Source organism: Pasteurella oralis (assembly GCF_002850605.1).
Lineage (GTDB): Bacteria > Pseudomonadota > Gammaproteobacteria > Enterobacterales > Pasteurellaceae > Pasteurella > Pasteurella oralis.
This window is the reverse complement of record NZ_NXGB01000002.1, coordinates 173,015-288,357: the sequence shown is the minus strand read 5'-3', so window position 1 is coordinate 288,357 and position 115,343 is coordinate 173,015. Positions and strand designations below refer to the sequence as shown.

Sequence of the window (115,343 nt, the reverse complement as noted above, 5' to 3'; positions counted from 1 at the left end):
TCGAATTGTTGATAAATCTGTTCAGCATCTAATTCTGCTGAATTAAACACAAAATCAACACCTAATTCCTTAGCCAAATTGAGTTTATCTGGATTAATATCAATAACAGATACTGTTTTAGCGCCTAAAGCTTTTGCAGCTTGTGCAGCTAATAACCCGATTGTTCCTGCTCCGATGATAATAACATTTTTATTTTCACAGCCTTCTGCAAGGTGGATTGCATGAAGCCCTACCGTGATTGGTTCGATAAAGGTATTATGTAATGCAACCGAATCAGGCGAAACTTTTACTGCGTTAGCTTTGTTCATTTTAACGTATTCGGCATTTGCACCATTACAGCGCGAACCGATAAAACTGTAATTTTTACAAAGCGAGTAGAATCCTTTTTCACATTCAGGGCAATGGAAGCACGGAAGCAGAGGAGCGCAGACTACATAGTCTCCTTTATTTATTTCCGTCACGTTTTCACCAAAATCTTCTACTATTCCACAAAATTCATGGCCTAATACAATAGGATAAAAATGAGTGCCATGATGAAATACACGTGGAATATCTGAGCCACATACTCCAGAATATTTAACTTTAACTAAGACATCATCAGGATGAGTTATGCTTGGTTTATCAATATCAGCAAGAATCAATTTGCGATTTTCTTGTACAACAGCAGCTTTCATCATAAAACTCCTTATTTTTCAATCGCACTTTGTGCTGCTCGATCTGCTTGTTCACCAGCTTTTGCTCTGCGCCATGTCAAGAAGACACCAAGAGAATAAATGATTCCGATAACAACTAAACCAGCAATATTTTCCCAAGTTAATAATTGGATTAATAAATAGGTTACTGGTGAGCCACCTTGGTCCATAGAGGCTACTTGTTCGCCGGCTTTTAATGTACCCGCATTTGCAGCTAATTGTGTATTGAGCGCAATAGTTTGCGTGGCGATCCATAAAGTGATTGACATGATTATGGTACCTGAAATAAGTGTTCTAAATAGATTTCCTTGGTGTACTGCAACTGCCATTGCAACGAAGAAACCGATAGTAGCCAAATCACCGAATGGTAAAACTTGGTTTGTTGGTAACAGTACAGCAATTAAAATAGTCAGTGGAATAAAGATAAGGCTTGCAGATACAACTGATGTATGACCGAGTAGTAATGCAGGATCTAAACCAATTAGGAATTCTTCACCGCCAAATTTAGCTTGTAATTTCTTACGAGAGTGTCTAGCAATTGGTGTTAAACCATCCATAATTGGCTTAATTACTCGTGGCATTAGTAACATGATAGCGGCCGTTTTAATGGCAAGTTGCAATGTATCTTTAACGGAATAGCCTGCTAATACGCCAATAACAACCCCCATAATAAAGCCTACGGTAACTGGTTCACCTAATGTTCCAAAACGTTTTTGTAAATCATCTGCAGAGAAATGAATTTTGTTTAAACCTGGAATTTTTTCAATTATAGTATCCACTAATACTGCGATTGGTCCTAGATAAGCAGAAGTACCATGTGGAATAGCAATTCCTTCTAATTCAAAGTAATTTCTTGTATCACGGCTAAACCAATCACCTAGTTTATAAGCAAATGCGGCATGAATAATCACACCTAAAATACCTAACCAATATGATCCTGTTGCAATATGTACCAATGCCCCAGTGAATGTCATATGCCAAATATTCCAAATATCCACATTAACGACACGGGTCATTTTTAATACAAGCATGATGATATTCGTAACAATAGCAATTGGAATCGCGATCAACGCAATTTGTGATGCCCATGTGATAGGTGAGGCACCAGGCCAACCAAGATCAATAACATTAAGTTTAATATCAAAAGTATGTGCCATTGCTTTAGCAGCAGGACCAATGCTATCTAACATTAAACCAATAACTAACCCAATTCCAACAAAACCAATACCGATTTGCAAACCAGCTTTGAAAGACTCTCCAAATTTCATCCCTAAAATTAATGAAAATAATATAATCAATACTGGTAGCATAACAGCAGGACCAAGATCTAAAATATATTGCATAACTTCAGTAAACATAGCTTACTCCTTATGAGTTGTTATACTACTAAGTGAAAATTAGTCTTTTAAAATATTGGTGATTTTTTCTTTTAATTCATCAATACCTACACCGGAAACAAATGGCATGCCATGAACTAATGGAATATCACCAAAATCTTGGGTGACTTTAGAAGTCGTACAAATTAAATCTACGCCATCAATATAACTGGCAATTTCGTTAATGCGGCATTGAACAAGTTCCAGTTCAATATCATTTTCTGCACATAGCTCTTTAATTTCTTCAGCAGCTAAAGTTGAAGTTGCAACAGCACCACCACAAGCAACAATGACTTTCTTTTTCATGTTCATCTCCTAATTAAAGCAAAAAGTTTTCTTTAATAATGCTTAATAAATCTTGCTTTGAAGATTTAATAAGCGTTTCAATAAATTCAGCATGTTGTAATTTGCCAAATAAATTACGTAGTAATGTAAGTTGTTCTCTAGGATCAGTTACAACCAATGCAATAATTAATTCAGCATCAACAGTACCATCTTCATCAGGACGGTTAAATTTCACCGTTTTTACTGGACGAATAAAATAGATTGCTGGTTGTAGTGCGTGTTCTGCATCACAATGGGGAATTGCAACAGCATGTTGTTCTAATGCAATACCTGTTGGAAATTCTAATTCGCGTTCAAAGATTGCTTTACGGTAACTTTCTTTCACTATTCCTTGGGCAATAAAAGTATCTGCAAGGTGATTAAGAGCATCATCGGTACCCATAAATTCAATATTCGTATTAATGAATAGTTTAGTGGTCATTCTACGCCTCCATAACAACCATAAGCATAATCTGTTAGGACTTGTTGAATTTTGTCTAAAATAAGTGCGGTAGGGGTTGCTTCAATTTTTTGCTGTACGACCTTACGATATTGTTCAGGTAAATATTGACTTAATAAACCTAAAGGAATTTTCTCTTTTAATAAATTATCAATGAGTTTTTCAACTGCTGAATTAATACGTTCATTTGGCCAATAATAACGAATTCGATCTGATAAACTAAAATAGAGATCAATCATGGCTTTTGAATGTTGTTCAGAATAGTATTTACTCCAATACTTGGGGTTATCCTGCATAACTTGATCAACAATATCAAGTAGATAACTTTTCTTCTCTGGTGAAATTAATCTATCTTCAATTTTAGCTAAAGCAAATAATGCTTCACGTAAAGCAAAAGTAAGAGCTGGCCCTACTTTTAAGATAGCGAAATGATCTTTGACTAAATTTCGATAAACCGCTGGCGTTTGATAATCTGTAGAATGGGCTTCGAAAATATAAGGAGTTTGTTCAATAAAATTTGATAGTTCTTTCGCAAACTCTGGTCGGTATAAAATGACATTAGAATGATCAAACTCCACTCCAGGTTGAACGACTAAACCAATAATGCGCTTAAAAGCATCTTGTAATCCGCGTTTTTCAAAGGCTATACGATGCGTTTCAATAGTCTCTTTTGCACTTTCCACAGTCGTAACTTCAACAGTTGAAATTGTATGAGATTCTCCTCCTGGAACTGGCACTTCTGTGCCAATAATATAAGTGATGTTAGTATATTGCTGTTGAGGAAGTGAAGTTTCAATGGCTAAACATAATTCAGCCGCTCGTTCTGCGATAGCCTCTGCTGTAAGAGGAGTCGGGTCATCAAAACAGGACATTGAAGCATCTAAATGGATTTTGCTAAAACCAGCTTTAGCATATTCAACAACTAACTCTTTTGCTTTTTCCATTGCAACTGCTGCGGGTTCATTTTGCCAACAATTTGGACCCAAATGATCTCCGCCTAAGATAATGCGCTGTTTAGGAAAACCTATTTTTTCAGCAATACTGTATACAAAATTTTTGAAATCAATTGGGCGCATGCCTGTATAGCCACCAAATTGATTAACTTGGTTGGATGTTGCTTCAATGAGAACATCATTTTGCGTATTTAAATCAAAATGTAAAGCGGCCTCAATTACTAAAGGATGAGCAGAACAAATAGATGTGATACCAACTAATTCATTGGCTTTATGTCTTTTCAACAATTTTTCCATTTTTATTCCCTCTATACTTTTACTGCGCTTGCTGTTTGACTTAATACTTGATTTAGCTCATTAATATTTTTAACGCCCTCTTGTTGCAACCATTTTTCTGCATCAGCTGAACCTGTTTGTTTAAATATATCAGCCGCACCTGCCCAAGTCGCTCGTCCACATAAGACGCCATTAAAAGTTGAATTAGCTTGTTTAGCAAACTCTAATGTTTCTTGGAATAGTTTTGGCGAAACGCCAGCACTTAAAAAAATAAATGGTAGGTGAGTTGCTTTACTTTGTTGTTGAAAATATTCTTTTGCTTCAAGCTGGCTATACACATATTCTTCCCCAAATCCTTGAACAAAATTCATGTCAACTGGGACTTCTACTTTTAATACATCAACATTGAAACGGGGAGCAGAAAATATTTTCATTGCTTCATTGACTTTTCTAGGTTTCAATTTCGAAAATTCTTTTTTATCCGAAACATTAGTATCATAAGTCAGAATTTCTAGAAAGAAAGGAATTTCCTCAGCAACACATTCTGAACCAACCCGTTCTACAAAAGTCTTTTTGATATTATTGATTTCATTACTTTCATCAACATCAAAATATAAAAGCAATTTAACAGCATCTGCACCTTTGTCTTTGAGGCTTTTCACTGATACATCATCAATTAAATCAGGTAAACGCCCAACTTTATTTTTATCATATCCAGTTTTCTCATAGGCCATGATTAGGCCACAATTTGAGTCTTTTAAATCCGCAGCTTGCCATCCATATTCAGGGTCTAGTAGAATTGCTGAGGCATAAGCAGTTAGGTTTTTTGAAACTAGCCCTTTGAAAGCTTGTAATTGCTCATTTGTGGCATGTTCACCCAACATCTTTTTTAGTGCACCACGTTGATCAATTGCTAGTGCACGGAATATTCTTTCTGTCCCATATAGCTTACTAAGTCTTTGCTGTTTCATATTTACCATTGTTTTCTCCTATATGATCACCTTTCGAAATATTTCGAAATAACAATAATGCTACTTTTCTTTTTGAAAAAGAACAAAAGTTTAAATTTGAGATATTGATCACAAAATATCGAAATAATTCAAAAGAATTCGAAATTTTTAGTTATAGGCAAAAGTATAGAAATAGCAATTGAGTGTTTGAATGAGTTTTTTGATATCCTTTTGTATGTTAGAATAGCTCCAATTTTATCTGTGTGGTTTGTACTTCTTTGCCTCCATTCTGGAGCAGATTTTCATAAGGATTTCTATATGCATCCAAATAATCATGTGATGGGTAACTATGACAACATTTACACATATTAATAGTCACGGCGAAGCCAACATGGTAGATGTGTCGACCAAACAAGAAACGATTCGTGAAGCACGAGCAGAAGCTTTAGTGACGATGTCACAAGAAACATTGACTATGATTATGTCTGGTCAACATCATAAAGGTGATGTGTTTGCTACAGCACGTATTGCTGGTATTCAAGCAGCAAAGCGGACTTGGGAGTTAATTCCGCTTTGCCACCCATTATTACTGTCAAAAGTCGAAGTCACACTCACACCATTAATGGATACCCATCAAGTTCGTATTGAAAGTCTTTGTAAACTGACTGGGAAAACTGGGGTTGAAATGGAAGCATTAACAGCAGCAAGTGTTGCAGCGTTGACGATTTATGATATGTGTAAAGCTGTACAAAAAGATATTGTGATTGAACAGGTGCGTTTATTAGAAAAACGTGGCGGCAAATCAGGGCATTTTATTGTGGAATAACAGGAAGCCGAATGTTAAAAATATTGTTTTTTGCTCAGACTAGAGAATTAATTGGTATTGATGAAATTGAATTACCTTCAACCTTTACTACAGCAGAAGAAGTGCGGGCATATTTATCTGAAAAAGGTGAACGTTGGGCATTAGCATTGGAAAAAGAGAAATTATTAGTGGCGATTAATCAAACTTTGATGTCATTAGACAGTCAAGTTCAATCTGGTGATGAAATTGCGTTTTTCCCACCTGTCACGGGAGGTTAAATGTGTGAGATTCAAATAGCAGTGCAAGAGCAAGAGTTTGACCAAAATGCGGCTTATCACTGGTTATCTGAGCAAAGCTCGGTAGGTGCAACAGTTATTTTTGTTGGAAAAGTGCGTGATTTAAATTTAGGTGATTCTGTTTCCAGTTTATATCTTGAACATTATCCAGCCATGACTGAAAAAGCGTTAAGCGAAATTGTAGAACAGGCTAAAGCTCGTTGGGATATTCAACGCATATCTGTGATCCATCGTGTTGGACAATTACATACTGGCGATGAAATTGTATTAGTTGGGGTCAGTTCTGCACATCGAGGCGATGCGTATCAAGCCAATGAGTTCATCATGGATTTTCTGAAAAGTAAGGCACCTTTTTGGAAAAAAGAGCAGACCGATAAAGGGGAGCGTTGGATTGAAAGTCGTGACTCTGATCAAAAAGCATTAGCACGTTGGTAACAAAATTTTGAAAAAAGAACCGCACTTTTATTGTGCGGTTCTTTATTTTATAGTCTGCAATGTTTATAGAACTTTACCAATACTTTCACAGAGATAACGAATGTTATCTTCGGTAATTCCCGCCACATTGATACGGCCAGAACGCACTGCATAAATCGCAAATTCGTCTTTTAAACGATCCATTTGTTCTGGATTCAAACCACAGAATGAGAACATACCATTTTGATCAATAATGAAGCTAAAATCACGTTGTGCACCAAATTCTTTCAATAATTCCACAAATTGACTACGCATTTGTTTAATACGATCGCGCATTTCTGCTAATTCATCAGCCCATTCTGCACGTAACTTGTCATCATTCAACACGATAGACACTGTTGCTGCACCATGAGAGGCTGGGTTAGAGTAGAGAGTACGAATAATCGTTTTCACTTGTGTTAATGCCGTTGCAGCAATAGCTTCATTTTCCGCAACTAGCGTAAATGCACCAACACGTTCGCTATATAAACCAAAGTTTTTTGAATAAGAACTGGCGACTAATAGTTCTTTATGATTTTTAGCAAAGGTACGTAAACCAAAAGCATCTTCTTCTAAACCATTAGCAAAGCCTTGGTAAGCAAAGTCAAATAATGGTAACCAACCTTTCTCCGCTGACATCTCAGCAAGTTGTTGCCATTGTGCTGGTGTTGGATCAATTCCTGTTGGGTTATGACAACAGCCATGGAATAATACGACGTCACCTTCACCTGCGTTATTTAAATCAGCAATTAAATTATCCCAATCAAGACATTTATTTTCAGCATCATAATAACGATATTCACGAATTGTCATACCAACTGCATTAAAAATGGCGTTATGATTTGGCCAAGTTGGAGTACTAATCCAAACGTTTTGTGATTTCGTTTGGCGTTTAATAAACTCTGCCGCAATACGTAATGCGCCAGTCCCCCCTAAACTTTGCACCGTTTTAGCACGACCTTGCTTAACGACATCTGAATCAGCGCCAAATAACAATTCTTTCGTACGAGCATTGAATTCTGCGACACCATCAATAGCTAAATAATTTTTGGTCATTTCAAGATCAAATAAGCGTTTTTCAGCTTCTTTGACTGCACGCATAATTGGTGTATTGCCGTGCGCATCTTTATAAACACCAATACCAAGATTGATTTTATTATCGCGCGTTTCGGCTTTAAATGATTCACCTAAGCCTAAAATAGGATCAGCAGGTGCTGCGCTAATATTTTCAAACATAATTACATCCTTAATGTTGTGTTTAGTGATCAGTGAGCTAGTTATACTGTAGGAAATCAACATTAGCAAGCTCAGTTTAAAAAAATTCAATGCTTAATTCTATTTTTTAAAAAATATATTAAAAATTAAGTTATTAATTTAATTATTTTAGTTTTTTGAGTATCCAATTTAAACCAGAATTATAATCTGTAGGAAGTTCATTACCAAGTTTTTCTAAACTCATCAGCAATACATTTTTATCGGTATGAGCTAGATTAATATGACCAACTTTACGCCCTAGGCGAACTTCTTTGCCATACCAGTGCAATTGAGCAAATGGTATATTTAACCAAGCCTGATTATGTTCAGTCCCAATTAAATTTACCATGACACTTGGCGCTAGCAGGCTAAGTTCAGGCGTTGGTAAATCAAGTAAAGCTCTTAAATGTAATTCAAATTGACTTATAGTGCAGCCTAATTGCGTCCAGTGTCCGCTGTTATGAACACGAGGTGCTAGCTCATTAATCAATAGTTGATCACCAACCACAAAGCATTCCATCGCCATTACACCAATATAATCAAGTTTATGCATAATTTTACTCAACATACTTTCTGCTTGAAGCTGCTGTTGTGATTGTTGTGGGGACTGTGTATCAACGATGCTATAACGTAAAATGCCATTTTGTTGTAAATTATGCGTAATAGGGTAGAAGCGCGTTTCTCCATTTCTAAATCTCGCCCCAACAAGAGAGATTTCGTAATCAAAAGGAATAAATTTCTCAACGATCGTTTCACCACATAACTCATCGCTAATTATCGCTTGGTTTTCATGAGTAATTATCCATTGTCCGCGTCCGTCATACCCTCCCATGCGGCGCTTTACCACAACTTTTTCACCAATATCATTAAATACGTGTTGCCATTGTGTTGGTTGTACCAATAAACACCAAGGCGAGGTAGGCAAATTCAATTCATCAAGTAATGATTTTTGCAATAAACGATCAGCTAAACGTCCAAATACACTTTGATTTACAAATTTATCATGATGACCTAACATTTCTGTTAGCGGTGTTTTTTCCCAACGTTCAATTTCTGCTGTGATGATACTGTCCTGCGGCAAATCAAATATAGGCGCATCAAAAGCAAGTGGTTGTACATCAATATCTAAAGGCGCGCCAGCATAACGTAACATTCGACCTAATTGACCATTGCCTAAAACATAAACTGTTGGATATAAAGCACTTTTTTGCATATCAAAAAACCATTTTGGAAAGAAATTAAAAATAGACAGGGCGAACATTTGTCCGCCCTCAAATTATTTATGAAATACGGGGATCTGGATTATCTAATACCATATTGGTTTGATTTTCTCTAAATTGAGTCAAACGCGCTAAAAGTGCAGGATCAAATGCAGCTAAAATTTGAGCTGCAAGTAATCCCGCATTTGCTGCACCTGCAGGACCAATGGCAAGTGTACCAACAGGAATTCCCTTAGGCATTTGCACAATTGAATATAAGCTATCTACACCACTTAACATCGAACTTTTTACTGGTACACCAAGTACGGGAACTAATGTTTTAGCTGCAATCATACCTGGTAAATGGGCAGCCCCTCCAGCACCAGCAATAATCACTTTATAGCCTTTTTCTACGGCAGTTTCTGCAAAGCTAAATAATTTATCGGGAGTTCGATGTGCAGAAACGACTTCTACATGATAAGAGACTTGTAATTCATCAAGAATCATTGTGGCTTCTTGCATGGTTGACCAATCACTTTTTGACCCCATGACAATGGCTATTTGCGCAGTGCTATTTGACATTTTATTCCTTCATTTTATTCAATAATAAAAGCGTGCGTAGAATAGCATACAATAATGAATAAGCAAACGATTGCGAAAGTTTTTATTGATTGCAACTTCCTTTAGAAAATCATATCCTAAACACATTTTTGAGTCTTAAATAAGAATAGGTTGTTATATGCAAGCCAAAGCAAAATATAGAAAAGATTATCGTAAGCCCGATTTTACTGTAACCGACATTTTTCTTGACTTCCAACTTGATCCTAAAAAAACAATTGTCACCGCAATTAGTCAATATCAACGTCTGAATCCTGAAGCAACTAAATTACGTTTAGATGGGAATAGTTTTCAATTTTCTACGCTGAAATTAAATGGTAAAGATTTTAAACAATTTGAACAAGATGGTGAAAGTTTAACTCTGGATTTAAGCCAGTTAAATACTACAGATTTTGAAGTTGAAATTGTGACAATTTTAAATCCAGAAAAAAATACATCGCTACAAGGTTTATATCAATCAGGTGATGGAATTTGTACTCAGTGTGAAGCCGAAGGGTTTCGCCAAATCACTTATATGTTAGATCGTCCAGATGTGCTTGCACGTTATACAACGAAAATTACTGCAGAGAAAAGTAAATATCCCTATTTATTATCTAATGGTAATCGTATTGCAAGTGGCGATTTAGATGATGGACGCCATTGGGTAGAGTGGAATGATCCCTTTCCAAAACCAAGTTATTTATTCGCCTTAGTAGCAGGGGATTTTGATGTATTAACAGACAGTTTTATCACCAAAAGTGGGCGTAAAGTCGCATTAGAATTGTTCGTTGATCGTGGTAATTTAGATCGTGCTGATTGGGCAATGCAAAGTCTGAAGCGCTCAATGAAATGGGACGAAGAACGCTTTGGTTTAGAGTATGATTTAGACATTTATATGATCGTCGCAGTTGATTTCTTTAATATGGGTGCAATGGAAAATAAAGGTTTAAATATTTTTAACTCTAAATTTGTATTAGCTAATCCACAAACTGCAACAGATGAGGATTATTTAGCCATTGAAAGCGTTATTGCCCATGAATATTTTCACAATTGGACTGGCAATCGTATTACTTGCCGTGATTGGTTTCAGCTCAGTTTAAAAGAAGGTTTAACAGTATTTCGTGATCAAGAATTCACTTCAGATTTATGGTCACGTTCAGGCAAACGTATTGAAGATGTGCGTTTATTACGGACTGCTCAATTTGCAGAAGATGCCAGCCCAATGGCTCATCCAATTCGCCCAGATAAAGTGATTGAAATGAATAACTTTTATACAGTCACAGTATATGAAAAAGGCGCAGAGGTCATTCGTATGCTGCATACTTTATTAGGCGAACAGTTGTTCCAAAAAGGTATGCAGCTTTATGTGGCTGAAAATGATGGTAAAGCAGCAACCTGTGAAGATTTTGTTTCTGCAATGGAACGTGCCTCAGCACTTGACTTAACCCAATTTCGCCGTTGGTATAGTCAATCAGGTACGCCAGAATTGACGATTTCCGATAATTACGATGAACAAAGTGCGGTCTATTCTTTACATGTTTCACAAACAACACCACCTACCGCAGATCAAATGGAAAAAGTAGATTTACATATTCCGCTAAAAATCGCGTTGTATGATAAAGTAGGCAAGCCATTGGTATTAAAACACCATGATAACCTAGTCAATTCTGTGCTCAATGTGACACAAAGTGAACAAACTTTTGAGTTTACAGATATTCATACTAAACCTGTGCCTGCACTGTTGGGTGATTTTTCTGCCCCCGTCAAATTGCATTATGATTATAATGCTGCACAGTTAAGCACATTATTACGTCATGCTGAAAATCATTTTGTGCGTTGGGATGTTGCACAAATGCTTTATGCGGCTGAATTACGTCGTAATTTAACTCGCCATCAACAAGGCAAACCACTTGAATTTTCGGCAGACATTCTTGCTGAGTTATATCAAATATTAGAAAGCTATCAACAGAATGTTGAATTAACGACTTTAATTTTAACTCTGCCAAAAGTAACAGAGTTTGCAGAACTTTTTAAAACAATTGATCCTGAAGGAATCACTCTTGTTCGTGATTTCATGGTTCGCACTATAGCGGACAGCTTGAAGCAATCATTCTTAAAAGTGTATAACGAAATTCGTTTAGATACTTATCGTGTAACTGCGGGCGATATTGCATTACGTGGTTTGCGTAACCTTTGTGTCAGTTATTTGGCTTATACTACTGTTGGCAATAGTGTAGTGAATAAACATTATACTTACGCTAATAATATGACAGACACGTTAGCTGCATTAAGTGCTGCAACGAAAGCACAGCTACCTTGTCGTGATAGCCTGCTAGTAGATTTTGAAAGTCGATGGCAGCATGATGGTCTTGTAATGGACAAATGGTTTATGCTGCAAGCCACTCGCCCAGATGAAGATGTATTATTAAAAGTTATGCAACTAATGGATCATCCAAGTTTTAACTTTAATAATCCAAATCGCGTGCGTTCACTGGTTGGGAGTTTTGCGAACCAGAACGTAAAAGCATTCCATGCTATTGATGGTTCTGGCTATCGTTTTTTAACAGATATTTTAATTCGTTTAAATGAGAGCAATCCACAAGTTGCTTCTCGTTTAATTGAACCATTGATTCGTTTTTCCCGCTATGATGGTCAACGTCAAACCTTAATGAAACGTGCATTAGAGCGTTTAAGTGAGGTTGAGAACCTGTCGCGTGATCTTTATGAGAAAATTGAAAAAGCATTACAGTAATTGAAAAAAGTGCGGTTAAAATTTTTAAAATTTCGATCGCACTTTTTTTTATTCAAAACCTATTCTGGCAATTCATTTCTATCTTATCTGACTAAAATAACCGAATTTTCCATTACTTTTTTCCGTGTAAAAGCGTATAATTTTGCACATTTTCACAGTTAAACTATCCGGAGAGATAAACGAGTATGTATTCATTAGTCCGCAAGGTACTTTTTTCCCTTGATGCTGAAAAAGCACATGATCTTACTATCCAAACACTAAAAGTCATTAGTAAATCACCATTACAGCCTATTTTAAAAAAATTTTTTGCTTGCCCAACGAGTACACCCAAAACTGTCATGGGACTTCAATTTAACAATCCAATTGGATTAGCAGCTGGTGCTGATAAAAATGGTGATGCTATTGATGGGTTTGCGGCAATGGGATTTGGCTTTATAGAAGTCGGTACAGTAACGCCACTAGCACAAGAAGGTAATCCTAAACCACGACAGTTTCGTTTAATTGAAGCGCAAGGCATTATTAATCGTAATGGATTTAATAATTATGGTATCGATTATTTAATTGAGAATGTAAAACGTGCAAAGTATGAGGGTATTTTAGGGATTAATATTGGTAAAAATTCTTTTACTTCCGTCGAAAATAGCAAAGCAGATTACTTGTTTTGTTTAAACAAAGCTTATAACTATGCTGATTACATTACTATTAATATTTCTTCACCAAACTCGCCTGGGCTGCGCCAATTACAATATGGCGATGCACTCGATGATTTATTACAAGGTATCAAATTACGCCAGAACATCTTAGCAGAGCAATATAATAAATATGTCCCTATTGCAGTAAAAATTGCACCAGATTTAACGGAAGCGGAATTAATCCAAATTGCAGATACGCTACAACGTCACCAAATGGATGCCATAATTGCAACGAATACTACAATTTCAAGAGAATATGTGAGTGGACTTAAATACGCTGAACAACAAGGTGGGTTAAGTGGTAAGCCATTACAGTATAAAAGCACGCAAATCATTGCGCGATTACAGCAAGAACTAAAAGGAAATATCCCGATTATAGGTAGTGGCGGTATTGATAGCGTGCAAACTGCTCAACAAAAAATAAGTGCAGGTGCACAATTATTACAGCTTTATTCAGGATTAATTTATCATGGACCTAATTTAATAAAGCAATTAGTGCAGCATATTCAATAATGCGTTATTGCGTGAGAAAAAATAGGTGCAATACGTTGTACTGCACCTATTCTTTTTAAACTAATCTCTAATTCGGAAACAAAATGACTAAAATTTATGATCTTCATTGTCATAGTATTGCATCAGACGGCATATTATCACCTTCACAGCTTATACAGCGTGCAGCAGAAAAAGGCGTGAATGTATTGGCATTAACTGATCATGATACGCTTGCTGGTTTAATAGAAGCTAGACAACTTGCAACTCAGTTCGATATTGAATTGATTAGTGGAGTTGAAATATCAACTTTATGGGAAAGTCGTACAATTCATATTGTTGGATTAAATTTCACAGAAAATTCAACAGAAATGACCGCTCTTTTAACTCAACAAGCTGTTATTCGCTATCAAAGAGCCATCGAAATTGGAGAAAAATTAGCAAAAGTTGGTGTTGAAGATGCATTTGAAGAAGCAAGGAAACTTGCAGTAGGGGAAGTTACGCGTGCTCATTATGCGCGTCTTTTAGTCCAAACAGGTAAAGTATCTAATGAAAATCAAGCATTTAAAAAATATCTTTCACAAGGTAAATCCTGTTATGTTAAAGCACAATGGTGTGATATTCCCACTGCAATTAAAGTAATTCACCAAGCTGGTGGATTAGCTGTTCTAGCACATCCATTACGTTATACTATGGCAACAAAATGGTTAAAAAAATTGATTGCTGATTTTAAACAATGGGGTGGTGATGCACTTGAAGTTGCAGGTTGTGGGCAAACCAAAGATCAACGTTTACTCTTAGCACGCTGGGCAAAAGAAAATACATTGTTGTGTTCTGTTGGTTCAGATTTCCACTTTCCTTGTGGCTGGATTGAATTGGGGAAATCATTACAACTCCCTGAAGATTGTATGCCAATTTGGCACCACTTCTAAAGTGCAGTCTCTTTTCTTACGCTAGACATATCTATAAATAAGCTTGAGTAAGTGAATAAATGATGTGGAATGCCTTTAAGTAACCAAAAGAATAATACAGATTAATTTTTTAAAGGCTCATATGAGCCTTTATTATTTTGCAGAACAGAGATGCAAAGCTTGAATAAATTCAATAAATGCTTTGGTTTTGGCGGGGAGATGGCGACGATGTGGATAAACAAGATGAATATCTAATTTTTGCTGTTGATATTCAGCCAAAATCTCAACTAACTCTCCTGTACGTAATTCATTTTCAACGAAAAAGTGGGGGGTATTAATAATACCTAAACCAGATTTAGCTAATTCAGTTAGAGTCAGTCCATTATTACACACCAATTTTGAGCGCATTTTTAAACGTTGTACTTGTTTACCATTATTAAATTCCCAATAAATTTGATTACCAACGGCTTTATATAAAAGGCAATCATGGCGCTGTAAATCTTCCGGTACTTTAGGTGTACCGTATTTTGCTAAATATTTTGGCGAAGCGACAAACAATGTAGATACTGAAGCAACTCGTTTAGCGACTAATGAGCTGTCTTGTAAGTAGCCAATCCGTAATGCGACATCATAGCTTTCTGCCACTAAATCTACCATGCGATCATTAAATTCAATATCAACATGTAAATTAGGATTGTCTTTAACAAACTTAGCCAAATTGGGAGTAATAAAAAGTAATCCAAAATCACGTGGAACAGAGATACTTAAGTTACCTTGTAAAGAAGTAGATAAATTACTAATACTAGATTCTGCATCCTCCAATTCAACCAAGATAGGTTGGCAATGTTGATAATAGATAAGTCCAGCTTCAGTCGGTGAAATTTTTCGTGTTGTACGTTGTAGTAAGCGTGTTTTAAGTTGTTCTTCCAGTTGTGCGACAAGTTTACTAGCCATTGCGACAGACATATTTTGTTGTGCGGCAGCCTGTGTAAAGCTTTGTGTTTCAACGACTTTACAGAAGATAGAAATCGCATTGAGTTTATCCATTTATATACCTTTTTTAAAAAAAAGAGTTGACCTGACAGCAGATAGTTAGCAATATAGCGACTATTTTATATAAGTTTGAGTAAATTAGGTAATAGAATGAGTAAATCCTTGGTTATTGTGGAGTCGCCTGCAAAAGCAAAGACTATAAATAAATATCTTGGTAGTGATTATATTGTAAAATCAAGTGTGGGTCATATTCGTGACTTACCTACTATAGGTTCAAGCAATGGTGAAAAAGCAAAACCAATTTCCACCAAAGGATTAAGTGTAGAACAAAAATTAGCTATTAAACAAGAAAAAGATCGTAATGCATTAGTCAAGCGTATGGGAATTGACCCATATCACAACTGGCAAGCAAATTATCAAATTCTTCCTGGTAAAGAAAAAGTGGTTGCTGAACTGAAATCATTGGCTAAAAAAGCAGATCATATCTATCTTGCGACTGATTTGGATAGAGAAGGAGAGGCAATTGCATGGCATCTACGCGAAGTTATTGGCGGAGATGATAAACGTTTTAGCCGTGTTGTATTTAATGAAATTACTAAAAATGCAATTAAGCAAGCGTTTGAAAAACCAGAACAACTCAATTTAGATCGTGTTAACGCACAGCAAACTCGTCGTTTTTTAGATCGTGTAGTTGGCTTTATGGTATCACCACTACTTTGGAAAAAAGTAGCCCGCGGTTTATCTGCAGGTCGAGTACAATCGGTTGCAGTAAAACTTTTAGTTGAACGTGAGCGTGAAATCAAAGCATTCCAACCCGAAGAATATTGGGAAGTTTCTGCGATTACCAATACACAAGCCAATGAACAATTACAGTTAGATGTTGTTCAATTTAAAGGTAAAAAATTTGCACCTAAAAATGCAGAGCAAGCACAAAGTGCGGTCGATTTTTTACAAAAATCAGAATATATCGTTTCTGAATTAGAAACAAAACCAACTCAATCAAAAGCCAAAGCGCCTTTTATTACCTCAACACTACAACAAACTGCAAGTACACGTTTGGGCTTTGGTGTGAAAAAAACCATGATGTTAGCTCAACGTTTATATGAAGCAGGCTATATTACGTATATGCGTACTGATTCAACTAATTTAAGCCAAGATGCATTAAATATGGTACGTAATTATATTCAAAGCAATTACGGTGAATCTTATTTACCTGCTCAACCTAATTTCTATTCTAGCAAAGATAATGCACAAGAAGCTCATGAGGCAATTCGCCCTTCTGATATCAAAATATTCGCAGATGGGTTAGTAGGAATGGAAAAAGATGCTATACGTTTATACGACTTAATTTGGCGCCAATTTGTAGCTTGTCAGATGCCAGCAGCACAATATGACAGTACAACATTAACTGTGACAGCTGGAGATTACGAATTAAAAGCGAAAGGACGTATTCTTCGTTTTGATGGGTGGACAAAAGTGTTACCAGCTATAAATAAGAGTGCAGAAGATCAAGTATTGCCAAATGTTGCGTTGAATGCAAAATTAAGTTTAGATTCTGTAATGCCAACTCAACATTTTACGAAGCCGCCTGCACGTTTTAGCGAAGCTGCTTTAGTTAAAGAATTAGAAAAACGTGGTATTGGGCGTCCATCAACTTATGCGGCAATTATTTCAACAATTCAAGAACGAGGTTATGTACGTGTAGAAAATCGTCGTTTTTATGCAGAAAAAATGGGCGAAATTGTCACAGATCGTTTAAATCAATCATTTGCTGATTTAATGAACTATGATTTTACTGCCAATATGGAAGATGTATTAGACTTGATTGCAAATGGGCAGAAGAATTGGAAAACCGAATTAAATCAATTTTTTAAGGATTTTTCTGAGACATTGACTCAAGCTGAGTTAGATGAATTAGAAGGTGGAATGAAACCGAACAGTTTAGTACCAACAGATATTGATTGCCCAACTTGTGGTCGAAAAATGGCAATTCGTACGGCAAGTACAGGAGTATTTTTAGGTTGTACAGGGTATTCATTACCAGTGAAAGAGCGTTGTAAAACGACAATAAATCTTATTCCTGAGGCTGAACTATTGAATGTGTTAGATGAAGCCTCTGAAACTAAAGCTTTAATGGAACGTCAACGTTGCCCTAAATGTGGAACAGCAATGGACAGTTACGTCATTGATCCACAACGTAAAATTCATATTTGTGGTAACAATCCAAATTGTGATGGTTATTTATTAGAGCAAGGTAGTTTTAAAATTAAAGGCTATGATGGCCCAATCATTGAGTGTGATAAATGCGGTGCTGATATGCACTTAAAACTTGGTCGCTTTGGAAAATATATGGGATGTACTAATTGTGATAATACAAGAAAAATTTTGAAAAATGGGGAAGTTGCACCACCAAAAGAAGAACCAACACATTTTCCAGAGTTAAAATGTGACAAATCAGATGCTTATTTTGTATTGCGTGATGGTGCGAGTGGTGTATTTATGTCTGCACATAATTTCCCAAAATCACGTGAAACACGTGCACCTAAAGTCGCAGAATTGGCTCAATATCGTGATCGACTGCCTGAAAAGTTACGTTATTTAGCTGATGCACCAAAACAGGATCCAGAAGGAAATGAAGCAATTATTCGTTTTAGCCGTAAAGAAAAGCGTCAATATGTAACATCAGAAAAAAATGGCAAAGCGACTAAATGGATAGTGGATTATTTAGATGGTCATTGGATTGAACGGAAAAAATAATTGAAAATAGAAAACACTTTTAAGTTAAATTAAAGGTGTTTTTCTTTTATATGGCTAAAAAAAATGAAAATTAATTTTTATTTTACCAGCAGTAGATAAGAACCTTCCTTTATGGAGAATTTTAGTAAGAGGAACTAATCAGTCATTTTAATTCACTACATTTCATTAAAAATGATACCAATTTCAAATCATTTTCTATGACATGAAGATGGTTTTCTTATTCATTATTTTGGGACAGTGTCACAGATATTCAAAATATATTTAAATTTTGAAATCTAGTAAGATTTTATCTAATTAATTTTTTAGATTTCACGTAGCGTTATCGAATATCATCAGTTCTTTGCCAAATCCTTTCATTTTTAACAATAAACAAATGGCTTATTTATTATATTTAATAAAAGAGTAATAACAAAATACCAAAATTTTTGAGAATTTAATCCTGTTTATAAATTTCATGAAACTAATTTGCTACTAATATTAGTTAAACATATTAATAGGATAGTTTTACGTTAGAGGTTACTTGTCACAATGGCATTTAATTTAACATAATATACATTATGCGAAATAAGTTACCAAGTGAGTGAAAACTACGAGTTAATAAAATCACAGACTTATGCACAAGTCACAAATACTACTTAAGCAAGATAAAATCATAATAGAAAGCACACTGTCACAGCAAAATTAAGCTGTTATGCACTTGTAATTATGATTTGTAAAAGAAATTTAAATATGCGCTGAATTGAAAGAAATGAAAATGAAATAGAAAATTTAACTAATTAGGTGATCTGTTTTTACTTGGCTTAAGCTTATTAAGACAACTTGGCAACGCTACGTAAAAAATAGTATGCTTTTAGTTAGAATATGTGCAGAAATGAAGAAATATAATTTATCGACTCTTTATAAATTATATCGTCTATTTCCTTTCAGTAAGAAGTGCTATGGATATTTTTTAATTTTATGTTTTTTTTAAAATTATGTCTTCTACATTAAGCTAGTGACAATGTCACTAGCTTATCTAAATAATTTTACACTATATTCATATACTTTTTGTAATAATGCCAAGTTATGTGGATTTTCATGATGTTCTTCTACTAAACGTTGTAAACTTTGTTCAAACTGTATCGCATTTTTTTCAAGTTTCTTATGGCGATATTTTTGCCATTTAAGCTGCTCTGCTCGATTTAATGTACTAAAATAATGGCGTGCACGATAATGAAATAATAATTCTGGAATACGTTTATCTTTAAAGCTTAAACCATGTTCAGCAAGTTTTTCTGGCGATAATGTACGTAAAATAGCCATATTATTTTTATCGTTGTAGTCAAAAAATCCATTATATAGTTCAGTTTCAACATTATCGCTTGGATCAAATTCGCGTTCTTGATTAAAAATATCGACTACTTTGTCACGAATCAGGCTATTTGATTTTAATTTCTGTAAATTTGCTAAACAAAATGCTCTATCTATACCTAAACGCTCAGCATTTTCTGGTAATAGAACCTTAGCTGGCGCTAAAATTGGACATTTATTGATATGAACTAATTTCAATGGCACAGGCAAGATTTCTTTTTCCAAAAGTTCTGCTTTTGGTGTATATAAATTTTGGCGTAATTCGACCGCACTTTTTGTTAATAAATCATCAATATTGGCTGATAAGTCGCAAACAATAACTGCATTTTGATTAGTCGGATGCCAAGCAATTGGGATAACCCAAGTCGTATTACCTCGATAATTACCCAACATACCTGACACATGTACAAGTGGCGTCATATTGGCAACATCAATCAATGCTTCAATTTCTTTTTTACCACGATTTTCAAAGAAAAATTGAAATAATTTAGGTTGTTTTTGTTTGATTAATTTTGCCATTGCAATGGTCGCATACACATCCGCCATAGCATCATGTGCATTGCTATGTTCTATGCCATTCACCTTGGTTAATTTTTCTAAACGAAATGATGGCATTCCTTCATCATCATAAGCCCAATTAATGCCATCTGGACGCAATGCATAGCAAGCACGAACTAAATCAAGTAAATCCCAACGTGAATTACCATTTTTCCAACTATATTCATAAGGATCAATAAAATTACGATAAAAAATATAACGTGTCATTTCATCATCATAACGAATATTGTTATACCCCATTACGCACGTATTTGGACGGCTAAATTCCTGTAGAATTTGCTGTGCAAATTCAGGTTCAGCAATCCCCTTTTCATTACATTCTTGTGGCGTAATACCAGTGACTAACACTGCTTCAGGTGCAGGTAAATAATCATTGGTTTGTTTACAATACAGCATCACTGGTTTACCAATGATATTGAAATCTATATCAGTACGAATACCAGCAAACTGTGCGGGACGATCTAAAGCTGGATTGATGCCAAAACTTTCATAATCATAAATAAAAAAGCTGAAATCACTTGTTGTGGACATAGCAAAGCTCAATTAAAAAATAAGATTTATTTTAACATAATCGAGAAAATTGCGAAAAAAGAAACCGCACTTTTGTGCGGCGTCTTTAGGAAGTCTAGTTCTAATTAATGAACTGATCTAAGTAAAATAAACAGAAAATAGCACTAATGCCAATAACTATCCCAACTCCATTGATTTTACTTATTTTTTCTTTAAATACTAATGCTCCCGTAATTGTACCCAAACAAATCACACCAATATTCATACCTGCAAAAACTAATGTTGGATTATCACTAAAACTTTGGTGTGCTTTAATATAGAAAAGGATATTCATAAAGTTTAAACCACCAAGAATAATCCCGCCAATAAAACTCGGCACAGTAAACACTTCACGTTTAATTAATAAATAACCAAACATCACACAGGCAGCCAGCACAAAGGAAATAAATAAAGTCGCTGGAAATGCGCCACCACTTTTAGCCACTTGTTTGAACAGAATATCTATAATACCGTAGCCAAACCACACTAAAATAAGCCCTATCATGCCTTTAAGGTTACTTTCTGTATCTGTTGGTTTATTTAATAAACAGAATAATGCGATAAATGCCAAAATAATCCCAAGTAAGCGAGCTTGGCTTAATTGTTCACCAAAAATGAAAAAGGCAGCTACAATTGGTAAAAATAAAGATAAACGTTGTGCTGCATCAGAACGAACAATGCCAGCAAATTCAACAGCTTTTGACATAATGATAAAGACTGTCGGCAATAAAATCCCCAATGCAAAAAATACTGGCGCATTTTCACTTTGTACGACAAACTCGGTGAAACCCAATCCTTTAAAATCTGGTTTTAATAAAGAATAACTTAATCCAAGTGCTACAATGTAGTTAAAGGCAATAGCCTGTTGAATTACAATATTTTGCTTACGTGCTACTTTAAGTAACACCGAAACAGCCACACTGCAAAGTACAGCGATAATCAAATTATGCATTTTTGCTTTCCTTTAAAATTGTTGAGAGGTCAGATTATAATCTTTTTACTGAATAGAGCGAAATGATTAATAAAATGTATAGATAGATTATTGCAATTCTTGTTTTAATCTACTTTTCATATTTTTATATGAGAATAATTATCAGTTGAAATATGAATTTGAAATATTTTAGAATTGACGTCGATTTTAATCAATAACTGGAGAAAATATGAAATTCAAAACATTATTCTTAGCATTACCCTTAATGGCAGCTACATTTGTTGCTCAGGCAGACAATCCAGCAATAAAAACAGTAAAAAGTGAATATAGTGCAATCGAAACTGTCGAAAAAATTAAAAGTGCAGTAACTGAAAAAGGCATGAAAATCTTTACTGTCATTGATCATCAAGCTGCAGCAAAAGAAGCAGGATTAACTATGCCATTTGCAAGTGTCGTTGTCTTTGGTATGCCTAAAGTTGGTACTCCAATTATGTTAGCCACACCGACTATGGCAATTGATCTACCAATTAAAGCTTTAGTTTGGGAAGATAAACAAGGTGATGTTTTTGTCACGTTAAATGATACAGAGACCGTAGGCAAAAAACATAGTCTAAGCGAAGAAGTGTATAGCAAATTAAAAGGAGCTGAAAAACTCATTCCAAGCGTTGTAACTAAAAAGTAATTAATTTTTCTTACCATTGAAACAAAAGTGCGGTCAAAATTTTGAAAGTTTTGACCGCACTTTCTCTATGTTTTACTACTCTGTCGCGCCAAAACCACGTAAACCGACTACATGAACATGTTCTTGGCTACCTGCAATTTTGCGCACTAGTTTATAGGTAGTCCCCTTTTCAGGACTAATATTTTCAGGCGCTGCAATTAGAAGTTGCATATCTAGACGTTCGCACAATTCAAACAAGGTTGAAATAGATTTCGCATCTAAACGCGCAGCCTCGTCTAAGAATAATAGGCGACAAGGGATAATATCTTTACCACGAATACGGCGCGATTCTTCTTCCCAGCTTTGTACAACCATTAATAGGATAGACATACCTGTACCTATGGCTTCACCCGTGGATAACGCCCCACTTTCTGCGCGTAACCAACCATCAGCACCGCGATACACTTCGACTTCAAGATCAAGATAATTACGATAATCAAGTAATTCTTCACCAATAGTTTGTGCAGTACGTTGCCCCATATCAATATGTGGATTTAAGCGTTGATATAGCTTAGCGATCGCTTCAGAGAACGTCATACGATTATCCGTGAATAAATCTTGATATTCATCTTGACTACCAGATAACGCATCTAACAACATAGCGTGAGTATCACGGATATTGACCACTAAACGTACAGATTTCACCTGACCAAAAGCAATATTCTGTAAGCCTTGATTTAACATACGAATTCGATTTTGCTCACGCTGAATCGTCTTACGCATAATGTTTGCCACACTTTCAGAACTAATGGCTAATTTTTGTTCTCGACGTGTCAGCTCATCAGTTAAACGAGAAAGCTCAATTTCCATTTGTTCAATCGCATCAATTGGGTCATCTGTTTTAATAATGTCTTGACGAATACGCTCACGTAAATGTTGATACACTGCGATAAAGAAGCGCACTTTATTCTCAGGTTTGCGATTATCTTCTGACAAACGCAAGCTATCACGTAAATATTCGTTATCTGCAACCGCAGTACGCAATGCGCCCAAAGCTTTATCCGACATTGAGCGCAATTCATCCGCAGATAAATACGCAAACTCACGACGAGTTAAGCGTTTTTCTACATCGCTACCACGTGATAAACGCATCACCACACACCAACTGACTTTTGCCGCCACCACTAATTCACGCTGTGTTTTGTAATCTCGTTCTGCTTTACGAATACGTGCACTCAAACTATTTGCTTCACTTTCAATAAGAGTGAGTTGTTTTTCGACTTGTGCGCGACGTGTCCGATTAGTTGATAGTAATTGATGCAATTCATCACGACGCTGCCTGGCTCGCTCTTCTGCACCATCATCAGCTCGAACACCGAGCTCACCCACTTCTTGGAGCAATTCTTGCAACATTTGGTTTTTATTATTAAACGATGTTTGTAGCTCAATATACACACGGTTGTAATTGCCAAACTGCGCTTGTTTTTGACGGAGCTGCTCACGTTGGAGATCACGTTGCTGCTGCATTTCTTCTAGTCTTGCACGTAATTGTTCATTTAATTCAGAGGTTTCTGACTGAACACGTTCCTCATAAGCAAAATGTGCTTTACGTTGAACTACATCAGCTAAAGCAAATAAACGCTGTTGCACCTGCTTTTGTTGAGAAATTGCTTGCTCATAATCCGTTTTTAAGCGCTCGTAATTTTCTGGATCACTTTGTAGAGTATTTGCAACAGGCTCCAAGTGTGACAATGTCACGCCATACTGACGAATAAATAACTCATCCTGCTCTGCAATGTCTAACTGCTCACGGCATTCTTCAATACGATCAAGTAAACTTTCATCTGCTAAAAGCGCTAATTGTGGCAGAATTTTATTCAACAATTGGACTTTTTCTTTTGCATTATCTAATTGAATCCGAAGTTGTTGCTCTGTTGTCGCAAAACCATTTAGCTCACGTTCAATATCATTACGCTGTTGGCTGATCTCAGCCATAAGTACTTCAGGATTTGGTTGGAATGCAAGCGCTAAGTGTAAACCGACAAATTGACTGAAATGTTCATGTAAACGTTGACATTTTTGCACATCAAATGCACGCTGCGCATACTGTTCTGCGATTTCATCACGTTGAACTTGTAATTCTTCTAAATATTTTTCACGTGCTGCGCGTCCAAATAATGGAATGTCAGGGAATTTTGAGTAACGTAATTCACGCTCTGATACTTGCACGACGACGCCATGTGCCAATTCTTGCGCGGAAAGTACACTATCATCAAAAGCAGTAGGATCACCTTCAATTAAATATAAATCATCAGGACAATCTTCAAGCTGTTCTAACTGGCTTTTAACAATCGCTAAATCACGTACGACAATTGCGTGGCGTGCAGGTCCATACAATGCAGAGAAATAAGGCGCATCTTCAATAGGCACATCATCGTAAAGTTCTGACAGTAATACCCCACCAAAACGTTCTGCTAATACATTTAAGCGTGCATCTTCTGAGCCATCAGGTTGATTTAGACGTGAAATTTGTGTTTCTAACTGCTGACGCTTTTGTTCTAGCTGATCACGTTCAATCGTAAATTCACGCTCTTTCACTAATTGTGCTTGCATGAAGTTCATGACATCTTGGCTATCTACAAAATGTTGCCCACTTTGTTCCCGTAAACGTTCTAAAGCAGATTGTGCAGTTAACCAAGCTGGCGCTTTTTGTGCGTTTTCATTATAAAGTGCGGTCAATTGCTCACGTTTTTGACGGAGTGTTGAACGTTGCTCTACTTGTTCGGATAACTCAACACTGACATCGTCAAGTAAAGCTTCTTGTTCCGCATAATATTCTTCTAATTCTTCTGCACTTTCTAAGTTCAGCGCCGCTCGTTGATTAAAATCTTTTAATAAACGCACCGCACTTTGTTGTTGGGCATAACGTTGTTCAAGTTCATGTAATTTCGCTCGCAATTGAGGTGTTTGTTGAGCTTGTACCTTTTGGCGTGGATATTCACGCAATAATTCTTTGGCTTGCTCAAACGCAGCAGAACGTGGAATATCGCCAACCACTTTACATACTAATTGATAGGCTTTATCAAATTGAGTTTTAGCCGCCTCAGAAATTGACATTTTCTGTTCTAATTCAAGCACTTTTTCAGTCAAACTTTCGGCATGAGCGTCAAATTCATCATGATAAGCCTCAATATTTTTTACACTTAACTCTGCTAAGCCACACAATGTTTTCGCTTTTTCTAACGCTTGAATTGCTTGTTGGTACTGTAAGGCGCGAGTTTGTTGAGCATCTAGTGCTTGTTGATAATCTGCAAGTTGTGCACGCAGTTGATCGACTTCATGTTCTGTTTGCTCAACTTGTGCTTGCGTTTCTTCAAGTTGTTCTGTTGCTGTTTCAACTACTATTTTTTGTTCTTCTAAACGTTCTGTAATCTCTGCAACATCTTCTTGATAACGTGAAATTTTTTCTTGATGACGTAACGCATTTAATACTAAATTCAAGTGGTCAACTGCGCTTTGATGATCAACTTCCAGTGTTTTTTCACTTTCTAGTAGTTCAGCGGATTCTCGGCTTAATTCAATTAAACGTTGTTGTGAAAGATGTTGTTCTGCTTTCGCACGATACCAATCTTGACGAAAACCTACCGCACTTTCAATGTTCCCACGGCGTTCATTGGCATTGCGCATATAATCTGATGCCACATAATTCGTAGTTTCTGTAATCAAATGTTTGAATAAATCACGATCAGATTGAGTGACTTTAATTGCTTCTAAAGTCATACGGTTTTCACGTAACGCGCTTTCCATATCCTGAAATGCTTTACGTACACCTAAGTTTTCAGGCAATAAATAATCACGTAAAGAACGCGTAATTGCACTTGAGATTCCCCCATAGAGTGAAGCCTCAATCAATTTATAAAACTTGCTACGATCAGAAGAAGAACGAAGGCGTTTTGGGATAATGCCCAAATCAAACATCATGCCATGATAATCGGTAATAGAATGATATTGTTTGAACTGTGCGCCAGCTTGTTCAATTTTCTCTTTTAATTCATTTAATGAAAGCACACGCGCTTGGCACTCACCAACAATTTCAGTAAAAACAGCGGTTGGATTTTGTGCTAGTGATAAACCTTGAATTGAGAAAGTTTTAATATCAACTTTCTTATCACGACCAGCCACTTGTTGTAGTCTGGCACCAACAATGATACGTTGATTACGTGAGTTAATGGTGTCTAATGCAGCGTAACACACCCCTGGACGCAATTTACCATGTAAACCTTTATCACGCGATCCACTAGTTGCTCCCGCTTCTGTGGTATTACGAAAATGTAAAAGCGTTAAATCAGGAATAAGTGCAGTAACAAATCCTGCCATTGTAGTTGATTTACCCGCACCATTCCCCCCTGAAAGCGTAGTCACGAGTTCATCTAAGTCAAATGTGCGTGCGAAAAAGCCATTCCAGTTAATCAAAGTTAATGAGCGGAATTTACCACGCGGTACATTATGTGGTTGGAGAGAGAGAGTTTGAGGGACAATAGTTTCCGCTTGTTCAATGTTTTCAAGTGCTAATTCTTCAGACATTATGCTTGTTCCTCATCATCTAATTCATCTTCAATTTCATCATTTTCCAATCCTGCATTAGCCTGTTTTTCTAGCGCTAGTGATTCAGGTGTTGCGGCTTCTCCATCACGGATTAAACGTAACTGTGCTTCACGAGGATCATCACCAGAACGTACTTCCGCGCCAAAACGAAATACCGACTCAGAAATCGTGAATTTGCCACTATTTTGCTCACCTATAATATGAATCATACCTAAACGACGTAAACGATTAAGTGCAGCACGTACTTTCTCAGCTAATTTTTGTTTATCTAAATCAGAACCTGATGAACGTTGATTAACTGCTTTTAGTAGCTTATTTTCATCTGCCAAATTAAGTAATTCATCATATACTTCTTGCATAGAGAAAATGCCTTGCTGTGCTAAACGCTCAGGACTTAAATAGAGATAACACAGGACTTTTCCCACTAACATTTCCAGTTCTGTTAATACTGAACGTGCAATTAAGGTTGTTGCTTTAGGACGTAAATAGAAAAAACCTTCTGGTGCACGAATTAACTCGACATTATAACGGCGATAGAAATTATCAAGCTCACCTTGAAAATCCATGAGAAATGCATGGTTATCTAATTGATCAAGACTAATATGTCTACCAGCACGCAACTGACTATCCACAGCAGGAAATAATGGATTTGCAATCGCCGCAGCGAGTTTAGTTGAAATGAGATCTTGAAGATTGTCTGTCATTGTTTGTTCTCTATTTTGACTCTATCTAAATGAATAATTAGCAAGCGCTTTTTGATTTCCTTAATCGTAAGCAAACTGCTTTTAAATTCGGTTTTTTATCTATTTGAGGATAATTTCCAGTATTTTTTAATTCCTTCTATTTGGCAAATAAATGTATTTTTTCATCATTTATATTCATCTATTGGATGTGCCTGTACTTCTGCACCACGTTGGTTAATCGGCTCCCAATGTGGATAGATACCGCTTAAATCTTCTTTTGCTAACCCTAAACGCACTGCTTGGTCAACAATAATACGTGCCACGTCAAAATGTTTTGTGACAGGGTAATTTTCTAACTGCTCTTTTAATACTAAACTTAAATTAATGGGGCGATTATGTTCACGGTAATCAATTAACAAGCCTTGCATATGTTCTACAATTTGATCATGCAAATCAGCTAAAGACTCATATTGCAATTCTTCTGGCAATTCACCTAATGCATCTTCTTCTCTTAATGTTAATTCTTCATCGCGCAAATCAATTAAACGTTCTGCTTGTGCCGTCCATAAAAACCAAGGATGTTCAAAGTAATGATGAATTGAGTTACGTAAACGTTGAGAAAATACACGATTTTTATCCATATCAATCGCAGTACGAATAAACTTGTGCACATGGCGGTCATAGCCAATCCATAAATCAATCGCTTGTTGCCCCCAACTGATTATTCGATCCAATTTTGATTGTAAATCAGTAATTAATTGCTCTACGAAATATAAATTTTCCTGACCGATCACACAATCTTGAATACGTAATAATTGTGCTTGTAATTTATCACCTGCCGCATTAAGCGTATCTTGTAACTCACGTAAATTGCCTGAAGTTTCATCTAACAAATGTTCACAACTAGCAATAGCTGCTTGCCAATCTTTTGTTAAAAGCTCTGCGATTTCTTCTTTGATACTTTGTTGATTTTCATCCATAACTCGTTGGGATAAATCAATGCTATCAAAAATTTCTGCGACAGAATATTTTAGCGGAGCAAATACATTACGTCGCCAATGATGTTCATCTCCACCTTCTTCTGCCGCTTCGGAGGCACGTTGAATTTCATCTGCTACAATAGATAACTGCACAGAAAGGCGTAAAGCCGAAAACTCTCGTTGACGAATATAATAATCAGAAACACCAACACCTAGAGGTGTTAAGCGATAGATAGAAAGACCTTCAGTAAACTCACTACTAAAACGATTTAAAAAACGTTGTTTTACTAACTCATTAATTGCGTTATTAGCACGAGTCGCGACAGTTTCTGAAGATTGTTCAAATGCGTGAGAAATATGGCGAAAAATGTCGACTAAATCAGTTTCTAACATTTCGCCATCTAAACGTTCATTATTATAAATAGCGATGGCCAACAAAAACGCTAAACGTTCTGTAGATAAATTAAGGGAAAACTCACGTTCTCTTGCCCAAGAAACTAATTCAGGAATAGTTTGAGATGTTTCAAGCATTAAAAGGTCTCACAACTGGATAAATTTAAGCAAAAAATTGTTCTCAATTGTAGCAAAATTTTAATGAATTTTCAGTGAAGAAACGTATTTTTAAATAAAAAAACTGTGACTAAAGCATTAGCCTGCTTTCAGGAGTGGATCTAAGCGATATAAAAGGCTTATGTAGGTTATCAAATTGATCACTTGTTTTCTTCTTATTATTCAACGAAACATATCAGAAATCTTACTTAAGCAATTAGGAAAAAATAATTTCTAATGGAAAAAATGCTGATTAAGCCTTACTATACGCAGATTTTAATCGTAAACAGAAAAAATGATGAACAATATAATGCAACAAGATAAAAAACAAACTTATAATTTCAATAAGTTACAGAAACGCTTACGTCGTAATGTAGGCAATGCCATTGCAGATTTTAATATGATTGAAGATGGTGATAAAGTGATGGTTTGTCTTTCTGGTGGCAAAGATAGCTATACATTACTTGATATTTTATTAAATCTTCGCCTTAATGCTCCAATTCATTTTGATATCGTTGCTGTCAATTTAGATCAAAAACAACCTGGTTTTCCAGAACATATCCTACCAGAATATTTAACTAGTATTGGTGTAGAATATAAAATTGTCGAAGAAAATACTTATGGTATCGTGAAAGAGAAAATCCCTGAAGGAAAAACCACTTGCTCGCTTTGTTCACGTCTTAGACGCGGTATTTTATATCGCACTGCAACGGAATTAGGTGCAACAAAAATCGCATTAGGTCATCACCGTGATGATATGTTAGAAACGTTATTTTTAAATATGTTCTATGGTGGGAAATTAAAAAGTATGCCGCCGAAACTTATTAGTGATGATGGTAAACAAATTGTCATCCGCCCACTCGCTTACTGTAGAGAAAAAGACATTGAAAAATATGCAACAATAAAACAGTTTCCAATTATTCCTTGTAACCTATGTGGTTCTCAACCAAATTTACAGCGTCAAGTCGTCAAAGAAATGCTACAAAAATGGGATCGTCAATACCCAGGACGTATTGAAACCATGTTTAGTGCCATGCAAAATATCGTACCTTCTCACTTATGTGATGCGAGTCTCTTTGATTTTAGAAATATTAAGCGTGGTCAAATCTTAGAATACGTTGAAGGTGATATTGCTTTTGATAAACCTGATTTCTCTACTACTCCTATTATTCAAGCAGATGAAGAACAAGCGGATTTTGCAGAAAATGGTATGATTAGTTTTAGAGAAGTCCAATGAATTTAGCATTTTTGTGTAAGAATTATTCGTTCAACACGACAAAATAATAAATCAAAGAACATAAATTTAAGGAGAGATTATGCTTCAACAAGCAATTTTTGCAGGTGGGTGTTTTTGGTGTGTAGAAGCTGTGTTTAACCAAATTAAAGGGGTTGAAACAGCCACTTCAGGCTATATCAATGGCACAACGTTAAATCCAACTTACAAAGAGGTTTGCACTGGAGAAACAGGGCATGCGGAAGCAGTTAAAGTGGATTTTGACCCAGCAATAATTAATTATGAAAAGTTATTAGAGATTTTCTTTTCTATCCATAACCCAACCGAATTAAACCGTCAGGGAGCAGATATTGGTACACAATACCGTAGTGGTATTTATTATTTAGATGCTCAACAAAAAGCATTAGCAGAGAAAAAAGTGATTGAATTACAACCGCACTTTGCTGACAAAATTATAACTGAAATTATGCCTGCACAAACATTCTACGCAGCAGAAGATTATCATCAAGGTTATTTGTTGCAAAATCCACAAAATACTTATTGCAATTTAGTCGCGACACCAAAATTTTTAAAAGCGAAAGTCAAGTTTGCGGAAATTTGGAAATAAGCGATTAAGGAGAAAAGGCACATAAATGTGCCTTTTTATTATTAAACATTCTCAAAACTGAGCATACTTTTATATATATAAATAGGTTCGATAGAAAAATAAAAACAACAAAATTCCTAGCATAATCAATATTTGAATTAGACGTTTTTTGGTTAACTTTTCTGCTGCCATTTTTCTCTCTCTTGATGATATTTAGTACTTCTTAATTTTAACATTTGATGATATTATTTGAGATAGATCAATTTTATACTATTTTACTGTATTAATTAAGGTTTTATCTATGGACACTAAAATTGGGCGCAAAGTGCAATCTGGTGGATGTGCGATTCATTGTCAAGATTGTAGCATTAGTCAGCTCTGTATTCCTTTTACATTAAACGAACAAGAGCTTGATCAGCTTGATAATATCATTGAACGTAAAAAACCAATACAGAAATCTCAGGTTTTATTTAAAGCAGGAGATCAACTTACCTCTCTTTATGCAATTCGTTCTGGCACGATTAAAACTTATACAATTAGCGAAACGGGAGAAGAACAAATTACGTCTTTCCAATTACCCGGTGATTTAGTCGGTTTCGATGCAATTATGAACATGGAGCATCCAAGTTTTGCTCAAGCACTTGAAACTTCAATGGTATGTGAAATTCCTTTTGATATTTTAGATGATTTATCAGGCAAAATGCCTAAATTGCGCCAGCAAATTATGCGTCTAATGAGTAATGAAATTAAAAATGATCAAGAAATGATTTTATTATTATCAAAAATGAACGCCGAAGAGCGTTTAGCGGCTTTTATTTATAACTTATCCAGACGCTACTCTGCTCGCGGTTTTTCTGCACGTGAATTTCGTTTAACCATGACACGTGGTGATATCGGTAATTATCTAGGATTAACTGTTGAAACGATTAGCCGTTTATTAGGTCGGTTACAAAAAATGGGTATTCTATCTGTGCAAGGCAAATATATTACAATTAATGATATGGTGGCCTTAATTGAATTGTCAGGTACAACAAAAACCAATATCCGTATGGGCATCTAAAAAATCTAGTGCAATGAATAATTGCACTAGATCACCTTTTTCAATATCTTACCTTGTTATTTATTTAAATCTTTTCTATCCTATAGACAACCCAATCAGCAATGGAGGTTGTTATGAAGTTCAATAATATACTTGTCGTTTTAAATCCTGAAAATGAGAAACAGTATGCACTAGCACGTGCAGTTCGTTTAGCAAAGGAGCAAAAAAGCAGCCAAAAAGTGCATATTACTGTCTTCTTATCTGTTTATGATCTCTCTTATGAAATGTCAGCATTGCTTTCTTCTGAAGAACGAGAAGAAATGCATCAAGGCGTTATTGCACAAAGAACCCTCGCTATTCAACCTTATTTAGATAAATATGCTGATCCTAACATTGAATTTAAAGCTGTTGTGGTATGGCACAGCAATGAAGCAGAAGCTATTACCCATGAAGTTGAACAAAATCAATATGATTTAGTAGTGAAATACACTAAAGAAGAAGAAAGTATTACTTCGCTTATTTTCACGCCGATGGATTGGCAACTTTTACGTAAATGCCCTAAACCGTTATTAATGGTGAGAGATGGTGATTGGAAACACCAACGTCGTATTTTAATTGCTGTTAACGTTGCTGATGATGAAGAAAAAAATCATAAAGTGTTTAATGAACAACTCGTTTCTCTAGGTATTGATTTAGCAGATAATCTTGAGCGTGGTAATGTGCATTTAGTCACAGCTTATCCGCCGACGCCTGTTAATATGGCTATTGATTTACCCGAATTTAATAGCGGTGAATATGAGAAAAATATACGTGGTCAACATCTACTCAACATGAAGACATTACGCCAACAATTTGGTATTGATGATGATCATACCCACGTACGAGAAGGCTTTCCTGAAGAAGTGATTCCACAAGTTGCACAAGAATTAGAAGCAGAGTTAGTGGTTTTAGGTACTATCGGACGTACAGGTTTATCGGCTGCATTCTTAGGCAATACGGCGGAGCATGTCATTAATAAGCTCAGCTGTAACCTACTTGCAATTAAGCCTAACAAAACAGATTTAGATGACTAAAAGTGCGGTCAGTTTTGAGAGAATTTTATAAAAAACAGCCTGTTATTTAACAGGCTGTTGTATTACTTTTTAGTGAAAAACTTACTTATATTTTTTGTGATACTCATTACGAATATCAAAAAGTTTTTTCGCAGTTGTTTTTGCTGCGTCTAAATTGCCTTCTTGTGCAAGTTTATCTGCTTCATCAATCATAGCAATGAATTCTTTCATCCCTTCTTGATAGCCTTTAAAATCAGCATCATTATCAATACTTGATGGCTTCTTTTCAGCGGATTGAACAGCTAAATCACGTAATTCTTTTGCTGCTTTTTGAAATGTTGCTACATCATTTGCATTAGTCAATGCTGATGCTACGCCTTTCATTTGATTCATTTCAGCGCGCACATTCGCATTCGATACCGTTGCAACAGCTAAACCAATAATTGCAACGGAAAGTAATTGCTTTAATTTATTCATCTTATTTTCTCCCACAAATTGAAATAAAAAAATAACCAAACCATCAAAAGAATTTTCAATGGTTCGGCTATTCTAACTAATCTTATTTTATTGCGCTACAAGTTAAACAATATAAGTACTGTCCTTTAGGATCATTCATCTTGTTTAATAAACCTAATTGTTGTCGTACTTTATAATATTCATTTGGTACACCAACACTTTCTGATAAAGTCTGTTTTACAAACAATTGCATATTATGTTTCAAATCACGTAACAAACTACCAAACAAACTATCATCAGTTTCAACCATCCATTCCAGCGCAAAATTTTCAGGTTTTTCACTTTCTTCTAAAGCTTGATTAGCCAGTTCAGTTGCTTTTGCAACAGCAACATCAAAACTTCCTAACTCATCAACAAGTTTATGTTTTAATGCTTCTTCACCTAGCCAAATTCTGCCCTGCGCAAGGCTATCTACTTGTTCTTTAGATAATCCACGGCCTTGGCTAACCAATGATAAAAATTGATCATAACCATGCTCAATTTCAAGTTGGAATACATCATTAATTTCTGAAGATAATGCGCTAAAACTAGAAAGATTACTTAATGGAGAAGTAGATACACTATCAGCAGAAATTCCAACTTTTTTAATTGTTTTCTCAAACGTTGGAAACATTGCAAAAATACCAATTGAACCTGTAATTGTGTTTTTATCTGCCACAATATAATCTGCGGTACTTGAAATCCAATATCCACCAGAAGCCGCCACTGATCCCATTGATACGACTACTGGTTTGCCGGCTTGTTGTAAGTTATCCACTTCTTGGCGAATGATTTCAGAAGCAAAAGCACTACCACCAGGACTATTAACACGTAAAATAACAGCTTTTACCTCATCATCATAAAAAGCTTGACGTAATAAACGGGCAATACTGTCACCGCCAACTTCATGTTCATAGCTTTCCCCATCAATAATTGCACCTTCTACATTAACTACTGCAATTTTATGTTTTCCTTTTTCAAACATACGATCAGGTAAAGCCGATAAATAGTCGTCCAACTCAATTAACTTAGCATTCCCCTCCTCATCTTCACCAAATAGTTCGACTAATTTATCGTCTATTTCTAAGCGGCTCGCTAACCCAGTGACAAGCTTGCGTTGCTGAGTATAGGCTGTATTATTTCCTTTTAAAGCACGTAATTCCTTTACATAAGTTTTCGCATCAGGTAGTACTAAATTACGCTCAATTTGACGATTTTCGGCAACAACTTGTTTATAGTTATCCCACATTTTACTAAGCCATTGTGATAAATCTGCTTTAGCTTCAGGTGACATATCATCACGTAAAAATGGTTCTACTGCTGATTTATAAGTACCAACACGAAATACATTGGCAGTCGCATCTAACATATCCAGCATAGATTTGAAATATAAGTTTTCTTGACGTAATCCGGTAATTTCAACAGAACCAATTGGATTAATGAGAATATCATCAGCATAACTCGCTAATAGATATTGAGATTGACTAAAACGATCGGCAAAAGCAACAACTGGCTTATTCGTTGTTTTAAAAGTTTTAATTGCCTGCCCGACATATTCAATTGCTGGTAGATCGGCACCTTCAAAGAAATTTAAATCTAAAACTAGTCCTCGAATACGCTCATCTTTTGCTGCATTTTCAATGGCATATACTACATCAAAAGTTGAAATTTGACGAGGGACATGTTGATTATCAAGTTCTTTTAAGGCATTTTGCCAAGAAGTGTTATCTTCTCGATTATCCGCTAAATAGCCATCTAAATTGAGTAACAACGCCCCTTGATCACCATTTAGTATCGTATTTTGCGTTTTTGTTGTATTAGCAAAAATACCAACTAATGCCGCAAGTAATAAAACAAAACATAAGAAAACAATATTCATGACTAAATCACGAATAAAATTTAAAATACGCCAACAAAATGTCAGCACACGTAAAATTTGCATAAAACCTCATCAGTAGGAAGAGAAAAAATAGGTTGGGCTAACATACCACAAACTCGACTTGCAATAAACGTTCCAGCAAAAATATGCTAAAATCGACCGCACTTTGATATAAGGAGAATCTCATGGATGCGTTACAATTACTTATTAATCGTCGTTCAGAAAAAAAACTCACTGCACCTGCACCAAATAAAACTCAATTACAACTCATTTTTCAAGCTGCACTGAATGTACCAGATCATGGACGTTTACATCCTTATCGCTTTGTTGTTATCGAAGGAGACGCATTAAAAAAATTTGGTACGCTATTGAAAGAAACAGTATATGAATTTGAGCTTGGCAGTGAGAAATTTAAAAAAGCTGAAAATTTGGCACAAAGAGCACCGATGGTTATTGCCGTAATTGCAAAAATAAATAAGGAAACAAAAGTGCCAGCATGGGAACAAATGCTTAGTGCCGCTTGTTCAACTTATGCGATTCAATTAGCTGCAAATGCACAAGGTTTTGCCAATGTTTGGATTACTGGAAAATGGGTGGATGGTAGCGCTTTGCGTAAAGCATTTCATTGCCAAAAAAATGATAAAGTGATTGCTTTATTAATGATAGGAACAACAGAAGAAAAATTAGAAAGAGAGAAAAAAGTACAAGATATTAATGAATTTATTCACTACTTAGCATAGTAAACTTATTTTGCCTATCAATATTTTTATCTGATATGAATATGTTACACTTATAAAAAAGTGCGGTTATTTCGACCGCACTTTCTGTATTTGACAAACTCGAATAAATCATTATTCTTCGCCAAGTAATTTCAATTCACGTGATCTTACTTGTTTTTTCAGAACCTCTAAAAATTCCTCGATAGTGAATGTGCCCAAATCAGCACCCTTACGTGTACGTACAGCGACTTTACCCGCTTCAATTTCTTTATCACCACAAACCAGCATATAGGGTACGCGACGTAAAGTATGTTCACGAATTTTGAAACCAATTTTTTCGTTACGTAAATCAGATTTCACACGTAAACCCGCGTCAGATAAAGTTTTCACTACTTTTTGGACATATTCAGATTGTGAATCCGTAATGTTCATCACAACAGCTTGCGTTGGCGCTAGCCAAGCTGGGAAGAACCCCGCATACTCTTCTGTAATAATCCCAATAAAGCGCTCGATAGAACCTAAAATTGCACGGTGAATCATTACTGGTATACGACGATCATTATCTTCTGCTACATAAGACGCATTTAAACGACCTGGTAATGCGAAGTCTAACTGAACCGTACCACATTGCCATTCACGATCCAAACAATCGCGCAGTGCAAATTCGATTTTCGGACCGTAAAATGCGCCTTCTCCCTCTTGAATTTCATATTCCAGTCCATTGTGGGCTAATGCGGCGGCAAGACCTGCTTCTGCGCGATCCCACATTTCATCTGCACCAATTCGTTTTTCAGGGCGAGTTGATAATTTCACCTGAATATTTTGGAAACCAAAAGTGCCATAAATGTCATAAACCATCTTGATACAAGCAGTCACTTCACTTTCAATCTGATCTTCAGTACAGAAAATATGCGCATCATCTTGTGTGAAACCACGTACACGCATTAAACCATGTAATGAACCTGATGGTTCGTTACGGTGGCACGACCCAAATTCTGCCATACGAATTGGTAAATCACGGTAAGATTTTAATCCTTGATTAAAAATCTGTACGTGACCAGGACAGTTCATTGGCTTAATTGCATATTCACGGTTTTCTGATTGCGTGGTGAACATTAAATCACCATAATTTTGCCAATGACCTGTTTTTTCCCAAAGTACACGATCCATCATAAATGGACCTTTTACTTCTTGATAATCATATTGTTTTAATTTGGTACGGACGAAGGTTTCAAGTTCACGGAAAATTGTCCAACCATCATTATGCCAGAACACCATACCCGGTGCTTCTTCTTGCATATGATATAAATCTAACGCTTTACCAATTTTACGATGGTCACGTTTTGCCGCCTCTTCTAAACGTGTTAAATATTCACTTAATTGTTTTTTATCTGCCCATGCGGTACCGTAAATGCGTTGTAACATTTTATTTTTACTATCACCACGCCAGTATGCACCTGCAACTTTCATTAATTTAAAATGGTGGCAAAAGCGCATATTAGGCACATGTGGACCGCGACACATATCAATATATTCTTGGTGATGATAAAGTGCAGGTGTATCACAACGATCGATATTTTCATCTAAAATAGCCATTTTGTATGGCTCGCCACGAGCTTCAAAGGTATCACGTGCTTCTTGCCAACTGACCACTTTTTTCACCACATCATAATTGGTTTTCGCCAGCTCGAGCATACGTTTTTCTAACGCATCTAAATCTTCTTGGGTTAAAGAGCGGTCTAAATCCACATCGTAATAAAATCCATTGTCAATAGTTGGACCAATTGCCATTTTGACATTTGGGAAAAGCTGCTTAATTGCATGCCCTAATAAATGTGCACAAGAGTGACGAATAATTTCTAATCCATCTTCCTCTTTTGCAGTAATGATCTCTAATTTGCTATCAGTTGTGATAACGTCACAAGCATCTTTACGCTCGCCATTTACACGTCCAGCAATACAGGCTTTAGCAAGACCAGCACCAATGCTCGCCGCAACTTCCATCACAGAAACAGGTTGTTCAAATTGACGCTGTGAACCGTCAGGTAAAGTAATAATAGGCATAATGTTTCCTTTACAGTGGTAACCCATACGAGAGGTTACTTGTTTCTTGTTTTTACTCAAATTTGTTAAAAAATAAACCGCACTTTAGGCTCATTCCTACTCTGAATAAGACAAAAGCGCGGTCGAAAATTTTAGCATATTTAATTTTAGTTGGCGATTTAGATTTCAACAACACACATAAATTATCGATGAGTACAGATTGTTACTCATGCTATGACAGCTAAATGTTCACATTTATAGCAACAAGTTATAAATTAAAACCTGAAGTTCTTTTGTTAATCTGAGCAATTTATTTTAGTATAGTGATGTTACAAAATAAGATTTTAATTTTCACGACGAGGAGACGCCATGAAATTAACTACTACGCTTTCTTTAATTGCAGCTGGTTTGTTGGTGATTAACACGACACAGGCTGCAAACAAAACTTTTATCAACTGTGTTAGTCGTGCACCAAGTAGCTTTAGTCCAGCTTTAGTTATGGAAGGAATTTCTTATAATGCCAGTTCACAACAAGTCTATAACCGTCTAGTTGAGTTTAAACGTGGTTCCACAGATATTGAGCCTGCCCTCGCTGAAAGCTGGCAAGTTAGTGATGACGGCTTAACTTATACTTTTAATTTACGTAAAGGCATAAAATTTCATAGCACGAAAGACTATAAACCCACACGTGAATTTAATGCTGACGATGTCATTTTTTCTTTCCTGCGTCAATTAGATAAAGAGCATCCTTATCATGCAGTATCAAAAGGAACTTATCCTTATTTTAATGCAATGAAATTTCCTAAATTGCTAAAAGCAGTAGAAAAACTTGATGATTACACAATAAAAATTACCTTAAACAAACCTGACGCAACTTTCTTAGCTAGTTTAGGCATGGATTTTATTTCTATTTATTCTGCAGAATATGCAGATAAAATGATGAAAGCAGGTACACCTGAAAAAGTGGATACTACACCTATTGGAACAGGTCCTTTCATCTTTGCGGGATATCAACTAGAACAAAAAATTCGTTTCTTAGCTAACCCAAATTATTGGAAACCAAAGGCAGATATTGATCGCTTAATTTTTGATATTGTGCCTGATGCAGGAACACGTTACGCCAAATTACAATCTGGTGCTTGCGATATGATTGACTTCCCAAATATTGCAGATTTAGCCAAAATGAAAGTGGATCCTAAAATTCAGTTGATGTCAAAAGAAGGGTTAAACATTGCTTATATCGCATTTAATACTGAAAAAGCACCTTTTGATAATGTCAAAGTCCGTCAAGCATTGAACTATGCTACGGATAAACAAGCCATTATTGATGTGGTCTATCAAGGTGCCGGCGTCATCGCGAAAAATATTCTGCCGCCAACCATTTGGAGCTATAACGATGACGTACAGGACTACCCTTTTGATATTGAAAAGGCAAAACAGCTATTAGCTGAAGCAGGTTATCCAAATGGATTTGAAACCGAAATTTGGGTGCAACCAGTGGTGCGTGCCTCAAACCCAAATCCTCGTCGTATGGCAGAAGTCATCCAAAATGATTGGGCAAAAGCAGGTGTAAAAGCGAAATTAGTCAGTTATGAATGGGGAGATTATATTAAACGTACTAAAGCAGGCGAATTGACAGCTGGTACTTATGGTTGGTCGGGCGATAACGGTGACCCTGATAATTTTCTATCGCCATTATTGGGCAGTGAAAATATCGGTAATAGTAATTATGCACGTTGGAGTAATCCTGAGTTTGATGCGTTGTTAAGCCAAGCAATTAGCTTATCAAGCCAAGATGCACGCGCAGCGCTTTACAAACAAGCACAAATGATTGCCAAAGAACAAGCGCCTTGGATTACTATCGCCCACTCAATCACTAACACCGCCTTAAGCCCAAGAGTAAAAGATTATAAACAAAGCCCATTTGGTTATAGTTATTTTTATGGCACCAAATTAGCGGACTAGTCAAAACTTTTGGAAAAATGACCGCACTTTACTCTCATAAAGTGCGGTTTGTTTTTTAAGGAAATTATTTGACTTTGAATGTCTGTTTAGCCAAGTATTTGGGGTTATTCCTTTGTACAACTTTTTGTTTTAATCAATCATAATCGTGCATACACAATTAGCCTTTTTTATTCAGAATTTTGTTGTTCTTGTTCTGGTTTAGGCAGTATGAAATAAGTACTCACTAGAATAATAATGATGGCAGGTATGCCATGCATAATACCCAAAACAAAGAACCAAGCAGAAAAGAATACTTCTTCTATAGAAAATAAATATGCTAAGCAGATATACATAAAAATAAAATACAACAAAATAATTATTTTTTTATCTCGTTGAGTATATTTACGCCAACAACAAATTACACCTGTACATAAAGCGGGGATAATTTGGAAAATAAAATCTGTTGTACCTAAGTTACTTCCCGCGCCTAGCATATTTAAATATATCAATATAATAATGACTGCAATAACAGGAAAACCTAGTATTACTTTTTCATAAGGATATTTCATTTCTCTTCTCTCAGTAATTAATATGAATAATTAGTTTATCACAGTATCAATTTCCTCTTTTTAACATCTTTAACAACTTGATATCTTATTTTTCTTCATTGCGTATCACTGGCGATACAATATTAAACTGTAGCTTTTCTACTTCTTCTGGCAGTTGAAAAAGAACTTGAGACACATCACCAGTATAATAGCGCGTTATTTGCATATAACGTGTTTCCTCATCAACCTCTGGTGGGAAAGGTTGACGAGTTTGAAAAAATTTTCTGATTTCTTCTTCAGTTTTAATCTTATCCATATTAACTAAACGATAGACTTCTTTAAAAAGATTGGCTAATTGACGATGATATGATCTTTCATCGTCCGTTAGTAAAGGATGAGAATTGGAACCAATGCTCATTAATGCTCGCCCATCTTGATAAACCCCATGCACGATAACTGAGTCAGCTATATTTTTAGGAAGACGGTATGTCACAGCATTACCCAGAATTTGAACCAGCTGAATCTCACCAAATTGAGTCATGATTTTATAGGGAATTTGTTGAACAGTATGCGACTGATATTGTTGTAAAGGCAAATCAATCGTAAAGGACACTTGTTTTAACGGTTGGTCGCTTTCAATCACAATTTGTTCATAAAAGCTGTCTTTTGTCGCATAAACAGATTGTTCAAGCTCGGACAAATGATGTTGTGACAACTCACCTTCCATATTTTTCTCGGCAAAAATTTTTTGTGGCGACAAATAATCAAAATTTGTTTCACGAGTACCATCCATCAATTCAACGTCAGTCGGTGTAAAAATGGGATGTAATTGAGTATTACGAGAAAAATAGTCAGGTTCGAGTCCAAGTAATTCAGCTAGCTTGTAGCTTTCTTTTGGAATATTAAAAAAATAATAGGGATATTTGTACCAAATATCGATCTGTCGTTGAGCAAAAAATTGGTCTAATTGACTATGTTCTATTTTGCTTTGAGTAGGAAGTTCAATAAAATTATGCTTATCTTTGGGATCAAACTTTTTTATTGGCTTTATGGGTTCTATTGGTGTGAGTGAATCACTATTTGCAATTTGTTCCATATACTCGAAAGATGATTGCAGTTCCGCCAGTAAACGTTGCTTCTCAGCAATTTTTGCTTCAACGGATATAGACAGACATAATGATAAACACAAGACATAGCTCAATTTTCTAAAAACACGCATAACTTCTCCCCAAAACATAAAGTTCATTGCTTATATATACAACAAAAATGTCACTATAACACTCATTTATTGTGTCTATTTTAATTAATCTTCTTTTACTTTGATATCAATTGACACTAACAAAACTATCTTTTCTTTTTTTAGAAGAAAAAATACCTTTTTGACAACAAAAACACACTAAACTTACTATTAAAAGTAAAGAACTTTGATATCTATCACAGTAATTTTTTATTAATCTTTTACACTATAAATTGAATGTTCTCAATATCGGAGGGTGCTATGTGGAAACATGTTTCTCAAGTATTGGCAGATCAATTCGGTGCCTACTACTCAATTAAACATAAACAAAAAATTCATACTGGTGAAATGCATGAAGCTTGGATTATTGATGATGAAATCCAGCCTGTTTTTGTCAAAGTAAATGACAAAACCTTTCGTTCTATGTTCCGTGCTGAAGCCGATCAACTCACTCTCCTTGCCAAAACAGATACAATAAAAGTGCCTAATGTTTATACTGTGGGCTGTTCACATACGCATAGTTTCTTATTATTAGAAGCGCTGAATTTGAATAAAAATAATTCTGTACAAGCCATGGCTAAATTTGGTGAACAGCTTGCTAGATTACATCTCATTAGAGGCTCAGAAAATTACGGTTTAGATTTTGATACTTGGCTTGGTCCTGAATATCAGCCAAATGAATGGAAAGATAATTGGGCAAAATTTTTTAGTGAGCAACGTATTGGCTGGCAGTTACAATTATGTTGTGAAAAACGGTTAGATTTTGGTGATATTGATGTCATTGTTAATAAAGTTGCTGAATTACTCACAAAACACAAACCTGTACCCTCACTCCTACATGGTAATTTATGGATTGAAAATTGTGCTAGTGTAAATGATGAAATTGTGACTTATGATCCTGCTTGTTATTGGGGAGATAGAGAATGTGACTTGGCATTTAGCGAGCTTTTTGAGCCTTTCCCAACGCAATTTTATCAAAATTATGACCGCACTTATCCGATTGAGGAGGGGTACAACGAACGTAAACTAATTTACCAACTCTATTATTTGCTCAATTTTAGCCATCGTTTTCACCAACATTATGTTGAGCTAACCAAAAAATTTATTCATGATTTATTAGCGAATTAGTTTGTTGCGCAAAAATAAAAGGCTCTTCATATAAAGAGCCTTGTATTGATTAATGAATTGATTATTTTCTATAAAGCGGCGCTGGACCTGTTGTGCCCGCTTCCATACCGTGTGCACTTTGTTTTAAAGTCGTACCTGAAGCTGTAATTTCTACGCGACGGTTAGGACGTAAACAATCTCTTAATTCTGCACCTTGTACACCATCACAAGCTTTCACTTGCTGTGCTTTACCATAACCGACTGCATGAATATTAGCATCAACACCTTGTTCAATTAAACGCGCTTTAACGCGATCTGCGCGACGTTGAGAAAGCTTTAAGTTATAAGCTTCTGAACCTAAACGATCAGTAAAACCAGCGACTTTTACTTCTTTAGCGGCAGAAGATTTTAATTGCGCAGCAACACTATCAACAACTTCTTTACCTTTTACCGTTAAAACATCTTTATTGAAATCAAATAAGAAATCACCACTTAAACTGAATGCAGAATTTCCATTACAACCATTTGGATACCAGAAGAAGCTTTGTGCATTCATGTTTTTATCAAATAATACTTTGTACTGGCAAACTTTATGTACGCCATTTTCACGATAATTAAATACGTAATCCCATTCACGAACACCATAAAGTCCTTCAGCAAAGTGTGGACGACCAATTAAATTATAAAGTTCATCTTTATTCATACCACGTTCAATCATACGAACATTATCCCAGTTTGGCCAAGAACCAAATTGGCTACCATCATGATTGAATACTGACTCATCAATTTTTGGCCAGACTAAATTATCTGATGTTCCTTCGTCAGTCACTTTACTTAAGTTACCACAAGCAACTAACGTTGTCGCAGCAACAGCGGTTAATAAAAAACGTGATAATTTCATATGTTTTACCTTAGTTCCTTTCATTGTTGAAAATTGTCATCTCATTAATCACAGCAATACTTTAGAGACTGACTCTCAATAAAAAAACAATTCTTGTATCTTTATTTTTAGCTAAACAATTTATGATATGAAAAATTGTTCAAAATTTGGCTTAATATAGTAAGTGGTATTCTTAGCAAAGTAAACCAATAAATACTTCATATTTCATAACATTTAGTCAAGTAATGTAAAGATGATTCAGTTCAGCTAAAGTAATGTACTGTTATTTCTTTTTAACCAACGTAATAACAAATTATCTGTGCTTTCTTCCGCTTGTTTTCCTATTTTTTGCAATAATGATTTTTTCACTGAATATTTGACTGAAAGTACCGTCTTTTCTTGCATAGCTTGCAAAATTAAATCATCACTTGTCGCAATTTCATCAACTAAATGTAGCAATAATGCCTGCTGTCCAAACCAATGTTCACCTGTCGCAATTTCATTAATCTCTAACTGCGGTCGATTTTGCGCCACAAATTGTTTAAACAATTGATGAGTTTCATCCAATTCTTGTTGGAATTTTTGTTTACCTTTTGCAGTATTTTCACCCAATACTGTCATTGTCCGTTTATATTCTCCTGCGGTCATAACATCCACATCCACATCGTGCTTTTTCAAAAAGCGGTGAATATTCGGAATTTGTGCTACTACGCCAACAGAGCCAATAATCGCAAAGGGTGCAGATACAATTTTATCGGCTACACAAGCCATCATATAACCACCACTTGCAGCTACTTTATCTACTGCTACCGTGAGCTTAATACCATGTTGTTTTAAACGCGTTAATTGTGAAGCAGCTAAGCCATAACCATGTACAACACCTCCAGGGCTTTCTAAACGTAAAAGTACTTCATCTTCTGGCTTTGCAACACCAATAATCGCACTAATTTCTTCACGTAATGCATTGGTATCTGATGCCATAATATCGCCGTGAAAAGTTAAAACATAAAGGTGAGGTTTACGTTCCGCATCAATATCCTCCCCTTTTTTGCGTTTTTCTTTTTCTGCTTTCGCTTTTTCTTTATCCGCTTTTTTCTGCGCTTTTTCCACTTGTTTAAGTGCATCTTCACTTAAATGAAAATCGCGTAATTTCTTCGTATTTTCACTATAATCTTTTGATAAATCAGTGATAATTAATTCACCTTGCAGTTTAGATTTATGCTGTTTTAAGACAAAAATCATAACCCCAATACCCGCAATAACTAATAAAATTGTTAAAATTTCTAATATAAACACCGCATAACCTGCTGCAATTTCAGACCACATGTTTTTCTCCTTAAAATAAATGCTTAGTTATCATAACCAATTTAACTAAAAGTGCAATTCTGACTCAGATTTTTAACTTATCGTTGATAATCTTTTTCTTAAAATACCATTTATTTCATTCAGACAAGGCTTATAATAAAATGCTATTTTCAGCACTGTTTATTCAAAAGGAAGTATAATAAAATGAAAAAAGTTTTAGTTTTAAAATCAAGTATTTTGGCAGAAAATTCTCAAACTAATCAATTATCTGATTACTTTGTTTCTAAGTTAGCTCATGCTGAGGTTACGCAGCGTGATCTAGCACAACAACCACTCCCACATTTTGATAGTATCGCCGCAAATGCATTACGTGGACAACCTACTACACAACAAGAATTGGCATTATTATCCTTATCCGATCAATTAGTCAATGAACTTAAAGATACTGACATTGTAGTAATTAATGCACCAATGTATAACTTTAATATTCCAACACAGCTAAAAAGTTATTTTGATTTTATTGCACGCCCTCGTGTTACTTTCCAATATGGTTCAAATGGTCCTGAAGGACTAATAAAAGGAAAAAAAGCAATTGTGTTAGTCGCATTTGGTGGTTTACATCAAAATCGAATAACCGATTTAGTGACAGCTTATGTGAAAACAATGCTTGCTTTCGTTGGTATTACTGATGTGCAATTTATTTATGCAGAAGGCATTGGTTCAGGCGCACCAGCAATTGAAAAAGCACAAACTTTAGCCAAACAACAAATTGATCAAGTATTATCCTCTCTCTAATACAGGTTACGCTAAGATTGAGCATTTGAGGCAGACTTATTCGTCTGCCCTAGCAATCGTATATCTTATCTCATTTGATTCTTAAACTATTTTCACCTTATTTCAATAAACAAAATCACTCAACATACACAAGTTCGTAATTAAAGTTTAATACAACAGATAAACATAATAGATTTCGCAATAAGCCTATTTTTTCCTTTAATCAGATTAAGGACACTTCCCTTTTGTCTATTTTTCAACCTATCCATTCATCAAACTACTCACTTAACTTGACAATCAAATCATGCACTAGTTTAATAGTTAAAAATTCAAAGACTAGAAGTTTATTTATTATGTCGTTATCCTTTATTCATACATTCACTAAGCAAATACCTTACTACAGTGATCCTACTTTGATATTTCATGCATTATGTCATGATAAAAAGAATACATTACTGCTAGAATCTGCTGAAATTACCAGCAAAAATAGCTTGAAAAGCTTACTGTTTATTGAACCAGCAGTGAAAATGACTTGTCATGGATTACAAGTTACATATCGTGCTAAAACGGCAAATGGAAAGGCAGTTTTAGCACAACTTAAAAATAAGTTACAGGGATTGGTTCAATGTTTAAGTAGCACAGAAAATGAACTTATTATTGAATTTGCGCCATTAGATAAAAATCTTGATGAAGACAGTAAATTACAAGCAACTACTCTGTTTGATGGCTTGCGTACTATTACATCGCTTTATCAGCATAGCGACAATCCTATTTTACTAGCTGGTTTATTTGCTTATGATTTAGTTGCGAATTTTATCCCGATGGATAATATTCAATTAAAAGAAGATGGATTAAGTTGTCCGGATTATTGTTTCTATCTCGCAGAACAAGTATTAGTGCTCGATCATCAATTACAACAAGCTGAATTACATTCGTTCTGCTTTGATCCACAATACTTACCTCAATTGCAACAAAGTACGCTTGAAATTACACAAAAATTACGTGAAATTGAACCGCACTTAATACGTCATTCTGCCTCAACAGAAGTGCAAACCAACTTAGATGATGAACAATTTAAAGTCATCATTCATGCATTGAAACAGCATATTTATCAAGGTGATGTGTTTCAAATTGTCCCGTCACGTCGTTTTTCATTAGCTTGTCCAAATACACTCGCAAGTTATCAGCAATTAAAGAAAAATAATCCCAGTCCCTATATGTTCTTTATGCAAGATGATGATTTTACTTTATTCGGAGCTTCACCAGAAAGTGCACTGAAATACAATGCACATAATCGTCAATTGGAAATTTACCCAATTGCAGGATCACGTCCTCGTGGTTTTAATTCAGAGGGGCAAATTGATTTGGAGCTGGATGCACGTTTAGAACTTGAATTACGTTTAGATCAAAAAGAAGTAGCTGAACATTTAATGTTAGTCGATTTGGCTCGCAATGATGTGGCAAGAGTTTGTGAAAGTGGCTCACGTCAAGTCGCAGATTTAATGCAAGTGGATCGTTATTCACACATTATGCATTTAGTATCACGTGTTATCGGTAAATTACGACCAGAACTTGATGCATTACATGCCTATCAGGCTTGTATGAATATGGGAACATTAACTGGCGCACCCAAAATTAAAGCGATGCAGCTAATTTATCAATTTGAACAACAAAAACGTCATAGTTACGGTGGTGCGGTGGGTTATTTATCTTCACATGGTGATTTTGATACTTGTATTGTAATCCGTTCTGCTTTTGTGCAACAAGGGATTGCTTATATTCAAGCAGGTTGCGGCGAAGTTTTGGATTCTGATCCACAATTAGAAGCAGATGAAACCAGACATAAAGCCAAAGCTGTTATTAATGCTATTATTCAAACCAACACGCTAGCCTAATATCAATAAGGAAAACGCATGGCGACTATTTTATTTTTAGATAACTTTGATTCATTTACCTATAACTTAGTGGATCAATTTCGTCGTTTAGGTCATCACGTCCGCATTTACCGTAATGACTGTGACATTGATATCTTGGAACAAGCTGCATTGAGCCAACCTAATACTATTTTAGCGCTTTCGCCTGGTCCAGGTACGCCACGGCAAGCAGGCAATATGTTACCACTCATTGAACGTGTCAAAAATAAAATACCTATTCTGGGAATTTGCTTAGGTCATCAAGCACTAATTGAAGCATTTGGCGGTAAAGTGATTCATGCGGGCGAGGTATTGCACGGTAAGGTGTCAAAAATTCAGCATGATGAACAAGCCATGTTTACTCTGCTGCCAAATCCAATGCCTGTTGCACGTTATCATTCCTTAATGGGGAGTCAGTTACCGACAGAATTGATAATCAATGCGGATTACCATGGTATTGTGATGGCAATTCGTCACCGTAGCTTGCCTATTTGTGGTTTTCAATTTCATCCTGAAAGCATTTTGACTGTACAAGGTAGTCAACTTTTAGCTCAAACAATTACTTGGTTATTACCGCATTAAATTCCGCCAAAATGGACCGCACTTCATTCTAAAGTGAGCGTTGATAATATCTCTGTTTGCTGGGACAGAGTTTGTATTTATGGTTAATGTAAATAAGTCACCCTGTCACATAAATTGAAATTGATTCATGGGAAAACGCGCTACCCAAACCGATTAGTCAATAAACTCGTGGTAGCAAAATAAAAAGAGACATTTTTTCCTTACAATACAAATAAGATAACCTTTCCCAACTTTCTGAACTATCTCAATGATTAACTTTACGATAGCAACTTAACATATATTCAATATTCTCATTACACGAATAAAAATTTTAAAAGCTTGACTTTATTCAATTGCACTAGTTTAATAGTTCAATGTGCGTTCTATAAGGAAGAAATCATGAAGGGAAAAATAATGCAAACAGAACTATTACTCCAACAACTTTTTGATAAAAAAACATTAAATCAGCCACAAACTGAAATGCTATTTACTGCAATTGTGCGCGGTCAATTAAGTAATGAACAACTGACAGCAGTGTTAATTACATTCAAACTGCGTGGTGAAACTGTCGAGGAAATTAGTGGTGCAGTATCGGCACTACAAGCAAATGCACAACCTTTCCCAACCCCCGACTACCCGTTTGCAGATATTGTTGGCACTGGTGGTAATGGCACCAATACCATCAATATTTCTACTGCTTCAGCAATTGTAGCAGCCGCTTGTGGGCTTAAAGTGGCAAAACATGGTAACCGTAGTGTATCTAGCCAAACTGGTTCGAGTGACTTACTTACAGAGCTTGGTATTAATCTCACAATGAGTGCGAAACAAGCTCGTCAAGCCTTAGATGATATTGGGCTTTGTTTTCTCTTTGCCCCGCAATATCATTTGGGGTTCAAACATGCAACCCCCGTGCGCCAAGCATTAAAAACACGGACGATCTTTAATATTTTAGGTCCATTAATTAATCCTGCTAAACCGAAACGTCAGCTACTCGGTGTATATTCGCCTGATTTGATTCAACTTTATGCAGAAACAGTTGCCCGTTTGGAACATGAACATACGCTGATTGTACATGGAGAAGGGGTCGATGAAATTGCTTTACATGGCAGAACAGAAGTGGCAGAAGTACGGAATGGGAAAATTGAACGCTATTATTTGACACCACAAGATTTTGGTTTTCAGCCACAATCACTAGAAAAATTACGAGGCGGTAGTCCGCAGGAAAATGCACAAATAATTAGCGCACTTTTACAAGGCAAAGGTGAAGTAGCACATCGTCATGCTGTCGCGATGAATACAGCGATGCTAATGAAGCTTTTTGGTTATGCAGATTTAAAACAAAGTGCTGAACAGGTATTAGCTGTACTTGCTAGTGGAAAAGCATTTGAAATACTCACAAAATTAACGCAATATTGATACTTCATCTAACATTTCATTAACTATAGGACCACATTTATGTATCAATTATATGTTAATCCACCTTGTTCTTCTTGGTCACTACGCCCATGGATTTTATTAAAAACATTACATATTCCATTTGAGCAAAAAACAGTACGTTATTTAGATGATTTGAGTGAACAGCGCCAACAATTTTTGGCGTTTTCACCAACATCTAAAATTCCAGTTCTGCATTATCAAGGACAGATTATTTGGGATAGTCTAGCTATTATCGAGTTTATTGCTGAGGATTATCCACAAATATGGGCAGAAGATCGTACTGTACGTGCATGGTCACGTTCAGCTTGTGCAGAAATGCATTCTGGCTTTGAGCACTTACGTTCAATTTGCCATTATGATCCGATAAACCGAATCACATTAGCTGAAATTCCTCTCGCGCTACAGACAGAACTTAAACGAATTAATCAGTTATGGGAAGAAGGTCTAGATCGTTTTGGTGGAGACTATTTAGCGGGTAAACAATTTACGGCAGTAGATGCATTCTTTGTCCCAGTGGCAGGACGTATTGAAACCTATGGTTTACACCATTACTTTAGCGAAAGTGCATTAAATTATCAGAAACGCTTATTAGCTTTACCTAGCTTACAACAATGGCTGAATAGTTAGCTTCTAGAATTAATCATGAAAATAAATCACTATGCAAAACACACCAACAATTTTACAAAAAATAATACAAGATAAAAGACAATGGGTAGCGGATAAACAAGCGCTGCTGCCATTATCTCAATTGCAACAAAACTTGACAAAAACTGACCGCTCTTTTTATCACGCAATACAACAAGGTAGTAAACAATCGCCTGCTTATATCTTAGAATGTAAAAAAGCTTCTCCTTCTAAAGGTTTAATTCGCGCTGATTTTAATTTGGCAGCAATCGCCGATGTGTATAAGCAATATGCTTCTGTGATTTCAGTATTGACAGATGAAAAATACTTTCAGGGTAATTTTACGCATTTGCAACAAGTACGTGCACGTGTAAGGCAGCCTGTGCTGTGTAAAGATTTCATCATATCGACCTATCAAGTTTATCTTGCCCGTTATCATCAAGCTGATGCGATTTTATTAATGTTATCTGTTATTGATGATGACACTTATCGTACTCTTGCAGATTTAGCCCATCAGTTAGGCATGGGTATATTAACGGAAACCAGCAATGAAGCCGAATTTGAACGTGCATTGACACTGAATGCTAAAGTCATTGGTGTGAATAATCGTAACTTACATGATTTAAGTATCGATCTTAATCGAGTTATGGCTCTCAGTTTGAAATATGCAGACAAAATTCCCGCAGGGTGCAAAATTATTAGTGAGTCAGGTATCTATAATCACCAACAAATTTGTCAACTAAGCCACGCTGCTGATGGCTTTTTAATTGGTAGTAGTTTAATGGGCGAAGCTGACTTAAATCACGCCGTACGTGCTATTCTTTTTGGTGAGAATAAAGTATGTGGATTAACACGTTCACAAGATGTTATCGAAGCTTATCAACAAGGGGCATTATATGGTGGATTGATTTTTGCTGAACAATCGAAACGCTGTGTCAGTTTACACCAAGCGCAAGAACTGGTCACACAAGCACCATTACGTTTTGTTGGTGTTTTTCAGAATCAAGCTGTTGATTTTATCTGTAAAATGGCGAGCCAACTCACTTTATACGCCGTTCAGTTACACGGTAACGAAACGACTGAATTTATCACGACACTGCGCCAGCAACTCTCACCATCTTGTCAAATCTGGCAAGCCATCTCAGTGGATGTGACAACCCAAAGTGCGGCACAAATTGAAGAAAATTTGCATGTTGATCGTTATGTGTTTGATAGCAAAACTGCTCAGCAACAAGGGGGAACTGGGATGTCATTTGATTGGACACGGCTACCCACACATTTGAAAGCTAAAATTATGCTAGCAGGCGGGATTAATCCGAATAATATCAAACAGGCTCTAGCACAAGGTTGTTTAGGTATTGATTTAAACTCTGGAATAGAACACACGGCAGGAATGAAATCAGCAGAAAAAATGAGCGCAGTTTTTTCACAAATTCGCCAATTTTGTTATGATTGAATATCTTATTATACTTGAAACAAAATTAATCTTATTTAACAAGTTACACGAGGTGAAAAATGAAAAAAATTGCATTAGTCACAGGAGCCACAGCAGGTTTTGGTCGTGCTATTTGCCGTACACTTTTACAACACGGTTATCAAGTCATTGGTACAGGTAGACGTGCTGCACGTTTACAAACATTACAACAAGAATTTGGTGATGATTTTTTACCACTTGCCTTTGACTTAAGTGATCGCAATGCCACTGAAATGGCAATACAAAGCTTACCTTTTCCATGGCAATCCATTGATCTATTGGTTAATAATGCGGGACTTGCCTTAGGTTTAGAAAGTGCAGATAAAGCGAATTTAGATGACTGGGCACAAATGATTAATACCAATACAATGGGATTAGTCACGATGACACGTTTAGTATTACCACAAATGGTGGCTCGTAATACTGGTCATATTATTAATTTAGGCTCAATTGCAGGGACTTATCCTTACCCAGGTGGTAATGTGTATGGTGCAACAAAAGCATTTGTTAAGCAATTTAGTTTAAATTTACGCGCTGATTTAGCAGGTACTGCGATTCGTGTGACGAATATTGAACCTGGTCTTTGTGGTGGCACAGAATTTTCTAATGTGCGCTTTAAAGGAGATGATGAACGTGCAGCAAAATTGTATGAAAACGTACAATTCGTTACAGCAGAAGATATTGCTAACATTGTATTATGGGCTAATCAACAGCCTGAACATGTCAATATTAATCGTATTGAAGTCATGCCAACCGCACAAAGTAGTGCCGCATTAAATGTTGCTAGAACAAGTAAATAACTATACTAAAACACATGACAATATTAACTAGGGCAAGCTAATTACAACTAAGCTGCCCTTTTTCATTTACGCAATTGCCCCTCTCTAAGCCTCGCTATTTTCTTACTTCTTTTAAAATGAACAGTGTAAAAAAACACATATTAACTTTACCTAAAATAAACACATAAAAAGTAATCGAGCAATTCATTAATGACATCAAATATAAGTGCATAGCACTACTAATGAGATGATAACCGTAAAATTCAACATACATAGATCATCACACTATGGCTTATTATTATCCCTTTGATATTCCTATAAGTAAGATAAAAAATGCTCATGTGAGGTTTTTCATAAAAACACTTGCTTTTTAAGTAATATACTAGTTTAATAGTTCATATTAAATTAATAAACTAAGCAAATATCACATATAAAAAATGAATAAATATTCTCTGATTTTAAAGGAATGATGATGTCTGAAACGTTACTTAACCCCTATTTTGGTGAATTTGGTGGAATGTATGTTCCCGAAATTTTAGTTCCAGTACTTAAATCGCTAGAACAAGCTTTTGTTGAAGCACAACAAGATCCCGTTTTTCAACAAGAATTTCATGATTTACTAAAAAATTATGCAGGGCGTCCTACTGCACTCACTTTATGTCGCAATTTGACAAAAGACAGTAAAACTAAATTGTATTTAAAACGCGAAGATTTATTACATGGTGGAGCACATAAAACTAATCAAGTATTAGGGCAAATCTTGCTAGCTAAGCGGATGGGTAAAACACGCATTATTGCTGAAACGGGTGCTGGGCAACATGGTGTGGCAACGGCTCTGGCTTGTGCGATGCTAAATATCCCCTGTCAAATCTACATGGGTGCGAAAGATGTAGAACGTCAATCACCAAATGTTTTTCGCATGCGCTTAATGGGCGCGACAGTAACTGCAGTAACTAAAGGCTCTGCTTCATTGAAAGATGCTTGTTGTGAAGCAATGCGCGATTGGGCTGAAAATTATAGTAACACTCACTATTTACTTGGTACTGCGGCAGGACCACATCCATTTCCAACTATTGTACGTGAATTCCAAAAAATAATTGGTGAAGAAACGAAACAACAAATTTTAGCACGAGAAGGACGTCTACCTGATGCCGTCATTGCTGCTGTTGGCGGTGGTTCTAACGCAATTGGGATGTTTGCGGATTTTATTACCGAAAAAAATGTCCGTTTAATTGGAATTGAGCCTGCTGGTAAAGGTATTCATACAGGTAAGCATGGAGCACCATTACGCCATGGCACGACGGGAATTTATTTTGGAATGAAGGCACCTCTCATGCAAACAGCAGATGGGCAAATTGAAGAATCCTATTCTATTTCAGCAGGATTAGATTTTCCTTCTGTTGGTCCCCAACATGCCCATTTACATGCAATAGGTCGTGCTGAGTATGAATCAATTACCGATGATGAAGCGTTATTTGCTTTTCAAGCTTTAGCTCGCTATGAAGGTATTATCCCTGCCTTAGAAAGCGCACATGCACTTGCTTACGCATTAAAACTTATCCAACAATATCCTAACAAACCACAATTGCTAGTTGTTAATCTATCAGGGCGTGGTGATAAAGATATTTTTACTGTAGACAAAATTTTAGCTGAAAAAGGAGTTTTCGTATGAGTCGTTTCAATAAGCTATTTCATCAACTAAAAACGCAAAACCAAGGCGCTTTCGTTCCTTTCGTCACCTTATGTGACCCAAGCTTAGAACGTTCTTTTGAAATTATTTGCACATTAGTAGAAAACGGCGCAGATGCATTAGAATTAGGACTTCCTTTTTCTGATCCATTATTAGATGGTCCTGTTATTCAAGCAGCTAACAACCGTGCATTAACAGCGGGTTATAGTACAGAAGCAAGTTTTCAGCTTTTAGCACAAATACGCTCGAAATACCCTGAGATTCCGATGAGCTTATTGTTATGTGCTAACTTAGTTTATGCACAAACAATTGATGGTTTTTATCAACGTTGTGCCAATGTAGGTATTGATGCAGTACTTATCGCCGATCTTCCCTTGTTCGCTTGTGAAGAATTTATGCCATTTGCGAAAAAACATGGTATCCAACAAGTTTTTATTTGCCCACCAAATGCAGATCAAGAAACAATCCAACGAGTTGCTCAATCTTCACAAGGCTATACCTATCTCGTTTCTCGTGCTGGTGTCACTAGTGCAGAAAATCAACAAGCTTCAACAAATTTGACTCATCTTGTCACTAGCCTTAAAAGCCATAATGCCCCACCTATCTTACAAGGTTTTGGTATTGCCCAGCCACAGCAAATTAAAGAGGCACTAGCAATGGGTGTTGATGGCGCAATATCGGGTTCTGCTATTGTAAAAATTATTGAGCAATATCTTGACGATCCAACAACCTGTTTAATCGCGCTAGCCAAATTTGTAAAAATAATGAAAAAAGCAACCGCACTTTGAGTTATATAAAAAGAAACCCCGATCAGAATAGATCGGGATTTCTATTAAAATTGTTGTGTAACACTAAATTTGACATTTCGTCCTAGACCAGAAGCAAGTTCACCTAAATATGGGTAATAGGCTTGATTAAATAAATTATCAACAGTTATTTTAAAATTTAACCCCTTAAGTCTTGAAGGACTCCAAGAAGCAAACACACCATGTAAACTGTATCCTTTTGAAGGCGGTAATGACCAGTATACTGCTTTAGGATCACCAGAAATTGGCGCTCTATCTTGTCTTCTAACAAATTCAGCTCGCCACCCTGCAGTCAAGTGATAATTAGGTATATTAAAGCCTAACATTGCAGTCGCTTTTCTTGGAGGGATTTCAGCAATCCATGTTTGTGTTTTACCCCATGGATTTCTTGGTGATGTATCACGTCTTCCTTTTACATAAGAATAAGTCAAGCTACCAAATAAATAGTCTGATTGATAATATGCCTCTAACTCCGCACCTTGAATAGTATAACCAGGTAAATTGCGGTAATTGCCAATAATCTTAGGACAAACACTATTATCAATATCTAACGCATTTTGTGCACAATTTACACCTCTCGTTTTGAAAATCTCATTTTTACCTCGGTTATAAAAATAAGTTGCTCGGAATTGTAATGAATCCCCTTTTAAAAGTGCATCTTCAACACTAAAAACGCCACCTACTCTTGTTTGGTTTATTGTTTCTTTATCTAGGTTTAACGAAGTTGCAGTGACCGCAGCTGTCGCATATTGTGTTTCATATTGTTCATCAACTACAGGCGCTCGCCAAGTACGACTAAAATGAGTAAATAAACTTAAATAAGTTGTCACATCGTAATTTAGTCCTAAATAATACGACCAACCACTATAGTTTTTCTGGCTATAATCATGTCCAGCTGACTTATCATTATAGAGAGGAGCAAGATTTTTTTGACCAATATTATTAATATGATCGTAACGTAACCCTGCGGTAAATAGAATATCGCACCATTTCATTTGCTCTTGTAAATATAATGCTTGAGTGTACTGTCTACCAGAAGGCATATAAGAAGGCTGAAAATAACCATAATTATATTTAGGATTCTTTGCACCAGCTTTATGATATATCAATGTGTCTCTTTTACTTTTTACCCATTGCAAGCCAATTAATAACTCATGTTCTATATTATTCGTGGTAAAAGTACTCGTATTATTGACATCTATGTTTAAATCTGAATACGTAATCCAACTTTTATTACCTAGTGTTCCTAAAAAAGAAGAAGCCGCTTTCTTATGACGGGTGTCATTTTGTGTTGTCTTACTATAGCTCAATTGAGATGCCAAATTAATCCATGAATTATGTTCAGGAAAATAGCGGTACTGAACAGTATAACTTTCATCTTTTTGATCTCGATAAACAAGCTTTCTTTTCCACGCAATATCTAATCCATGTTTTTTTATTTCCTCCACAGTTGGTTTCGAAGAAATATCTCTTTTAGCTGCCCAAGGTTCCCAACCAGAATGAGAACCATAAACACCAGAAAAAGTGAATAAATGAGCAGGCGAAATTGCCCAATTTGCTTTTATCAAAACACTTTTTTGATTGTTTTTAGAAAAAAGAATCTTACTTCTGTCTGGTCTGGTATAATTACCTGCGTTTCTTAATGAACCAAATAACAACAAATCAAAATTTCTTTGCTCATTTTGCAAAAATAATCCGCTACTATAGGTCTTCTGATTATTGTTGCTATTATTTCCATATTTAAATAAACCACCTATCTTCTGATCTTCCTTTAAAAAATCAGTCGCATTTTTAGTTTCAAATTTTACTGTACCTGCAAATCCACCATTACCATATCGCGGAGAATAGTTTCCTTTATCGACAGTAACTTTACTTAATAATTCTGGTTCAATAAAAACAGAGCCTTGTTGGTATTTCTCAAAACTTTTCGTAGCACCATCTAATTGAACTCGCACATCTTCGGCATCCCCCATTCCATTAATATTTAATGTTTGCCCTCCTGGACGAAATCCGCCAGCCATGTTAACACCGGGTAAAATATTAATTAAATCAGCTGCATTATCCGATTGTTGTTGATCAATATTTTTCTGCTTCAATACTGATCGACCAGCTGTTTTATTTACTTCATCAGATGCCACAATGATGGGTAATAATTGCTCTGTGGAAGAGTCTACATTTGCCAAAGCCACTTTGATGTAATTAATTGATAGAATCAATAAGATCAGATTTCCTTTTCTTAATTTCTTTCCCATTTTTTATCCCTTAATTAATAATGATAATTAATTTCATTTTAATAAGAGAGTGAATTTTAAAGAGATTGGAACAAAAGGCAAGATTTTTATTAACAATTTGTTTATCTTGAACATTTACCTCTTTTCAATTTGTAAGCTATACTAACGCCCTATTTTTGCTGTACAGGAAACATTTTAATGAAAAAAATTGAACAACTTTTTGCCAACAACTATAGCTGGGCTCTACGCATGAAAGAGGAAAATTCCTCTTATTTTAAAGAATTAGCAGATCATCAGACGCCTAGTTATCTTTGGATTGGCTGCTCGGATAGTCGTGTTCCTGCAGAAAAATTAACGAATTTAGGGCCCGGTGAATTATTTGTTCATCGTAATGTTGCAAATCAAGTTATTCACACAGATTTGAATTGTTTATCTGTGGTGCAATATGCAGTGGATGTATTAAATATTGAACATATTATTATTTGTGGACACACGAATTGTGGTGGCATCAAAGCAGCAATGGCGGACCAAGATTTGGGTTTAATTAATAACTGGTTACTGCATATCCGTGATATTTGGTATAAACACAGTCACCTACTTGGTAACCTTTCGCCAGAAAAACGTGCCGATATGCTGACACGTATTAATGTTGCAGAACAAGTCTATAACTTAGGTCGTTCTTCTATTATTAAATCTGCATGGAAAAATGGTAAAAAACTGTCTTTACATGGCTGGGTTTATGACGTAAATGATGGATTTTTAATTGATCAAGGTGTTATGGCAACGAGCCGAGAAACTTTAGAAATCTCCTATCGCAATGCAATTGCACGTTTATTAAAACTGAATGAAGATGAGATCTTACGAAAAGAGCATGAAGAAGCATGATAAAAAATTGCACCTGAAAACAGGTGCAATTTTTCATAAAATCACATTAAAAGAATTAATGAGTTAAAGATAAAATACCATACTTATATTCCGTAATCATATTTCTATCTGTGATCACTTCTAATGGTCTCTTAATTGATGAAAAATCAATATTTTCATAAGGAATTATTTGATCATTCAAAATAATTTTCGTCCCTAACTCAATTTGCCCAGGCGTAATAAACACCTTTTTACCATCTTGCCAAACAAGCTGCATCAGTGCATTAGAAACTTGTTGTTCCGTTAAATTAGTAATTGGTTTTAAGGCACCTAATGCCATATTTGAGTACTTATAGGTATAAGGGTAAACTTGCTGAGTAGTAAATAATGTATCTGACGAGCCAGTCGTATTGAAATAAACAAAACCATCTTCATTTAAATGCCTTTTTGTTAATTCTAGAAAATCTTGACTTAACAAATTTGTTGCATAGCTTCGCCAATGAAATGTTGTATTCATTAAGATAAAGTCAAATTTCGCGTCTTTGTTCTTCGTTAACCATCTGCGTCCATCGTCTGTCACGATATTTATTCTTTTATCTTTCAGAATTTTTGACATTTCAATGTAAGAATTAGCTAACTCAGTATATGCTGGATTTAACTCAACAACAGTGATTGATTCTAAATGAGGCATTGCGGCTAGCACACTGACCCAAGAACCTGTACTTAACCCAATAACAAGCACATTTTTCGCTTGTGGCGCAATAGCCGATAATAAATAAGCACGATGAATTCCATTACTATTATGATCAATATCAATATTTAGCATACCATCATAGACATTACTACCAAAAACCAAGTGCTCGTTTTCTTTATTAGCATAAACTTGTATAAATCCATGTTTATTCTCAATAATATTTTCAATTAATAAATCTTCTTTTTGTGATAATGCATGAACTATTTTCTCTGGTAAAAAAGTAAGTAAAATTGCGGCGAAAGCAATAATCAAAGAAAATATTTTGAGCACACTTTGTTTAACACAAAAATATGCAATTACAAAAGTGAGCAAAATCACAATAAAATAGGTTTGCTGAGTACTAAAGAAATCTAATAAATAAAAACCAATAAAAATCGGCGCTAAAGTGCAACCTAATACATTGGCAAAATAAACATTAGAAATTGCGGCACCTGTTTTTTTATTTTCAGATCCTAGATGATGAACAATAGGAAAAATAATCCCACGCAGTAATGCCATAACAATAACAGTAAAAATAAAAGTAATCACTGTTGGAGCATAAATAATAGCGGCAATAGCAATAAAATCAAAACATGCTGCTATCATGAGTATTCTACCAATGTAATCAATACTTGCCCTACCTGACTGACACACTTTTTTACCAATAAGAGAACCAAAAGCGATACCTAACAAAAATAATGCGAGAATAATTGAAAAGGCTTGTGGCATAGAAGAAGAATAGAAAGAAAAAAGCCTAATCCAAATAACTTCTAAGCTTAAACTTAAAAAACCACCTGCAAAAGATAAGACTACGGCTTTGCGAATAATATTATGATAAGATTTTTTTGATATCTCTTGTTTATCGCTCTTATTGTTCGCGAAATTCACTTCATTAGATGTATTGTGATATAGAATAAACACAACGAATGCAATAAAGCAATTAGCTATACCCGCAATATAAATAACCTGCTCTAATTCAAAATAATTAAATAAGAAAAAGCCTGTCATAATACAGGCAGTAGAAGCACCTAATGTATTCACAAAATATAACCAGCCAATATTATTTCCTATATTATCGATATAGCGATTTAAATGCTGAGTTAATAAAGGCAGTGTACTCCCCATTAAAAATGTTGGAAACAACAGCAATAAGAAATTAGCAAATGCGATAGTAGAAATATTTGAATATAAAAATAGATTTTTAATTAATTCAATTAATGTTGGACTAGCAAAGCCAAATATCCCAATACCTAATTCAACTAGAGCAAAAATGAGCACTATTTTCTGCGGATATTTATCTGCAATACGTCCTCCACAATATGCCCCCATACCTAAACCAGCCATAAACACAGCAATGATGATTGTGATCGACTCTAAATCAACTCCGAATGCAGTAAACAATAAACGCTGCCAAGCAATTTGATAAATTAACGCAGCAAATCCTGAAAGAAAAAAGATTGTTTTGATAATATTCAACTTCCTATTTTCCACTATTTTGTCTCCTTGACTTCATTAATAAAATCATCTTCTAACTCACTAAAGTTAATATTTTTTTCAAAATTAAAGACTTTAATCTCTTTATCATCTTCAGCAGAAAAGAAATCATAATTATTATTTAATTCTTGTGTTGTGATATTTAACCATTGGCTAAAACCATACATAAAATTAAAAGCACTTCGCTTTGTATTAACGACTTCTCTCGCTAAATCATCACTTGAAATTTTAACAAATGGCACTTCATAATTAGATTTAAATTTAGAATCATAATCTAAATTTAAATTTTCTTTACTTTCTTTTTCAATATGATTTAGACCATGATCTGAGAAGTAAATCAATGAATAGCTTTCATTTCTACTTTTTAATAATTCAATAGCATCACTAATTAATTTGTCTGTTTTTAAAATGCTATTTACATAACACGACATTTTTTTATTAACAAATTCCAGTTTTTTCTCTTCTTCAGTAATACGTTGACAAAAATCCTGGTGTGAGCCCATTAAATGTAAAACAAATAATCTTGCTTTAGATGGAGAGTTATTTGCTTCTAACCGTTCACTCAATTTTTCAAGCAATTTAAAATCATCTTCATCTGCCGTATTGAATCCACCTTTCTTAGTAAAATAGAAGAAATTTGCACTTGCGCCAATTCGACTTGCAATCGTGTCATATTTACCAATACTGCCTTGATTAGATAGCCAGTTTGTTTCAATACCTGCTGCTTTTGCTAACGTAATAATGTTATAGCTATAATCTATTTTTTTATCTTTCTTAAAATAAAGTGACTTTAATAATGAATGATAGGTGGCTGGTGCTGCGGAAATATAACCACTATTAATATAACCTTTTGTTTGATCCAAAAATGGTGTTGTTGGCAATTGGAAACCATAGGTTGACAAATAGTCCCGACGAGCACTTTCTCCAATAATTAAAACATAATTCTGATATTCTGGAGATGCCATCAATACTTGCCAAGGCGGCATAACATAAGCCGCTGATTCTAATTCAGCCTTTTCAGTATAGTAATCTCGAATACTTTCATAAATATTGACATAAAAAGAAATAATATTAATTGGGCTATTAGATAATGTCCATTTCACATCATCCTCTTCTTCAGAGGCTTTTTCTAAATAAAATTTGGTAGGTACAAATAGAAGTGAAAAACAAAACACACCAACTAATAGAATATACATTACTCTTTTTTTACTATCAAATGGAGAGCGGAGGTTATACTTTTTTAACCTTATTAAAATGACTGCAGATAACATATAAAAGACAGGAAACAACATCTGTGAAAAACTTATTTTCTGCATAAACTCGAGAGATTCCCCGGCATTAGTTTCCAAAAAAGCAGCAACAATGCCAGAATTCAAGGAACCATAATATTGAGATACTGGATAATACAATGATAGCGTAATAGTGATGAATAACACGACAAAAGAAAATAATCTCTCATTGTACGCATAAAGTAAGTAATAAAAGATGAAGACACCTAATACCGCATAATGTAAGCTTGGTTCTGGTGAAATAAGGATTGAAGCAATAGAAAATAATAATAACCAAATATAAAATAATCGTTTTTTTAAATAAAAAATAAACTTTTGAAACATGTTAATACAGCTAAAAAACCTAAAAGGACACATATTATACAACGAACAACCTTCATTGATAATATGAAAACAAAAAATTTTGTAAAAACGCATGCTACTCTATCAGTGATACCTTTGTTAGAATAGCGTTACCTCATATAGATAATTCAGGAAAAATAGATGATCAATTCTCAATATCTAATCGAAGTTACAGAGCAAAACTTAACCGAAACATTACAGCTTTCACAACAATCACCATTGGTTATGACGTTTTATGCTCCTAATCACCAAACTTCGTTAGAATTTACCGCACTTTTACAACGCTATGCAGAACAATATCAAGGTCAATTTGTATTAGCAAAAGTCAATTGTGAAAAAGAACAAATGATTGCTGCACAATTTCGTATTCAAGCCTTGCCAACAACTTATTTATTCAAAGCAGGTCAAGCATTAGATGCCTTCCAAGGAAATCTAGATGAACAAACCTTACAACAAAGACTGGCAGCGATCTTACCTAAGGAAGAAGAACTCAAATTTATGCAAGCTTTAGAATTACTGGAGGCTGAAAATTATCAAGATGCGCTTCCTTTATTAAAAGAGGCATGGGAAATTTCGAATAAACGAAACAGTGATATTGCTTTATTGTATGCTGAAACATATATCGCAATAAAAAAAGTTGAACCAGCTCAAGAAATTTTGAACCAAATCCCATTACAAGATCGTGATAACCGCTGGCAAGGACTGCAAGCTCAAATTAATTTATTAATTCAAGCAGCAGATACACCTGAAATTCAACAATTACAGGCTGATTTTGCACAATCCCCCTCTGCTACACTTGCCTTAAAATTAGCAGTACAACTCCATCAAGCCAATCGTAATGAAGATGCGTTATCTTTACTATTTGGATTACTAAAACATGATCTCAATACAGAGAATGGTGAAGTGAAGCAACAATTTTTATCGATCTTATCTGCTCTTGGACAAAACGATCCTATTACAACGAAATACCGCCGTTTATTGTATTCCCTATTATATTAACAGGGAAATTATTAGTAATAGATTGAACATGGGAAACGTCTATAATAAAGTACAAAGTATTTTGAATATGTAAGGAGAGAAATACATGGATTCAATTAAACATAGTAAACTACTTATTTTAGGTTCAGGTCCAGCAGGCTATACTGCTGCTATTTATGCCGCTCGTGCAAATTTAAATCCAGTTTTAGTTACTGGTTTACAGCAAGGTGGTCAATTAACGACAACTACGGAAATTGAAAATTGGCCCGGTGATTTTGGTGATACAACAGGTCCAGAACTCATGCAACGTATGTTGCAACATGTGGAGAAATTTGAAACTGAAGTTGTTTTTGACCATATCAATAAAGTTGATCTGTCTTCTCGTCCATTTAAATTATACGGCGATGTACAGACTTTCAGTTGTGACGCGTTAATTATTGCAACAGGTGCTTCAGCTCGCTATCTTGGATTGCCATCCGAAGAAGCTTATAAAGGGCGTGGTGTTTCTGCTTGTGCAACTTGCGATGGTTTTTTCTACCGTAATAAACCCGTTGCTGTTATTGGTGGTGGTAATACTGCCGTGGAAGAAGCGCTATATTTGGCGAATATCGCCTCTGAAGTACACTTAATTCATCGCCGTGATAGTTTTCGTAGTGAAAAAATCCTTATCGATCGTTTAATGAAAAAAGTCGAAGAAGGCAAAATTATCCTCCATACTAACCGCACTTTAGATGAAGTATTAGGTGATAATATGGGAGTAACAGGTATCCGTCTAAAAGATACTCAATCTGACAAAACAGAAGATTTAATGTTAGAGGGCTTATTTATCGCTATTGGTCATGCGCCAAATACAGAAATTTTCGCTGGACAACTTGAATTCAATAATGGCTACATTGTAGTAAAATCTGGATTAGAAGGTAATGCCACAGCCACTTCTGTTGAAGGTGTCTTCGCTGCTGGTGATGTCATGGATCATAATTATCGTCAAGCCATTACGTCTGCGGGAACAGGTTGTATGGCAGCACTTGATGCAGAACGATATTTAGATGCATTGGAGGCCTAAAAATATTCATTTTGCGATACTACTCGCAAAATGAATATTACATTCCACGCTAGTACATAATATTTTTTATCGTGATGCTTTTGAACAAATTATGATAAACTACAGGTATCGCTGGTGTGGAATGTTTTTAAGTATCCAATAAAATAGAGAAAGTTTAGACTCACGGGCAAAGAATCTAGATGATAGAGTGAAGATGCAATTTGTGCCTTACCAGTTGTAATATATGGCGAAAATAATATTAAATTTAAAGTTGGGAATTGTATTTTACTTTTAGTACTTCCCTATTGCATCTTTATTGTAACCCAGTTAATTCGGCAGCATAACTCTATATTATCAAAGGAGAAATAATATAGAATTGATGATTCTCTTATTATTCTTAAATGCATTAGCATTATTAATGCTTTTTGCAAAAATACGTATAATAACTAAAAATGAAGAATCTAATAAGTAAGGAGCCTCTTTGTTAAGAATCATTGAAATAAGATGTTCTACGTATATAAAAATAAAAATTTAAAACGAAATATAGGGACGCTAAAAGCGTCCTTCTCAGTTTACAATATGACTAATCAAGAACTTAACTTGTTATATTATGCAAAAAACACGTCAAAAATATTTACAAAAATGGCTTTGGTCACAACAAAAACCAATTAAAAAATTGCTAAATTTGAACATTCTGCTTGCTTCTATTTCATCCGTGATCTTAGTCATCAATACTTATTTTTTAGCGAGTTTATTACACCATTTGATTATGTTAGGTACTGAGCGTAGTACTCTGTCATTTTATTTCGTTGGTCTCATCATTGGCTTTATGCTTCGAGCTGTCATACTGTGGGTACGTGAGCAAATTGGCTTTAAGTGCGGTCGAATTTTACGTAATTCTATTCGCCAGCAAATCTTAGATAAAATTCATCAAGTTGGACCAGCCACAATCAATCAAAAGCCTGCTGGGAGTTGGGCAACAATTATGTTAGAACAAGTGGAAAACTTACATAATTATTACGCTCGCTATTTGCCACAACAGGCACTATCGGCAATTGTTCCTGTCGTGATTTTAATTGCAATATTCCCACTTAATTGGGCAGCAGGTCTTGTTTTAATGATTACTGCACCACTGATCCCTATTTTTATGATTTTAGTGGGTATTGCCGCTGCAGACAGCAGTCAAAAAAATATGGCGACTCTAGCAAAATTAAGCGGTCAATTTTTAGATCGTCTACGCGGTTTAGAAACATTACGTTTATTTAATCGTACTGAACAGCAAACGAGACACATTGAAGAAAATACCGATGCATTTCGTGAAACAACAATGGATGTGCTAAAAATGGCATTCCTTTCCTCTGCAGTGTTAGAGTTTTTCACTTCAATTTCTATTGCACTAATGGCTGTCTATTTTGGTTTTAGTTATTTAGGCGAGTTAAATTTTGGTACATATAATGCACCTTTAACCTTATTTGTCGGCTTTTTCTGTCTTATTTTGGCTCCTGAATTTTACCAACCACTGCGTGATCTCGGTACTTATTATCATGATCGTGCTGCCGGTATTGGCGCTGCTGATGTTATTGTGGAATTTTTAGAGGCAGAACACACAACGGCACAATCAGTTCACCAACAACCCTCAGAACTACAAAGTGCTGTTGATATTACCGCACAAAACTTAGTCGTACTTTCACCACAAGGTAAACCTTTAACTAAACCGTTAAACTTCTCTTTACCAGCTCAAAGCCATACGGCACTAGTCGGTCAAAGTGGTGCAGGAAAAAGCTCTTTAATCAATGCCATTCTGGGATTTTTAGCCTATGAAGGGAGCTTAAAGATCAATGGGATTGAGCTAAAACAAATGAATTTATCACAGTGGCGTAAACAAATTGCGTGGGTAGGGCAAAATCCATTGTTATTACAAGGCACAATCAAAGAAAATTTATTGTTAGGCGACATTGAAGCAAGTGAACATCAAATTGAACAAGCTTTAACACTCGCTCAAGCAAAAGAATTTACTGATACATTAGGTTTAAATAGTGAAATTAGAGATGGTGGCTTAGGTATTTCAGTCGGGCAAGCACAACGTCTTGCTATTGCGCGAGCCCTACTTCGTCAAGGTCATTTATTATTATTAGATGAACCTACTGCAAGTTTAGACGCACAATCCGAAAATTTAGTTTTACAAGCATTACAAAAAATGAGTCAACAGCAAACTACCTTGATGATTACTCACCGCGTTGAAGATCTCAAACAATGCGATGTTATCCTTGTTATGCAACAAGGTGAAATTATCCAGCAAGGTCATTTCGAACAATTAAAGCATACAGGCTTCTTTGCTGAATTACTTACTCAACGAAAACAGGATGTAAATTAATGCGCGCGTTATTCCCTTTTTTACGTTTATTCAAACATGCTAAATTTACCCTGATTTTAGGGGTGATTTTAATGATTACAGGTTTAGTCGCGAGTATTGGCTTGTTAACGCTTTCAGGTTGGTTTTTAGCTGCAACAGCAATTGCAGGTATCGGTACATTATTTAACTTTTTCTACCCATCTTCAGGCGTACGTGGTTTAGCGATTGGTCGAACAGTTGCCCGTTATTTCGAAAAAATTGTCACTCATGATGCCACTTTTCGTGTACTAGCTAAATTACGTGTTCAAGTATTCAGTCGAATTATTCCATTAAGCCCCGCTGTTTTAAATCGCTACCGTAATAGTGATTTATTAAATCGTTTAGTCGCTGATGTTGATACGCTCGATAGTTTATACTTACGTTTAATTGCGCCTTTCATTAGTGCAATTATTGTTATAACCCTTATTACACTTGGTTTAAGTTTTATTCATATCTCACTCGCCTTATTTATGGGTACGACTTTGTTAGCATTTTTATTAATTATCCCAACCATTTTCTATCGCTTAGGCAGCAAATTTGGTAATAAATTGGTACAATCACGTGCTATTTATCGCACTCAATTTGTAGAGTTTATTCAAGCGCAGGCAGAATTATTACTCTTTAATGCAGAAAAAAAATTAAAAGAGAAGCTCAATCAAACAGAGCAAGATTGGCAACAGTACCAACAAAAAGAAGCTAACTTAGCAGGACTTTCCAGTGCAATTTTACTATTTGTTAATGGATTCATTCTTGCTGCAACACTCTGGATTGCTGCTGAAGCAGACTTAGGCACAGGCATGTATAAAGCTGCATTGATTGCTTTGTTTGCTTTTTCAGTCCTTGCTGCATTTGAAATATTAATGCCAATTGGTGCAGCCTTTTTACATATTGGTCAAGTGATTGCCTCTGCTAAACGCGTTAGTGAAATTATCGAACAATCTCCTTTAGTCAGGTTCGAAGGGATTGCTCAATTTAATGACTTTAATATAAAGACACAACCACTTATTCAAGCCAATGCGTTATTTTTCACCTATCCAGAGCGTGAAAATCCAGCATTAAACAACGTCAGCCTTACTATTGAACAGGGTAAAAAAGTAGCCATCCTCGGAAAAACAGGGAGTGGAAAATCTACATTATTACAATTATTAGTTCGTAACTACGATACTAATAAAGGATTATTATTACTCTCTGGTAGACCAATTGATCAGTATTCAGAACAAGCACTACGCCAACAAATATGTTTTTTAACTCAACGAGTTCATGTATTTAGCGATAGCTTACGCAACAATTTACAGATTGCAAATGCAATCAAAATTACTGATCGGAAAATGATTAATGTGTTACAACAAGTGGGTTTAAACAAATTACTTGAGCAAGAAGAGGGATTAGATTTATGGCTTGGCGATGGCGGGCGCCCATTATCAGGTGGTGAGCAACGTCGTTTAGGGCTTGCTCGTGTATTGCTTAATGACGCGCCAATTTTATTGCTTGATGAACCAACAGAAGGACTAGATCGAGAAACAGAACGAAAAATACTGCATTTAATCTTCACTCATGTGAAAAATAAGACGCTATTAATGGTTACTCATCGCCTTACTTTTATTGAACAATTCGATCAACTCTACATTATTGATGAAGCAAAATTGATTGAACAAGGTACTTATAATGAATTAATCCAACAAGAAAATAGTTATTTCCAAAAATTAGCAACTAGAATTTAGCACATATAATAAAGGGGAAAATGAGGTGGAAATCTTCCCAGCTTGATCTCGGCACACAGTGATGCTGACTTTGGCTGCTTTCTTCCGAACCTGACCAGGTAAACCAGATACCATTGCGAGGAACCGAGAAGATTTCCATTGGATAACCACCAAATAATGCTTATCTGATGATTAGGTGGCGTATTATGCAATAAGATGCCTGATATTGCAAACGTTGATTTTTATTTCTATTTGATTGATTATTTTTTAAGTAAAATAACTTTCATTCTTGTTAAAAACAATTTTTGATTCCATAGTAATGCGCAAAGCAATAAATTTTTAAGCTAATTTATACTAACAATTTGTCTGAATTAATCTTAATTGATTTTACTATACCAAAACTATCAATCAAACTCACTCTCAATAAGGATGAGCCATGTCAAAGGTACTTAATAACTTAATTGAATTACTTAAGCTAGAACGATTAGATGATTTTTTATTTCGAGGTAGCAGCGAAGATTTAGGATTACGCCAAGTTTTCGGTGGTCAAGTTGTCGCACAAGCATTATCAGCTGCTATTCAAGTTGCCCGCCAAGATCGTATTTTACATTCTTGTCACGCTTATTTTTTAGCACCTGGCGATAGCCAACATCCAATTATTTACGATGTAGAAACTTTACGCGAAGGACGCAATTTTACCGCATTACGTGTCAAAGCAATTCAACATAATGAACCAATCTGCCATATTACCGCTTCATTTCAAAATGAAGAAAAAGGTTTTGATCACCAAAGCCAAATGCCTGAAGTTGCACAGCCTGATGAGTTTATTGCAGAAAGTACTGTCATCCAAAAACTTGCACCTTATATTCCAGAACCGATTCGTGAAAAATTTACGGCAGAACGTCCTTTTGATATTCGTGCAAAATATATCAATAATCCATTTAGTGGCACAAAATTGCCACCAGAACAATTTGCTTGGGTAAAAGCGAATGGAAATGCACCATTAGATCAAAAAATACAACAATGTTTGCTCGCCTACTTCTCCGACTTTCATTGTTTATTAACTGCCCTCCATCCACATGAAAAAGGCTTTTTACAACCGGGTATGAAAGTCGCAACAATTGATCATTCAATTTGGTTTCATCGCACTTTTAATTTAAATGATTGGTTACTGTATGCAATTGAAAGTAACAACGCCTTTGCCGCCCGAGGCTTAGCGCGAGGACAAATTTTTGATCGCCAAGGCCGCCTAATTGCAACAACACAACAAGAAGGCTTAATTCGTTATACATTAGAAAAGAAAAAATAAGGAAAAAAATGACCGCACTTTGGCAAGCTATCACTACGGCATTGATCGAAACTGTACCAGAGAAAAAATGCGAGCTTGTTAACCAGCTCTATGATGATCTGTTACCCACTGTCAATTTAACTGAATTAGACGATTTTCCTATTGTCACACCGACGCAAGACATAGCAGGATTTCCGCATAAACCCGCGCTAGTTGCCCCTAAAGATGTACCTAAACGTTCTTTTGCTACCAAAGAAGGTTACGCTGCAACACTACATGCCATCGCACATATTGAATTTAATGCGATTAATTTAGGTTTAGACGCTGCCTGGCGTTTTGGACGCTGTGCTCAACAGGAATTGGGAGCAGGAATGACATTCGTAAAAGATTGGTTACAAGTGGCACGCGAAGAAAGTACGCATTTTACCCTTCTTATACCAACATTTAAAATCTTTGGGTTACCAATATGGGGACTTTGAAGCACACGCAGGTCTATGGGAAATGTCACAAGCCACAGCTCATGACATTTGGGAACGTATGGCATTAGTGCCTCGCGTACTTGAAGCAAGAGGGTTAGATGCGACGCCTGTTCTACAGGACAAAATTCGTCAACGTAAAGATTTTGATGCTGTTGCAATTCTCGATGTGATTTTACATGATGAAATTGGTCATGTTTCAATTGGTAACCATTGGTATCATGCACTTTCTACTAAACGTGGATTAGATGCTATGCAATGTTTTGGTGAACTGTTACGTAAATATCGTATTGTCATATTCAAAGGCGTGATTAATACCGATGCACGCCTACAAGCCGGTTTTACTCAATATGAACTTGATTGGATCTATGAAATTGAACAAACACTAAAAAGCTATATTAAAGCAGAAAAATGATGCCAAGATAATGAAGGCAGATCAAATGTCTGCCTTTAATTATTGACGCTATTCGAACAGAAAACAGTTAAAACTTTGCCAAAATCGACCGCACTTTAATTAATGCGACTTTTTCACTGCAATATGTACTGTCACTTCTTCTCGATCATGATAAAGATGTTTCGCTTGAATTTGATAGCTCATACCTTGCGTCATTAGTTCATCCTCAAGGTATTGCAAACATTTCTGAACCTCAAGATAACGCTTTTTCATAGGTAATTTAAGATTAAAAATCGTTTCATGACACCAACCATTCACGAGCCATTTGGTAATCAAATTAGCAATACGGATTGGCTGCTCTACCATATCACAAACTAACCAATCTATTTTGCGACGTTTTGGCGGTTGGAATTTAAATCCATCCTCAGGGCAATGCTCAATACGCCCTGTTTCATGTAAACTTGTTGCCATTTTTCCGTGATCTACGGCATAAACAAATAAGCCTCGTTTAACTAGCTGATAAGTCCAACCGCCTGGACAGGCGCCTAAATCGACAGCATACATTGTTTCTTGTAAGCGTACTGCTTCCTGCTTTTTAGGAATAAAAGTGAGAATTGCTTCCTCTAACTTTAACGTCGAACGACTTGGTGCATCTGCAGGAAATTTCAAACGCGGAATACCCATAAAATGAGCGGAGTGATTATGGTTATAAGAATAGCCAACATAACAACTTGTAGTATTAATAAAGAGGACATGTAAAGTCACACTAGCTGATTTACCAACATGAGCCGCTAACCAGCCTTGTTTTTTCAATGCTTGGCGTAGTGGTACAGTAAACTTGCGACAAAAGACAGAGAGTGCTTTTGCTTCATTAGTATCCGCTGTTTCAACAAAAATTTCATTACTTTGCTTTAAATTAATTTGAGCTGCGATCTGTTGATATTGTGCCACAATAGGCAAAATCCGATCTTGTGACGATAAATCAGTTAAAAGCTCGGAAACAACTAACATTTGACGCGCAAAAATCAATTGGTGGAAAGGTATCTCTCGTGCTAGGCGATCTGCATCGCCTGTCTGATAACATTCAAAAATTACATAACCACTATTTTCGACAACACGCGCAAAGCCAAAAACACCAAGTGCGGTCGCTTTTTCACTAATTTCAGCAGCGACTTCTTTTTCAAAACCAAGACGACAATAAAGGGCTAATTTATTCATTATTTTTGTTTCATTGTTTCAATGATCCAAGCTCGAAAAGCTTGAATACGTTCATCATTTACATCAAAGTGATTCACAACATAGAACGATTTTGGATCATGCAAATTTGTTGGTAAGACAATTTGTAAATGTCCATTATCAATTTCCTGCTGTGCTAAAATACGGTTCGCAAGTACTAAACCCTGCCCATGTATAGCCGCTTGTAATGCCATAAAAGTATGGCTAAATAGCGAGCCTTGCTGAATATTTAAATCATCCAGTTGCAAAGAACTTGCCATATTTTTCCAATTATCACGAGTATGAATATGAATTAAAGTGTGATTTTTTAAATCGTCTTTACTCTGCACGGGAATTTGGGCAAGTAATTTTGGTGAAGCGAGAATAAGGAGATTCTCTTCAACTAACTTTTCAACCTGCAAATTATCCCAGTTTCCTAGCCCATAATAAATAGCAATATCAATATCTTTGCTAAGTAATCCTTCATCCTGATCAACACCTTTTAAACGCACTTCAATATCAGGATAATGCTGGTTAAAATCGCTTAGATGCGGTACTAACCACTGAATACCAAATGTTTGTGGCACACTAATGGTCAGATGTTTATCATGTTTTTTTGCTAATAATTTATCAGTAGCTTCAGCAAGTCGATGTAGAATTTTTGTCACATCAGTAAAATAAGCCTGACCTAATTCTGTTAATTCCAGTGAACGATTCTTACGTTTAAACAATTCAATGCCTAAAAAATCTTCTAACAGTTTTATCTGGTGACTTACTGCAGCTTGTGTTACAAACAATTCTTCTGCTGCTTTTGTGAAGCTTAAATGCTTTGCAGCAGATTCAAATGCTTTCAATGAATTCAAGGGAGGCAAACGTTTACACATACGCTCTTCTCAATGTTAAATTTTTGATCTATAATATAAAAAATATCTTTCGCATTAATTTTTCTAATGCGTCATATAAAAAAATATTCGTTGTTCACTCTCAGGCTTCCTCTTACAATGCAACCATACTTAATGATTGGTAATTCCTTACTGGTTAAGAGTTTCGGACTTAAGTATGATGTTGTGTTTGCATATTGTTTGGGAAACCAAACAGAGTAACTTTTGAAGTTACTTATTTTCACTTCCTGTATATTTATTTTTAAACCCTTTTGGTTAGACACCGCTCAGTCGAGCGGTGTTTTTTTATCTGCTGATTTTAGCACAATCACCTGCTTATTGCTTGTTTTACTTCAAAATATTTTATCTTTCAGATTTTCTGTTTTAATCACTAAATTTTTTTCTCGCAAACATTTGCAAGCTATGAAGAATGGTGTAGATTAAAACTCATTCTCCAGACACAACAAAAAGGATATAACAATGACAAAAAATATTGATTGGCAAAATTTAGGCTTTGGCTATATCAAAACAGACTATCGCTACATTGCATATTGGAAAAATGGTAAATGGTCAAAAGGTGAGTTAACACAAGATAATACATTACACATCAGCGAAGGTTCAACCGCATTGCATTATGGTCAGCAATGCTTTGAAGGATTAAAAGCCTATCGCTGTAAAGATGGCTCAATTAACCTTTTCCGCCCAGATCAAAATGCACTGCGTATGCAACGCAGCTGTCAGCGTTTATTAATGCCTGAAGTACCGACTGAGATGTTTATTGATGCATGTAAACAAGTAGTCAAAGCAAATCAAGAATGGTTAGCACCTTATGGCACAGGCGCTACATTATATTTGCGTCCATTTATGATTGGTGTAGGCGATAACGTCGGTGTAAATCCTGCACCAGAATATATTTTCTCTATTTTCTGTTGCCCTGTGGGTGCTTACTTTAAAGGTGGTTTAAAACCAACTAATTTTTTAGTCTCAAATTATGACCGAGCAGCACCACAAGGGACAGGTGCAGCCAAAGTTGGAGGCAACTATGCCGCAAGCTTATACCCAGGTAAAGAGGCAAAAGCACATGGCTTTGGTGATTGTATTTATTTAGATCCAACTACACATACTAAAATTGAAGAAGTCGGTTCAGCAAATTTCTTTGGTATTACTCAGGACAATACATTTATTACTCCACTTTCCCCTTCTATTTTACCTAGCATTACTAAATACTCTCTTCTCTACCTAGCAAAAGAGCGTTTAGGTTTAGAAACCAAAGAAGGGGATGTCTATATTGATCAATTAGATCAATTTAAAGAAGCTGGAGCTTGTGGTACAGCAGCAGTAATCACACCTATTGGTGGTATTCAATATGGTGACAATTTCCATGTTTTCTATTCTGAAACTGAGGTGGGCGAAGTCACAACAAAACTCTATAACGAGCTTGTCGGTATTCAATTTGGTGATGTTGAAGCGCCCGAAGGCTGGATTGTGAAAGTTGACTAAGCAAACTTTTTTATTTTAAGTCACTTTAATTAACATGTTATAGTCACCTTAAGCTCAGATGCAACAATCTGAGCTTTATATTTCTAAACGTTTGATAGGACTTAACTCACTTTTAAAAACACAACAAAGTGCGGTCAATTTTTAGTAAATTTTACTTATAACAGGAAGAAAAAATGAGAATAGGTTTAGTTTTAGAAGGCAGTGCCATGCGCGGTATGTTTACTGCTGGTGTACTTGATGTGTTTCTTGATGAAAAGATTCATATTGATGGTATTGTTGGCGTTTCTGCAGGTGTGTTATTTGGGGTTAATTTTCCATCAAAACAACGTGGACGAGCAATTCGATATAATAAAAAATATTTAAATGATAAACGTTATATGGGATTACATAGCCTATTATGTACTGGCAATATTGTAAATAAAGATTTTGCTTTTTATGAACTTCCTTTCAAATTAGATCCCTTTGACATTGAAATGTTCCTTGCTTCAAACATCGATTTTTATGCGACTCTCACTAATGTTGAAACAGGAGAAGCTGTGCAGCATATCAAATAAATAGAATACTTAAAATGAAAGTACCTAGAATCCGAATGATTTATCTATATAAAAAGCTCTTTTACTTAAAAAAATAAAAGAGCTTTTAGCATACACTAGATGGTCTGAACTTTTTATAACTTAGTTTATGTATATACATATAAAGTTACAAAGATTTCAGATCACCCTTTTAAATCAAAAAATTATACACGTTTAAAGTCAATGTGAACTAATTTTGGTTTAAATGGGTGGCGTTGCATTGCTTGTACTTTCACCGCAACTTCTTTACCATCAATAACTAAAGTGATCACTTCAGAATAAAATGAATCGTGAACTTGTGCATTGTTTAAATCATCATGATTTAAGATGATTGATACTGGTGCTTCACTGCCACCATAAACAATAGCAGGGATTTGACCATTATGACGCAGGCGGCGGCTCGCACCCTTACCTTGCGACTGACGAACTTCAGCGTTAAATTTAAACATTTGTACTATTCTCATTATTAGAATTAAAAGATAAAACCGCAGGCGACCCAACGATTTTCCATAAACTCGCTCAAAGGCTTGCTTTGAGAGGCAGGGATTATATTTGATTTGGGTGTACAAATCAAATATTAATCAGAGATTCTATTGAGTTTTTTAGCGACTTTATAAAAAAAACAAGGTAGAATAACAAACTGTTTTATGTAAGCTATCATAATTAATTGAGTGGTATATAAATGGATCTTCTAATCTCGTTTTTTTCTGACTATGGTTACTTTGCTGTATTATTCGTTCTAATTTTGTGCGGATTTGGTTTACCCATCCCTGAAGATATCACTCTCGTTTCTGGTGGCGTTATCGCAGGCTTATATCCAGATGATATCAATGTACATATCATGTTAGTAATCAGTATGTTTGGTGTATTAGCGGGCGACTCTTGTATGTATTGGTTAGGGCGTATCTATGGAGCCAAAATCCTTCGCTTTAGATTAATGCGTAAATTAATTACATTGAAAAGACTACGCTTAGTTCGCGATAAATTTGAAAAATATGGCAACCGTGTACTATTCACTGCTCGATTTTTACCTGGATTACGTGCTGTAATTTATATGGTTTCAGGCATTACACGTCGTGTTAGTTATACTCGTTTTGTACTAATTGATTTCTTTGCTGCAATTATTTCTGTTCCTGTTTGGGTATATTTAGGTTATTTCGGTGCCCAAAATCTAGATAAGTTACATCACCAAATTCAGCAAGGACAATTTTTTATTTATATCATTATCGCTGTTCTTGCTATTTTCTTATTGTGGAAATGGAAAAAAAGTAAAAAAGCTAAAGTTGAACAATAATCATTATAAGGTGCGGTCAAAAGTAAAAGCGTTTTGTTAGTCATATAACAAGGCGCTTTTTTCTATCAGCATAACATTTTAATCTACTAATATCGTCTCCATATAAGTCAAACGTTCAAGATTAGTAATATAGTGACCAAGCTCTTGTTCTTCTGGTTTGTATAAATAAGGAATTTGTCCTAAAAGCGGTGCATCAATTTTTTCACTTAATAGTTCAATAATCTCAGCATAATGCCCTAAACAAGGATTAATACGATTAGCAATCCAACCTAACAAAGGTAACCCTTTCTGCTGTATTGACTCCATCGTTAATAAAGCATGATTGATACAACCTTCTTTAATTCCCACAACAAGCACAACTGGCATTTTTTGTTCTTGTACCCAATCAGCAAAATGATAATGCTTATTTATTGGTGTCAGCCACCCATATGCACCTTCCACCAATACTGATTGATACTTTTTATTTAAATGTGACAAATCAGAATTCATTTTTTCCACATGAATACTTTTTCCTTCACGAGAAAAAATAGGCATACTATGCCTAAATGTATAACTGTTCACCTCTTGATAATTAACCAACTCTTTTGTTGAATTGATTAAAGTTAGTACATCTGCATTATCTTCAAAACCATAATCACTTTCAGGCTCATTTTGATATTCTGTATCAGTATAGATATTATCTTCACGGCTAAATGCAACGGGCTTATAACCCACTATTTGAATACCTTTACTTTGCAACGCCTGTATTATTGCTCGACTTGCCACAGTTTTTCCTACATTAGTATCTGTGCCTGTCACAAAAAAGCTGCTCATTGCCTATCCCCTTCTCCGATCTTTTATCTGTAAGATCTTAAAGGAATTCTTTTTTACAAATGTTGAGATAACACAACTTTTTATTAAATTGATGTCATTAATCCAAAGAATATGCACAAAAAAAGCACTGCCTTGATTTATATCAATAACAGCACTTAATCTTAAAAGAAATTTAATCTTTAATGAAATGCCCTAACAAACTGCCATCATAAATGCTTTGTTTAATTGCCGAAGCAGCTACAACAGGAGTATTCCATTCATATTTTCCCGTGATAACTTCTACTTTTGAATCAGCAATGGCTAAATTTGCTTTTAATATTCGATTGACTCGATTTAAGAAAATATCTTTTGAGAGTAAAAAGCTGGAACTTAACATGATTTTTTCTGAGGCAAATATACTGACTAAATTCATTAAGATATAAGCCAAACTATCTGCAATATGGAATAAAATTTGCTCTGCTTTTTTATCGCCTTTATTTGCTATTTCACATAAAAATGCTATTTTCTCCGAGCAATTAGATAATCCATTCTCGGGAAAATACTTATCGATAAGAGGATAAATCGCTTTATGTGTAATCTGGTTTTGCAATTGATAGCGTTCAACCTCATTTAAGTGTGTGCTGATATCTTGTTGTAAACCACTTAATTTTGGCACGATCATTTTATTAATATGGCTTCGCGTTTGGCTCTTATGTAATAACAACTCACCTTTAGAAAGCACGCTAAAATTAATCACGTCGTCTAATTGTAAAAATAGTACATTGTCACAATTAATTACGCTGCCTAAAGTTGATTCTGCTAGTAACCAAGTTTGAAAATATTCAGTAATTAATACTGGTATTTTAAAATAAGGGGTGAAAAGTGTTTTTAAATCGATATCAAGCTTGGTCTCACCAAGCTTGATTAATCTATTTTTATGATCAAGTTCACCACCAACAGCGACAGAAAAAGTAATTAAATGGTTCAGTTCATCCTGCGTTTCAGTAAGAAACTGTTGTAAATAATCCACTAGCACTTGTTCTAGATTTTTTAAATCTTCTTGTTTTAAAGGATACACACTGTGTTTAATCGTGCCACCGTCAAGTTCACTTAAAATAATTTCAAACCGATTTTCAACCAGTGTTGCACACAAAGATTGCCAATAAAATGGTGATACACATAAGCCAATAGCTGGACGACCACGGCTTTCAGTATTTTGTACCGCTCGCTCAACAATCAGTTTTTCTTTAATAAGCTCACGTGTTAATGCCGTAATTGTTGCAGGCGCTAAGCGCGATAATTTTGATAAGTCAATACGAGAAATTTCTTCAAATTGTTCGACTAAACGGTAAATACGTCCAAGTTGTTTTAAACGTAGTGGCAATTTATCTTCTTTTCTAATTTTTGGCATAATTAATACTCAATTCCATAAGTGAATAAGGATAGGATTGCTATTGAAGTATGTCTAAGCAATACCTATTTTTACATTCTGTTGCATGTTAATGCGGAGGATTCTAATAAAAATAAGAAATAACAAATTGTTTACTTATACCAGTTATAGTAATAAAAACAAGCGGTTTAAATCAATAATGAGGCTTATTTCACAAAAACAAAACTTTTAATAGATTTTGGCAATTTGCATAAGTTAAGGTAAACTATATCGGTTTATTTCTTTACAAAACTTGTTGAAAACAGAGGTTTTTATATGACTAAAATTGCATCTATTGTTGATGTGTTACAAGGTAAAATTGCGATTGGCGAACAAGTGACTATCCGCGGTTGGATTCGTACTCGCCGTGATTCAAAAGCAGGGCTTTCTTTCTTATCCATTTACGACGGTTCTTGCTTCGATCCAATCCAAGCTATTGTTAATAATGATATTGAAAATTATACCTCTGAAGTCTTACGACTGACTACAGGTTGCTCTGTTATCGTCACTGGGACTGTAGTCGAATCGCCTGCTGAAGGTCAAGCAGTTGAGTTACAAGCAAGTAAAGTTGAAATTTCAGGTTGGGTCGAAGATCCCGAAACTTATCCAATGGCAGCTAAACGCCATTCTATTGAATATTTACGCGAAGTTGCCCATTTACGCCCACGTACAAATATTATTGGTGCAATTGCGCGCATTCGTCACTGTTTAGCGCAGGCTATTCATCGCTTCTTCCACGAACAAGGTTTCTATTGGGTTGCGACACCATTAATTACTGCGTCAGACACCGAAGGGGCAGGAGAAATGTTTCGCGTTTCTACTTTAGATTTAGAAAATTTACCGCGTAATGAGCAAGGTGCGGTCGATTTTTCGCAAGATTTCTTTGGTAAAGAATCATTCTTAACCGTTTCTGGCCAACTAAACGGTGAAACTTATGCTTGCGCATTAAGCAAAATCTATACCTTTGGTCCAACATTCCGCGCAGAAAACTCAAATACTACGCGCCATTTAGCTGAATTTTGGATGGTTGAGCCTGAAATTGCCTTTGCCACTTTAGCAGATAATGCAAAATTAGCCGAAGATATGTTGAAATATGTTTTCCGAGCTGTATTAGAAGAACGAAAAGATGACTTAAAATTCTTTGAAAAACATGTTGATAAAGATGTTATTAGCCGTTTAGAAAATTTCGTCAGCTCTGACTTTGCGCAAATTGATTATACTGATGCAATTGATGTGTTATTACAATCAGGTAAGAAATTTGAATTTCCAGTTTCTTGGGGGATCGACTTATCTTCTGAACATGAACGTTACCTTGCTGAAGAATATTTCAAATCCCCAGTGGTTGTGAAAAACTATCCAAAAGACATCAAAGCGTTTTATATGCGTTTAAATGATGATGGTAAAACTGTTGCTGCTATGGACGTTTTAGCCCCAGGAATTGGTGAAATCATTGGTGGTTCACAACGTGAAGAGCGTTTAGCTGTATTAGATCGACGTATGGTTGAAATGGGTCTAAATCCTGAAGATTACTGGTGGTATCGTGACTTACGTCGTTATGGTACAGTTCCACATTCAGGTTTTGGTTTAGGTTTTGAACGTTTAATTGTATATGTAACTGGTGTGCAAAATATTCGTGATGTGATTCCATTCCCACGCGCACCACGTAATGCAAACTTCTAATGAATTAATATCATTGAAATTATTTTCCCCTTATTGCAAGATAAGGGGAATTTTTTAGGTAAGTAAAATGAACGCTCTGAGTAAAAAAAGCATTTTTGTGTTATTTTCAACTGTACTTTTGCTGGGCTGCTTTATCGCTATCATTCGTTCCCTTCCCTACTCATCTCTGAAAGATCATTTTCCTTATTCTACTGCAGTATATGATGAGCACAACAATTTACTGCGTCTAACTACTGCCAAAGATGAACGTTATCGTTTATGGATCCCCTTTGAGCAAATTTCCCCCAAATTAGTTGATGCAGTTTTATTTCAAGAAGACGAATGGTTCTATTGGCATTTTGGTGTGAATCCCTACGGCTTAATACGTGGAGCATGGCAAACTTATGTTTTACGCAATTCACCACAAGGCGGTTCTACGATAACTATGCAACTTGCTCGTGTCTTATGGCAGATTGATAGCCGTACATTATGGGGGAAAACTGAGCAAATATTGCGCGCTATTCAACTGGAAATTCGCTATTCTAAAAAAGAAATTCTCGAGGCTTACTTTAATTTTGCACCTTATGGTCGCAATATTGAAGGCGCAGGTACGGCAAGTCTGATTTATTTTAATAAAGCAAATAGTCAAATTAACTTAGCAGAAGCGATGACATTAGCTATTCTGCCCAAAAATCCGAATGCTTATATTCGCCAAAATAATGCTCAACTCAATCCCGCTTTATTCAAAGCACGTAATCAGCTTTATCAACGCTGGCTAGTAACCCATCCTGAAGATAAAAAATGGCAAACTGATTTCCAGCTCAATTATGCTTTACGCCCTTTAGAAAAATTGCCATTTTTTGCACCGCACTTTGTCGATCAATTGTTACAACAATATCCTGATAAATCTGAGCTTATTAGTACCTTAAACAGTCATCAACAACGCTTAGTTGAACGTATTACTCATCGTTATTTATCACAGCAACATCGACATGGTATTAATAATGCTTCAGTGTTATTAGTCGATAATGACACGATGGAAATTAAAGCGTTAGTTGGTTCAGGTAATTATTTCGAACAAGCTATTTCAGGTCAAATCAATGGCACTCTAGCTCGGCGTTCTTATGGGTCGACATTAAAACCATTCATTTATGCGCTCGCCTTTGATCAAGGACTGGTCCATAGCCGAACTATTTTAAAAGATTTACCGACTACGTTTGCTGAGTATCAACCTGAAAATTACGAAGGCAATTTTTTAGGTCCTATTAGCGTGACGCAAGCATTGCTACAAAGTCGAAATATTCCAGCTATTGAGATGGCTAGTCGACTTTCACCTGATTTATATGATTTTTTACAGCAAGCAAATATCACATTAGCTAAAAACAAGTCACATTATGGTTTATCTTTAGTTTTAGGCGGAGCAGAGCTGAATGCTCAGCAATTAGCAAGTCTATATGCGATGTTGGCAAATCAAGGCGTATGGTCGCCGTTAAAATCACTTAAAGCAGAAAAATTACCGCTCAGCAAGCAATTATTAAGTAAAGAAAGTGCGGTAATGATTCATGATATTTTACGCCAAAATGTCCGTACAGATGTACAAAATAAATCAATTAAATCAAATTTGCCTCTTTATTGGAAAACAGGCACATCTAATGGTTTACGCGATGCATGGACGGCTGGCTACTTTGGACGATATACTTTGATTGTATGGCTTGGAAACTTCAATAATAAAAGTAATCCACATTTAATTGGACGTAGTTTAGCTACACCTCTCTTTTTACAACTTGCAGATAGTATTATTGCTAATGAACCACAAATGCGTGACATTGTCACAGAGGGAACAAGTTTAAAAGAAGTGCTAGTCTGTCAAGCCGATGGTAATCTACCTAATCAATATTGCCAGCAACAAGTAAAGACCCTTTTTATTCCAGGTAAATCACCTATTACCGTTAGCCAACTTTACCAACCATTTACCGTATTAAAAAATACCGACATGTTGGCTTGCCAACCTTATTCAGGATCGGAAACAGAACAAAAAATCTATGAAATGTGGTCAAGTGATTTTCAACAACTATTTGCACAAGCAGGCGTTATGAAACGCAGCCCAATCATTAATCCCGCCTGCCCTTATGAACAGCAAAATCAAGCCTTACAATATTTATATCAAAATAATCCTCAAATCATTTCGCCTTTAGCAAATCGTGATTACTACGTTTCACACAATGAGCAAGAGGAACCATTAACACTTTCCGCTACAGTTACGGCTAATGTTGATAGCATATTTTGGTTTGTAGACAATGTCTTTATTAGCGAAGCCGCACCAAATCAGCCCGTCTTCTGGCAGCCTCAGTCAACTGGCAGCTATACTATTTCTGCCATCGACGATCAAGGCCGAGTTGGCTCAGTACAAATTAAAGTAAAAATCAAAACTTTTTAAAAACAGACCGCACTTCAGCAACTACTAGTATATGTTACATAGTAGTACGTATTACTCATTTCTTTTTTGTTACTGACTTCATTTCCCATATACCTTTTAGCATGCTATGTTGCATATTATGGAATGCACTCTGTTTTAGATCACCAAAATAATGTGAAATTTCTCCCAATTTTTGGTGTACTCTTGCCGTTCTATGAAACAAGCGATAATTCTCTGGCTGTGTTGTTAATAACACTTGTTCAAGTTCTAACGCTTGCTGGTAGTAATAACGGCTTTGTGTATAATTCTGCTGCAAATGTGCAAGGTCACCTAATTTCTCATAACCTCGCGCTAAATCGGCTTGTATACAAAGGTTGTTAGGAGAATTTAAATAAAGTTTATGCATAATTATAAAGCCTGCTTGGTAATGCTGAACTGCCTGAGCAAAATCACCTTCTGCTTGTGCAACCTCACCCAATTTATAATACAAAATGGCTAAAATACGCTGTATTTGCTGATTATTTGGTCTTTCTTCTGACAGTTGTTCAAAAATACCAAATGCTTGCTGATAGTAATAAGAAGCTTGCTCTATTCTATCCTGACTAAGGGCAACACTACCTAACTTAGCATAAGACATGCCTAAATGTCGTCGATTTTGGCGATGATTTGGATATTTATTACCTAACTTTTGAAAAATTATAAACGCTTCTTTGTAGTGCAAAAGTGCTTGCTCAAATTGTTTCTGCGAACGAAAAATATTACCTATTTTTTCATATGAAGATGCTAAACTATGTTGAATTTGTAAATTATCAGGATCTTGAACAATCTGTTTTTTATCAATATTTAACACTCTTTGATAATACGATAATGCTTCTTTTTGTTTATTTTCAGCTAATTTAATATCTCCTAAATGCTTATAGGTCAAACTTAAATCTTGTAAAACTTGCTGGTTAGTTGGATCGCGTTCAACTAATTTTTCAATGATAGCAAGCTCTTGTTGGTAATAATTAAATGCTTGAATATATTGATGTTGGGTTTGCATTAAATTACCCAAATTATGATAAGAAAGGCTCAATTCCCTTTGTGTATCATAATTATTAGGCGCCTTTCGATAAATATCCTGATCGATACTAAAAGCATCTAGATAATAAGCTAAAGATTGCTCAAATTGATTCTTCAGCCGACTAATGTCACCTAATTTTTTATATATATTACTTAAACCACGTTGCACATCAAAACCTGATGGATTCTTTTTTGCCAATTTCTGCCTGATTTCAAAAGTAATTTGGTAATTTGCTTCCGCTTTATTTAAATCTTGTTGAATTTCAGCAAGATAGCCTAAGTTTTCATAAGCAATACCTAAATCATACTGAGCGTTTACATCATTTGGTGTTTTATTTACTAAATACTGAAATTCGTCAAATGCACGTTGATAATAAAAGCTTGCTTTATCAACATCCCCCAATTCTAGTGCGTGATTTCCCTGATTAACGTAAGCCATAGCAATTTGTCTTAACTCTTTATAATAAGAGTTCTGTTCTAAATTTTGGATAAGTTTTTCAATCTGTTGATAAACAACTGCTTGCTTTGTAGCAGGTACATATTGCTCTAGTACATTACGTACATCAAAGTTGAGAAAACGTACTGCAGTACCAATCTCACTTAATAACGTTTCTGATCTTTTTAACTCCATTTGATATTTTAAGGTTTGTTGCTCTGCTTCTTGTTTTTTCTCAAATGCAAAGCAGCCAACACCAATAGATAACACTAACAAGAGAGAAGAAATACCTAAACTCATTTTTACCCGTTTTAAAGCAAGTGATCTTGCCGTAATAAGTGCTCTGGCTTTTTTTAATTCATTGACTTGTTGCAACTGTTCTTGTTCACGACAACAATCTAAATATTCTCGTTGTACTGGTGTAATATAGGCTTTAAATTTTCCCTGCTCTAAGCGATCCATTTCTTGCAAACGACAACCGTTTAAACGTAACCATTCAGTATGTTTTTGAGTGCGCAGCCAAACGACAGTTTCAGCCTGTAACATTTCTAACAAAAATAAATCTGCAATATCTTCTTTTAGCCAGTCCGAAAGTAAACGCCATTGACGCAAAATACTTTCATGAGCAAACTCAACTGTAATCCCCCGCTCAGTATTGTGTTTACGCTTATTATCTAAAAATTGCACATTATAGTCTTTCGTCAATAAACGACTTTCAACTAAGCAATCAATAATTGGGCGTACATCTTCTGGAAAATCAGCATAATGAGCGACTTTACGGTGCGGTTGGTGTGTTTTTACATCAATACTGGCAAGATAAGGAATCACGGCTCGACGTAACAGCATAATACGCTCGTTATGGTTTTTAGGTAAACGAGGATCTTGCTGCGCTTTTGTTAATGCTTCATCAATAGCAATCGAAACAGCTCCTTGCAGTCCACCTAATCCTGAATGCTGTTGTGTATTTTCATCTTGAAAAGTCAAATATTCTTTTAGCTCTAACTTTCCATCATGACCATAATCTAAATATAAACGTTCTAAAGTAAAGGCTAATAAAGGTAAAGCGTCTTTACCTCCATCTTGTTCTAAATCTTTTAACAATCTGTCAGTTAATAGGGGATCAATCCAAAGTGGTTTTTGTGTTTTTTCTAAAAGCTTTGCTGGTCCTTCAATAATTTGCTGATAAGCACCTTTTGCAATAGGTGGTAAAGAAAACGGATATTGATCAATTCCTTCTAATTTTTCTGCAACCTGTAAAGAAGCGTACGCATCAGTACGAATAGTAGATAACACCATCACATCCAGTTCGTCACAATGAATTAGCTCTGCGATCAATTGTAAAAATTGATTTGTTTCTTCATTATAAGAAGTAAATAACTCTTCTGCCTGATCAACTGAAATAATTAAAGTAGGTAATTCTGAATTTTGCTGGAACTCTAATGAACCTCTTGCTTTTCTCAGAATACAAAGTAAAAACTCTTTTAAAGCAATACGTAATGTTGGTGTCATAACCATTGCTACAATCGATTGCTTAGTACGCCGAATATCAAGCATTTTACAAAGTTGAAACAATGCTTCAATTAGACCTTTTTCACCACTTAATACTAATTGATTTGGACGAATAAGTGGCAAAACTAAAAATTGCTGTTGTAAACGTGCTAGTCGAGGCAAAATACCTGCACGTAAAAAAGAAGATTTTCCTGAACCAGAAGCTCCTTGTATTGCAACAAAACGTGTTTTCGTTGTTTTACGTAAACGTTGTAATTCCAACAGTAATGCTTTAATTGCGCCATCTCGCCCAAATAAAAGCCCAGCGTCTTCAAATTCAAGTGGCTTTAATCCTTTATACGGACTAGGCGGATTGTTATAACGTGATAAAGGTGGCCATTGGAAGAAATCTGGATGTAATCCCGCATAAGTTAAGCCCCGTTTTAAACTATTCAAGCCAATTTGACTAAAAGAGACCATGCTTGATTGACCAGATGGTAACAACACTGGAATATGTACTCTTGGATGACCTATCTCAAGATTTCCGATATTCCATTTATCTAAAATAGTATGTGGAATACGATGTTTAGGCGATTTAATGATTAAAGGAAAAATAGGTTTACTTAATGCCACAGCCATCTGATATTCAGAGAAACAATGTGAAGAGACAAGCCAATTATCAGAAATAAGTAATATCATACCTTCACATTCACTGATCGAATTACCCAGCTTTTTACGCCATTCTTCTCCAACTTGAATACCATTATTTGGATCTAAATCTAAAAATAAAGACCAACCTAGTTCACCTAGCCAATTATATAAAGCAATAGATTCAGCATTATCTACACTAGAATGGCTAATAAACAATTGAGTCATTGTTAAATTTCCTTATACAAAATGTAATATCCTATTAAATAGCACAAACAGTTATTTCGTTTTAAAGCTATATTATGAAATTAAATATATGAGCTAATATTAATATTAGCTAGCTTGTTTAAGCTTTTTGAGTTGATAGTGTTGCCGCACCATTGGTTGCGCCAAAATAAAAGGAATTAAACGCAACATACATTCATCTTTATGTTTTTCTAACTCAGAAATCTGCTCAAATGGAACTAAACTACAGTTCAGCTGTTGCCTTTCATCATTCTGTTTAGCATAAAGCCAACCATCAGTTAAACGTTCTTGGTAAAAACGTTGATGTTCTAATCGTAGCAATGAGGTAAGATGTTGCTGAATTGCATAATGCAACTCTGCAATCAATAAATCTTGCGAACCACACTCTTTCTGGTGTACTAATTCAAAACCAAGTTCTCTTAGTTTGATAAATAAATGATCAGCGGCACAGCGATTTGAATGGCGAAATCCTTCCTGTAAAGACTCACGCCAATCTTTGTTTGCTGAATCAATATGTTCTAAAAATGCACTAGCAAATTGAGGTCCAAATTCTACAGATTTTATTGAAGGAAAAGCACGGCTATGAACGGCTTGATAGGCCGTATGAATGATTAATGACAATACATCATGTGCTTCTTCATAAGGATAATTAATACTACTTTGAATCATCGAAAAGTAATGAATATCCTGATTTTCTACTTTATTAGCTTGAGCTACCAAATTTAACTTTTCCACATAAGCCAAATCTTTTTCAAATAAACAAGCTGTAAGATAAGCTGGTGCTTGAAGTGCGGTCAAACTTTGACGAATTTTGTAACAAGCTTCCAATACCATGTAGTCTATATCGTCTGTCACATAAATGTGATTAAATTCACCATATTTCGCTATTACATCAGTAAGTAAAGCTGGAGAAATATGTGTCTCACGACATACATAGTGATTTGCTTCTAATGGAAACCCACCGCCACCATAAATTTGTTTACGCTGATTTTCTTTCAATAGAAGCGGATTTTCCTGTAAAAACTGTTCATAAGCTTCAGGATGTTGACTAAAAATACTTAAATAAATCTGATGAATATTTAAATAGACGCAATTACGCATGATGTTCAAAATTAATTGACCGGTAAGCCGTGTAAAACCGACAATACCGATATGCAGTATACCATTAGTCGATAATGAACTTTCACGTAATGGAGGGCGTTTTTGTAAGAGTAAACGTGCCGCACTATGAATAGCATTCCCCCATACAATTTCCCCCTTCTCGCTACGATACTGTTCAAAAATATGTTCTTGATTAGCAATACGTGATATCAATCGATTCGCTACATTAATCAACAAACGTGGTTTACTGCTAGTACGATTTAATAGTGGAATGATAGATTGTGCTAATGCAATATTTGTTTCATCCTGTAGGGCAACTAAATAAATCGTTTCTGCTGATTTTAAATTTAAACTATTCAGTTGCTCAAAAGATAACTCAGGTAAATGTAATAATTTATAATTCCGATCAGGTAACTCACCATAATAAGCTATCCCTTCTTTAGAAATATCAACAAACAGCTTTTTACCTGGACGATTGGCCAAAATACTTGAAACGAAAGCGAGTTTCGTTGTACTAAATACAACCATGTGTGGAGGAAACAGCTTTAAACTAAGAAATGTTATTTTTTGTCCAATCACTTGCACAAATAATTTGACTACAGCCCCAATTGTGAATAACGGCAAAGCAAAACGTGCTAATTCTATTTGCCAGTTTGGTGCATGTTCTTCCCCATTAATAACAATCAATTTAATATTGCTATACAACGCATCTATAAATGAGAGATGCTGTTCACTATAACCCCATAAACCGAGACAGAAAAAAATACTCAAGAGGAAATAAATAGTATAGCCTTTATTTTGAGCTCTACGATGTAATTGATTCATCATATCCGTTTATTTTAAATTACTTTATATTGGAAATGAAAACTAGTGATTAATGAACTAAATGAGCACTAAGAAATACCCATATAAAAACTAGGGACGCGATTATAATCAAAAATAAGAATAAAAGACAAACAATTTATTAGTAGAAATAGATTTATTTAGTTAAATAAAAAAATGATCATATTCAATAACTAAATATGACCACTTTTATAGTTTAAAAACTAATCAAAATGGTTTAGTCCATATTCATATAAAAAATTCTTTTTACAATTATATAATTCTGCAACAATAGCTGCTGCTTTCTTTAATGGTAATTCTTGGCTAATTAATTTAAGAGCTTTAATCGCTTGAGGATTTATCTCCTCCACTGCCGTTTTTAATTTGCCTTCAATAATTAATACTATTTCACCTTTTATCCTATTCAAATCTTCTTGTAGCCATTGACGCAAATTGACAACATTATCACCAACAATAGTTTCCCAAGTTTTTGTTATTTCACGCGCCAACACTACATAACGCCCTGCACCAAAGACTTTTTCCATATCGGCTAACGTGTCTAAAATACGATGAGTAGATTCATAAAAAATCAAAGTGCGTTCTTCTTCGACTAAATTTTGCAATTTATCACATCTTGCTTTCGTTTTAGCGGGTAAAAAACCTTCAAAGCAAAATCGATCTGAAGCAATACCTGATGCACAAAGTGCAGTAATTGCGGCACAAGCACCAGGAAGCGGTACAACTTTAATTCCAGCTTGGCGGCATTGACGCACTAAGTGAAACCCTGGATCACTAATCAAAGGTGTACCCGCATCAGAAACCAATGCAATATGGCATCCTTGTTGCAACTTCTCTACTAAAAGATGCGCTTTTTGTTGTTCATTATGATCATGTAACGCAAAGAAAGGTTTTTTAATTCCATAATGACTCAACAACAAACCACTATGCCGAGTATCTTCAGCAGCAATTAAATCTACTTGAGAAAAGACGTCTAACGCTCGCTGTGTAATATCTTGTAAATTACCAATCGGCGTGGCGACAATATATAAAATTCCTGTTAAATTATTCATTTGAGACTTCTTTTATTTGCTTTTAATGAGTGAGATAAGTAAGATCGTTCTATTGTTGTTAACAAACGGAGTAATCATGACTATTCTATTACAACACATTAATTTAAAAAATCGATTAATGCCTTTTTTCTTTACTCTTTTTCTTGCCAGCTGTACCACATTATTTAATACTGGCTTAACAAGTGCCTTAAAAGGTGATGCCAATGCAAGCTCTGACTTTTATATGAATAAAATGTATCAGGCACAAAACGTTGAAGAACAACAAACCTATAAACTCTTAGCTGCACGTGTATTAATTACAGAAAATAAATTACCACAAGCACAAGCACTGCTCGCTGAATTAAAAGATTTAACTGATGAGCAATTATTAGATAAATCCATCATCGATGCGCATATTTCAGCCGTTAAACAACAAAATACAGTAGCTGAAAATCAATTGAAACTGATCAATGTAACAAAATTAAGTAGTTCACAAATGGCGCGCTATTATGAGATTACCGCACGAATTGCAGAAAATCGTTATGATGCTATAGAAGCTGTTAAAGCCCGAATTAAAATAGATCAATATTTATCTGACATAGCACGTAAACAAGCAAATATTGACCGCACTTGGGCTTTATTACGTAATGCCAATCGTGGTGTCATTAACAATGCTTCTGCAGATGGTGATGCAGCATTAGGTGGTTGGCTAGCATTAACACGTGCATACAATGACAACCTAAATAGTCCAGCTCAGTTAAGTTATGCAATTCAACAATGGAAAACCGCATATCCAACTCATTCTGTTGCTTATTTATTCCCAACTGAATTACAAAGTTTATTTAACTTCCAACAAACGAATTTTTCACAAGTTGCCTTATTACTCCCGCTTAGCGGCAATGGTCAACTCATTGGAAATACGATTAAAGCTGGATTTGATGCCTCTAAAGATAATGCAGGCGCACAAGTGCAAATATTTGATACAATGACAATGCCTATTGAACAAATCCTTGATCAAGTAAAGCAAGCAGGTATTAAAACCGTTGTTGGTCCGTTATTAAAGCAAAATGTCGATACAATTTTAAATAACCCAAGCTTAGTACAAGGGCTAGATGTGCTTACTTTAAACTCAACTTCAAATGAACGTACTATTGGTCAATTATGTTATTACGGATTATCGCCTGAAGATGAAGCAGAATCCGCCGCAAATAAAATGTGGAAAGATGGTATTCGCATGCCATTAGTCTTTGTACCACAAAGCGATCTTGGTCGCCGTACTGCATCAGCATTTAATGTACGCTGGCAACAGCTCGCCGCAACTGATGCTAATATTAAATTCTATGCTCAAGCTGCAGATATCACTTATAGCCTAGAAAATGCGAATCAAAGCGCACAAGGAATCTACATTGTTGCTATGAGTGATCAACTAGCAGAAATTAAAACCAACATTGATAACAGCGGTAGCCAAACTAAATTATATGCTAGCTCACGTAGCAACTCTGCTAACAATGGTCCTGAATATCGCTTATTAATGGAAGGGTTACAATTTAGTGACATTCCATTCTTTAAAGATGTCACATCAGTACAATACAAGAAAATTGAAAAACTCACTAAAGGTGATTTTTCACTCATGCGTCTTTATGCAATGGGCGCTGATGCATGGTTGCTCATTAATCACTTTAATGAGCTACGCCAAGTACCAGGCTATAATATTGATGGTTTAACAGGTAAGTTAAGTGCTGGCTCAAACTGTAATATTGAACGTGACATGACTTGGTTCCAATACCAAAGCGGCGGCATCATCCCATTAAACTAAAATGTTCTCATTAAAGCGTCAACAAGGGGCGAGATTTGAATGCCAAGCTCGCCTCTTTTTAGAATCTCAAGGTCTGCAATTTATTGCAGCTAATCAATCTTTCAAATGTGGCGAACTTGATTTAATTATGTTAGATCAACAAACTATTGTTTTTATTGAAGTCCGTCAACGCCAAAATTGCTGTTTTGGTTCCGCAATTGAAAGTGTTGATTGGCAGAAACAACAAAAATGGCTGAATGCAGCCAATTTATGGCTTGCTCAGCAAGATCGTAGTTTAGAAGATACTGATTGTCGTTTTGACCTTATTGCTTTCGGTAAAACTACACAAGATATTGAATGGATTATAAATTTTCTTGATTAAGCATTATGTTAGAAAAACTTAAAGATTTATACACTGAAAGTATTCAAACGCACATTTCGGCTTCTAGCTTATTACCCAATAATATTGCTCAGGCAACTCAACACATTGTAGATTGTCTTCTTCGAGGTAATAAAATTATTGCTTGTGCTAATGGTCGTTCTTATATTAACGCTCAATTGCTCGTTGCAAATTTACTTAATCGTTATGAATTAGCTCGTCCGAGCTTTCCTTCTACTTTATTGAGTCTCGATAATGCAATTAATGCAGCAATGATGCTGGACAATAATACTGATACTGCTTTTCAGCGCCAATTCAATGCCATCGCGCAAACAGGTGATATTCTTGTTGCCTTTTCTCCTTTAGCTCACAATGAAGATTTAATTACTAACGTGATTAATAGCGCAGTAAACAAAGGAATTAATGTTATTGTACTCACAGGCTCAGGTAATGATCATATTCAAGGCTTTTTAACTGAAAATGATCTTGAAATTTCTGTTCCTGCGGTAAAAGAAAGTCGAATTATTGAAAGCCATTGCTTCATTGTTAATCTTATTTGTGAGCTTATTGACCACACGTTGTTTTCTCACTCATAGCTTGACAATAACGCTAATTTCAAGAACACTAAATGCAACTATGAATAATAAAGGAGAACTATCATGCACATGAAAACATTAAAAAAACTCTCTTTAATTTTAGGCGCAGCTCTCTTGCTACAAGGTTGTGTTGCCGCAACAATTGCGGGTACAGCCGCAGTAGCAACTAAAGTAGCGACAGATCCAAGAACAGTTGGAACCCAAGTTGATGATGAAACTTTAGAAGAAAAAGTACGTATCGCAATTTATAAAGATGCACAAGTAAAATCTGAAGCCCGTATTAACATCGTTTCCTATAGTGGTCGTATCTTGTTAATCGGTCAAGCACCAAATGACAATGTAGCAGAAGTTGCAACTAGCTTGGCTAAAGGCGTTGAAGGTGTAAATGACGTCTATAATCAAATTCGCATTCAACCACAAATTACATTCGGACAAATTGCTAAAGATGGTTTCACGACAACAGAAATTAAATCTAAAATGTTGGTAGACTCACGTGTAAAATCAACTGATATCAAAGTAATCACCGAAAATGGCGAAGTATTCCTGATGGGAAATGTTACACAAGCTCAAGCAGATGCAGCAACTGATGTTGCTCGTAATGTTTCAGGTGTGAAAAAAGTAGTCAAAGTATTCAATTACTTAAATTAATCTATTCTTGCTTATATTAGGCTAACAGTTCAACAAAAAGTGCGGTCAAAATTTTCAAAATTTGGACCGCACTTTATTTTTACTGAAATCATCTATGACATGGTTTTAGAGCTTAAATAACGCTCTACGGTATCAACGATAGCTTGAGTCTGTGGATCTATCTCAATATTTACTTTATCCCCTAACTCACGTTGTCCAATTAAAGTACGCGTTAAAGTTTCTGGGATAAGATTAACACAGAACTGCTGCGCTTTTACTTTACCAATAGTTAAACTGATACCATCAATCGCAATAAATCCTTTGGTAAGAATATACTTCATCACCTCTACATTAGGCAACTCAAACCAAACTTGGTAATTATTTTCTGAAGCGATGATGTCTTTTACTTCCGCAGTGCAATACACATGTCCCGATAAAATATGCCCACCAATTTCAGCTCCCATTTGTATAGCTCGTTCAATATTAACAAAATCACCAACAACTAATTCGCCTAAATTTGTAATACGTAATGTTTCTGCCATTAAATCAAAACTTACCAGATCATGCTTAATTTCTGTCACAGTTAAACAAACGCCATTATTAGCAACTGAAGCACCTATTTCTAATCCTTTTAGCATTTCTTGTGGCATTTTCACAGTCTGTGTTCTAAAATTAGCCTTGTCTTGAATAGAAACAATTTTTGCAGTTCCCTGTACAATACCTGTAAACATAGTCATCTCTCTTTTAAACAAAATATCTAATTATTATAACAAACTCGGAATTTTTATGAAATTTATAGATTTTAATGCGTATCAAGTTGAAGCAAAAAAACTAATTTTAATTGCATTACCTATTCTTATGGCACAAGTTGCACAAAATTCAATGGGATTAGTTGATACAATTATGTCTGGACGTGTCAGCTCTGCTGATATGGCTGCAATCTCAGTTGGGGCTTCTATTTGGTTTCCTTTAGTCCTTTTTGGACATGGTTTATTGCTCGCCCTACCCCCTACTATTTCTTATCTCAATGGTTCAGGAAAACGTGATCAAATCGCTCATCAAGTTCGCCAAGGTATCTGGATCATTTTATTTAGTTGCTTACCTTTAGGTTTATTGATTTATTACAGCAACTTAGTATTTGACTACATGCAAGTTGAAGAACATCTAAAAAGTATCACGATCGGTTATTTACACGCGATGATATGGGGATTGCCTGCTTATTTACTGATGATAAATTTTCGTTGCTTAAATGATGGAATTGCTAAAACTAAACCCGCTATGGTCATTACGTTTCTTGGCTTAGGATTAAATATTCCTCTCAATTATATTTTTATTTATGGAAAGTTAGGTATTCCTGCATTCGGTGCCGTTGGTTGCGGTATTGCTACAGCTATCGTAAATTGGTTTATGTGTATTTTGATGATCCTCTATTGTAAAAATGCACGTAATCAACGTGATTTAAAAGTATTTGACAAGATTTTTGAAAAACCTGATTTCACTACTTTAAAAAAATTACTCAATTTAGGCTTCCCTATTGCTGTTGCACTTTTTTGTGAAGTCGCGTTATTTGCTTTAACTGCGTTATTACTCTCCCCACTAGGTACTGATATTGTTGCAAGTCACCAAATTGCATTAAATACCAGTTCATTTTTATTTATGTTACCAATGTCGTTAGGCATGGCTGCCACAATTCTAGTTGGTCAACGTCTAGGAGAAGGTTCAGCGGATAAAGCTAAAAAAGTATGTTATTCTGCATTAATTGTAGGTTTATTAATTGCAATGATCACAGCGACTATAACGGTAATTTTCCGTGTCGAAATAGCTAAAATCTTCGTCAAAGATGCTCAAGTTATAGCAATGGCGGGAACCTTATTACTACTTGCCGCGCTCTATCAATTCTCAGATACAGTACAAGTTGTTGCTGGTGGCGCATTACGTGGTTATAAAGATACCAAAGCGATTTTATATATTACATTATTCTGCTATTGGGTAGTTGGCATGCCTATTGGCTACACATTAGCACGTACTGATATTTTAATGCCTGCATTAGGCGCAGAAGGCTTTTGGATTGGTTTCGTTGTGAGCTTAACTATTGCTGCGGTTCTATTAATGCTTAGAATGTACAAAATTCACACTCAACCCGATAATCTTTTATTTACTCATTTAGAGAAGTTGAAATGATGGAAAAAATAATCAATGTCGCCATTGCAGGCTTTGGTATGTCTGCTAAAACATTTCATACACCATTTTTAGATCTCGATCCTCGCTTTCAAATAAAAAAAATATTTGAACGGACTAGTGAACTTGCAAAAATTGATTATCCTTATGTAGAAGTTGTGCATGATTTTGAATCATTATTAACGCCTGACATTGATCTTGTCATTATTACAACACCAAATCAAACACATTATCAGTTAGCCCAAAAAGCAATTCTAGCAAGTAAACATGTCATCGTTGAAAAACCACTGGCGATTACTGCACAAGAAGCAAAAGTACTAAATGAATTGGCTCACAAGCAAAATGTCATATTATCTGTTTATCAAAATCGTCGCTGGGATAATGGTGCATTAACGGTGAAAAAACTTATCGCAGATCATTTATTAGGTGATATTGTTGAGTATGAAATTCGATATGAACGTTTTAGCCCATATAAAAATAAGAAAGCATGGAAGGAAACAGGCGAATTAGGAACAGGATTAGTATATGATCTTGGCGTTCATCTTATTGATCACGTCATCGATTTATTTGGAATTCCGACCGCACTTTATGCTGATATTACGAAACAAAATGCTGAAAGTGGTAGTGACGATAGTTTTAGAATTACATTCTATTACTCAGATAAAAAAGTGACGATGTCTTCAACTAAATTTGCAAGAGAACAAGCGCCACACATCATCTTGCAAGGAAAATTAGGATCATATATAAAACCCAAGCTAGATAATCAAGAAGCACTTTTAATTGCAGGCATAAAACCTAAAGGAAATTGGAATCAAGAGATAGAACAAGATTGGGGAATTTTACACACAGAAATAAATGGTTCTGTGATACGTAAAAAAATTGAATCTGAACGAGGCAATTATCAAGCTTACTACGATAACATCTATGTCGCACTAACAAACTCTGCACAACTGATAGTAACAGCACAGCAAGCATACCAAGTATTATTGTTGATTGAAAAAGCCTACGAAAGTGCTCAAAAAGGTCAGAAAATAGCAATAAACTTAAATTAAAGTAGTAAAAGCGACCCTTGCAAAAATAAGGTTTTTAACACTAACAGCGAAAATCCGCCTTCAAAAAAGTAGATTTTAGTTGACAATAAAAAAACGGTGAGACAATTTTATCTGCACCGTTTTTTATAACACAATTTAATTACTCAACAACTAATGTACGGCAAGTATTTGTACCACTTGCTAATAATTCATCACCCTGTGTTAATAATACTAAATCACCAGCAACTAAAAAGCCTTTCTCTTTTAATAACTGGATCGCAGCGGCTGCACCTTTTGAATTACGACTCACTTCATCAAAATAGACTGGTGTGACACCACGATATAGCGCACAGAGATTTAATGCATCCTGATTACGTGATAGTGCAAAAATTGGTAAACCTGAACTAATACGTGACATAAGAAGCGCTGTACGACCAGTATGTGTCATTGCAATAATTGCTGCAACGCCTTTCATATGGTTTGCAGCATACATTGCAGATAACGCGACAGATTCTTCAATGGAATCAAATTGAACATTCATACGATGGCGAGATACATTAATACTTGGCATTTTTTCAGCACCTAAGCAAACTTTTGCCATTGTTGCAACCGTTTCTGCAGGATACTGCCCTGCTGCTGTTTCTGCTGAAAGCATTACTGCGTCTGTACCATCTAATACTGCATTAGCTACATCCATCACTTCTGCACGAGTTGGCATTGGGTTGCTAATCATTGATTCCATCATCTGTGTTGCAGTAATCACTACACGGTTTAATTGACGAGCACGACGAATTAATTTTTTCTGTACGCCAACAAGCTCAGGATCACCAATCTCAACACCTAAGTCACCACGAGCAACCATGATAACATCTGACGCAAGAATAATATCGTCCATTGCTTCAGTATCTACAACTGTTTCAGCTCGTTCTACTTTAGCAACAATTTTTGCATTTAATCCCGCTGCATTTGCTAACTCACGAGCATAATTTAAATCTGCACTTGAACGAGGGAAAGAAACTGCTAAATAATCGACACCGATTTTAGCCGCTAATAAAATATCGTTTTTATCTTTTTCAGTTAACGCATCAGCAGATAAACCACCACCTAACTTATTGATTCCTTTATTATTTGATAATGGACCACCAACAGTTACCTCAGTAAATACTTTTGCACCTTCAGTAGATAATACTTTTAACTGAACACGACCATCATCTAATAATAAAATATCACCCGGTACAACATCTTGTGGTAAAGTTTTATAATCTAAACCAACGCCTTCTTGCGTGCCCTCACCTTTAGGTAAGTCAGCATCAAGAACAAATTTATCACCAATATTTAAGAAAATTTTACCATCCTTGAAGGTAGAAACACGGATTTTAGGACCTTGTAAGTCACCTAAAATAGCAACTGTTTTACCCAGTTTCTTTGCAATCTCACGCACTTTTTCAGCTCGACCAATATGGTCCTCTGGTGTGCCATGAGAAAAGTTCATACGAACAACGTTAGCGCCAGCCATGATAATTTTTTCTAAGTTATTACCACGCTCTGTTGACGGTCCCATTGTACATACAATCTTCGTTCTTCTTAGTCTTCTAGACATTACCTACTCCGTAAATGATATAAGTTATAAAATATTGATCTTAGCTTTCTTTACATAAATCAAGATTGCAAGAAAAAACTGAGCAATATTATACGCTGAAAATAAAATTAGATCGAGATCGCAAATTGGAAATTCCCCGTTTTAGTTAAAGAGGAGGTGATTATTTTTTTACCACTCAAAAAGCAAAATAGAAAAAATTCTTGTTTTATGTTTTAAAAGCTTATATGATAACCCCGCTTTTCACGATGCGACTATAGCTCAGTTGGTTAGAGCACCACCTTGACATGGTGGGGGTCACTGGTTCGAGTCCAGCTAGTCGCACCATTTCACTTTCCAAACCTATCCAAAACAGTCCAAAATTTCCAACAAAATCAATGATAAAGCCATAAATCACATACAAATCTTTCCAAAATGGTCCAAAACATTCCAATACTATCCAACAATTTTGGTATTATATTTGGTATTACATTTTTAAAAATTTGGTATTACGTTGTCCTAAAAATGGGATTTTTGAAATGTAATACCAAAAACTTTGGAAAACGTAATACCAAAATAGGGGAAAGATATGGCAAAAACAGTTAAACCGCTCACGGTCACAGAGATAAATAATGCTAAAGCAAAGGAAAAAGACTACTATCTATCCGATGGCCATGGACTACTTCTTTTCATAAGAAAAAGTAGTTCGAAAAAAATATGGCGTTTTCAGTATTACAAACCTTTTTCTAAAAAGAGAACTATCATAAGCTTAGGTAATTATCCGGAGTTATCTTTAGCTGCTGCTAGACAAAAACGTGATGAATACCGCTCTTTACTTGCTCAAGATATAGACCCACAGGATCATGTTTTTGAGGCGTCTCAGAAAAAATTACAAGAAAAAGAATTTACACTAGCTGCAATAGCGAAGAGTTGGCTTAGACTCAGAGAAAATGAAGTCAAAGCAGGAAAATTAAAACAAGACACATTTGATGATATAAAAGATAGGTTGCAACGTCATCTATTAGATGTGGTTGGCCACTACTCTATCTATGACATATCCGCACCACTCATGATCTCGAAATTGCGCAGCTTAGAAAAAGAGGGCAAATTAGATACGCTACACCGTATTATTGGTTATCTGAATAATATTATGATTCACTCGGTCAATAGCTCAATTATACCAAGCAATCCGACTGCGGATATCGGAAAAGTATTTATTAAACCTGTTCATGAAAATAACCCAACAATTCTATTTGATGAGTTGCCAGAATTTTTTGAAAAACTAAGAAATTCTAAAATCACACTTGATACGAGGTGTGCAATAGAACTAACGCTACTAACAGCAATGCGTGTAGGGTCCGTCACACAAATGGAATGGAGCGAAATAGATTGGGAAAACGCAGTGTGGGAAGTACCAAAATATAAAATGAAAGGAAGAATTGGTAAAGTGCAAGATTTTATTTGCCCATTATCAAAACAATCGCTCGCTATACTTAAAACAATGAAGAAAATTAATGGACACAGACAATATGTTTTCACCAGTGTGCAAAATGTACACAAGAATATGAGTAGAGATACACCGAACAAGGCAATTAAGCGTATCGGGTATCAAAATAAACTCACCGCACATGGATTACGTTCTATTTTTAGTACTGAGATGAATGAAAGAGAATTTAATGCAGATATTATTGAAGTGTGTCTTGCTCATTTCGAATATTCGACAGTGCGTGGCACATACAATAAAGCAAAATATTTAACACAAAGAAAAGAATATATGCAAGCATGGGCTGATCTCGTAGAAATGCAGTCTAACGGAAATGCTATATTTAATGAATAAAGGGCTAAACGCCCTTTTATCTAAGTTTCACATCAAGCCTATTTTCTATATTGAGATTTCATAAATTGCAGATAAGGATCATTTCCATATTGCTCAACCTGTTTTCTACTCATTTCCTGAATCTTTCTAGAGAAGATATCATTCTGAGCTTTTTTGAGCGCACCTTCATCATTGGCATTAATCATTTTGGGTTCTTCAACTGTAGGTAATGGTTGCATACTAGGCTCTTGAATAGTTACTGGTGACTTTCTGAGTGGCTCTACAACAATGTTGTAACTAGATATCATTTGCTCCCCATATTTTCCAGACATCACTTCATTTCTAATTCTGTCATCATTAGCAATGCGATCATTTTGTCCGAGCAATACGCTTCTTTGTTGTTTTAATTTATCAATCTCGTCTTTTGATAAGCCTTTCGGATTTTTTAATTGATCATCAATTTCTCCTATCCTGTTTTTATTTTGATTAAATGCTTCAAGAACTGAATCAAATTCATTTATAAACTTTTTCTCTGGTGAACTTCCATTTTTTGCACTCTGTCTCGCACTGAAAGCTATTTCAGAGATTCTGTTCTTATGCTTTATCCCTTCCATTTCTTTTTCTTGTTCAAATCTCTTTTCATTTAAAGCAAGATCATGTGCGCGACCTTTTTCACTTTCATCAGCATAGAACTTGAACTTTCTTTCATCCGCTGCTTTTTTCCAACCTTCATCAGCAACTTTTACCATTCCTGTACCAAGACCTTGAGCCATAGCAGCCAAAATTCCACCAAATCCCATTACATACCTCCCATTTGTTCTTGAGGAACACTACCGCTTATTTGTGATTGTCTTTGTTGTTCAGCTTGTGAGATTTTTTGGATCATATCAATGTATTGCTGTTCTTCCTCAGGTGGAATCATGCCATCTGACATATCGCCAAATAACTCTAATGCTCTAAGAAGAACATCAATAAAGACATCGTCTAATTCATCTTCTGGCACTCCCATTTGTTGAAGCAGGTTCATGCCAATATCTTTAGCAACTTGTAACATAACTTGCGGTGGAATTGTTTTACCGTTTTGTCTAGCAGCTTGAAGATTAGAAACCATTGCTGTTGCGATCAAGTCAGCTACACCCTCTACTGGTCCTTTTTCTTGAATACGCTGCGCTGCAACTTCTGCAATAGCTTTCATGGAATTATCCATAAGAAACTGATACATCTGCTGCATTCCACCTTGTTCTGCTTGAGGTTGCGCTTGTGGTGATTGTTGTTGTGCCATTGAATCTAAAATACCCATAATTACTCCTATTTAACTGTAATATTGTTCCAAAGGTTTTGGATTGACGGGATTGCATAGTAAGGTGGTTTTTTATGACCATCTGAATTGTATTGATTTGCTCTACTAATTATTGTAGATAGGATACCCTGATTAGCTTCATCTTCCTTTCTACGCTTTGCGTCCTCAATGCCAGCTTGTCTTATCTTATCTCTCTTCTCTTTTAAATAGTGTTCACCCTCTCTTGTTCCAAATGTCTTGATGGTTTTTTCTAATGCAGCATTTTCATTCATTATATTTGCAATTGCACTGCCAGTGCCGAGTGGATTTTGCGTTACAATGTCGGCAGCACTACCTAAGGCACTTCTTGCTGCGTTATCCCAAGTATCAAATGCTCCATCTTTTGTTTTAAAATAACCATCTCTTGAGTTGTATGCAGAATCGTACATAGCTTTTTGTGTTGCATTTAGATCGTTTCTATTTGATTTTCCCGCAACGGCATTTGCAATACCACCTGCATTAGAAGAGGCTAGTCCAGTTAGCGCACCGGCAATCTGCCTACCTGCTCCCCCGCCAATTAAACCAGCTACCGCTTCGGCAGCAGTAGAAGCACCCATGCCGCCTGCGGTATTACCTATTGTGCGACGATTTTTATCAGCAATGAAATCTTGTTCTGCTAATTGTTCGTAATATTTGAAGTTCTGATGATTTAGTGCATTTGGATTTCTAGGATCAGGAATGCGGCTCATTGGTCCTTGAGGGTTATAGTTGGATTTATTGAAAGCTGAATATTTTTGCGTCATATTAGCCAACAACCCCTCACCAATCTTTTGACCAGTCAGCGTTCGTGGTTCAGACTGAGAGCGCCCAACAAGACTGCCTCGACCAGCGCGCGCAACTGAGCTAATAGAACTGCGACTATAGCTATTAAATGAATTTGTATAACCTTGATCGCGCCCGTAACGATTCAAGTGGCTATTCATTCTATCTTTAGTGCTTGTGTAGCCATTACCAGAATCATGCTCTCGCCAGCCTTCACGATCATTATCTGATAATTGCTCACCAGATGGATTGTAAGCTGGGTGATCTGGTTCTAATCGATTATATGAATTATCACTATCATTATTGCGACCAGAGTCACGGGAACGAGATTCTCTATCTTCCTGCTCAGCCCAGCCGCCATTTGTACTGTCAACATATCCCATAAATCACCTACATCACTTTTTTATTATCTTCGGCCCGTTTCTTAATTTCAGTTAAAATACCACCATTTGCAAGGTTGGGAGTATTATCAACTGTTAGTCCGCCGTATCCAAAGTCTGTCTCAGGCACTTTAGAATACTTGGATTGCAATTCATCTTTTAAATTTAAAAGCTCTCGCTCTTTGCGCATTAAATCCTTGTTTGCTTCTTTTTGCGCAAAATAACTACCAACTCCTGCTAATGTATTACCAATTAAGTTGGTAGCAACTTTATTATTTTCCATCCAACTCGCAGCACTGCCAATCCAACCAGCATTTTCACCTTGAGAAAATGCCCCTGTTATTGAATCCCATGCATTATTCCAAAATGACATAACTATTCTCCTCTACTGCATTGTAATTGTAGGGACATTAAGACTTGGGAAATTTATCCAGTCTTTATGTGTTGTCGGTACGTGTTGCATAAACTTGCTCATAAATGCCAGTTCAGAATCTCGACTCGCTTTTAATTGCTCAATCGCTCGTTTCTTATCTTCCTCTTTCATTTGAGTATTATTTAAAACAGCTGCAATTTGCGCATCAAAGTTATTTGTAATTTGCATCGCGAAATCGATGGATTTTCCAATTGTATTTGCATTAACTTGTGCGCCAAGCTCTTTCATTGCGTTATTGTGTGTAAGTTGAGCCATGCCTCGTTGATGCGCATGCTCAGTATCAATCTGTGAAATTGGCATGACTGCATCAATCATTGCGCGCTGACTTGCCTCGACCCCTAATGTTGAATTTTGCAGACCTCGACTTGCCGCCATACGCTCTCCTTTAGCTGCGGCAGAATTCATCAATAATGAATTGCTATTTAAGTTTTTTGCTACATTTTCTGCCATTGTATTTTGAGGGTTGCTAGGCTGTGCTTGGTTGCTTAATGCAGGTGGATTCTGTGGTGTTTGTGTTGTTAATGTTGGTGAGGGCGAAGGTGATAAAGTTTGGGGTTGTGAAGATTGTTTGTTTTTATTAATTGCCTCGCTCATTGTATTTAAAATTCCCATGCTTTACCCCCTGAATATTTCGTTTAAATCATTTGGACTGAATCGCCAGCCTTGATCGTTACTTTTAATAGCATTAAAACACCATTCTGAACAAAAGAACTTACTGCGCTTTTGCTTAATTCCCAGCACTATGCCGAGTGCACCCCACCAGTCATACTTGCGCCCTTTGGTGTGCGCGAAATAGGACTTAATTTGCGCTACCGTGACACCGTGCAACTCAAGCAAATCCCACTTGTCACGGTCTAACGTCATATTTTTACACCGTACCCCACCATCACGGATTGAGGAAGAGTAACAATCATAAGTGGTAATAGGGTAAGGGTCTCCACTCACAAACTCGTGCCGCTCAATAGCAATCTCGCAGTGGCTATATTGCCCTTTAGTGAGTTTGCGCGTTAGCCAATCCGACAAGCGGGCCGCAATCGCTTTGGGTATCCAGCCTGATTTTTTGCCTTTATACAAGGCTAGGTAGATTTTTGTCATTGTTGTGCCTCCGCAATTTTTTGCATTTTTAAAATAATATCATCATGAATGCGTTGTAATTCTTCATCTGTAAGCTCTTCATGTTTTAACTCATACTTACGCATACGCTGTACCGCGAGTTGTTCTTGCAATGTACGCAATCCTTGAGCTTGTTTAAGAATTAAAAGCGTTGCAGATTTGTTATCAAGTCCAGCGACTGTTGCAAAACTTGAAACATAAATACTGACATCACCAGCAAAGCCTGCTTCTTTAAATGCAACAGCTGCTGCCTCTCGCTCTTTGTATTCCTCTGCAAAGCGAGTCCATTTAGCACTTATACTAGCTGCGGCATCATCAATGCTATCAACTAGTTTTTTAATAAATTCACGTTTAATTTCAGAGCATTTTTTTTCATCTAAAATCCATTCATGACCATTCCATTTGTGTAATTCTGTTGGCTGTTTATCAACTAAAATATACTGCTCTTGATAAAGAACAAGTTGTCTGCTATCAAGCTCCAGCTCGTTTTCAATATCAATTTCAATAAAATCATTGATGTTGTTTGGTTTAGGAAAGATTTGATATTGATTTAAGTCACTCTTTAAAAAATAAACTTTCATGCTTACACCTACGCTGCTGTGATTTTTTTCAAATACATACTAGATATGTCAATAATTTTAATCTGTGTTGCACTCACAAGCTCAATTTTACAGTTTTTCCAGCTACCAACATGTAAAGCTGCATGTAAATATTTACGACCAGACGTATTAATAAGCTCTTTATCGACAAATACCGAGACGGTATATGTATCGACATTCTGCTGTAGTGAATGGCTTTGAGATACCTGTAAATAAAAAATAAGAGTCTTGTTTAAAATAGACTCGGATAACTCGATGATGTTTGTCGAATGTTGCGTGACGTTCCCAGACCAAACAACACTACCTTGATTATCTTCATTTAATTGACGCTCAATCGCTTGAATCTTCAGTGAAGTTCGCTCTTTATTTTGATTGAAAGATTCTTCGAGTTGTTGTGTTTTAGCGCTGACTTGTTGAATATTTTGCGCTAAAGCAGATGCATCTAAACTTCCAACATTTTCAACAACCCCATAAGCTTTAATCCAAAACTGAACATCATCAAAACTATTTCCTACCTTAATGCACAATTTTAATACGATAGATCTAGGTCTGTTCTCATCAGCTGTTGGCACTACGCGCGATGCATCGAATTTAATATCTTTTCCTCGATACATATGATTTGATGTGTAGAATGAATATCTATTGCTACCAATATCTTCTGCTACAAATGCGCCCGATGCCTCTGTGTATAAAACTGATTTTCCATTATAGTTTGCATCAACACCACCAGTGATATTACGAATTGCATCTTCTTGGGTTTGTCCTACACTCAGCCCATTTCCTGCATTCCTAACAAATCTATCTTGTGCTTTGGGTACGGCAGAAATAGAACCATATTTTCTGACTAAATGTTGATAAAGTTCGGGGTATGTTGATGGTGTCACTTGCGTTGCAATATTATCAAAATAAATCCATCCATCAGGAATATCGTCAACTGCAAAATAAGCTGTCATCCCAACATCTGATCGTTTAAGGTTGGGTAATTTATTTTTATTGCCTAACGTGCGGTATAAATCAGGGTAGGTTTGTGATGAAAATGTTGAGCCATCACACTTTAAGTAGCCGGGTGGGTGGGTGATTTCTTTTGGGAAGGCGATAATACTGCCTAATGGCACACCCTTCCCTGCTAATTCTTTATTTAATTCGCCAAGCGCGAACTCAGAAGCGGCCTTTGACTTATCAATGCCATCAATTTTGTGTGAGAGCATTGTTTGTCCAGACGTTGTGTCTGTTGCTCTTGTTGTTGCAGTGCCGTGTACTTCTTTTAATGCTTTTGAAGTCGCTGCTGTAGATTCACTGTCGCTATCAATGTCATTTGACAAAGAAACCACCCCATCTTGTCCCAGTGTGGCTTTGGGAACATTTAAGATGTCAGACCATTCTTTTTTGCCTCCTGAAAGGCTTTCTGCCCTTTCAGCCGACTTTCTGGCTTTTTGTGCATAGTGATAAGCAGAGAATGCACCATCTTTAACTTGCTCATCCTCTGGATTTGTAGACCATTTTCTTGCTAGCTGTTCAGACTCATGAGCTAAATCTTTAGATGAGCTTGCTGACTTAGCAAATCCTACAATTTCATTGGATTTTTGAGAGGCAATATTTGCCGAGTTTAACGCATTCGACGCTTGCTCAGTTGCAGTTTGGGCGCTCAATGTTGCCAACTGCGCTGAGTTTTGCGCCTGCTCTTTCGCCTTTTCTGTAGCTAGAGTGTTCTGTGAAACCTGTAATGTATTTTGAGCCACCTCTTGAGCTTTCTGAACAACAGTATCTTTATTTTTTTGCACTGAATTTTCAGCGTTTTTTAACTGACCGTATGTGACAGGATGATTGTCTTCGGTTGGTTCGGTGATGACAAAGTTTTCTGCAAAGCCTTTTCCGTCATTTCTCAATGCGGGGATTTTTTCTAAGTGTGCTTGCACTCCGTCAAATTCTTCAGCGACTGCATTTCCATCTGCTTTTGTGTAAGGCGCAAAGTCGTGCTTACGTTGATATTTTTCTGCTTGTTCAGACACGGTAAAACCTCCGTGGAATAAAGTTAAGAATTAGACCTGTTAATTCGAACTGAGGCGAGTATAGAGAACTGCCAGTAAATGAAATAGATATATTTCTGCTATAGCCTGCTAAATGAAGTGTTGGAGTTGAATAATCCTCCGCAGACCAGAGAAAATCATTCCAGAGGTTTTCATTCCAGCGTCCACCATCACCAGTAGCGCGAATATCTTTAGCTAAGTGGGGGGCATGGATATCTGCGTTATAATCAAGATCAAAGCGATATTGAAGGTTGAGTATACCTTTAGCGGTTGCTTGTAGTTCTGCACTTTTCCAGCTTTTAATATGGACTGGCGAACCGCAATGATTGAATGCCATTTTTACCACCCAATCAATAGGCTTGCCTGAAAATGAGTAGCATTTATCAGACTGGCGATAAACTTTACCATCATTAAATGCAAGAAATGTATTTTCCTTGCTTTGCCACACACCTTTTACTTTTTCTGGATAACTGAAATAAGAACAACGCGTCTGTCCATCAGGTAGTAGCATCATACAAATGTGAAGTGCACTTTCAGAATAAAATCGAATCTGATTAGATTTAGCTTTAGTTGATGAATATACGATGTTATTCTCAATTGGCTTAAACCCAAGCTTACGACTTGAATCGGTTTCACTTAGTTTAAAATCACCAAACTGCTCTGTTTGATCTACGCGGATAATTCCGTGTTGACTAACTGCAATTGGCACAAAAACAGTTTGTAATGTGCCAGCTTTAATGCCTACTGAGGATACGTCTTTTAATACCCAATCTTCGCGAGTTGAGCCATAAAGCGCAGTTACTTTGTGGCGACAGCCAATCAATAAAACACCGCCAACGGTAGATGAGAGTGCGGTAATCTCATCCCCTACACTGAATTGCTCAGAACCCAAAATAACAGACCATTTGGTAGGCTTACCAACAAGAGAATGCCCAAATTGACCACCTTCAAATGATACAAATAAATGATTTCTGTGGGCACAAATGTGAACAGGTTTTTTGGTATGTACCGAGATTGGAACAATTATTCCGTTAGGGCGAATTTCAATAACTTGCTCACCATTACACCCATAAGCGTACTGTGTGTAAGGGCTTCCGTAGAAGTTATGATATATAAATTGCCAAGACTTACCTTTTGATAAAATAACCTTGTCACAAGATTGTACTTTTGCAGCAACTCTATTGGAAATACTAATATTACTATCAACATCAAGATTAACAGAGGTGACAATAAACCCCGTCTTATCATCAGCAGATAATACAGCAGACAGGATGTTACTTTTTATTTGACCAGAGGAGAATTCAGTACCATCCATTAGATCTTTAGGCTGGGTGATTTCTTTTAATTGAACAACATAGGTCTGTTGTGACTCCTGCCAACCATTCTCGTTTGTAAAAAATACACCGCATTTTTCTTCCTGATCACGAAATGCAATTATTTTTCCATCTAACTCAACCACACCAAGAACAACGTCAACGCCTGGAACGGGTTTGACATTATCTACGCCAACCTGAAATGCCTTAGCTTGATACTCTTGATATTTAATGACATCACCAGAATCAATTAAAACATTAGAGGTGAGCGTATATGAAACATTATCTAAGTTGAATGTTGCGCCACTTTGTGCATTTAGCTTACCTAAAGTGGCAATAGTAATGAGATTTTCATTTGCCGCAATAATCCAACAATCTTTGTTAGTTAATTGGATTTTTTTTCCTATAATATTTTGCTCAACACTTTGCTCAATAGTGAAATAAAAGTGATTCATTTCTGATGGAGTGGTTTTTCCATCGATACACTCAAATCCTTCAATGCGGGAAAATCCACCCTCAAAGTTAGGCTGAACATTTAACGCCATGATTGCTTCGCTGTTAGCTTTAACAATTGGTGGCGTGGTTAAATCCATGCCACCACTAATTGCAACAAATTGTGATTGAATCTGAGGGATCTTAACCAAAATAAATACCCTCTAAGAAATCTCGACAAAATAAATGCAGATATTTATCCCATTCGTTTTGCGCTCGAATAATCAACTCTTGGGCGTTTTGTGAAATCGCCACACCTTGCATTGCATAAAAAACGATTGCTAGATGGTATCGCTCTGGAATGAAAGGTGTATCAGTGGATACATTCAAGATTTGGATATTCTCTTTTGAGAAATTTTCCTTCCAAAAACGCTTATCCCAATCTCTTATAGTTTGAATATCATTCCATGCCTCACGAATTGCATTCACATATTCAAGACTACGGCCACGTTGATTGGTGACTTGCGCAGGACCTTCGCCAGTATCATTCATTTCTTGACGAAGGCGTTGAGCAAGTTGTAGAAAGTTCATTAATCTACATATCCTAAGAAAGCGATATTGTAACGAGGCACAAAAGCCTCATCCAGTGAACCATCTCTATTTTGGCTGTAAGTCTGATCACCAGCGTTAGATAATAGTTTGAAAACAGACTCTGGAACTACAACCTCTTTGTTTCGCTGAATTAATGCATCCCAATCATTGATTGACACATAAACATCACTGCGATCACCATTAGACTCGGCAATCTTGATTTTTACTTTCTTTTGCTTACTAAGTGGCAAGCCTGCATCATCAGATAAGCCAGAGGGCACAGGAGGCTTATCCTTGCCGTTATCGCGTTCTAAGCCGTTTGCTTTTTCATACTCAAGAATAGCTTCAGTAAGATCTTTTTTCGTTCCGTCTTTTTCAATGCCGCAAACTTCACGAAGGTGAGCTTTCAATTCTTCAGCTTTTGAATTTAATGAGATAAATGGATATGACATAATTTTTCCTCTAAAAAAATACCCCATAACAAAACGTCATGGGGCGGTTGGTTAAAGTGCCGTTGTAGCAGCTTCAATACGAGTTAGCCACGCTTCATTTAAGATTTTGGCAGCGTGCCAAGCGATCCAGCCTACTGAGCCTCTTTGCCCTAATGGGTTCCCCTCTTCTGCCTTGCCAGGATTGCGGATTTTCATTTGCGCAGACTCCTTACCTTTCAGCGGACAAACTGCGAATGCGTCTTGTCCAAAAACGACAATTTTATAAACGTCAGCGTTTGAACCATTAGTGGATACCACTTTGCCACCTGGTGCCGCACCAGCGTTAGCGGTAGGAGTGAACAAAGGTGAGGTAATGAAGCGCACATTTTCAACCGTTCCTAGCTCTTGTGGTGAAATTGGAGAGCGAGAGCCATACGCAGCCACAGGGGTGAAGTTTGGCAAGTTGCGGATATCCGACTCTAAATCAGTGTGGCATACTGCAATATAAGAAGCCTCAATTGGCTTAGTGCCATATTTGATAGAACCATCTAAGATAGATGTTTTCTTCTTAGCGCGATTTTTCTGTAACTTACGTACGGCAGCACGAATATGGTTAATGCTTAACGGATCTTTAACAGCATTCGTCTGTGTACCTGTTGTGTAAATCACGTTTGTACCACTACTAATTGCTCCCCAAGTAATCATTTCCATTGTTTCTGCTGCCTGTTCACCAGAAAGCATAGTGAGATCTCTTAATACAGGGTCTTCGTGCGTATCTTGAATAACGTCAGTAATTTCAGTCCAAGCACCATACTGTTTTAATTGCACTTCCACATCTTCATAAGCCATTTTTTGTGCCGCTGGAGCAACACCCTCAGTCAATGCAGTTGTAGCAGGTGCAAAAGGTGTAGGGCGACGGAATTTAATCGTCTGTGATTTGTGTTGAGGGATTGGTTTTGTTTGTCCAAGTTTGGACAGCACCAAGATTGGCTCTGCATGAGCCAACATGTTTGCATCTGCGTAAACCTGAGTACGAGGTGAAATATCGGTGTATTTAGTGGTATTAGCCATAATTTAATTTCCTTAATCTGATGAACTTAATTAACGAAATCGCTGCTTGTCTAATTGAGCTGCGATCTGATCAAATAAAGCACTCTCATCAATTTCCTCACCACCTTTAGGCGTGTTGCGACCTGTTGGGAGTGTTGTTGCAGAAAGTTGTTGAGCTTGCTTGGCTCTGCGTTCAGCATTTGCGGAAATGGCGTTTTTGTATTCTTTAAGGAGATAAACTGCATCGTTTGGATCACTCGAGGAAAACATTGACTGAATACCTGGTGTTTGTTGGCTTAACCAAGCAGAAAATTGTGGATCTGCCAAGATTTGTTCGGCATCAGGGATTAATTGAGTGACGTAATGAATACCTTGCTCTAACTCTTGTTGAGCTAGATCGCGCATATTTGATTCGGCAATGCTGTTGAGAGGTTTTGAAATATCTTCAATACGCTGATTTTGGTGAGCCAAAAGCTTGTCAAAGACGGCAGCGACTTCTGGATAATCTTCTCGTAACTGATTTAATTCCTCAGTAAACTGCGGTTTACTTTGCTGTTTTAACTGCTCAATCTCAGCTAACAGGCGTTCGTTTTCAGCCTGCTTTTGTTGATATTTCTTGTTCAACGCACCAACACGACCAATTTGTGAACGGGCGTTTTGTTGGTAGCGTTTTTTATCTGCTTCCAAATTGCGGAAATTTTCTTTCACTTCATCTGAGGCATTAGCTAACCACTCAGGGAGATCGTCTATCACATCCTCTTTTTGAGTTTGCTCTTGACTATCTTCACGCTGATCAGGCGTGTCCTTTATGGGTTCTTCTGCGTCTGACGGCTTTTCAGTAGCAGTAAGTTCACCAGAAGTTTCAAGAGATTGAGCGGCTTCTTCAAAAGCGGCATCTGCATCAAATTCTTGGTGTTCTTGATTTTCCATTTATTACTCCTAAAGCGGCATAAGCGGCTTGTGTAATTGGTTGAAATAAAAAACCGCACTTGATTGCTCAAAGTGCGGTCGCGAATTAGTTAAGTTTTAATGTTGATATAAGGGATTGAAGCTCTCTTACTTGCCCGCGCAAAATATCGTATTGCTGTTGCGTTAATCCCTCTTGACATAAATCTTGCTGATATTCTGATATACGTTTTTCAAAAAATGTTTTCAATTCTCGTTTATCAGCTTCATTTAAAGTCGTCATATTTTGCCCATTAAAAAAGCCCAGTCCGTTAAGACTAGGCTTGTAGATTTAGTACTCCCGACGGGAGTAAATTTTGTGCAATAAAAAAGCCAAAAAGTAATTAGTTACAATTTGGCTATTTTGGGAAATCTTACTGCAAAAATAATAAGAAGTCAAGTATTAATGTGTATTTAGCCCTTCCATTCTTCTGTATTGTGTTAATATTTTACGCTGTAGCTTATCCATAGACTGATTGTATTTTTTAATTCGGCTTTCGTAAGTCGTGGAGCTAATCTTACCTTCACGCAATTGGCGAGTAAGTTTAGCTTTCTCACTTCTTAGTTCACCCATTGCTTTGGCATTCTTCTCGTGGAATTTAATTAGTTTTTTGCGTTCAGGCGTTAACCAACCATTAAGCTGTTTATTCTCTTTTCGATAAGCATACTCTTTGAAAACTGATTGCGCCTCTTCGCTCGCCTCATAGTATCGGCTTTGTACTGCAAACTCATTACCTGCACCGTAAAGTTGATTAAGAAATGGTGTGCGAGTATTTCTACCCAATTGTTCACGATTTGGGTTATCAATAAAAATTGTGTTTAATTCTCTTAGAGAACCAAGCATTGCACTATAGCCATCAAATAGATTCTTGATTTGCTCTGGGTGCATATCAATACCAGTTGCTTGTTGCATATCAATTGCTAAATCCTTCCAGAATTGCGCAGTGGTTGATTTAGACTGTTCCGCTTTTAATTTGTCTTCACGCACAAAATTGGTTGTGATTTTATTACCAAATGCGGAACGATTAATAACATTTTGCATTAATGGCTGAAGAATGCTTGGTGTTGCTGTGAGTGCTAATTTCTCTAGTGGATACTTAGCTGCGGAAATCTCTGATGGTGAAACTGGTGCAAATGTTTTCATTGAGTGAGAAAGCATATTTACACCAGCCTCTACAAATGAAATATCACTCACTGTTCCTTTCACAAGATTAGTAGCAAAGTTCCATGCCATTTGTGGCATACCAAAACCGACTGGCATTTTGAAGTAATCACCATTTCCAATTGGAATCGGAATAAAGCGAGTAATATCACCAAGTTGATCCATTTTATTTCCGCCTTCATCTTCATCATCCATTGAACGTAAGACGGTATAAAGTGCGGTCATGCCAGCAATATAAGTTAAGAATCGCATTTGTCCCTTACGGGTAGATAAATATCTAATCAAGTTAGCTGCACCCATTACTGTTGGTTGTGAAAAGAGATAAAGTGCTTTAATCCCTTTCATCTTAGACCCAGTCTTACGGAAGTTAGTTAGCTCCAATGTGATTGCAGCAGCCTGCTTGCTATCCACACCATTATCAATCAGTGATTTATACGCAGCTAACGCTGATACGGTATCAAACATTTTATTGTAAGATTCTAAAACACCAGCTACTTTGTCTAATTTACTTGCGACAGGATTGTTTTCACGCTTTAGCTTTTTGATTAAATCCGTTTCCGTTCTATCAAGATAAGTGCCATAGTTAGAAACGCCACCGTTTTTCAACAACTCTTTTAGTAGACGTTCGCTTTCTACGCTATCTCTTAATTCTTGACCAAAGCCAAAGCGTTTTGTCGCTTGCCAAACTTCTTGGCTTGGATTAAGTGCATTATTCCATACACCACGACCAATCCGATCCATTATCTTGCTATCAAACTGCTTGCCGTCTTTATCATGAACCTTTTGCACTCGGATGAATTCTGATTTTTCCCAAGTATCACGTAGCATATTGATTGGCGCGAATGTTAGCGTCCACTGTGTTACACCTCTTGCATACCAGCTTGTAGGCTTGGAAATCGCTTTAAGGAATGCGTTAGCATATTCTACGTTATCATTTTTAAGTGCATTCATCGCTTTTTCTGGTAGCTCATATTCATAATACAAACCACCTTGTTTTGCGATTAATACATTATCACTACTACGCGTTAGACCTTGCATTCTACGCTTACTGATACCAATATTTTTGCTTGCTTGTTCTCTAGCGTCTTTCTCGGTATAGCCTTTATCTTTTAACAGACTTACTTCTGTTTCAAACAAATCATCGATCTTGTTCTTAAAATCAGACCAACCGGCATAAGTTGTCGTTTTCCCTACTGCTTTCCATACTGCATCAATCGCATCTTCTGCCTCGGATGATGTGCGACCTTTTAATGATCTATCTTTCGTAATATTTAAAGCGTTAGACCCAGTGCCACCAATAAAATCAAAGTCGTCCGCTTCCGCATTTGGATCGCCTGTTAATGGCACATAATGGCGATTTTCTTTAAATTTATTGTACTCATCAGTCGTGTATCGACCGCTACGGTAATCAATCTCAAGACGTGCCTGGTTTAAATCTGTAATTAAATCACCAATGTGTTCTAACTCACTGCGAGGGATATCCTTTTCAATATTACGCATGATTTCTTGCGCTTCTGGAATGGACCACCCACCAGCAACACCAACCTTAAAATTCTTATTGTTGAAATCTTTATTCCATACATCAGATCTTCTTGTTAGATATTGTTTTTCTGCTTTATCAAAAGCTTTTTGTGCTTCTCTTACTTCATCAGTTGTGCCGTTTGCTTTAGCATCATTTAATGCTTTTTCAGCGTCTAACATTGCCTGTTTATCAATCTTCAATAGCTCCATATTTTTTTCAATGGAATATCGTGCTGATACCCAGAATCCAGCTTTGCGTTTAGCGGTTTCTTCGTTGATTTTACTATTTGATTGTTTGGCGATTTGAGCGATTTTAGAAAGAATTGGTTTGAGGAAGTTGGTTTCTAGTTCAGAATTTAATGCATCACGTTTACCTTTTGCGGTGTACATCGCATCTTTTAGTCTGCGTTTCTCGTGATCGCGGCTAGATGTTTTTCCTGTATCATCACTGAATTTCATTTCATCAATCCAGTCATTAACAGGACGTAAGCTATCCGCTAGCCATTCATCCAATTTCGCCGCTCCTTTGCCTGCAACTTCCTTGAATTTTTGGCGTGAAGTAAAGATATTCCACCATTTAGGCTCTGACTCAATATTACCTCCACGAGATAATTCTAAGACTGAGGCATTATTAAAGGTGTTACTTCTTGAGAATTTCATACCTTGAGTTTCAGTCATTTTTCTTTTACTTTCCGCTATAATTTCTGACAGCTGAGCTCTATAGTTTGATAAAACACGCTTAAAAGGATGAAAGTCACTAATTTCTACACCACTATTCTCAAGTCTTGAAATAAGTTCTTCCTGCTCTAAAATATCCCTTTTCAATTCTTTTTCAGCTTTGGTTATTTTTCTTCTTGGTTTTTTGTTTGATTCGCCATCTTTTTTTGGTTTATGCTCTAGTCTTTTTACAACCGCAGGTATTGGTAGATCATACTTATTCACAACGTGCTTGACTGCCTCAATCCAATCCCCATTGGAGTGCTCTATTGCACTCTTACCCCAAGAGTTATTCACAGCACCACGTGGAGAAACATCAAAATCCGCCTGACTATAATAGCTAGGCAGAGCGTGATCTGACACTCTTATCTTGTATTCTAATGGATCACCAAACTCATCTACATGATTAGGAATCTCTACTGTGACATATTCAGAATTTAATGCCATTGAAGAATTTCGCCACGCACGGACTCCAATGCTCTCAAATGCTCTTTTAATTTTATCAGCATCACTTTCATAAGCATTCTTTGAGAGCCTTAAATAAGGTTGTTCTGCTTTATTTGGATCGAAATCAGCATAGATAGAACGAACACCGTTACCCGGTAGTAATGCGACTGATATTCCATTCTCATCATTCATCTGAGTGCCATAAGGTACGCCATTTGGGTGCTGCCCCCCCATATCATTCTGAATTGTGAAGATGCCACCTAAATTCCCTTTATTACCAATTTTCTCAATAGGCTCTTTTTCTTGTGTAGCGTGGCGATAGTAGTAATCCGTGTTATAACCTTGCTCTTTTGCTCTCTCTAAGTTCTTTATTGAGTCTTCATCAATAACAGTGTCTGCTTTAACATTCAGGGCTTCATTTATAGAGTGCACCTCACCACTATGGTCAAAAAGGATAATTTGATCATCAGTTGCCACGTCTTGCGTTTTAAATGGCGAGATATTACGCCTTGCTTCTTCGTTAAACACAGATCGCCATTGCGCATTTCTTGCTTCAACTTCGCCTGCTGTTCGTTCATACGCTTCTAACGGGGAGAGATTCTGTAGATCGCGTTCCCTAAATTGGCTAGGAGAGGCACCTTTGGCAAAGTTTTCACGCTCTTGAATAGCGTGTTGTAGCTCATGAATAAAGGTTGTTTTGAGATGTTTTACAGGAAGATGAGGCTCAACAGCAATAAATTCTTTACCTTGTGCAATAGGGCTGTAATAGGCATCCGCCCCATATTGCATTCTCATATCATACTGGACCTCTATTTTCGCTAAATCAGGGTAGGCTTGGAATAAATCAGGTGCATCAAATATATCTCCTACTACCGGTTGTCTTCCTGTAACCTCCTTCAAAGTCATAATTACATCAAACGCCCTTGCTTTCTCATCAAATTCCCCTTTCAGTTTTATAGACCTGTCATCAATCTCAAACCGCCATTTTCCGTCCGCACCTTTAAACCAACCTGTTTGTTGACGAACCAC

Annotated in this window: 90 protein-coding genes, 1 tRNA gene, 1 other RNA gene and 3 pseudogenes (2 of these 95 running past the window's edge); 44 read left to right on the top strand and 51 right to left on the bottom strand. The window is 36.0% G+C overall.

Going from position 1 to position 115,343, the window contains the following annotated elements; genetic code table 11:
- The 6 genes in view from gatD to C0975_RS03725 are tightly spaced (at most 39 nt apart) and all read right to left on the bottom strand, a layout consistent with a single transcriptional unit that may run on beyond the window.
- Positions 1-674, bottom strand: partial view of a galactitol-1-phosphate 5-dehydrogenase gene (gene gatD, locus C0975_RS03750; RefSeq protein WP_101775057.1) — the 5' portion only. The gene continues 370 nt to the left of window position 1, outside the view; the window shows 674 of its 1,044 coding nt (coding positions 1-674); the start codon lies at positions 672-674; the stop codon falls past the left edge of the window.
- 11 nt (positions 675-685) lie between these two features.
- On the bottom strand, positions 686-2,050 hold the full coding sequence (locus C0975_RS03745; protein WP_101775056.1) for a PTS galactitol transporter subunit IIC: 1,365 nt from the start codon (positions 2,048-2,050) through the stop codon (positions 686-688).
- A gap of 39 nt (positions 2,051-2,089) precedes the next feature.
- On the bottom strand, positions 2,090-2,374 hold the full coding sequence (gene gatB, locus C0975_RS03740) for a PTS galactitol transporter subunit IIB (protein WP_101775055.1): 285 nt from the start codon (positions 2,372-2,374) through the stop codon (positions 2,090-2,092).
- A 13-nt stretch (positions 2,375-2,387) separates the two neighbouring features.
- A complete protein-coding gene (gatA, locus tag C0975_RS03735) occupies positions 2,388-2,834 on the bottom strand; it encodes a PTS galactitol transporter subunit IIA (RefSeq protein ID WP_101775054.1) in 447 nt (148 codons plus the stop codon).
- Positions 2,831-4,102: a tagatose-bisphosphate aldolase subunit GatZ gene (gene gatZ / locus C0975_RS03730; RefSeq protein WP_101775053.1), complete on the bottom strand. Its 1,272-nt coding sequence runs from the start codon at positions 4,100-4,102 to the stop codon at positions 2,831-2,833. Before gatZ ends, gatA begins: the two co-directional genes overlap by 4 nt.
- A gap of 11 nt (positions 4,103-4,113) precedes the next feature.
- On the bottom strand, positions 4,114-5,061 hold the full coding sequence (locus C0975_RS03725; RefSeq protein WP_101775052.1) for a tagatose 1,6-diphosphate aldolase: 948 nt from the start codon (positions 5,059-5,061) through the stop codon (positions 4,114-4,116).
- A gap of 319 nt (positions 5,062-5,380) precedes the next feature.
- On the opposite strand from C0975_RS03725, the gene moaC reads away from it, so the two are divergent.
- The 3 genes from moaC to moaE are packed head-to-tail and all read left to right on the top strand — an operon-like array spanning position 5,381 to position 6,567.
- Positions 5,381-5,857 (top strand): cyclic pyranopterin monophosphate synthase MoaC, encoded by a 477-nt coding sequence (moaC, locus tag C0975_RS03720; protein WP_101775051.1) that lies wholly within the window; start codon positions 5,381-5,383, stop codon positions 5,855-5,857.
- A gap of 11 nt (positions 5,858-5,868) precedes the next feature.
- Entirely contained in the window at positions 5,869-6,114 is a 246-nt protein-coding gene (gene moaD / locus C0975_RS03715; protein ID WP_101775050.1) for a molybdopterin synthase sulfur carrier subunit, read from the top strand.
- Complete coding sequence (moaE, locus tag C0975_RS03710) at positions 6,115-6,567, top strand: molybdopterin synthase catalytic subunit MoaE (RefSeq protein WP_101775049.1); 453 nt, start codon at positions 6,115-6,117, stop codon at positions 6,565-6,567. It abuts the gene before it with no gap.
- Positions 6,568-6,630: 63 nt separating this feature from the next.
- On the opposite strand, the gene C0975_RS03705 is transcribed toward moaE, so the two are convergent.
- The 3 genes from C0975_RS03705 to purE form a co-directional block, all read right to left on the bottom strand.
- Positions 6,631-7,821: an amino acid aminotransferase gene (locus tag C0975_RS03705; RefSeq protein ID WP_101775048.1), complete on the bottom strand. Its 1,191-nt coding sequence runs from the start codon at positions 7,819-7,821 to the stop codon at positions 6,631-6,633.
- Positions 7,822-7,963: 142 nt separating this feature from the next.
- Positions 7,964-9,052: a 5-(carboxyamino)imidazole ribonucleotide synthase gene (gene purK / locus C0975_RS03700; RefSeq protein WP_101775167.1), complete on the bottom strand. Its 1,089-nt coding sequence runs from the start codon at positions 9,050-9,052 to the stop codon at positions 7,964-7,966.
- Positions 9,053-9,119: 67 nt separating this feature from the next.
- Positions 9,120-9,620 (bottom strand): 5-(carboxyamino)imidazole ribonucleotide mutase, encoded by a 501-nt coding sequence (gene purE, locus C0975_RS03695; protein ID WP_101775047.1) that lies wholly within the window; start codon positions 9,618-9,620, stop codon positions 9,120-9,122.
- Positions 9,621-9,777: 157 nt separating this feature from the next.
- Here purE and pepN point away from each other — a divergent pair, with 157 nt between their 5' ends.
- From pepN to rnm, 3 genes are all read left to right on the top strand, one after another.
- Entirely contained in the window at positions 9,778-12,387 is a 2,610-nt protein-coding gene (pepN, locus tag C0975_RS03690) for an aminopeptidase N (protein WP_101775046.1), read from the top strand.
- A 185-nt stretch (positions 12,388-12,572) separates the two neighbouring features.
- Positions 12,573-13,592: a quinone-dependent dihydroorotate dehydrogenase gene (gene pyrD, locus C0975_RS03685; protein WP_101775045.1), complete on the top strand. Its 1,020-nt coding sequence runs from the start codon at positions 12,573-12,575 to the stop codon at positions 13,590-13,592.
- Between the two features lie 83 nt (positions 13,593-13,675).
- Positions 13,676-14,500, top strand: coding sequence for an RNase RNM (gene rnm / locus C0975_RS03680; protein WP_101775044.1), 825 nt, complete (start codon positions 13,676-13,678; stop codon positions 14,498-14,500).
- Between the two features lie 132 nt (positions 14,501-14,632).
- Here the strand turns inward: rnm and C0975_RS03675 are convergent, their stop codons facing one another.
- The gene (locus C0975_RS03675; RefSeq protein WP_101775043.1) at positions 14,633-15,526 is read right to left on the bottom strand and encodes a LysR family transcriptional regulator; all 894 of its coding nucleotides are present in this window, start codon (positions 15,524-15,526) and stop codon (positions 14,633-14,635) included.
- Between the two features lie 96 nt (positions 15,527-15,622).
- On the opposite strand from C0975_RS03675, the gene topA reads away from it, so the two are divergent.
- Positions 15,623-18,229: a type I DNA topoisomerase gene (gene topA, locus C0975_RS03670; protein ID WP_101775042.1), complete on the top strand. Its 2,607-nt coding sequence runs from the start codon at positions 15,623-15,625 to the stop codon at positions 18,227-18,229.
- Between the two features lie 1,011 nt (positions 18,230-19,240).
- On the opposite strand, the gene sbcB is transcribed toward topA, so the two are convergent.
- Entirely contained in the window at positions 19,241-20,668 is a 1,428-nt protein-coding gene (gene sbcB, locus C0975_RS03665; protein WP_101775041.1) for an exodeoxyribonuclease I, read from the bottom strand.
- A 100-nt stretch (positions 20,669-20,768) separates the two neighbouring features.
- Positions 20,769-21,638, bottom strand: coding sequence for a hypothetical protein (locus C0975_RS03660; protein WP_101775040.1), 870 nt, complete (start codon positions 21,636-21,638; stop codon positions 20,769-20,771).
- A 208-nt stretch (positions 21,639-21,846) separates the two neighbouring features.
- Here C0975_RS03660 and C0975_RS03655 point away from each other — a divergent pair, with 208 nt between their 5' ends.
- Positions 21,847-22,299, top strand: coding sequence for a DUF302 domain-containing protein (locus C0975_RS03655; protein ID WP_101775039.1), 453 nt, complete (start codon positions 21,847-21,849; stop codon positions 22,297-22,299).
- 75 nt (positions 22,300-22,374) lie between these two features.
- On the opposite strand, the gene mukB is transcribed toward C0975_RS03655, so the two are convergent.
- The 3 genes from mukB to mukF all read right to left on the bottom strand — a co-directional run bounded on the left by mukB (position 22,375) and on the right by mukF (position 29,077).
- A complete protein-coding gene (mukB, locus tag C0975_RS03650) occupies positions 22,375-26,862 on the bottom strand; it encodes a chromosome partition protein MukB (protein ID WP_101775038.1) in 4,488 nt (1,495 codons plus the stop codon).
- Positions 26,862-27,587: a chromosome partition protein MukE gene (gene mukE / locus C0975_RS03645; RefSeq protein WP_101775037.1), complete on the bottom strand. Its 726-nt coding sequence runs from the start codon at positions 27,585-27,587 to the stop codon at positions 26,862-26,864. Before mukE ends, mukB begins: the two co-directional genes overlap by 1 nt.
- A 164-nt stretch (positions 27,588-27,751) precedes the next feature.
- Entirely contained in the window at positions 27,752-29,077 is a 1,326-nt protein-coding gene (gene mukF / locus C0975_RS03640) for a chromosome partition protein MukF (RefSeq protein ID WP_101775036.1), read from the bottom strand.
- 316 nt (positions 29,078-29,393) lie between these two features.
- Here mukF and ttcA point away from each other — a divergent pair, with 316 nt between their 5' ends.
- From ttcA to uspE, 4 genes are all read left to right on the top strand, one after another.
- Positions 29,394-30,332: a tRNA 2-thiocytidine(32) synthetase TtcA gene (gene ttcA, locus C0975_RS03635; protein ID WP_101775035.1), complete on the top strand. Its 939-nt coding sequence runs from the start codon at positions 29,394-29,396 to the stop codon at positions 30,330-30,332.
- A 79-nt stretch (positions 30,333-30,411) separates the two neighbouring features.
- On the top strand, positions 30,412-30,936 hold the full coding sequence (msrA, locus tag C0975_RS03630; RefSeq protein WP_101775034.1) for a peptide-methionine (S)-S-oxide reductase MsrA: 525 nt from the start codon (positions 30,412-30,414) through the stop codon (positions 30,934-30,936).
- A 280-nt stretch (positions 30,937-31,216) separates the two neighbouring features.
- Positions 31,217-31,975 carry a fumarate/nitrate reduction transcriptional regulator Fnr gene (locus tag C0975_RS03625; RefSeq protein ID WP_101775033.1) on the top strand — a complete coding sequence of 253 codons (759 nt, stop codon included), beginning with the start codon at positions 31,217-31,219 and terminating at the stop codon, positions 31,973-31,975.
- 113 nt (positions 31,976-32,088) lie between these two features.
- The gene (gene uspE, locus C0975_RS03620; protein WP_101775032.1) at positions 32,089-33,027 is read left to right on the top strand and encodes a universal stress protein UspE; all 939 of its coding nucleotides are present in this window, start codon (positions 32,089-32,091) and stop codon (positions 33,025-33,027) included.
- A gap of 81 nt (positions 33,028-33,108) precedes the next feature.
- On the opposite strand, the gene C0975_RS03615 is transcribed toward uspE, so the two are convergent.
- The gene (locus C0975_RS03615) at positions 33,109-33,483 is read right to left on the bottom strand and encodes a cytochrome b562 (RefSeq protein ID WP_101775031.1); all 375 of its coding nucleotides are present in this window, start codon (positions 33,481-33,483) and stop codon (positions 33,109-33,111) included.
- A gap of 82 nt (positions 33,484-33,565) precedes the next feature.
- The gene (gene sppA / locus C0975_RS03610) at positions 33,566-35,443 is read right to left on the bottom strand and encodes a signal peptide peptidase SppA (RefSeq protein ID WP_101775030.1); all 1,878 of its coding nucleotides are present in this window, start codon (positions 35,441-35,443) and stop codon (positions 33,566-33,568) included.
- 122 nt (positions 35,444-35,565) lie between these two features.
- Here sppA and C0975_RS03605 point away from each other — a divergent pair, with 122 nt between their 5' ends.
- Positions 35,566-36,120 (top strand): NAD(P)H nitroreductase, encoded by a 555-nt coding sequence (locus tag C0975_RS03605; protein WP_101775029.1) that lies wholly within the window; start codon positions 35,566-35,568, stop codon positions 36,118-36,120.
- Between the two features lie 111 nt (positions 36,121-36,231).
- On the opposite strand, the gene thrS is transcribed toward C0975_RS03605, so the two are convergent.
- Positions 36,232-38,163: a threonine--tRNA ligase gene (thrS, locus tag C0975_RS03600; RefSeq protein ID WP_101775028.1), complete on the bottom strand. Its 1,932-nt coding sequence runs from the start codon at positions 38,161-38,163 to the stop codon at positions 36,232-36,234.
- Positions 38,164-38,511: 348 nt separating this feature from the next.
- Between thrS and C0975_RS03595 the strand changes: the two genes are divergently transcribed.
- Entirely contained in the window at positions 38,512-40,107 is a 1,596-nt protein-coding gene (locus C0975_RS03595; protein ID WP_101775027.1) for an ABC transporter substrate-binding protein, read from the top strand.
- Positions 40,108-40,274: 167 nt separating this feature from the next.
- On the opposite strand, the gene C0975_RS03590 is transcribed toward C0975_RS03595, so the two are convergent.
- Both C0975_RS03590 and C0975_RS03585 read right to left on the bottom strand, forming a co-directional pair.
- Positions 40,275-40,655, bottom strand: a complete 381-nt coding sequence (locus tag C0975_RS03590; RefSeq protein WP_101775026.1) for a hypothetical protein — start codon at positions 40,653-40,655, stop codon at positions 40,275-40,277.
- 85 nt (positions 40,656-40,740) lie between these two features.
- Positions 40,741-41,871, bottom strand: a complete 1,131-nt coding sequence (locus tag C0975_RS03585) for a hypothetical protein (RefSeq protein WP_101775025.1) — start codon at positions 41,869-41,871, stop codon at positions 40,741-40,743.
- Positions 41,872-42,132: 261 nt separating this feature from the next.
- Here C0975_RS03585 and C0975_RS03580 point away from each other — a divergent pair, with 261 nt between their 5' ends.
- Entirely contained in the window at positions 42,133-42,999 is an 867-nt protein-coding gene (locus C0975_RS03580) for a fructosamine kinase family protein (RefSeq protein ID WP_101775024.1), read from the top strand.
- 61 nt (positions 43,000-43,060) lie between these two features.
- On the opposite strand, the gene C0975_RS03575 is transcribed toward C0975_RS03580, so the two are convergent.
- Both C0975_RS03575 and sohB read right to left on the bottom strand, forming a co-directional pair.
- Positions 43,061-43,879, bottom strand: a complete 819-nt coding sequence (locus C0975_RS03575; protein WP_101775023.1) for an OmpA family protein — start codon at positions 43,877-43,879, stop codon at positions 43,061-43,063.
- 246 nt (positions 43,880-44,125) lie between these two features.
- Positions 44,126-45,184 (bottom strand): protease SohB, encoded by a 1,059-nt coding sequence (sohB, locus tag C0975_RS03570; RefSeq protein ID WP_101775022.1) that lies wholly within the window; start codon positions 45,182-45,184, stop codon positions 44,126-44,128.
- Positions 45,185-45,367: 183 nt separating this feature from the next.
- Here sohB and C0975_RS03565 point away from each other — a divergent pair, with 183 nt between their 5' ends.
- The 9 genes from C0975_RS03565 to trpA all read left to right on the top strand — a co-directional run bounded on the left by C0975_RS03565 (position 45,368) and on the right by trpA (position 55,203).
- Positions 45,368-45,958, top strand: a complete 591-nt coding sequence (locus tag C0975_RS03565) for an NAD(P)H-dependent oxidoreductase (protein ID WP_101775021.1) — start codon at positions 45,368-45,370, stop codon at positions 45,956-45,958.
- Between the two features lie 332 nt (positions 45,959-46,290).
- Positions 46,291-47,832 carry an anthranilate synthase component I gene (trpE, locus tag C0975_RS03560; RefSeq protein WP_101775020.1) on the top strand — a complete coding sequence of 514 codons (1,542 nt, stop codon included), beginning with the start codon at positions 46,291-46,293 and terminating at the stop codon, positions 47,830-47,832.
- A gap of 18 nt (positions 47,833-47,850) precedes the next feature.
- Complete coding sequence (locus C0975_RS03555) at positions 47,851-48,432, top strand: aminodeoxychorismate/anthranilate synthase component II (RefSeq protein ID WP_101775019.1); 582 nt, start codon at positions 47,851-47,853, stop codon at positions 48,430-48,432.
- Positions 48,433-48,825: 393 nt separating this feature from the next.
- Positions 48,826-49,827, top strand: coding sequence for an anthranilate phosphoribosyltransferase (gene trpD, locus C0975_RS03550; RefSeq protein ID WP_101775018.1), 1,002 nt, complete (start codon positions 48,826-48,828; stop codon positions 49,825-49,827).
- Positions 49,828-49,866: 39 nt separating this feature from the next.
- On the top strand, positions 49,867-50,475 hold the full coding sequence (locus C0975_RS03545; RefSeq protein WP_101775017.1) for a glutathione S-transferase: 609 nt from the start codon (positions 49,867-49,869) through the stop codon (positions 50,473-50,475).
- Positions 50,476-50,506: 31 nt separating this feature from the next.
- Complete coding sequence (gene trpCF, locus C0975_RS03540; RefSeq protein ID WP_101775016.1) at positions 50,507-51,928, top strand: bifunctional indole-3-glycerol-phosphate synthase TrpC/phosphoribosylanthranilate isomerase TrpF; 1,422 nt, start codon at positions 50,507-50,509, stop codon at positions 51,926-51,928.
- 59 nt (positions 51,929-51,987) lie between these two features.
- Positions 51,988-52,746 (top strand): SDR family oxidoreductase, encoded by a 759-nt coding sequence (locus C0975_RS03535; protein WP_101775015.1) that lies wholly within the window; start codon positions 51,988-51,990, stop codon positions 52,744-52,746.
- A 451-nt stretch (positions 52,747-53,197) separates the two neighbouring features.
- The gene (gene trpB / locus C0975_RS03530) at positions 53,198-54,397 is read left to right on the top strand and encodes a tryptophan synthase subunit beta (protein ID WP_101775014.1); all 1,200 of its coding nucleotides are present in this window, start codon (positions 53,198-53,200) and stop codon (positions 54,395-54,397) included.
- On the top strand, positions 54,394-55,203 hold the full coding sequence (gene trpA / locus C0975_RS03525) for a tryptophan synthase subunit alpha (RefSeq protein WP_101775013.1): 810 nt from the start codon (positions 54,394-54,396) through the stop codon (positions 55,201-55,203). The genes trpB and trpA overlap by 4 nt, the downstream gene beginning before the upstream one ends.
- A gap of 44 nt (positions 55,204-55,247) precedes the next feature.
- Here trpA and C0975_RS03520 read toward each other — a convergent pair whose 3' ends face one another.
- Complete coding sequence (locus C0975_RS03520; RefSeq protein ID WP_101775012.1) at positions 55,248-57,473, bottom strand: TonB-dependent hemoglobin/transferrin/lactoferrin family receptor; 2,226 nt, start codon at positions 57,471-57,473, stop codon at positions 55,248-55,250.
- Positions 57,474-57,650: 177 nt separating this feature from the next.
- On the opposite strand from C0975_RS03520, the gene can reads away from it, so the two are divergent.
- A complete protein-coding gene (gene can / locus C0975_RS03515; protein WP_101775011.1) occupies positions 57,651-58,337 on the top strand; it encodes a carbonate dehydratase in 687 nt (228 codons plus the stop codon).
- A gap of 55 nt (positions 58,338-58,392) precedes the next feature.
- On the opposite strand, the gene C0975_RS03510 is transcribed toward can, so the two are convergent.
- Positions 58,393-60,525 carry a fused MFS/spermidine synthase gene (locus tag C0975_RS03510; RefSeq protein ID WP_245853293.1) on the bottom strand — a complete coding sequence of 711 codons (2,133 nt, stop codon included), beginning with the start codon at positions 60,523-60,525 and terminating at the stop codon, positions 58,393-58,395.
- A gap of 14 nt (positions 60,526-60,539) precedes the next feature.
- Complete coding sequence (locus C0975_RS03505; protein ID WP_101775009.1) at positions 60,540-62,156, bottom strand: phosphoethanolamine transferase; 1,617 nt, start codon at positions 62,154-62,156, stop codon at positions 60,540-60,542.
- Positions 62,157-62,315: 159 nt separating this feature from the next.
- Between C0975_RS03505 and C0975_RS03500 the strand changes: the two genes are divergently transcribed.
- The 4 genes from C0975_RS03500 to cydC all read left to right on the top strand — a co-directional run bounded on the left by C0975_RS03500 (position 62,316) and on the right by cydC (position 68,307).
- Positions 62,316-63,173: a co-chaperone YbbN gene (locus tag C0975_RS03500; protein WP_101775008.1), complete on the top strand. Its 858-nt coding sequence runs from the start codon at positions 62,316-62,318 to the stop codon at positions 63,171-63,173.
- An 85-nt stretch (positions 63,174-63,258) separates the two neighbouring features.
- A complete protein-coding gene (gene trxB / locus C0975_RS03495) occupies positions 63,259-64,215 on the top strand; it encodes a thioredoxin-disulfide reductase (RefSeq protein WP_101775007.1) in 957 nt (318 codons plus the stop codon).
- Between the two features lie 589 nt (positions 64,216-64,804).
- Positions 64,805-66,568 (top strand): heme ABC transporter permease/ATP-binding protein CydD, encoded by a 1,764-nt coding sequence (gene cydD / locus C0975_RS03490; RefSeq protein ID WP_101775006.1) that lies wholly within the window; start codon positions 64,805-64,807, stop codon positions 66,566-66,568.
- Entirely contained in the window at positions 66,568-68,307 is a 1,740-nt protein-coding gene (gene cydC, locus C0975_RS03485) for a heme ABC transporter ATP-binding protein/permease CydC (protein ID WP_101775005.1), read from the top strand. Before cydD ends, cydC begins: the two co-directional genes overlap by 1 nt.
- 31 nt (positions 68,308-68,338) lie before the next feature.
- Here cydC and ffs read toward each other — a convergent pair.
- Positions 68,339-68,437, bottom strand: an RNA gene (gene ffs, locus C0975_RS03480) — signal recognition particle sRNA small type.
- Between the two features lie 285 nt (positions 68,438-68,722).
- On the opposite strand from ffs, the gene tesB reads away from it, so the two are divergent.
- Positions 68,723-69,595 (top strand): acyl-CoA thioesterase II, encoded by an 873-nt coding sequence (gene tesB, locus C0975_RS03475; RefSeq protein ID WP_101775004.1) that lies wholly within the window; start codon positions 68,723-68,725, stop codon positions 69,593-69,595.
- 8 nt (positions 69,596-69,603) lie between these two features.
- A pseudogene (locus C0975_RS03470) lies at positions 69,604-70,465 on the top strand (ferritin-like domain-containing protein).
- 99 nt (positions 70,466-70,564) lie between these two features.
- Here C0975_RS03470 and rlmM read toward each other — a convergent pair.
- The gene (gene rlmM, locus C0975_RS03465) at positions 70,565-71,662 is read right to left on the bottom strand and encodes a 23S rRNA (cytidine(2498)-2'-O)-methyltransferase RlmM (protein ID WP_101775003.1); all 1,098 of its coding nucleotides are present in this window, start codon (positions 71,660-71,662) and stop codon (positions 70,565-70,567) included.
- Positions 71,662-72,543, bottom strand: a complete 882-nt coding sequence (locus C0975_RS03460) for a transcriptional regulator GcvA (RefSeq protein ID WP_101775002.1) — start codon at positions 72,541-72,543, stop codon at positions 71,662-71,664. The genes rlmM and C0975_RS03460 overlap by 1 nt, the downstream gene beginning before the upstream one ends.
- A 465-nt stretch (positions 72,544-73,008) precedes the next feature.
- Here C0975_RS03460 and C0975_RS03455 point away from each other — a divergent pair.
- Positions 73,009-74,040 (top strand): annotated as a pseudogene (locus C0975_RS03455) (branched-chain amino acid aminotransferase); the annotation flags it as partial.
- Between the two features lie 173 nt (positions 74,041-74,213).
- Positions 74,214-74,576: pseudogene (locus C0975_RS03450) on the top strand (patatin-like phospholipase family protein); the annotation flags it as partial.
- A gap of 200 nt (positions 74,577-74,776) precedes the next feature.
- Here C0975_RS03450 and rplY read toward each other — a convergent pair.
- Positions 74,777-75,061 carry a 50S ribosomal protein L25 gene (rplY, locus tag C0975_RS03445; protein ID WP_101775000.1) on the bottom strand — a complete coding sequence of 95 codons (285 nt, stop codon included), beginning with the start codon at positions 75,059-75,061 and terminating at the stop codon, positions 74,777-74,779.
- Positions 75,062-75,294: 233 nt separating this feature from the next.
- Between rplY and C0975_RS03440 the strand changes: the two genes are divergently transcribed.
- A complete protein-coding gene (locus tag C0975_RS03440) occupies positions 75,295-75,906 on the top strand; it encodes a DedA family protein (RefSeq protein ID WP_101774999.1) in 612 nt (203 codons plus the stop codon).
- Between the two features lie 78 nt (positions 75,907-75,984).
- Here C0975_RS03440 and bioD read toward each other — a convergent pair whose 3' ends face one another.
- Together bioD and C0975_RS03430 are read right to left on the bottom strand one after the other, a co-directional pair.
- Positions 75,985-76,719, bottom strand: coding sequence for a dethiobiotin synthase (bioD, locus tag C0975_RS03435; protein WP_101774998.1), 735 nt, complete (start codon positions 76,717-76,719; stop codon positions 75,985-75,987).
- Between the two features lie 172 nt (positions 76,720-76,891).
- On the bottom strand, positions 76,892-78,109 hold the full coding sequence (locus C0975_RS03430) for an ROK family protein (RefSeq protein ID WP_101774997.1): 1,218 nt from the start codon (positions 78,107-78,109) through the stop codon (positions 76,892-76,894).
- A gap of 294 nt (positions 78,110-78,403) precedes the next feature.
- Here C0975_RS03430 and asnS point away from each other — a divergent pair, with 294 nt between their 5' ends.
- Together asnS and pbpC are read left to right on the top strand one after the other, a co-directional pair.
- A complete protein-coding gene (gene asnS / locus C0975_RS03425) occupies positions 78,404-79,807 on the top strand; it encodes an asparagine--tRNA ligase (RefSeq protein WP_101774996.1) in 1,404 nt (467 codons plus the stop codon).
- Between the two features lie 67 nt (positions 79,808-79,874).
- A complete protein-coding gene (gene pbpC / locus C0975_RS03420) occupies positions 79,875-82,223 on the top strand; it encodes a penicillin-binding protein 1C (RefSeq protein WP_101774995.1) in 2,349 nt (782 codons plus the stop codon).
- A 55-nt stretch (positions 82,224-82,278) separates the two neighbouring features.
- Here the strand turns inward: pbpC and C0975_RS03415 are convergent, their stop codons facing one another.
- From C0975_RS03415 to rsmI, 3 genes are all read right to left on the bottom strand, one after another.
- Positions 82,279-86,064, bottom strand: coding sequence for an nSTAND1 domain-containing NTPase (locus tag C0975_RS03415; protein WP_101774994.1), 3,786 nt, complete (start codon positions 86,062-86,064; stop codon positions 82,279-82,281).
- 105 nt (positions 86,065-86,169) lie between these two features.
- Positions 86,170-88,008, bottom strand: coding sequence for a hypothetical protein (locus C0975_RS03410; RefSeq protein ID WP_101774993.1), 1,839 nt, complete (start codon positions 88,006-88,008; stop codon positions 86,170-86,172).
- Between the two features lie 221 nt (positions 88,009-88,229).
- Positions 88,230-89,075, bottom strand: a complete 846-nt coding sequence (rsmI, locus tag C0975_RS03405) for a 16S rRNA (cytidine(1402)-2'-O)-methyltransferase (RefSeq protein ID WP_101774992.1) — start codon at positions 89,073-89,075, stop codon at positions 88,230-88,232.
- Between the two features lie 76 nt (positions 89,076-89,151).
- On the opposite strand from rsmI, the gene C0975_RS03400 reads away from it, so the two are divergent.
- The 4 genes from C0975_RS03400 to dolP all read left to right on the top strand — a co-directional run bounded on the left by C0975_RS03400 (position 89,152) and on the right by dolP (position 92,472).
- A complete protein-coding gene (locus C0975_RS03400) occupies positions 89,152-90,870 on the top strand; it encodes a penicillin-binding protein activator (protein WP_101774991.1) in 1,719 nt (572 codons plus the stop codon).
- Position 90,871: 1 nt separating this feature from the next.
- Positions 90,872-91,231, top strand: coding sequence for a YraN family protein (locus C0975_RS03395; protein WP_101774990.1), 360 nt, complete (start codon positions 90,872-90,874; stop codon positions 91,229-91,231).
- Positions 91,232-91,236: 5 nt separating this feature from the next.
- Positions 91,237-91,824 carry a D-sedoheptulose-7-phosphate isomerase gene (locus tag C0975_RS03390; protein ID WP_101774989.1) on the top strand — a complete coding sequence of 196 codons (588 nt, stop codon included), beginning with the start codon at positions 91,237-91,239 and terminating at the stop codon, positions 91,822-91,824.
- Between the two features lie 63 nt (positions 91,825-91,887).
- A complete protein-coding gene (gene dolP / locus C0975_RS03385) occupies positions 91,888-92,472 on the top strand; it encodes a division/outer membrane stress-associated lipid-binding lipoprotein (protein ID WP_101774988.1) in 585 nt (194 codons plus the stop codon).
- A gap of 92 nt (positions 92,473-92,564) precedes the next feature.
- Here dolP and C0975_RS03380 read toward each other — a convergent pair whose 3' ends face one another.
- The gene (locus C0975_RS03380; RefSeq protein WP_101774987.1) at positions 92,565-93,182 is read right to left on the bottom strand and encodes a riboflavin synthase subunit alpha; all 618 of its coding nucleotides are present in this window, start codon (positions 93,180-93,182) and stop codon (positions 92,565-92,567) included.
- A 55-nt stretch (positions 93,183-93,237) separates the two neighbouring features.
- Between C0975_RS03380 and C0975_RS03375 the strand changes: the two genes are divergently transcribed.
- Both C0975_RS03375 and C0975_RS03370 read left to right on the top strand, forming a co-directional pair.
- The gene (locus C0975_RS03375; protein ID WP_101774986.1) at positions 93,238-94,632 is read left to right on the top strand and encodes an MATE family efflux transporter; all 1,395 of its coding nucleotides are present in this window, start codon (positions 93,238-93,240) and stop codon (positions 94,630-94,632) included.
- Positions 94,632-95,681 (top strand): Gfo/Idh/MocA family oxidoreductase, encoded by a 1,050-nt coding sequence (locus tag C0975_RS03370; RefSeq protein WP_101775166.1) that lies wholly within the window; start codon positions 94,632-94,634, stop codon positions 95,679-95,681. Before C0975_RS03375 ends, C0975_RS03370 begins: the two co-directional genes overlap by 1 nt.
- Before the next feature lie 139 nt (positions 95,682-95,820).
- On the opposite strand, the gene pyk is transcribed toward C0975_RS03370, so the two are convergent.
- The gene (pyk, locus tag C0975_RS03365) at positions 95,821-97,260 is read right to left on the bottom strand and encodes a pyruvate kinase (RefSeq protein ID WP_101774985.1); all 1,440 of its coding nucleotides are present in this window, start codon (positions 97,258-97,260) and stop codon (positions 95,821-95,823) included.
- A gap of 247 nt (positions 97,261-97,507) precedes the next feature.
- On the opposite strand from pyk, the gene C0975_RS03360 reads away from it, so the two are divergent.
- Together C0975_RS03360 and C0975_RS03355 are read left to right on the top strand one after the other, a co-directional pair.
- Positions 97,508-97,584, top strand: a tRNA-Val gene (locus C0975_RS03360).
- 241 nt (positions 97,585-97,825) lie between these two features.
- Positions 97,826-99,073, top strand: a complete 1,248-nt coding sequence (locus C0975_RS03355; RefSeq protein WP_101774984.1) for a tyrosine-type recombinase/integrase — start codon at positions 97,826-97,828, stop codon at positions 99,071-99,073.
- Between the two features lie 38 nt (positions 99,074-99,111).
- Here the strand turns inward: C0975_RS03355 and C0975_RS03350 are convergent, their stop codons facing one another.
- From C0975_RS03350 to C0975_RS11470, 15 genes are all read right to left on the bottom strand, one after another.
- Entirely contained in the window at positions 99,112-99,852 is a 741-nt protein-coding gene (locus tag C0975_RS03350) for a hypothetical protein (RefSeq protein ID WP_101774983.1), read from the bottom strand.
- The gene (locus tag C0975_RS03345; RefSeq protein WP_101774982.1) at positions 99,852-100,352 is read right to left on the bottom strand and encodes a hypothetical protein; all 501 of its coding nucleotides are present in this window, start codon (positions 100,350-100,352) and stop codon (positions 99,852-99,854) included. The genes C0975_RS03350 and C0975_RS03345 overlap by 1 nt, the downstream gene beginning before the upstream one ends.
- Positions 100,353-100,360: 8 nt before the next feature.
- A complete protein-coding gene (locus C0975_RS03340; RefSeq protein ID WP_101774981.1) occupies positions 100,361-101,536 on the bottom strand; it encodes a hypothetical protein in 1,176 nt (391 codons plus the stop codon).
- A 7-nt stretch (positions 101,537-101,543) separates the two neighbouring features.
- Positions 101,544-101,906: a hypothetical protein gene (locus C0975_RS03335; protein WP_101774980.1), complete on the bottom strand. Its 363-nt coding sequence runs from the start codon at positions 101,904-101,906 to the stop codon at positions 101,544-101,546.
- A 12-nt stretch (positions 101,907-101,918) separates the two neighbouring features.
- Positions 101,919-102,578: a hypothetical protein gene (locus tag C0975_RS03330; RefSeq protein WP_101774979.1), complete on the bottom strand. Its 660-nt coding sequence runs from the start codon at positions 102,576-102,578 to the stop codon at positions 101,919-101,921.
- A 3-nt stretch (positions 102,579-102,581) separates the two neighbouring features.
- On the bottom strand, positions 102,582-103,061 hold the full coding sequence (locus tag C0975_RS03325) for an enoyl-CoA hydratase (protein WP_101774978.1): 480 nt from the start codon (positions 103,059-103,061) through the stop codon (positions 102,582-102,584).
- The gene (locus tag C0975_RS03320; RefSeq protein WP_101774977.1) at positions 103,058-103,660 is read right to left on the bottom strand and encodes a hypothetical protein; all 603 of its coding nucleotides are present in this window, start codon (positions 103,658-103,660) and stop codon (positions 103,058-103,060) included. The genes C0975_RS03325 and C0975_RS03320 overlap by 4 nt, the downstream gene beginning before the upstream one ends.
- 8 nt (positions 103,661-103,668) lie before the next feature.
- Positions 103,669-105,687: a phage tail protein gene (locus tag C0975_RS03315; protein ID WP_101774976.1), complete on the bottom strand. Its 2,019-nt coding sequence runs from the start codon at positions 105,685-105,687 to the stop codon at positions 103,669-103,671.
- Complete coding sequence (locus C0975_RS03310; RefSeq protein WP_245853292.1) at positions 105,680-107,662, bottom strand: hypothetical protein; 1,983 nt, start codon at positions 107,660-107,662, stop codon at positions 105,680-105,682. Before C0975_RS03310 ends, C0975_RS03315 begins: the two co-directional genes overlap by 8 nt.
- Positions 107,655-108,041: a hypothetical protein gene (locus tag C0975_RS03305; RefSeq protein ID WP_101774975.1), complete on the bottom strand. Its 387-nt coding sequence runs from the start codon at positions 108,039-108,041 to the stop codon at positions 107,655-107,657. Before C0975_RS03305 ends, C0975_RS03310 begins: the two co-directional genes overlap by 8 nt.
- Positions 108,041-108,493, bottom strand: coding sequence for a hypothetical protein (locus tag C0975_RS03300; RefSeq protein WP_101774974.1), 453 nt, complete (start codon positions 108,491-108,493; stop codon positions 108,041-108,043). The genes C0975_RS03305 and C0975_RS03300 overlap by 1 nt, the downstream gene beginning before the upstream one ends.
- Before the next feature lie 51 nt (positions 108,494-108,544).
- The gene (locus C0975_RS03295) at positions 108,545-109,543 is read right to left on the bottom strand and encodes a N4-gp56 family major capsid protein (protein ID WP_101774973.1); all 999 of its coding nucleotides are present in this window, start codon (positions 109,541-109,543) and stop codon (positions 108,545-108,547) included.
- A 30-nt stretch (positions 109,544-109,573) separates the two neighbouring features.
- Positions 109,574-110,452, bottom strand: coding sequence for a hypothetical protein (locus tag C0975_RS03290; protein ID WP_101774972.1), 879 nt, complete (start codon positions 110,450-110,452; stop codon positions 109,574-109,576).
- 85 nt (positions 110,453-110,537) lie between these two features.
- Positions 110,538-110,711 (bottom strand): hypothetical protein, encoded by a 174-nt coding sequence (locus C0975_RS11340; RefSeq protein ID WP_167383026.1) that lies wholly within the window; start codon positions 110,709-110,711, stop codon positions 110,538-110,540.
- A 159-nt stretch (positions 110,712-110,870) separates the two neighbouring features.
- Positions 110,871-115,343 carry the 3' portion of an LPD3 domain-containing protein gene (locus tag C0975_RS11470; RefSeq protein WP_101774971.1) on the bottom strand. Its footprint extends 3,351 nt past the window's final position, so 4,473 of the gene's 7,824 nt are visible here — the last part of the coding sequence; the start codon falls outside the window, past its right edge; the stop codon is at positions 110,871-110,873.

Coding starts and splice junctions, on each gene's coding strand:
- C0975_RS03745 (WP_101775056.1), bottom strand. CDS start 2,050: ATGTTTACTGAAGTTATGCAATATATTTTAGATCTTGGTCCTGCTGTT.
- gatB (WP_101775055.1), bottom strand. CDS start 2,374: ATGAAAAAGAAAGTCATTGTTGCTTGTGGTGGTGCTGTTGCAACTTCA.
- gatA (WP_101775054.1), bottom strand. CDS start 2,834: ATGACCACTAAACTATTCATTAATACGAATATTGAATTTATGGGTACC.
- gatZ (WP_101775053.1), bottom strand. CDS start 4,102: ATGGAAAAATTGTTGAAAAGACATAAAGCCAATGAATTAGTTGGTATC.
- C0975_RS03725 (WP_101775052.1), bottom strand. CDS start 5,061: ATGGTAAATATGAAACAGCAAAGACTTAGTAAGCTATATGGGACAGAA.
- moaC (WP_101775051.1), top strand. CDS start 5,381: ATGACAACATTTACACATATTAATAGTCACGGCGAAGCCAACATGGTA.
- moaD (WP_101775050.1), top strand. CDS start 5,869: ATGTTAAAAATATTGTTTTTTGCTCAGACTAGAGAATTAATTGGTATT.
- moaE (WP_101775049.1), top strand. CDS start 6,115: ATGTGTGAGATTCAAATAGCAGTGCAAGAGCAAGAGTTTGACCAAAAT.
- C0975_RS03705 (WP_101775048.1), bottom strand. CDS start 7,821: ATGTTTGAAAATATTAGCGCAGCACCTGCTGATCCTATTTTAGGCTTA.
- purK (WP_101775167.1), bottom strand. CDS start 9,052: ATGCAAAAAAGTGCTTTATATCCAACAGTTTATGTTTTAGGCAATGGT.
- purE (WP_101775047.1), bottom strand. CDS start 9,620: ATGTCAAATAGCACTGCGCAAATAGCCATTGTCATGGGGTCAAAAAGT.
- pepN (WP_101775046.1), top strand. CDS start 9,778: ATGCAAGCCAAAGCAAAATATAGAAAAGATTATCGTAAGCCCGATTTT.
- pyrD (WP_101775045.1), top strand. CDS start 12,573: ATGTATTCATTAGTCCGCAAGGTACTTTTTTCCCTTGATGCTGAAAAA.
- rnm (WP_101775044.1), top strand. CDS start 13,676: ATGACTAAAATTTATGATCTTCATTGTCATAGTATTGCATCAGACGGC.
- C0975_RS03675 (WP_101775043.1), bottom strand. CDS start 15,526: ATGGATAAACTCAATGCGATTTCTATCTTCTGTAAAGTCGTTGAAACA.
- topA (WP_101775042.1), top strand. CDS start 15,623: ATGAGTAAATCCTTGGTTATTGTGGAGTCGCCTGCAAAAGCAAAGACT.
- sbcB (WP_101775041.1), bottom strand. CDS start 20,668: ATGTCCACAACAAGTGATTTCAGCTTTTTTATTTATGATTATGAAAGT.
- C0975_RS03660 (WP_101775040.1), bottom strand. CDS start 21,638: ATGCATAATTTGATTATCGCTGTACTTTGCAGTGTGGCTGTTTCGGTG.
- C0975_RS03655 (WP_101775039.1), top strand. CDS start 21,847: ATGAAATTCAAAACATTATTCTTAGCATTACCCTTAATGGCAGCTACA.
- mukB (WP_101775038.1), bottom strand. CDS start 26,862: ATGTCTGAAGAATTAGCACTTGAAAACATTGAACAAGCGGAAACTATT.
- mukE (WP_101775037.1), bottom strand. CDS start 27,587: ATGACAGACAATCTTCAAGATCTCATTTCAACTAAACTCGCTGCGGCG.
- mukF (WP_101775036.1), bottom strand. CDS start 29,077: ATGCTTGAAACATCTCAAACTATTCCTGAATTAGTTTCTTGGGCAAGA.
- ttcA (WP_101775035.1), top strand. CDS start 29,394: ATGAACAATATAATGCAACAAGATAAAAAACAAACTTATAATTTCAAT.
- msrA (WP_101775034.1), top strand. CDS start 30,412: ATGCTTCAACAAGCAATTTTTGCAGGTGGGTGTTTTTGGTGTGTAGAA.
- C0975_RS03625 (WP_101775033.1), top strand. CDS start 31,217: ATGGACACTAAAATTGGGCGCAAAGTGCAATCTGGTGGATGTGCGATT.
- uspE (WP_101775032.1), top strand. CDS start 32,089: ATGAAGTTCAATAATATACTTGTCGTTTTAAATCCTGAAAATGAGAAA.
- C0975_RS03615 (WP_101775031.1), bottom strand. CDS start 33,483: ATGAATAAATTAAAGCAATTACTTTCCGTTGCAATTATTGGTTTAGCT.
- sppA (WP_101775030.1), bottom strand. CDS start 35,443: ATGCAAATTTTACGTGTGCTGACATTTTGTTGGCGTATTTTAAATTTT.
- C0975_RS03605 (WP_101775029.1), top strand. CDS start 35,566: ATGGATGCGTTACAATTACTTATTAATCGTCGTTCAGAAAAAAAACTC.
- thrS (WP_101775028.1), bottom strand. CDS start 38,163: ATGCCTATTATTACTTTACCTGACGGTTCACAGCGTCAATTTGAACAA.
- C0975_RS03595 (WP_101775027.1), top strand. CDS start 38,512: ATGAAATTAACTACTACGCTTTCTTTAATTGCAGCTGGTTTGTTGGTG.
- C0975_RS03590 (WP_101775026.1), bottom strand. CDS start 40,655: ATGAAATATCCTTATGAAAAAGTAATACTAGGTTTTCCTGTTATTGCA.
- C0975_RS03585 (WP_101775025.1), bottom strand. CDS start 41,871: ATGTTTTGGGGAGAAGTTATGCGTGTTTTTAGAAAATTGAGCTATGTC.
- C0975_RS03580 (WP_101775024.1), top strand. CDS start 42,133: ATGTGGAAACATGTTTCTCAAGTATTGGCAGATCAATTCGGTGCCTAC.
- C0975_RS03575 (WP_101775023.1), bottom strand. CDS start 43,879: ATGAAATTATCACGTTTTTTATTAACCGCTGTTGCTGCGACAACGTTA.
- sohB (WP_101775022.1), bottom strand. CDS start 45,184: ATGTGGTCTGAAATTGCAGCAGGTTATGCGGTGTTTATATTAGAAATT.
- C0975_RS03565 (WP_101775021.1), top strand. CDS start 45,368: ATGAAAAAAGTTTTAGTTTTAAAATCAAGTATTTTGGCAGAAAATTCT.
- trpE (WP_101775020.1), top strand. CDS start 46,291: ATGTCGTTATCCTTTATTCATACATTCACTAAGCAAATACCTTACTAC.
- C0975_RS03555 (WP_101775019.1), top strand. CDS start 47,851: ATGGCGACTATTTTATTTTTAGATAACTTTGATTCATTTACCTATAAC.
- trpD (WP_101775018.1), top strand. CDS start 48,826: ATGCAAACAGAACTATTACTCCAACAACTTTTTGATAAAAAAACATTA.
- C0975_RS03545 (WP_101775017.1), top strand. CDS start 49,867: ATGTATCAATTATATGTTAATCCACCTTGTTCTTCTTGGTCACTACGC.
- trpCF (WP_101775016.1), top strand. CDS start 50,507: ATGCAAAACACACCAACAATTTTACAAAAAATAATACAAGATAAAAGA.
- C0975_RS03535 (WP_101775015.1), top strand. CDS start 51,988: ATGAAAAAAATTGCATTAGTCACAGGAGCCACAGCAGGTTTTGGTCGT.
- trpB (WP_101775014.1), top strand. CDS start 53,198: ATGTCTGAAACGTTACTTAACCCCTATTTTGGTGAATTTGGTGGAATG.
- trpA (WP_101775013.1), top strand. CDS start 54,394: ATGAGTCGTTTCAATAAGCTATTTCATCAACTAAAAACGCAAAACCAA.
- C0975_RS03520 (WP_101775012.1), bottom strand. CDS start 57,473: ATGGGAAAGAAATTAAGAAAAGGAAATCTGATCTTATTGATTCTATCA.
- can (WP_101775011.1), top strand. CDS start 57,651: ATGAAAAAAATTGAACAACTTTTTGCCAACAACTATAGCTGGGCTCTA.
- C0975_RS03505 (WP_101775009.1), bottom strand. CDS start 62,156: ATGTTTCAAAAGTTTATTTTTTATTTAAAAAAACGATTATTTTATATT.
- C0975_RS03500 (WP_101775008.1), top strand. CDS start 62,316: ATGATCAATTCTCAATATCTAATCGAAGTTACAGAGCAAAACTTAACC.
- trxB (WP_101775007.1), top strand. CDS start 63,259: ATGGATTCAATTAAACATAGTAAACTACTTATTTTAGGTTCAGGTCCA.
- cydD (WP_101775006.1), top strand. CDS start 64,805: ATGCAAAAAACACGTCAAAAATATTTACAAAAATGGCTTTGGTCACAA.
- cydC (WP_101775005.1), top strand. CDS start 66,568: ATGCGCGCGTTATTCCCTTTTTTACGTTTATTCAAACATGCTAAATTT.
- tesB (WP_101775004.1), top strand. CDS start 68,723: ATGTCAAAGGTACTTAATAACTTAATTGAATTACTTAAGCTAGAACGA.
- rlmM (WP_101775003.1), bottom strand. CDS start 71,662: ATGAATAAATTAGCCCTTTATTGTCGTCTTGGTTTTGAAAAAGAAGTC.
- C0975_RS03460 (WP_101775002.1), bottom strand. CDS start 72,543: ATGTGTAAACGTTTGCCTCCCTTGAATTCATTGAAAGCATTTGAATCT.
- rplY (WP_101775000.1), bottom strand. CDS start 75,061: ATGTTTAAATTTAACGCTGAAGTTCGTCAGTCGCAAGGTAAGGGTGCG.
- C0975_RS03440 (WP_101774999.1), top strand. CDS start 75,295: ATGGATCTTCTAATCTCGTTTTTTTCTGACTATGGTTACTTTGCTGTA.
- bioD (WP_101774998.1), bottom strand. CDS start 76,719: ATGAGCAGCTTTTTTGTGACAGGCACAGATACTAATGTAGGAAAAACT.
- C0975_RS03430 (WP_101774997.1), bottom strand. CDS start 78,109: ATGCCAAAAATTAGAAAAGAAGATAAATTGCCACTACGTTTAAAACAA.
- asnS (WP_101774996.1), top strand. CDS start 78,404: ATGACTAAAATTGCATCTATTGTTGATGTGTTACAAGGTAAAATTGCG.
- pbpC (WP_101774995.1), top strand. CDS start 79,875: ATGAACGCTCTGAGTAAAAAAAGCATTTTTGTGTTATTTTCAACTGTA.
- C0975_RS03415 (WP_101774994.1), bottom strand. CDS start 86,064: ATGACTCAATTGTTTATTAGCCATTCTAGTGTAGATAATGCTGAATCT.
- C0975_RS03410 (WP_101774993.1), bottom strand. CDS start 88,008: ATGAATCAATTACATCGTAGAGCTCAAAATAAAGGCTATACTATTTAT.
- rsmI (WP_101774992.1), bottom strand. CDS start 89,075: ATGAATAATTTAACAGGAATTTTATATATTGTCGCCACGCCGATTGGT.
- C0975_RS03400 (WP_101774991.1), top strand. CDS start 89,152: ATGACTATTCTATTACAACACATTAATTTAAAAAATCGATTAATGCCT.
- C0975_RS03395 (WP_101774990.1), top strand. CDS start 90,872: ATGTTCTCATTAAAGCGTCAACAAGGGGCGAGATTTGAATGCCAAGCT.
- C0975_RS03390 (WP_101774989.1), top strand. CDS start 91,237: ATGTTAGAAAAACTTAAAGATTTATACACTGAAAGTATTCAAACGCAC.
- dolP (WP_101774988.1), top strand. CDS start 91,888: ATGCACATGAAAACATTAAAAAAACTCTCTTTAATTTTAGGCGCAGCT.
- C0975_RS03380 (WP_101774987.1), bottom strand. CDS start 93,182: ATGTTTACAGGTATTGTACAGGGAACTGCAAAAATTGTTTCTATTCAA.
- C0975_RS03375 (WP_101774986.1), top strand. CDS start 93,238: ATGAAATTTATAGATTTTAATGCGTATCAAGTTGAAGCAAAAAAACTA.
- C0975_RS03370 (WP_101775166.1), top strand. CDS start 94,632: ATGGAAAAAATAATCAATGTCGCCATTGCAGGCTTTGGTATGTCTGCT.
- pyk (WP_101774985.1), bottom strand. CDS start 97,260: ATGTCTAGAAGACTAAGAAGAACGAAGATTGTATGTACAATGGGACCG.
- C0975_RS03355 (WP_101774984.1), top strand. CDS start 97,826: ATGGCAAAAACAGTTAAACCGCTCACGGTCACAGAGATAAATAATGCT.
- C0975_RS03350 (WP_101774983.1), bottom strand. CDS start 99,852: ATGGGATTTGGTGGAATTTTGGCTGCTATGGCTCAAGGTCTTGGTACA.
- C0975_RS03345 (WP_101774982.1), bottom strand. CDS start 100,352: ATGGGTATTTTAGATTCAATGGCACAACAACAATCACCACAAGCGCAA.
- C0975_RS03340 (WP_101774981.1), bottom strand. CDS start 101,536: ATGGGATATGTTGACAGTACAAATGGCGGCTGGGCTGAGCAGGAAGAT.
- C0975_RS03335 (WP_101774980.1), bottom strand. CDS start 101,906: ATGTCATTTTGGAATAATGCATGGGATTCAATAACAGGGGCATTTTCT.
- C0975_RS03330 (WP_101774979.1), bottom strand. CDS start 102,578: ATGGGAATTTTAAATACAATGAGCGAGGCAATTAATAAAAACAAACAA.
- C0975_RS03325 (WP_101774978.1), bottom strand. CDS start 103,061: ATGACAAAAATCTACCTAGCCTTGTATAAAGGCAAAAAATCAGGCTGG.
- C0975_RS03320 (WP_101774977.1), bottom strand. CDS start 103,660: ATGAAAGTTTATTTTTTAAAGAGTGACTTAAATCAATATCAAATCTTT.
- C0975_RS03305 (WP_101774975.1), bottom strand. CDS start 108,041: ATGAACTTTCTACAACTTGCTCAACGCCTTCGTCAAGAAATGAATGAT.
- C0975_RS03300 (WP_101774974.1), bottom strand. CDS start 108,493: ATGTCATATCCATTTATCTCATTAAATTCAAAAGCTGAAGAATTGAAA.
- C0975_RS03295 (WP_101774973.1), bottom strand. CDS start 109,543: ATGGCTAATACCACTAAATACACCGATATTTCACCTCGTACTCAGGTT.
- C0975_RS03290 (WP_101774972.1), bottom strand. CDS start 110,452: ATGGAAAATCAAGAACACCAAGAATTTGATGCAGATGCCGCTTTTGAA.
- C0975_RS11340 (WP_167383026.1), bottom strand. CDS start 110,711: ATGACGACTTTAAATGAAGCTGATAAACGAGAATTGAAAACATTTTTT.